Genomic DNA, 113,977 nt, shown 5'->3' on the forward strand with positions numbered 1-113,977 from the left:
ACCCTTCGCCGCGGTGCGGCGGAAGCCATGGAAGTCATTGTCCACGGCAGTGAAAACTCGTCGGAACTCATCGGCAAAACCATCGGTGACATTCAATGGCCGAGCAGCATCACCATCGGTTGCATCGTGCGCGAAAACGCCGTGCACTTTTCGCATCGCGACCTGACCATCGAGGCGGAAGACCACGTGATTCTCTTCCTGAACGACCCGAGTCAGGCGGCCGAAGTCACCGAACTCTTCACGCCGAAAGAAAAAAAGACCTGGTTCTAATCAAGATGAGATTCGGATAGGTTATGCACACCAAAATCATTTTAAAAGTTCTCGGAATCCTGTTGATGGTGTTCAGCTTAACGCTGATTCCGCCGTTCATCATTTCGCTGATTTACCACGACGGCGGCTCGTCGGATTTCGCCTTCTCAGGCCTGGGACTTTTTTCACTTGGGTTGTTACTGTGGCTGCCGAACCGACACGAGCGCCATGACCTAAAAATCCGCGACGGCTTTTTGATAGTGGTAATGTTCTGGACGGTGCTCGGCTTTGCCGGGGCGATTCCGATGTATTTCGCGTCCAATATCTACATTTCCTTGACCGACGCCATTTTCGAATCCTTTTCCGGCTTGACCACCACCGGGGCCACGGTTATCAATGGCCTCGACGCCTTACCGCACTCCATGCTCTGGTATCGCCAGCAGCTGCAATGGCTGGGTGGCATGGGGATTATCGTCCTAGCCGTCGCCATCCTGCCGATGCTCGGCATCGGGGGAATGCAGCTCTATCGGGCCGAAATGCCCGGTCCGATGAAGGACACCAAACTCGCACCGCGCATTTCCGAAACGGCCAAAGCGCTGTGGTACATCTATCTGGGACTCACGCTGGCGTGTGCCTTAGGATACTGGTTGGCGGGCATGGACTGGTTCGACGCCTTCGCGCACAGTTTTTCCACCGTCGCCATCGGCGGTTTCTCGACGCATGACGCCAGCATCGGCCATTTCGACAGCGTCGAAATCGAACTGATTGCCATGTTCTTCATGTTCCTGGCCGGCATCAACTTCGCTTTGCACTTTTCCGCTTTCCGAAATCTCTCGGCCCGCCCTTATTTCGGCGATCCGGAATTCAAAATCTATGCGCTGTTGATTGTCATCGGCATCCTGATCAGCAGCGGTTATCTGCTGTACCGCGAGGTCTATTTATCTTGGGAAGACGCCCTACGTTACGGCGCTTTCCAGACAGTCTCGATTGCCACCACCACCGGTTTCGCCAACACCGACTTCACCGTCTGGCCCGCGTTTGTGCCGGTAATGCTGATTATGATGACGTTTATCGGCGGTTCGGCCGGTTCCACCGCGGGGGGGATGAAAGTCATCCGTTTCATCCTGCTCGCCAAACAGGGCAGCCGTGAGATTCGCCGGTTACTGCACCCCAATGCTTTAATGCCGGTAAAACTGCACGGCAAAGCGATTCCGGATCGAGTCATCGCCGCGGTCTGGGGCTTCTTTTCGCTGTACGTGGTGTCGTTCATTATCATCATGCTGCTGCTGATGGCGCTCGGGCTCGACCAGATTACCGCCTTCTCCACCGTGGCGGCCACCATCAATAACCTCGGCCCGGCGCTTGGTCAGGCCTCGGCCAACTACCAAAGCTTATCCGATCCGGCTAAATGGATTCTGACCTTTGCGATGCTGCTGGGCCGCTTGGAAATCTTTACGTTACTGGTGCTGTTCACGGCGTCTTTCTGGAGAAAATGATGTCGGAAACCGCCAAAAAATGGGATCGCAAATACGCCGAATCGGACCCGAAACAGCCGGTTCGCCCGGCCTGGGTATTACAGCAGCATCTCAAAAAACTGCCCCTGAAAGGCCGCGCACTGGATTTGGCCTGCGGTTTGGGCGGCAATGCCCGCCTGATGGCACAGTGCGGCTTGACGGTGGATGCCTGGGACATTTCCGATGTGGCTCTGACGCACCTCAATAACTGGGCCGCCGTGCATCGCCTGCCAATTCACTGTACCATCAGCGATTTCGACCAGATGCTGTTTCCGTACCAACAGTACGACGTCATCATCCTCAGCCGTTACCTGAACCGTTCACTCTGGCCACAAATCGCCCAGGCTCTCAAACCGGGCGGAAAAGTGTTTGTGCAAACCTTTTTAAGCCCGGTGCAAGCCAATGGCCCGCAGAATCCGGATTTTTATCTGGCCCCGGGTGAACTGGTCAAGTTAACCGAAAACGGCCAGGCCTGGTCGAATTTCAAGGTCGACATTCAAGGCGAAGGCTGGCTGGCGGACGGCGATGAATCCCACCGTTATGCCTGGCTGATCGCCACCAAATCCGCGTCATGATGCGGCCGCTTGCCCAGTCGCCGCTCTGGTTCGGATTTTTTCTCGCCGTCTTCGGCACGGCCCTGTTTTCGCTGAAGTCCATTCTCATCAAGCTGGCGTATGCCGAAGGCCTGAACACCGACAGTGTGTTGATGTTACGCATGGCGATTGCCCTGCCGATTTACCTAGCCATTCTAGTTTGGCTGGCGCGAACGCCGGGCCGTCACCCGGACAACCGTTGGGAAAAATTCGGCTGGATTTTCTTTCTTGGCTTTATCGGGTATTTTCTGTCGTCCTGGCTGGACTTGAAAGGTTTGGAAATGATTTCCGCGCAATTGGAGCGCCTCACGCTATTCACTTATCCGATTCTGGTGGCCGTGCTCGGCGCCTTGTTTTTCAAGACGCCCATCACGCGCAAAATTTTCCTGTCACTGCTGATTACCTACGGCGGCCTTTGGCTGGTGTTTCATCAGGAACAATCTTTGGCCGAAAAACTGGGAAGCGACGATACGTGGCTGGGCACCTTGCTGGTGTTTTTGGCGGCGCTGAGTTTCTCGTTCTATGTGCTTATCAGCAAAAAGATCATTCATCAGGTCGGCAGTCTCTGGTTTACCAGTTTGGCGATGAGTGTCTCCAGCCTGTTCGTGCTGGCGTATTTTGCCGGACTCATCGGTTTCGAGCAGTTGAACGTCACGCCCATGGCCTGGTTGTGGCTGATTCTGCTGGCGATTTTCAGCACCGTCATTCCCAGTTTTATGATTGCCGAAGCCATAGCGCTGATCGGGCCGGCGCAAACCGGCATCATCGGCACTTTAGGCCCTATCGTCACCATTGGTTTGGCAGTTTGGTTGCTGAGCGAACCTTTCAGCATCTATCACGCCATTGGCATTTCGCTGGTGATTGCCGGCGTGCTGGTACTGACGGTCAATAAAGGACAGAAAACGTCCTCCTGACAGACATCACAACGCTAGTAGGTTCAATAGGTCTCTAAAGGTAGGCTATTTAAAAGGCGATATTCCGGTGGCGAAGATGGCGTCAAGACGCTCTGGTAAAGGTTTAAGCGGTCCACCCGCAATTGAATCGGCTCCAACGGCTCGTCGATTATCGGAAAATCTTCGGATGCGCCTTTCCATTTACCCAGTGTGATGTGCGGACGAAACGCATGTTTGCGTTTGGCAAAGCCCAACGGTCTCAAATGATCGTCGATTTCCCGAACCAACGATTGCATCATCAAGGTCGCATCCAGCTTCGCCACCCAGAAAGGGCCGGTTTGGGGTTGGGAAAACCGCCCAACGTCAGCAGGTCGGCGTCAAAATAGCTCATGCCTTCCGCGAACCACTCCGACATCGACTGCCGAATCGCCTGATAGTCCGCGTCCGACACCTCACCGAGAAACGACAAGGTTAAATGCCAGTTCAGCGGCGGTGCCCATTTCATCGCCGCCATTTCCGGGCGGGCTTGAAACGCCGCCAGCCGCGTTTTGAGCTGTTCTGCACAAGCCGCATCGACTGGAATCGCTAAAAAGAGTCGCATCCTTACCCTCCTCTTGGCTGTCGCCCGCATTCAACAAAACGCCCAGGCCTGGCTATTTTTTGTAAACATCCACCACGCCTTCCGGCGGATGCTTGTAGCGTTTGTAGTTCCACTGATACTGCGCCGGAACGCGCCGAGCGCAGACCTCCACGCCGCGATTCAAGGCCTCGGCCGCCGTTTGTTCGTCACGGTCGGCCACTGCCGCCTCGGCGGGCAGAATATTGAGACGATAACCGCGCCCTTTCGGCAACCGCTCGGCAAAGGTGAACAATACATCGCACTGTGCTTTAGCCGCCAAGCGCGACACCAACACCATGGTCCGCGCCGGGTGCCCGAAAAACGGCGCATAAACGCCGCCGCTTTTGCCCGGATCCTGATCGGGCAGAATGCCGACCATTTCATTCTGGTTCAAGGCCTTACGCAACGCCTTCACGCCCGACAAATCGGTGGGCACCAACTTGGCACTGCCTCTTTCCCGCACCTCGCGCATAAAGGTTTCAATCGACGGTAAATTCGGCGGACGATACAAGCTGGTAATCGGGTATTTGCTCGACCAGTAAAAACCCATCGCTTCCCAAGCACCGATGTGCGGCGACAGCACAATCACGCCTTTGCCTTTATCAAACGCCGCTTGCACCAGCTCTTCGCCGTCCACCTCCTGGATCAGATTCAGCACCTTTTGATTTGGCCACAACCACAGCGGACCCAGCTCCGTGGTGGTTTTGCCCAACTCAATGAGACTTTGCTTCAGCAAGGCGCGGTGTTCGGCTTCGGACGCGTCTGGAAAGGCGATTTTCAGATTAATGGCAGAGATGCGTTTCGGCGAATTCGGCAGCCACCATAGCAGGTAACCGATGGCAGTGCCCATCGCATGATTGACGCGCAAGGGCCACCAAGCGAAAAACCGTAACAGGCCGATAAACAACCGGCCACGCCAATCCTGTTTTCGAGTCTCCGCCATCGTCAGCCCTCTTCTTCATCCGTTAACTGCGCCAACCCGGCATGGTTGTCGTCCGCCACCAGCGGTTGCATGGCGTGCCAAAGGTTGGCGTACAGGTGCTTGTTGTGTTTTTCCTGCTCCAGCAGCAATTCTTTCATGCGCTGTCGCTCCTGCGGTTTGGCGTAACAGGCCGGGCAGTTATCGGGGATAATCGGCAAACCGGCGGATTCGGAAAAATCCCGTGTTTGGTTTTCGCGTACCCGCACCAGCGGCCGGATAATACGGATGTCTTTTTCATTATTGAGGTAATGCGCTTTCATGGTGCGCAACTCCCCGGCATTGAACGCCGACATCAACAAACTCTCCGCCAAATCGTCCAGATGCTGCGCCAAGGCCAAAACGTTATAGCCTTCGCGTCGGCAAACGGTGTAAAGCTTGCCGCGCTTCTGGCGCGCACAGAAGCTGCAAAAGGAATTGCCTTTCATGTGCGCGTCGGCTAAAGCCACCAAATCTTCGGACTCATAAAAATAGGGAATTTCCATCGACGCGACCCACTCTTTCAATGGCGACGGATCGAACCCCGGGATTTCCGGGTCGATGGTGCAGGCCGCCAACTCGAATTTAATGGGCGAATGGCGCTGCAAATGCTTGAGAATCACCAACAACGCCAATGAATCCTTGCCGCCCGACAGCCCCAATAAAATGCGGTCGCCTTCGCGTATCATCTGGTATTGCGCAATGGCGCGCCCGACCAGTTTCAAAATGGACTTGGGCGGTTTAATCCAATCCTTTTTGGCTTTTTTCGGGGCGGATTCGGTTGGCGTTGTTTCGGTGTCGGACATGATAAAACGGTCTGTAAGTTTTGCAAATAAGTAACAATTTAATCTGGTGGTTATTTTACACCCTCACTTTTACCCTGTGGGTAAACTTAGCGCGAATTCCACTCAACAAGGTGTCGTCGGCTTACTGCGTTAAAACCCCGCAAACCCTTATGTTTAAAGCGGATTATTTTACTCTACCCATGGCATGGGATAAAATGCCTGCATTAGCTAATTGAATGCGGCCTAAACGACAAGGCTGCCCTTACTGGAACCTTCCATGTCACCACTGAGTTTCGAAGCCTATCTGAATCAAGCGCCCTATGCGTTTTTTCGATGGCAGAACACCGAAAACTGGCCGGTCATCTATGCTTCGGAAGCCGCAGATCGCCTGTTGGGCTACGCCGTCTCGGACTGGACGACAGGAAAGGTTCAATACGCCGACATCGTCCACCCGGAAGACAAACAACTGGTCATCGACGAACTGACCGAGGCCGCTGAAAAAGGCTTGGAAAGCATTGTCCACGCACCTTATCGCCTGAAGACACAGGACGACCGCTGGATTTGGATCAAGGATTACACCCAAATCATCCGAGACGACCAAGGCCGCGTCATCGAATACTACGGTTTCCTCGAAGACCTGACCGATTTCCTCGCCTATAAAGCCCAGGCGAAAGCGACGCAGCAGATCAACGACCAGATGAACAATGCCCTGGATCAGAGCAACCTCATTTCCCGCTCGGATCAATACGGCAATATCACCTACGTCAACAATAACCTGTTGAAACTCACCGGTTACTCCCGCGACGAACTCATCGGCCAACCCCACAACATCCTGCGCCATCCGGATACGCCGACCAATGTCTTCAAGGAAATGTGGCAGACCATCCAGTCCAACCGGGTCTGGAAAGGCACCTTGAAAAACCGGAAGAAAAACGGCGAACCCTACTATGTGGAAATGACCTTGGTGCCGCTGGTGGACGACCAGGGCCGATTCATCGAATACCTCGCCATCCGTCACGAAGTCACCGGGCTCATCACCAAACAGATGGACTTGGAAACCGCCGTCAAAACGTCGCGGCTGCTCAACATTCCGAACCGCGTGGCCTTGCTGGAAGCGATTGAAACCCTGGAACACCCGCAACTGGCGTTGTTCGATTTGGACAACTTCAAGCAGGTCAACGAGTATTTCGGCCACCAGTTCGGCGACCAGATGCTTATCAGCACGCTGCTGCACCTTTTCCTCTACAAACCACTCGACACCCGCGTCTATCACCTCGGTTCCGACCAATTGGTGCTGACCTCGGAGGAACCGGATGCCCAGCGCTTCGAGCAGCAGATGATTCAACTGCGAAACCGCTTGTCGAACCATAAAATCACGGTGCAGTCGCAGGACATCTACATCAACCAAACCCTGGCCCTGAGTTTCGAGCCGAAGGAAAACCTGCTGAACTCACTGGAAGTGGCGATGCGTCACGCTAAAAACACCCACCAAGACGTCTTGGTGTATTCGCCGGCCATTGACACCTATCAACAGCGTGCCGACAACCTCATGTGGTCGGAAAAATTGAACCAGGCCTTACTGGAAGACCGCATTACCACCTTCTTTCAGCCGATTTTAAATTTGCGTAGCGGCCGCATCGAGAAACACGAAGCCCTGGTGCGTATGCTCGAACCGGACGACAAGGTGATTTCACCGTTTTTCTTTTTGGAAGTCTCCCAGCAGACAAAAAAATACCCGATACTGTCGAAACGGGTCGTCGCCAAGGCTTTCCAAGCCTTTAAGCGTTCCGAGCAAGCTTTTTCCATCAATATTTCCGCCACCGACATGACCAATCCGGATTACGTCGATTACCTGCTCAAACACGTTGAGCAGTTCAGCCATCCGGAACGCATTACCCTGGAAATTCTCGAGTCCGAAGAAATCACCGACTTCATCAAGGTGGAAAAGTTCATCGACCAACTGCGAGGGCTCGGCTGTAAAATCGCCATCGACGATTTTGGTGCCGGTTACGCCAATTTCGAGAACCTGCTAAAACTGCACGCCGACTTCATCAAAATCGACGGCTCACTGATCAAGCAACTGGCGGAAAACCAGGACGCCTACGACATCGTCGAATCCATCGTCTCCTTCGCCAAGAAAAAAGACATCCAAACCATTGCCGAATTCGTCAGCAGTGCCGACATTCTCGACGCCGTGAAACGCCTCGACATCGACTTCGCGCAAGGGTATTTCATTGGTGAACCCGCCAAGTCCCCAATGGATGCACCCGAACTTTAGTCTTCAAAACCGCCAGACCTGGCGGTTTTTTTCATAGCCAACCCCGGTTTTCTGTCCCACCCAAACAATTGAGCGTCATTTTTTATTAAATAATATTGATAACAATTATCATTAATGATACTATTTATTTCAAATCACGAAAACGAGGTCATCCGAGACACCGTTTTCACCTTTTCAACCACGTCTTTGATTCAAGAGGAAGACACATGACACGCAATCTCTTTTTAAAACTTTGTGTCGGTACGGCGCTTTTAACCACCGCCTCCATGGTGCACGCCGCCGAACACGAAGTGAAAATGCTCAACGCCGGCACCGACGGCATTATGGTGTTTGAACCGGGTTATTTGAAAATCGCACCGGGCGATACCGTGAACTTCGTTGCCACGGACACCGGTCATAATGCGGTTTCCGAAGTCACGCCGGACGGCTCGAAATGGGAAGTCGGATTCGATGGCGGTAAAGTCAAATTCGAACAGGAAGGCGTCAATATTTATTACTGTCTGCCGCATAAATCCATGGCGATGGTCGGCGTCATTCAGGTCGGACAAGCCGTCAACAAAGACGATGCCATGAAACAAGCCGACACCCTAGAAGCCGGGTTCGCGATGAACCAAGGCCGTTTAAAACAATACATGGCACAGGTCAAATAAACCTGAGTCAACCGTTTTTAAGCCGGCATTCACCTATCTCTCTCCTAAGCTTTGCCGGCTTAAATTTTTCTTGCTCCTCCGCTTAGAGTAGCGCTCCTCACGCTACTCATTTTTTAACCTTCACAATGGTTTAAAGGAGTCTTCATGTTGTTTTATGTGGTGCTCTACTACTATATCCATCTATTCCTAACCTGGGCCTGAGACCGTAATCTCCAGCCCGCATGACAGATTGAAAAGCGAGGTGATTCACCATGACAAACACGCACGTTTTCCCGACACACCCCAATCAACCCAAACACCTGTTGAGCGAAAACCGTCGATTGAAACAGGAATTGCAGGCCGCGAAACACACCATTGCGGAATTAAAGGCGCAATATCAAGCCTTGGAAGAAGATTACCTGCACGTGCTGGACAGCCAACAACCGCCAAACCTCAACGGACGAAAAATCGCCTATGTCGGCGCATCGCCGGAACTGGTCAAAGCCTATAAAGCCATCGTGCAACATTATCACGGCGAACTCATCACCCCCGAAAGCGACCGGATTGAAGCGGTCTGCGACGCCGTTCAGCAAGCCGACGAAGTCTTTTGCCCGGACGACTGTCCGAACCAAGCGCTCTGTCACGCCGCGCGTTCCAGTTGCACCGTGTTCAATAAACCATTGAGAACCGTCGAAAATAGCTCGCCCCAACTATTGCAGGAAAAGCTGTCGCACATCGAAATTGAAGTGACGCCATCCTGATTCGGATGGCAAAAAAGATATGAAATGAAAACTGGCGTTAAGGCGTGTAGTAGAAGCCGTTATCCGGCAACTTGCCCCCGACCAGGTCTGGTAAATTTTGCATCAACTGCCGGTAAAAAAACTCCAACTCCGCTTTCGCCTGTAAAGCCGGCACCACGTCAAACTTCGTGATCTCAATTGAATCCGCTACCGCTTCCGGCGTCAGCAGCGCAATGTGTTTCGCCACCATCTCACCCGCCGCTTTCGGATTGTCCAGACACCATTGCATGGACTCGGTGTAGGCTTCATTAAACCGTTTCAGCAACGCTGGATTATCAAGCACACTTGGCATTGCCGTCATCCCGGCTTCGGGAACCTGCGCTTTGCGCTTAAATACCCGGCCCCACTCCGCCTGCAAATCGACACTGCGATACAGATCGGGCGCAATCACACTGATGGGAAACGATTTCGTTTTCCGTAATGCCATGGAAATGGCCGGCTCCGGCAAGAGAGCGTGATCCACCCGACGCATGATCAACAACTGCATCGCATCCAATGGGTGCGGCGTATAACGCAGTTTAAAATCTTTTTTAGGGTCCAAGCCTTCCGCTTTCACCAGTTGCTCAAACAGAATATCCGGCATATCACCGCGAAACGGCATGGCAATTTCCTTGCCTTTGAAATCGGCCAAGGTCTTGAGACTATCATCACGTGACACCATCCATAAAATGCCCCACACCGAGATATTCATCAGTTTCAGGTCCACCCCACGGTTATAGAGGTTAGCGGCCACATTGGAAGGCATGGCAATGAAATCGGCTTGAAAATTCCCTTTGCCCAACGCCATCAACTTCAACTGATCCGCACCGTTCCAGGGTTTAAATTCCACCACCTCGGCAAACTCTTTTAAGGCGCCGGTTTCTACCATGTGAATTAAAGGGTTGGACACCCCGGCGAAGGGGCCGGACAACACCAGCTTCGGCAATTTTTCTGCAGCCATCGTCATCATGGAAGCCGCCATCAATAATACAGTAAGCGGCCAAAGCACCCAGCTTTTGAACATCATATGTTTTGCTCCTTTTCAATAAGCCGGCGACATGCTTCGCCGGCGTGTTTATCATCAATGCAGAGGTTAAAAGCCCACTCGCACGCCGGCAAAGTAATAGGTACCGACATTGGAACCGATGACTTTATCGACTTTTTGGTCAAACACGTTGTTGATGCCGCCGTACAAATCGATTTGTTTGTTTTCACCGAATCGGTAACCGCCGGTCAAATTCGTCAAGGTATAAGGGTCGGTGTAATGGCCCTGAGTGTCTTCAACGTAATATTGTTCGCCGGTATAGACGGCATAAGCGCCCAATCGGAAACGGCTGGTGACGTCCCAATCCAAGCCCAATTCAACGACTCGATCCGGGTTAAACTCCAATTGCTTACCGGTATCTTTGTTTTCGGTACGTAACTCGGTCCAGAAAAAACGTCCTTTTAAATTGTTCAGGAACTGGTAACCGAGATTCAATTCCATCCCTTTGGTTTCGGCATCGCTCACATTCTGGAAAGTATAATAATCCGTCATGTTTCCAGCCACGCTCACCTGCTGGATTTTATCGTTTATCTGGTTCAGGAAGGCCGTGACGCTGTATGAGAACTCACTGGTGGCACCATTGATCCCCAACTCATAACTTAAGGTTTTTTCCGGCTTCAAGTCATAAGCGTCCTTGCCTTGTGCGGCGTCCACCGTCTGCGCCCCCAGCAACAAGCCGCCCGGGGTTTGCTTTTGGATATAAAGTTCGCGAATATCCGGTACCCGGAAACCTTGCGCCACATTCACTCGCGCATTCAAGAGCGGATGAAAGTTTTTCAAAACGCCAACGCGGAAAGTGCTTTCGGAATCGGTTGAACTGTCATGGTCCAGACCATTTTGGTCGGTGTAAGCGGCCTGGTCATACTGATCATAGCGTCCACCGACGGTCAAAGACCAGGTATCGCCCAGGGTAAAATCGTCCTGCAGATAAATCGCTTGGGACGACACTCGGCGCGTGTCCATATCGTTGGATTGAGTGAAGACGGTCGCTTCACGCTTTTCCTGACGATATTCGACCCCGCCGGTCAATAAATGATTCTCCACCGGTGCCCAATTCGAGCTCAATTCATAAGAGGTGACGTCCACATTGGCATTCATCCCATTGGAAGCCGACGCCGATTTGCTGGCATAACCGAAATCCTGATAGTGCTGCAACGTCGTGGTATTGCGTTTGGTGTAATAAGAGCGATAAACACGGAAATCGATGTCCAAATCGTCGTTGACGAAATACTGGGCATCCACCGCCATATCATAACGTTCGTTTTCGTCTTTGGAGTTCACCGGTACGTCATAAGCCGGCACCCGGTTGCCCATCATGGTGTATGCCGTCGGATGATAGGTGCCGCGATACGAACCGTCGCGTTCTTCGTCCATCCAATACACTTCCGCCCCCACCGTCAAATCGCTGGAGATATCATATTCGCCTCGACCACCCACCGTCTTGACGGTCGCGTTCTCACGATAACTGACATCAACGTCGTAACTGTCCTGAATATTATTCAGAGGCGCCGGGCGCGTGGACGGCTTGACCTGGTTTCCGGTAACGGTGGTATCGGTCTGTTCCTGCTCATAGTACGCGCCGGAATCGGTGACCGACATAAAGAATTTACCACGAAAATCGCCAATACCGCCGCGCACATTGGCACTGACCTGTTTATTGGAGCCTTCACCTTCCGCATTGGCACCGCCGGACACACTCACATCCGCCACAAACTTGTCATCCGGCCGTTTGGTGATGATATTGATAACCCCGCCGACGGCATCCGCGCCATACAGTGCCGACATGGGCCCTTTGACGATTTCAATACGTTCAATCATAGAGGCCGGAAAACGATCCATATCATATGGGTTACTGACCTCGCCCGCCAGCCGGCGTCCATCCAACAACCAAAGCGTCCCGGTCGTGCCCAGGCCGCGAATATTCACCGAACTTTTCGATGTCGAACTGCCGGACGGGAAAGTGCCATATTGCAGCACCAGGCCTGGTGTATTTTGGAACACGTCTTTCAAGGTGATGGCACCCATCTTTTCGATGTCGTCCTGGGTAATAACATCCACCGACGCCGTGACTTTATCAATCGACTTTTCGGTTTTCGTCGCGGAAATGACCACGGTTTCAAGCTTTGTCTCGGCCTTTGAGCGTTCTTCAGCCCACACCGGGGCCGCATACGCCGCCCACATGGCTGAAGAAAGTAAAATCGTCTGTTCTTTCAGTTTCATTTTGCTTCCTAATTTAACTTTCACCAGGCAGACCAACCTCATCAATTCCTTTTAATTCGCGAACGATGCCTGAAATGGGGTTTATTCGGTTTGAATGTCAATGGCGCCGAAAAATCGGTCGCCTAACCAATATCAGCATTCTATTATACAACACAACTATAAACAATAATTATTATCATTAAGATTGTTATACTCCACCTATTTAGTTTTTAAATGACATCTACCCACGTTTACAGGTATGCTAATATTTTCGCCATTCCTGTTACGAAAGCCGCATCATGAACGCATTTGCACAAATCTTAAAAGAATTTCCCCGTTACCTATGGAGCGGTTGGGGCGCACTGGCAAGTATCTTTCTGTTTCTGGCCCTTTGGGATCTCGGCCATCAATTCAACGGCAGTCTGATTCTGCCTTCTCCGAAAGAAACACTTCTCACCCTGTGGCAAATGCTGCAGTCGCCCGAACTTTGGCAGTCGCTTTGGATTACCGTTCAACGCGCCCTTTGGGGCTTTGGCATCGCCTTATTGCTGGGCACATCGCTGGGCATGCTCGCCGGCACTTTTGTAACGGCCGCGATGATGAGCCGCCCTTTGATTACCATTATCATGGGCGTCCCACCGATTGCCTGGATTGTCTTGGCGATGCTCTGGTTCGGCATGACCGATGAAAGCGTCATTTTCACCGTCGTCATCGCTGCCTTCCCGATTATCTTCATCGGCGCATTACAAGGCACACGGACACTGGAAGGCGATTTATTGGAAATGAGCGACAGCTTTCAGCCGCCGTTTTGGATGAAACTCACCGACCTGGTATTTCCGCACCTGTTTTCCTATGTATTTCCGGCTTGGATTTCGGCTTTGGGCATGAGTTGGAAAATTGTCGTCATGGCCGAACTACTCACCACACCGGACGGCATCGGTGCGGACCTGGCGGTGGCTCGCAGCCATTTCAACTCTGCCGATGCCATGGCGTTGATTACCGTGATGGTGCTGGTATTACTGGTCGTCGAATATTTGTTGCTGGAACCGATTAAACGAGAGGTGGAACAATGGCGCAACTGAACGTATCCCACCTCAGCCACCGCTTCGGCCCAACCGACATTCTGGCCGACATCCACTTCTCGTTACAGCAGGGCGAAGTGGTTTCGATTGTCGGCCCCAGCGGCGGTGGCAAAACCACTCTATTGCATCTTTGCAGCGGCTTATTGGAAGTGGAAAACGGCCGCATTGACAATGCATTTGCCTCCCAGGCCTTTGCCTTTCAGGAAGCCCGTTTACTGCCTTGGAAAACCACTTTAGACAACATCGCTTTCGGCTTGAAAGCCCGCGGTGTTTCGCGCCAAGAACGTTATGAAAAAGCGCGTCGCATCGCATTGGAGTTCGGTTTGAAAATCAGCGATCTGGACAAGTTCCCGAAAGACCTCAGCGGCGGCATGCGCCAACGCGTCTCTTTTGCCCGTGCCCTGGTGCTGAAACCGGAAATTCTGTTTTTGGACGAACCCTTTTCCGCGCTCGACATTGGCTTAAAACAAGAACTGCAATCGATTCTGATTGAGCAAGTCACCCAACATAACCTATCGGTTCTGTTCGTCACTCACGATTTAACGGAAGCCATTAAACTCAGTCACCGCATACTGGTCCTGGGTCATTCACCAGGTCGCATCGTCCGCCAAATCGAACTGACCACACCCTTGACCAAACGCACCGATCACGACATCCACAACGAACTGCGTCAATTGCTGGCCGATCCGTGCATTATCGACACCTTTGAACTCAACATAACCCAGCGAGGGAAACAAACCGTATGAACTGGCTTTCCTCTTCCCGCTTCAATGATTTACTCACCAGCCTGACCGGACCGGCAAACCATCCCAAAGCGGTTTTCGCCTACGGTTTTCGGCCATTTTTCTGGTTGATTCCCTGGGTGCTGAGCATCAATGTCTTCCTGTGGGTAGCGTTCTGGACCGGCTGGTGGCCGGTGTCGTTTCCGTCTTCGCCGCTGAATTGGCATATTTATGAACTTTTGTTCGGGGTGACTTCCGGCATGATGGCCGCCTTCATCATGACGGCCGTGCCGGAGTTTTTCGAAGGCACACCGCCCGTGAACGGCCGAACCTTATTCGGACTCGTCGCACTCTGGCTGGCCGGACGCCTGGCTTTTTGGGGAATCGATGTCATTGGTGTCTATGGCGTCGCCATTATTCATCTGGCTTTTCTACCTTACGTGCTTTGGCTGGTCGGAAAACCGATTCTCACAGACCCTCTGAAGCGTCAATGGGGGCTTGCGCTCGCCTACGGATTAATCGTTTTCTGTCAGGCCCTGTTTTTTGCCGCCGAAGCCAAATGGATTCCGCTGTCCAGTTTCGCCGTCCTGCAAGCCTCCGTCGGTGCGTTTATGATTTTGGTTTTGGTCGCCGTGCGTCGCATCGCCACCCAATCCATTAACGAATGGTTTCAGCAGGAACACATTGATGACCGCTTTATGGCCAGACCACCCGCTTATAATCTGGCCATATTCAGCCTTTCGGTCGCAACTTTAACGGAACTGTTGTTTCCCGGCAATTCCGCCCAGGCCTGGTTGAATTTGGCGGTTATGGCTGCTCTGTTCAACACTTTGAATGATTTTTTCCGAACCGACACCTTCATTCTCAAATTCCCGACGGTTTGGCCGATTATGATTCTATTGACGTTATTTGGTGCCGGATACGGCCTTATGGGATGGGATACGTTACAAGCAAACGTTCAAATGTCCGCTCATTTCCGACATTTTCTCACCATGGGTGCACTGGGGCTAGCTTACTTTATCGTTTTAATGGTTGTCAGCCACATTCACACTGGCCGACCGCTCACCCGGCTCGGTTGGCTGAAAATGGGCGTCGTACTGATTACCGCCGCCACGCTGATTCGCGGCCTCGTGATTCCGGCGTTTCCGGAGATGCAAAACGGGCTGTACATACTGGCGGGATTACTTTGGACAGGCGCCTTTATCGGCTATTGGTGGCGTTATCACACTTGGCTTACCCACCCCAGATCCGACGGCCTGCCGGGTTAAGCCGGGATCACCATCGGCCAGCCTTTCGGGTGGGGGGTGACTTTCACCGGATAACCATAGACATCGGTGATGCGTTCTTCCTGCAATACCTCATCCACCGTTCCCTGACTGACGATTTCTCCCTGGTTCATCAACACCAGACGGTCCGAATACTGTGAGGCCAGATTCAAATCGTGCAACACCATAATCGCGGCGATGCGATGCGTTTTCACCACCTCGGTCACCACTTCAAACACCTGATGCTGATGCGCCAAATCCAGACTGGACGTGCATTCGTCCAGAAACAGATAACGATTGCGGTCGTCGGCTTTATGGGTGATCTGGGCAATAACCCGCGCCAATTGCACGCGTTGCTGCTCACCGCCGGACAGCGTCAGATAATTGCGGTCTTTCAAATGGGTCACATCGAACATCGCCAAGGCGCGTTCAACATAAGCGGCGCGTTCGTAATGCGACACCGCGGTGAGTAAACTCATTTCAATGACTTCCGACACCAGAAACGGAAAGTCCAATTGAACCGATTGCGGCATGACCGCCCGATAATTGGCGAGTTCCGGCACCGAATATTCCTTTAATGGCCGCCCTTCCAGCGTGACTTGATGCAAGCCGTCCGGAATGTCGCCGCTCAGGCTTTTCATCAAGGTGGATTTCCCCGCGCCGTTCGGCCCCAAAATCGATACGATGGAGCCGGGTTCGATCATCAAATCGATGTGTTTGAGAATCGACTGTCCTTGCAAAGCAATGTTTAAATGTTCGGTAATCAGCATAATCGTCCTTTAAAACCCAACGCGCGAGCGGCGCTGAATCAACAACCATAGGAAGAAAGGCCCACCAATGGCGGACATCACGATGCCAATCGGCAGTTCCGCCGGCGACAAAACCGTGCGCGCGAACATATCCGACGCCACCACCAAAATCGCGCCGACCAAAGCACTGCCGGGCAACACCCAACGGTGATCCGGCCCCAAAATCAAGCGTACGATGTGCGGCGCCACCAGGCCAACGAAACCGATCACGCCACTGACCGACACCGCCGCGCCGACTGATAAGGCGGTGAGAGCGATGACGCCCCACTTCAATTGTTTCACATTGAAGCCCATGTGCGACGTCACCGCTTCGCCCATCAAAAAGGCGTTCAGCGGACGAGCGAAATACGGCAACAAAAGCACCGCCACCAAAATCGGTACGGTGGCGACCGCCAAATCCTGCCAGGAAGCGCTGGCGATGGAGCCCATGGTCCAGAACGTCAGGGTGCGCAGTTCTTCATCCGTCGCGAAGTAGGTCAGAATGCCGGTGGCGGAACCGGCAATGGCGTTGATGGCAATCCCCGTCAACAGCATCAAGCCGACATCGGTACGGCCGTTTTTGGTCGCCACGCGGTAAATCAGCCAGGTGACAAACAGGCCCCCAAGAAACGCTGCGAACGGCAAGGCGAAAAAGCCCCAAAAGACCACCCACTGACTCAGAAAGGAGCTGCCGAGGACAATCACTGTCACCGCGGCTAAAGCCGCACCGCTGGACACCCCCACCAAACCGGGGTCCGCCAACGGGTTGCGAAACAGGCCTTGCATGGCCGCACCGGAAACCGCCAGGCCTGCTCCAACCAGAATGCCCAGCAACAAACGCGGCAAACGGATTTCATTAACCACCAAGTCAGTCTGCATGGCGACATCCGCGCCAAACAAAGCCGACAAGACTTGGGCCGTATCAATCGAAATCGCCCCCACGCTGAGGGAATACAGACTCACCAATAAGGTGATGAGCGCCAGAATCGACAACGCCAGTAGCGGCGAATGCGTTAACCGCATGTCGCCTCCCGGCCCAGTCGTACCGTTGTTTTGTTAGAATCGTTCACGTTAGTTCGCCACATAAACCTGTTTCACTAAGGATTCAATCGCTTCGCCGAGCCGTGGGCCAAACGTTAAAAAGCTGTCGTCCATCACCAGCAGTCGACCGTTTTTCCCGGCCTGGGTCATCCGAATCGCCGGGGTATTGAGAATGGCTTCCTTGCCACCGACCGATCCCACACCGTGTTGCATGGTCAGCAGATAATCCGGATTATACTGTATTGCCGCTTCCGCCGTCAGCGGCTTGTAACCGTTGAACTGTTCGGCTGCCGGGTTCTCGATACCGGCCAATTGCATCATCTTGTCCGCCCGGCTGTGCTTTCCGGCGACCATCATGTTCCCGCCGCGCACATTGAGCACGAAAATCGCTTTGGCCGATTTACCTTGTTGCTGAATGGCGTTTTCCGCAAAGACTTTCGCTTGATTCACCGATTGTCGAACTTGTTCGGCCAATTTCTTGCCAGCGTCCTGAGCGTCGAGCACTTTCGCAATCTGTTCGATTTTCGCCTCCACACCGTCCGGCGTATAGACGTTCTCGATGATTTCAACATGCACCCCGGCGTCTTGCAAGCGGGTCAGGACATTTTGCGGTTTGGCATCTTTCGTCGCCAACACCAGCGTCGGCTTTAGCGACAAAATCCCTTCCGCCGACAACTGACGCATGTAACCGACACTTGGCAGTTTGGCCGCGTCTTCTGGGTAAGTGGTGGTGATGTCACGCCCCACCATCCAATCGCCCCTTCCCAACGCATAAACGATTTCGGAAATGGAACCGTCAATCGCCACCACCCGCGGTTTTTCGGCCGCATGCGCGGTGCCGCTCATCAACCACAACAAAGCCAACATGGCGTAAGCGGCGAACACGCCACCCAATACCAAAAATGGCCAGGCCTGGCGGTTTTCCGCCATTGCCACACGCGAGAACATTCGTGGTTTCATACCGCCACCTCTTCCAATTTCAAGGATTTCAAAAAGCTTTCCCAGCGCTTAGTCATCTGGGGTGAGCGTGCTTCGGTATGCAAATACACCATCATCACCGCCTTATCATCGGCATCAAACAACTCCAATGAAGCCACCGGCTTGACGTCGGTTTGCTTGTAGACCAGCCAGGCCTCGGTCACCTGTTCCAGGTTGGCGTGCATATTGAACTTGGGATCCAATACATTGAACCAGGGGCCCATTTCCATCAACTTATGCACCGTGCCATTGTGAATCTGAGTAGCACTGCCATTTGGCACGAACATCAATAACGGCCAACTTTCCTCGGCGGCTTGCTCAAGCAACGATTTCAAGGCATCCTTCTGCAGGGCCATGGCACTGTCGCCCAAGTGACGATAAGCCTGCGGCCGCGTCAGACCGTAAGCTTTCAACAAGGCATTGACGTGGTGCGCGTTTTCCAACGCTTGCCAATCTTTTTGAATGGCCTCGGTTTCCACTTTCGGCATGACCGACGGCTCGGAAGACGGTTTGGTGCGAACACTCATCTGCTCAAAACCGTCCTCCGTGCGATATTCCGCCACCAAAGCGTCGTAAACCGTCTGGTCGGACGCGTCGGTCATGTAGATTTTGTGGGCGGCCTGGCCATAGACATCGAAAAATTGCAAACTCCGACGCCCGTTTTCATCCACCGCGAAACCGTATTTCCAAGCCGTCACTTTCAAACGCAAATCCATGTCCGGATCGGTAAAAATCACATGACTGTGCTTAATTACCGGATTGCGATAAACGCCGTGATGTTCCAGCACCACCGCATCATTGCGCGTCAACGCCATAACTTCGCCGGCACGCTGCAACGCCTGCAAAATCGAGACGAAGGCATCTTTATCCAACATCACCGAGGTGTCACCACAGGATAACGCCACGTATTCCGCTTCACTAACGCCCAGCCGCTTGGCGGCTTCCCGCGCTCTTGGCGGTTTATCAGAATTGAGCAACTCATTTTTCTGTTGATTCAGTTGTGAATAATCCATCATAATGTCTCTCCTAAACATTCATTTTCCCGAAACCCTGCCCGAGAAAATCAACCCTCTTTATTTTGTATATTGATAGCGTAACCCAAGATAGTAATAACGACCTTCTTCCGGTCTTAAATCAGTACCACTGAAATCCGTTTGCTCATCAGTTAAATTGTTGACTCCCACATACGTTTGCCAACTTTTATCAATGTCGTAATTCAGAATCATGTCCCATGTCGTATAACCAGGCGAGCTCGTGTCATTGGAAGTGTCAACATACTCATCGGACTGGTAGTTCATCTGCACAGTGAAAGTGGCATCATTGGTAACGTAAGTATCGAGTCCGACTTTCACTTCATGCTCTGGACGATTAACCAATCGTTTTTTTGTTTCTTCATCACGCGCATTCACATAGTAATAACTGGCATCCAAGTGGAAATAAGGACCTAAAGCCGAACGAAACACCACTTCACCGCCCTGGGTCATAGCACGGTCGATATTTTGATATTGATAAACCGCAACTGGTCCCACCATTTGGCCTGTAAAGGCCGTGTCAATCAGGTTTGTGATGTCGTTATGAAACGCACTGACTTCAATACTGCCTTGGTTGGAAAATGCCCACTCAAGACCCAGCTGATAACTAATCGATTCTTCCGGCTTCAAATCCTCATTACCCATGACCATATAATAGTGAGCACTTTGATCGAACACGTAATACAACTCTTTCAAATTCGGTGTCCGATAGCCATTACCCACGCCGGCCCGAATATTGACCCGCCCTGGCAACCAGTCCTGTCGGCTGTACATGGCATTCAACATCGGTGACACATGGGTTCCATAGCGCGAATCGTTATCCAGTCGAACACCCGGCAAAACCTCTAAGTTTGGCGTCACAAACCAACTGTCCTGTGCAAAAACCTGTGTGGAATCTTTTTGTTTGTTATCGACTTCCTGCGTGTCAGCCGTCAGGTTTTTAACATCCATCGTATCCCGCTTCAGCTCCGCACCGATTGAAACAAAGTGAACACCTGCCAAGGGAATATCCAACTGAGCGGCCACTTCCGAATGACTGGAGTCGGTTTTACGATGGATGGTTTTTTTAGCTTCGTTTTCATACCCTTCCCACATGGCGCGTACTTTCCACTGCCAATCATTATCGAGCTTCTGTTCAACAACACCAGACAGGAATTTGGTTTCAGTCAAATCACGCTGCACACTGCCGGAACTGGTTTTGGTTGCGGCATCTTCATCGTAATAACGAGGCATCAAAGTGACTTTTAAATCGTTATCAAACTCGTATTGAAACTTACCCGAATAAGTGTTTTTATGGCCATACCAGCCTTGCACAGCATCGTTGTCTTTAATCGCTTGATAACCGTCGGATAAATTCAAGTCCGCCACCAACTGTCCGTACCAATTATCTTGCTTAGTCGACACCTCAAAGTTGCCTTTTTTCTTCGCTACAGGATTATGACGCTCGCTTTCATCGCCCCAGTTTCCACCGGAAACATCCGCTGAAAAATGCAAGTCCGAAGTTGGAGAACGAGTAATCACATTAACCACACCTCCCATGGCTGAAGTGCCATAAAGGGCTGATGTGGCGCCTTTAATAATTTCAATACGCTCCACATCGCCAATCGCCACCTGAGTGACATCCACCGTCGAGCCGGTACTCGGCGATACAGGATTACCGTCCACCAGAATCAGAACACGTTCCGGATCAAAGCCCTGCATCCAGACACCTTTTCCGTTTTTGCCTAGAATAGGTTTCAATTGAATACCCGGCACATACTTCAAGGCTTCTGCTAAGTTTTGAGCATGGAATTTTTCAATTTCTTTTCGTGAGACAACTGTAGTCTGCACAGGAACCTCATCCAAACGCCGTTCAGTTTTTGTTGCCGTCGTCACTTGAACGGCTTCCAACCGAGCATTATCTGATGCGGAAGAGGCCTCTTCTGCCCAAGCAACTGAAGCAGGAAGCCATACAATGTTCAAAGCTACCGCCAGAAGACGGTTATAAGTTACAGTTCGATTCATGCTAAACAAAACTCCAAAATGTATAAAACCATTAATGAAATAGAAGATATTATTGATAACTATTTTCATTCTCTTTATAATTAGCGAACTGTCAAGATGAAATTGATAAAAAATTTGAGTGATTTTTCAGACGACTGATTGCACAATGTCCATCAGGCAAGGCTGACGCGTCACTAAGCGACAATCAAAATTTAATGCGGAGAAGACGATGAGCACAGAAACAAAGAAACCGTTAAGCAACATCTACAATGAATTCAACCAATTCATCGATAGCCACCAAAGCGTGGTCATGGCCACCATCAATAAAGCGGCGGAACCGGAAGCCAGTTATGCTCCGGTCATGCGTCACGACGGCCGTTTTTACGTTTACATCTCGGAACTGTCCAACCACACCTTTAACCTGATGGAAGACCCGCAAGCCAGCTTGCTGTTCATCGAACCCGAAAACGACGCCAAACACCTGTTCGCCCGCAAACGCGCCACCCTGAAAACCACGGCTAAACACATTCAACGCTCAGCCGCCGAGTGGGAAAGCACGATGGATAAATTGGAAGAGAAATTCGGTGAGATCATCCAGATGCTTAAGCCGCTGGAAGATTTCCACCTGTTTGAATTGGCCCCGCTTTCCGCCGGGTATGTGCGCGGTTTCGCACAGGCGTATAAGCTGGAAGGCGAAGACCTGTCCGACGTCACCCACCTCAGCGAAGGCGGGCACGGAAAAAGTAAAAAGAATGATAATGAATCTTGAAAAGATTAAATCATTGAAAAATCAATAAGTTAATGTTTTTCGATTTGCGTTCGTATCCACACTTATCTAGAATGAAAAACGTAACGCATTCAAAACAATATCGAAAAACCGGGAGAGAGCATCATGTTAAAACCTGAAATTGCCAACCTGCTCAACAAGCAGGTCAATGCCGAATTCTATGCATCCAATATTTATCTGCAATTAAGTGCCTGGTGCGAAGACCACGGACTGGAAGGCTCCGCCCAGTTTTTCCGCGGCCACAGTCTGGAAGAACGCACCCACATGGATAAGATTTTCGATTACATGGCCGAGTGCAGTGCACCGGTGACGTTGGAAGCCATTCCGGCCCCGCCGAACAGCTTCGACAATCTGATGGACGTCATCAACGCAGCTTACCAGCACGAATTGAAAGTCACCGCCATGATTCACGACATCGCCAATGCGGCCTTCGACATCAAGGATTACACCACTTTCAATTTCATCGAATGGTTCATTGCCGAACAACACGAAGAAGAAGTCCTGTTCGGTAAAATCCTGTCCAAAGCGGAAATGCTGGGCTTCTCCGGCCAGCCGGGCCAGCAATTGCACATCATGGACAACTACCTGCGTTTCATCAAAGAATAAACCGCAGCCACACCGAAAACGGCCAGGCCTGGCCGTTTTTGTCTTTGCGCCACATCATTTTTCCGCCCGACACCATTACGCCGCCCCGCCGGTTTCCGCTATACTGTCTGCATTGACAACAACATCCGATCCGTCATGAAAAGCCTACGTTCAATTACCACCGTTGATACCCTGTCGAAAAACGACTTCCTCACCCGCTTCAAACAGCCGGAGATGCCCGTTAAATTCGAACACCTCACCGACGACTGGCCCGCCCGCCAAAAGTGGTCCATCGACTATTTCAAAGACGTGGCCGGTGATCGCATCGTGCCGTTATACGACAGCCAACCCTCCAAAGACCGCAAGCACCAACATGCCCCCGCCGCACAAATGCCGTTGGCCGACTACCTGGACAGACTGCAAGCCGGCGAAAACGATTTGCGCCTGTTTTTTTACAACATCCTGCAAGAAGTACCGGAACTGACCCAGGATTTCGACTACCCGGACATTGGCCTGCCGTTTTTTCGCAAACTGCCGGTGTTGTTCATGGGCGGCACCGGCGCCAAAGTGCAAATGCACTACGACATCGATTTGGCGGACATTTTCCTGTGTCATTTCGGCGGCAAAAAGAAGGTCATGCTGTTTCCGCCCGACCAGACGCCATTCATGTACAAAGTGCCTTTTTCATTCAGCAGTCTGTTCGACGTCAACTACCGCACACCGGACCTCGAAAAATACCCGGCGCTGCAATACCTGGAAGGTTATGAAACCGAATTGAACCACGGCGACATTCTGTATATTCCCCCCGGCTGGTGGCATTACATCGAATACGAAGAACTGAGTTTTTCCATGGCATTACGCGCCTTTCCGCGTCGCCCGAAAAACCTCGCCACCATGCTGAAAAACCTCTTATGGACCCGCAGCATCGAAGGCCTGATGCGCAAGACCGTCGGCCAAGCCTGGAACGACCGCAATGAAAAACGCGCCGTGCAGAACACCCACCGTTATCTTGCGAAAAAAGGATTACGCTAATGCGCATCACGCACATCGGTCAATTACTGGTTGTCTTCAGCTTTATCCTCATCAGTTTAAAAGCCTGGGCGGATACGCCTCAAATCCAAGGCCAACTGTCGATTGACCCGGACAATATCAGCGGTCTGGTCATCACCGACCGCTTTATGGCCTTAGCCACCGACGAAGGCACCTCCCTTCAAATCCTGCCGAAACGAAACGGCGTCTACCACGCCGAACCCTCCGGCAAAATCACCTTGACCGACACGCCCGATGAACTTGACCTGGAAGGCCTGGCCTGGCGAAAACCGTATCTGTACGCCATCGGCTCCCATTCCAAAAAGCGCAAAAAAATCAAACCCGGCGCTTCGGACAAAAAGAACCTGAAACGCCTCACCCCCATTCATGACGAACCGTCCCGCAATGTGCTCTTTCAAATTCGCCTCAATGAAGCACTAGAGGTCACCGCCACCCGAAAACGTTCGCTTATGCCCATTATTCAAAATAACAAAATGCTCGCCCCCTTCACCGCTTTGCCGAGCAAAGAAAACGGCATCGACATTGAAGGCCTCGCCGTCACGAAACAACATCTCTACGTCGGTTTTCGCGGCCCGGTGTTTCGCGGCAACCTCGCCGCCGTATTGAAGCTGGATTTGGAAGCAAACACTTTTGAACTGACCGACCCAAAACTGCGGTTGGTGAATTTAAACGGTCTAGGGATTCGAGACATGGTGGCCGACGACACCCAGCTTTATCTGCTGTCCGGCCCGGTCAATGAAGTACCGAACCGCTATCAGGTGCACGTTTGGAACGGCAAACCCCGTTTTTCGGCTTGGCCGCCACTGTTAACGCTGGAAAAACCGGCAGGGAAACCGGAAGGTCTGGTGGTGCAGAAACAGTTAAAATCGCCAGGCCTGGTGATTTTCATTGTGCAAGACGGTTTATTGAACGGTGGCTTGAAGCGCTACGAATCAACGCTGAAATAAATCGAAACTGTTAGAGCTCGAACCCGACCACCAAGGAAGCGAAACGAAAGGCTTCCTCGGGCTGATCGCGATAAAATTGTCCGAACACCGAACCGGCAAACAGCACATAGAAGCCATTCCACGTCATGGCCCCGCCGTATTGTCCGGATGGAATCACTTCATTGGCCAGTTTCAAACCGGTGTCATCCTCGGTAAACAAACGACCGTCACGCAAAACATTATAGATTTGATATTGAGCTGAGATATCAGCAAACACAAACCAACCAAAGCCCTTGCCGGTATTCATCACATGATTAAAAGTATTGAAGCTCATCACCGGCCGCGCACCGTCGCCGTAATAAGCGCCCACACCGGCATTCAACGCGGTTTCCGGTGAACCTACAATGGCGGAGAAGGAGCGATACATCTGAAAGTGCGGTTCCAGTTGCGGGTCGAACAGAAAATACTGGTTATCGAAACCGATTTGCAAGGTCGGCTGATCGGGCAATTGATTGTCCCAACCCGAGCCATTCGAATTGCCGATAACGGAATGGATGCCGTCTTGGATTTCGCGCCCGCCACTGGCCGGTCCTAACCAGCCGACACTGAAACTGAGTAAGGATTGATGACGGTCGTAATGATAGAATCGTCGCCAATCGAAGTGTGTCCAAGCGGTGTTCCCGGCACTTTCCAAGCCCGATTCGGTGCGTTTTTCCAGAGTGAAAATTTGAGTGGAGAGTTCCAGTTGGTCGGTTTGCTGAAAAAGCCGTTGATCCTTTTTGGGCAGCGCGGCTTTTTCAATCGGGTCAATCAGCCAGTTCACTAGACCAATGCCGTTTTCGTCCGTCCAGCGGACATTCAAGCCCCCGGTGTACTGCCGGTCGGTGCCATAAACGATGTCGTTATCCACTTGAAACGATAACTCCGCCGACCAAGCAGATACAGACAGCGCCCACATCGACAAACCGACCAGCGTCGTCCAAGTAAGCTTTAGTCCATCAATAATCTTAACCGAATTGTCCAGATGAGCATTCCAGACCAAAGGAAGCGCCCTCAATAAAATGTTACCTTATTGTAACATTTAATATTTCCGACATCGAACGTATTTTATTGCGCCGATGCCCGTATCACATCACAACAGATTCGGCAGGTTTTTGTACAGGATAAACACCCCGATTAACACCAGGAACACCGAAAAGATTTTCTTCAACAAGGCCTGATCAACGCGACTACTGACCTTGTGGCCCAACCAACCACCGACAATCCCGATAAGCGAGAACAACCCGATAATATGCCAATCGATGCTTAGCTGCAAGGCACTCAACACATTTAGATATTCGTAAAAACCGACAAACGACTTGGCGGCAATGATCACCAAGCTGGTGCCGACCGCCAGGCGCATCGACAAACCGCCCAGCAACACCAACGCCGGAATAATCAGAAAGCCGCCACCGACACCGACCAAACCGGTCACCCCGCCGACCAACAAACCGTCAATCGCGATTTTATAAAGCGCACGTTCCTGTGTCGGCCCTTCGTCTTCGAGCTTGACCGGGCGGAACATCAAATACGCCGCCGTCAGCAACAAGGCCGAGAAAATCAACATCTGCACCGCATTGGACACATAATGCGCACCATAAGCACCCAGATAAGCCCCCAGCATGCCCGGCAAACCAAACACCACCACAGTTCGCCATTTCACCAAGCCTTGGCGTGCATAAGGCAGAGCGGAGAAGACACTGATAATCCCGACAATCATCAAGGAACCGGCAATCGCCACTTTCGGGTCTTGCCCCACCAGGTAAATCAGTACCGGCACGGTCAAAATGGAGCCGCCGGAACCGAGCAGCCCCAGACTCACACCAATCAGTAATGCACCTATCCAAGCTAGTATCATTTGGCTTTCCTTTTTAGATATACACCGCTTTCAATATGATGGGTGTAAGGGAATTGATCAAACAGAGCGGTTTCGACCACGTCATGTGTACGGCCAATGTCCGCTAAATCCCGCGCAAGGGTGTCCGGGTTGCAGGAGATGTACAGAATATGCTCGAACTCCGTCACCATTTTGCGCGTCAAATCGTCCAGACCGGACCGCGGCGGGTCCACGAAAATGGTATTGAAATCGTATGATTTCAAATCCACATCCTTAAGACGAAAGAAGGTTCGTTGCCCTTCCAGTGCGGCAGAAATTTCCTCCGCCGCCATTTTCACAACCCGCACATTGTCCGTGCGGTTCGCGTCAATATTAAATTCCGCCGAAGCCACCGAGGTTTTAGAAATCTCCGTCGCCAGCACCTGATTGAAATGCGACGCCAATGCAATCGAAAAATGCCCGTTACCGCAATACAACTCAATCAAATCATTGGATTGGTCCGGGTTGGCGAGAGCCGCCATTTTGCGCGCCCAATGCAACATGTTTTGCGCCATTTCCGCGTTCGGCTGGGTAAAACTGTTTTCCACCTGCTGGTAAACAAACGACTGCCCGTCCACCTCCAAACGTTCGATGACGAAGTCCTGATCCAAACACACTTTTTGTTTGCGTGCCCGGCCAATGATGTGGGTAATCGGTAAGGTTTTGCGCAGGGCTTGTGCCGCTTCCAGCCAGGCCTGGTCGGTTTCCGTCTGATCCCCGTTTTTTTGCTGTAGCGGCCGGCGGTAAATCAACGTCACCAGCATTTCGCCACTCAAGGTCGCCAGAAAATCGACTTGAAACAACTTGGTCCGCAAGGCAGGCTGCCGCACGATTTCCGCCATCAGGCGCGGCATTAAATTGGCAATGCTTTCCAGCGCCATCGGACAGGATTCAATCGCCACCTTTTCCTTGGTGTCGGGATTGAACATGATGTAATCAGTGCGGTCACCTTCATGCCACACGCGGAATTCAGCACGGGCACGGTAATTGGCCGGGCGGGACGCAAACACCGTCATCGGTTCGGATTTTGGCAATAACGCCGTTAAACGGTCAACTTTTTCGTCCAGCTGCGTTTGGTAGCGGTCGGGAAAAACATCGCAGAGCATTCAGGGTTATCCAGGGCATTCAAAAATAGAAATGTCAAAATCACTCCCTTCTTTGTAGAAGGTGTTTAATAAATGATTTTTTGCGAAGTATATCACCAATCGGCCTTAAAAGCGGCCCCGAAACAACGCCTTAATCAAATAGTCACACTCAAAGTGGTTATTTATTCAAAAAAACTTACCCCGTCACAAAAAAATCATGTAAGGTTTCATACGCACAAATACAATAATGATATTAAACAACTTTTGCACTCAACCACCATGACGAACGAATGTTTCCTGATCATTGAGGATCAACCCTCAATGGCGAGTTTATTGAAAACCGAACTTCAAAAACTGACACCGCTGACCATCCACACCTGCCACTCGCTGGCGGAAGCTAAAGACTTGATTGAAAGCGGAATCGAGGTCGCCGTCTGTTTAAGCGATTTGCAGTTACCCGACTCCTACAATGGCGAAGTCATCGAATATTTAAAACACCACCACATCACCACTGTGGTGCTCACCGCCTCGTATAAGGAAGAAACCCGCGAAGAAATGTTCCGCCTCAAGGTCGCGGACTACGTCATCAAAGACAGTCTGTCCTCCATCCGCTATGCGGTGCAGATTACCGACCGACTGTACAAAAATGCCCAACGCATGGTGTGGATGCTCAGTTCCGGCTCGCGCTACAGCTCCAAATTGCTCGGTATGCTGCGCAACCACCGTTTTCAGGTGCGCCTGTACGAAAACTGCTCGGAAATGACTACCGACCTGAAAGAAGCCTTGCCCAGCCTGATTCTGCTGGACAGCGCGCAAAACGTCATCAACAACAACACCTTCGACTTCACCAAAAACATCCGCAACCGTTATTCGCAAAGCCAGCTGCCGATTATTTCCTGTGAAGACAGCGAAAACATCTCCTCCGCTATCAAATTGATGAAATACGGCGTCAACGACTTCTTCAACACCAACTTCACCCCCGAAGAATTCTATGTCCGCGTCAACCAGAACATCGAACAGGCCGAAACCTTCAAGGAAATCGAACACATTTCCCAAACCGACGGCCTTACCGGGCTTTACAATCGCCGCTTTTTCTTCCAAAAAGGCGACGAACTCTTCACCGACATCAAAGCCCAAGGCCAGTATTTCTTCACCCTGATGGGTGACATCGACCACTTCAAAAACGTCAACGACACCTACGGGCATCAAAAGGGCGATGAAGCGATTATCTTCACCGCCAATTGCATCCAAGACACCTTCTCCGACTACTTGGTCGCCCGCTTCGGTGGCGAAGAATTCTGCGTGTTCGGTCAGGTGGAGGACACCAGCGAAATCGAATCCCTCTGCGAAACCCTGCGTCAAACCATCGAAACCGAATCCGAAAACCAAACCGGCGTGAGCTTCACCATCAGCCAAGGCGTCACCTACTCCGGCGACACCCTCGACGACGCCATCAGCAAAGCCGACAAAGCCCTCTACCAATCCAAGGAAAACGGACGAAACAAACTGTCGGTGGCGTTTTAACGAAATGACAATCACGGGAAATGGCCAGGCCTGGTCATTTCCGATGATTGTGCCTAACCTTGTAATCCGGTCTTTTATGAAGCGGCATCTTTGACCTTTGATAACCGCCAGTTCTCCACCGCCCAATCCCAAAGCGGAATCAGGGTGTTGAGTTCTTTCGGTGGAGAATGGTTCAAAAATGTCAGGGCGGCGCGCAGGGTTTCGGCGGCCTCGTCTTTTCGAATGGCCGGGGCACGACTTTTTTTGCTGAGTTTAATGCCTTCGCGATTGGTCACCAAGGGGTGATGCGCATAATGCGGCGGCTCGTGCCCTAACGCCAGCATAATGGATTGTTGGGCAAAGCTGCTGGTGAGCAAATCCGCCCCCCGCACCACTTCGGTCATGCCCATTTCAATATCGTCTACCGCGCAGGCCAGATGGTAACCGATCACGCCGTCCGCCCGTTTGACCACAAAATCGCCCAACTCGGCGGCCACTTCCAAACACTGCGGCCCTTGCACGGCATCGTCAAAACATAAACGCCCGCCATCCGGTTGGAAGCGCCAGGCAGCTTCCGGCTGCATGGCCTCAACATTGGGTTTCACGGCGTCGTGGCGACAATAAGCATCGTATAACCACGGTGTTTCCGGTTGCCGTTTCTGCAACTGCTTGCGGCTACAACCGCACACATACAATCGCCCCGATTCGTTCAACGCATCCAAAGCCTGTTGGTAAATCGCACCCCGTTCGGACTGATAGATTTCCGGCCCGTCCCATTCAAAACCATAAGCTTCCAGTGTTTTGACAATGCTTTCACACGCGCCGGGCGCCACGCGTGGCCCATCGATATCGTCAATCCGCAAACGCCACTCACCGCCCTGCGACTTGGCATTCAAATAACTCGCCGTCGCCGCAATCAAAGAACCGAAATGCAACGGTCCGCTGGGCGTCGGCGCAAAGCGCCCCACCACTTTTTGTGCTTTTTGCGCGTTTTGCGGTGCCGAGGGCGATTTGGTTGTTGTGGAAGTTGGGTCGATATTCATACCGTTATCTTAACCGACGATTCCCGGCAAGTGAATGTTCTATCGTTCCGCGTGATGCCCGCCTTCGAAAACCCGAAAACCACCAGGCCTGGGCATTTTTACTCAAGGTTTCACCCGCCAAAATTACGCCTGATGTCAATGGCTTATTGAGTTAAAATACACGGTTCTTATATTTTTGACAGACAGAATGGTTTTATCTATGACGGATCGCGCAACTCGGATTTCACAACTCAAATCGCTTTTGGCGGAACGCATTGTCATCCTCGACGGTGCCATGGGGACAATGGTGCAATCCTTGCAGCTCAGTGAAGACGACTTCCGTGGCGAACGTTTTGCCGACTACCACATGGACATCAAAGGCAACAACGACATTCTGGCCATGACCCAGCCGCATCTGATTCGTGACATCCATTTGTCGTTCCTGAATCGCGGTGTCGATATTGTCGAAACCAACTCCTTTAACGCCACCACCATCGCGCAGGCCGATTACGACATGCAGGACATCGTCACCGAGCTGAACATCGCCGCCGCGCAAGTGGCGCGCGAAGCCTGCGACTTGGCCGAACAGAACGACGGCCAGCCGCGTTTCGTCGCCGGTGTCTTGGGGCCAACCAACCGCACGGCCTCCATTTCGCCGGACGTTAACGACCCCGGCAAACGCAACACCGATTTCGACGAACTGGTCACCGCTTATACACAAGCCACGCACGGCCTGCTGGAAGGCGGCGCGGACGTCATTCTGATTGAAACCATTTTCGATACCTTGAACGCCAAGGCCGCCATTTTCGCAGTGAAAGAAGTGGAAGCCGCTGTCGGTTACGAAGTGCCGATTATGCTGTCCGGCACCATCACCGATGCTTCCGGCCGAACCCTTTCCGGCCAGACGACCGAAGCCTTTTATAATGCCGTTGCCCACGCACAACCGCTATCGGTCGGCTTGAACTGCGCCTTGGGGCCGGAAGAACTTCGCCCTTACGTGGCCGAACTCAGCCGCGTGTGCGAAACCTACGTATCCGTTCACCCCAACGCCGGTCTGCCGAACGAATTCGGCGAATACGACGAAACCCCGGAACAAATGGCGGCGGAAATCGCCGTTTGGGCAGAAAAAGGTTGGATTAACATCATCGGCGGTTGCTGCGGCACCACGCCGGATCACGTCAAAGCCATGGCCGATGTCGCCTTGCGCCACACCACCCGCGCCTTGCCGGAAATCGCCCCGGCCTGCCGTTTGTCCGGTCTGGAGCCGCTGAACATCGACGAAGACTCCCTGTTCGTCAATGTCGGCGAACGTAATAACGTCACCGGTTCCGCCAAGTTCAAACGCCTGATTATCGAGGAAAACTACGGCGAAGCCATCGACATCGCCGTCAAGCAAGTGGAAGACGGCGCACAGATTATCGACGTCAATATGGACGAAGGCATGTTGGACGCCAAAGCCTGCATGGTCAAATTCCTCAATCTGCTGGCCTCCGAACCGGAAGCCTCCCGCGTGCCGATCATGATCGACTCCTCAAAATGGGAGGTAATTGAAGCCGGTTTGAAATGCATCCAGGGCAAAGGCGTGGTCAACTCCATTTCCCTGAAAGAAGGCGAAGACGCTTTTATCCGCCAGGCCAAACTGGTCAAACAATACGGCGCGGCGGCGATTGTCATGGCCTTTGACGAAACCGGCCAGGCCGACACCTTGGAACGCAAAATCGAAATCTGTAAACGTTCCTACGACGTCCTGACCCAAAAAGTCGGCTTCCCGCCGCAGGACATTATTTTCGACCCGAACATTTTCGCCGTCGCCACCGGCATCGAAGAACACAACAACTACGGCCTCGATTTCATCAACGCCGTCACCTGGATTAAAGCCAATTTGCCACACGCCAAAATTTCCGGCGGGGTGTCCAACGTGTCCTTCTCCTTCCGCGGCAACAACCCGGTGCGCGAAGCCATCCACTCCGTGTTCCTCTATTACGCCATCAAAGAAGGCATGGACATGGGCATCGTCAACGCCGGGCAAATGGCGATTTACGACGATCTGCCGGAAAAACTCCGTCAAGCCGTGGAAGACGTCATCCTCAATAAAGACCCGGAAGCCGGCGAACGTTTATTGGAAGTGGCCGAAGAATTCCGTGGCGACGGCCAAGCCGCCAGCAAAGTCGCCGACACCGCCTGGCGTGAACAAAGCGTGGAAAAACGTCTGGAACACGCGCTGGTCAAAGGCATTACCGACTACATCGAAGCCGACACCGAAGAAGCCTACCAAAAACTCGGCTCCGGTCTGCACGTCATCGAAGGCCCGCTGATGGACGGCATGAACGTGGTCGGCGACCTGTTCGGCTCCGGAAAAATGTTCCTGCCGCAAGTGGTCAAATCCGCCCGCGTCATGAAACGCGCCGTCGCCTATCTGGACCCCTATCTGCTGGCCGCCAAAACCGAAGGCCAGGCCAACGGTAAAATCGTCATGGCCACGGTCAAAGGCGACGTTCACGACATCGGCAAAAACATCGTCGGCGTGGTGTTGCAGTGTAATAATTTCGAAGTGATTGATTTAGGTGTGATGGTGCCCGCCGAGAAGATTCTCGACACCGCCGTCGAACAAGGCGCCAATGTCATCGGGCTGTCCGGCCTGATTACGCCGTCGCTGGAAGAAATGGTCAATGTCGCCAAACTGATGAAAGAACGCGGCATGGACTTGCCGTTGCTCATCGGCGGCGCCACCACGTCCAAAGCGCATACTGCGGTGAAAATCGAACCGCAATACGACCACCCGGTGGTGTACGTCAAAGACGCCTCCCGTGCCGTCGGCGTGGCGCAAAGCCTCATTTCCAACGATTTGAAAGTCGATTTCGCCGCCAAAATCCGCGCCGAATACCAACAGGTTCGCGAAGAACGCAAAGCCCGCGCCCAGCAGGTCAAGCGTATCCCAATCAAACAAACACGCACCAACCCCGCCTTAACCGACCAGGCCTGGCAGGAATTCACCCCCGTGCGGCCAACATTCCTCGGCCGCAAAGTGCTGGACAACTTCCCGCTGGAAAAATTGGTGGAACGTTTTGACTGGTCGCCTTTCTTCCAGGCCTGGGAATTACACGGAAAATACCCGCGCATTCTCGACGACAAGGTCGTCGGCGAAGAAGCCCGCAAAGTGTTTGCCGACGCCCAAACCATGCTCAAGCAAATCATCGACGAAAAATGGCTCACCGCCAAAGCCGTGTACGGTTTCTATCCGGCCAACCGTGTTGGCGACGACATTGAGGTTTATGCCGACGAAAGCCGCAACCAAGTGCTGCACACTTTCCATCACTTGCGCCAGCAGGCCGAGAAAAAACGCGGCGGTGCCAACAACTGCCTGTCGGACTTCATCGCCAGCAAGGAAAGCCGCGTGCCGGACTACATCGGTTTCTTCGCCGTCACCGCCGGCATCGGCATTGACGAGCACGTGGAACGCTTTGAAAAAGACCACGATGACTATCACGCCATTATGCTCAAAGCCCTGGCCGACCGCTTTGCCGAAGCCTTTGCCGAAACCCTGCATGAAATCGTGCGTAAAGACGATTGGGGCTACGCGCCGGACGAAAACCTCGACAACGAAGACCTGATTAAAGAACGTTACCAAGGCATTCGCCCCGCCGCCGGTTATCCGGCCTGCCCGGACCACACCGAAAAAGGCACCCTTTGGGAACTGCTGAAACCGGACGAAACCATCGGGCTGGACATTACCGAAAGCTTTGCCATGACGCCGACGGCCGCCGTTTCCGGCACCTACTTCGCGCATCCGGAAAGCCGCTACTTCGGCGTCGGCTCACTCGGCCGCGACCAAGTGGAAGACTACGCCCACCGCAAAGGCTGGAGCATCGAAGAAACGGAGAAATGGCTGGCACCGAATTTGGGGTATGACCCTGAGGATTTTGCGAACTGATTAAAAAGTCACTAACTTTAATAAAAGTAACGATATACCTGAAACGGCTAAAATTACAGGAAGTGAAAACTCGAGAATCAGCCATCTCCAGTTTTGAAATTTACAAAACATAAGAAACCAATTATCAAAGCGCCACATTGCTTCATCAAGGCGCTTATGGTTAATCGAATCTTCTAAGTTTTTGACTTCATTTTCAATTTCTTTATATGTTTTTTCTGCATTTTCTTCGGTTAATACATTGATGTTGTCTTGCAGCCTCTTAAGAGAATATTGCGTTGAATTCAGTAGAAAAGCATAAATGGTTGTTTGTCTCACCTCGCCTGAAATGTCACGTTCTTTAATTTCAAGTCCACCACGTCCCAAACCGCCAGTATCAAGAGCCGTTTGCCTCAACCTCCACTCCATAAAGGACTCACTTGACGCCCAAACAAAATGCACTAACTGATAGACTAAAAGTAACAGCAATAGAATATAAATGTGCTCCGATGTTAACCCTTTTAACTTTATCCCCAATATTGAAGAGCCTTCTCCAATTTTTATTTGCGAACAAACCAAAATAATCGAAACAACACTTAGAAAAAAAAGCTGGGCTCGAATGACTTTAGTATTTGTGTCATGCATCAAAAAAACAGGATGACTCAACAGCTCTTTTAATCTCTCATTATCTATCTGTCGTTTATTCATCAAATCAACCTTTTGAACCTAAAATACTTAAAAATAACCATTACGTTTGAACCATTCTATAAAATTCGACACCAAGCGACCCATCATTTAAAGTGAATCCTTTGAAATCAAGCAAGGCATGCTCAAATGACCATCCATTACACAATCCAAACATTTGATAACCAGGAACCACCGCACCTTCTAAAAACCATCAAAATTAGAAATGCGCTGGCGTTGCCTTCGGTTAATCACATTGTGAATATTGATTTTGACGACTACATCGTACAAGAAGTCCGGCACCGTATTGCCTACAAAACGGAAACCTTTACCAGTGAAAAAGGGATTCAAAGCGCTTATCAAGAAGTGGACGATATTGTCGTCATCGCTCGTAAAAAAGCGGGCGAGACCACTTATTCTCTAAAATAAAACGCTTACGACGGATGGCAACTCTTGTCAAAAAATAACATGGCCGAATAAAATCAATCGACATGCTTTACACGAATCGTTAAACTCAACCTCATGAAAAATTTATTGCTAAAACTCTTCTCCCCCATTCTCAATCCATTGGAAAACGCGGATGGGCATTATGAATACAGTCCGTCGCACCGCAAGGTGTTAAAGATAATGGGCTTTTTGTTTATCACGCTGGGCGTTGTCGGTTTGTACTTTTCCATTCTCGCCAACCAGATTGCGGGCATGTTTCCGGTGATTCTGTTTTCCGTGATCGGTTTGATTTGCTTGGTGGTGGCGTTTCTCGGCAGCGACAAAGCGGTGTCCAAACTATGGCGCAACCGCAATGAAAGCGCACCGAAATAAGATTGAATTAACCGCAAAACGCACTGGCCAAACCGGCCTATTGGTTGCCATTTAACCAAAGCTTATTCAATCAGGTCCAAAGGCTGAGCGGCGGGTCGGTGGCAATGGTTTTAATCAGATCGGTGCGAGTGACAATGCCGACAATGGCATCTTTTTCATTAACGACCGGCAGCGCCGTCAAACCATAATCCGCCATCACTTTGGCGACACGGCGAATATCCGTCACCGGATCGGCGGTAATCACCTCTTTAATCATGACGTCTTCAATGCTTTTTTCCGGCAGGCTGAACACGCGTTCGCCATCGGTTGAAATAATGTGCATTAAATCCAGCAGCGTGAGCATCCCCACCAGAAAGTGTTTTTCATCAATCACCGGCAATTGGGTGTAACTGTGTTTTTGAAAAAACCGAAAGGCGGTTTCAATGGGCGTGTCGATGGGAATCGTCACCACCGGATGCCCCATAATTTGATTGACGTGCAACACCGGCTCACGATGGTTGGATTCAATCATCTTTTGATAGGCGTTGACACCTTTGGAAGCCAATCCACCGTTGTCCGGCGTTCCCTGCACAATCAAGGTTTCGTCTTTACCGACATCTTGCTGAAAATCCATCTTTTCAGCCGGTGACGGTTGTTTCACACGTTTTAATTCTTCCAGACTGTTACGAAACGAACGGCCCTGGATATTATAAATTGCAAACATCTTCCCCTCGCAACGGTATTGTTCTGGTAACTGTTATACCATATTCATATGATAACCAACACTCAGTCGTCCAAGACAACAGACACGCAACGGAGCCTCGCCATGCTGCCAAAAACCGATAACCGACTCCAACAACTGGAAACGATTTTACCGCTGATTCGCGCCGAGGCCGCCACCGCGGAAAAACTGGGGCATCTCACCGATGCGGTTTTAGCCGCTTTATTCGAACAGCGCCTTTTCCGCCTGTTTATTCCCGAATGCTATCAGGGCGAAGCGACCGACTTGCCGACGGCCTTGAAGGTGTTTGAGCGAATCGCTTACGCGGACGGAGCCACCGGTTGGCTGGTGATGATCGGCACGGGCGGCGGGTTATTTTCCGGCTTTATGGCGGAAGCGGCGGCGCGGGAAATCTTTGAACCGGAAAATGCAGTCATTGCCGGGTCCGGCATGCCGTCAGGCCTGGCGAAAACCGTAGAAAACGGTTGTATGAAAAACGGTTTTGAAGCCTCCGGCCGCTGGGCTTATGCCAGCGGCGCACACCATGCCAGTTGGTTTACCGCCAATTGCAAAGTGGACGACACCGAAGACATTCTCGCCATTGCCGTTCCCGCCGCCAAAGTCACGGTGCATTCGACCTGGTCGGCCTTTGGCATGAAAGCCACCGGCAGCCACGATTTCAGCGTGGAAAAGGTGACCGTACCACGCGATTTCACCTTTTCGCTGGCGGAGCCCCCCGTTTTGAATGACCCGATTTTTCATTGCCCGCTGGAAACCCTCGCCAGCGTGACCTTTGGCAGTGTCGCCGTCGGCATCGCCCAACATGCTTTGGAGGCCTTTCAAGCCTTTGCGCAACACAAAACCGTTTACGGCCAAGACGGCGTGCTGGCGGAGCAACCGGCCATTCAACAATGCATTGAGCAAGCCCAAACCCAAATTGAAAATGCCCGCACGCAATTGTATGCCTTGGCCGATGCGGTTTGGCAAGCCTGTGAGCACGGCCAGACGCCCGACGAAACGTTACGCATCCAAGTGCAAACCGAGTGCGTCACGTTGGTACAAAACGGCCTGCACGCCGCCGACAGCCTGAAAGCCCACGCCGGAATGATGGCGGTGTTCGACACATCCGAATTCGGCCAGGCCTGGCGGGATTTGCATGTTTTAAGCCAGCATGTGATTTCATCGCCACCACTGGATTAATCTTCGCATTTGAAATATTTTTAAGGCTCACGTCTCCGACGATGGCTTTTCAATCAACCCGCGTTCCAAAAACACTTCTTCGGCCGCAAAGGCACCATTCAAGGCGGCCGGAAAACCGGCGTACACCGACATTTGGATAATGATTTCCATAACCTCAGTCACCGTACAACCCACGTTCAGCGCGGCATGAATGTGCACTTTGAGCTGAGGGGCCGCATTTCCCATCGCCGTTAAGGCGGCGACGGTGGCAATTTCTCGTGATTTCAAACCCAAACCGTGGCGGCTGTAAACGTCTCCGAAGGGATATTCAATCGTATAACGCGCCAAATCGGGCGCTACTTGTTGCAAAGAGCGGATAACATTTTCGCCGGCTTGGCCGTCGATTTCTTTCAGTTTTTTAAGCCCGCGTTGAAAGCGTTCGGTATCGGTTGTTGTCATGGTTTGTTCTCCTTTCTGTTTTGAAATAATGGTTTTTTCGGCTGCGAGAACAGACGAAACGGAGCCGCTGAATGCGCAGCCCAGTGCAGACAATTGAATGAAATGACGCCGACTGAATGTAACGGCATGAATGGATGGTTTGACTGGCATCGTGAAGCTCCTGATGTCGGGTTCACAAGCAGTCTACAACTTAGAGTTAACTCTACGTCAAGCGAAAATAAAGCGTGATTAAAACGTTAATAGAACACTATTTTTTGGGCGGGTAAGCTGGAATTCAATCCACAAGGTCTTGCTTGTACAAATCAATTTTGTCATTGAGTTTTTGCAGGTGCCTACGCAACTGTTCAATGTTTTCGGACAGGTCTTTCGCATGCTCTTCAAGCAGGACCTGACGCTGTGCGACGGTGTCTTTACCTTGCTCCCTCAACGCCGCATAGTGACGGATTTTATCCAACGGCATGCCGGTATGCTTGAGGCGCAGTACAAATTCCATCCAACGGACATCTTTGTCGGTGAAATGACGGTGACCATTCGCCAAACGTTGCACTGACGACAGCACGCCGTTTTTTTCATAAAACCGGATGGTATGCGGACAGACCCCGACTTGCAGGGAAAATTCTTTAATATTCATGGATTCACTCAATAAACCAACAACACAAAAATCCAGTAAAAAAGCCGCTCATCGCGCGGCCTTTTCTGATTTAACGATGCCATGATCGCTTACGAATACTCTAGTCGATTTCATTCAACTTTTCAGCGTTGTCATACGCTTCAACGTATTGTCTTTTTTCACATAATGATGATACAACGCGGCCAGAGCGTGACCCAGAATCAGCATCCACACTAACAGTGCGCCGCCAATATCCTTATGAATAAAATCGAACGGTTTCTCAAACTCTTTAAAGGTGATGCCGAACCAGTATTCTTCAATCACATTCGTATACAACCAGGTATCAGAGAATTTTGGAATCTCAAACAAATAGAAGAATTGCGTGTTGGCGCCGGTGCCCATATAGCCGGTCACCACCATCACCGCAATCATCAAATACAGCAGCCAGTGCCCGGATTTGGCGGCCAAATGTGCAAAAGCGGAACCGGGAACCGGATCGGGTTTACGGTCATACATCACCCAAAGCAGACGTAAAATCAAAATCACCCCGATGCTGATACCGATTGAAAAATGCAGTTGGATGGCGATGATGTTTTCCGGCGTATCCCGTTCGGTAAACCACTGCCGATAATAGACGGCCACATAGGCCAGCAGAAATAAAAGCGCCGTTGCCCAATGCAGGGTTTTCGCCACCGTGCCGTAGGCGATTTGACTGTTGCGTAATGCCATTTTGCTCTCCCAAAATTAAGTGCGGTTTTGTTTCGTTTTCTTAGCCTGATGTTGTACGGTAAAATACTATCGATTTAATCGCTGCACAATTTGAATCAATTAAGTAAAAAAGGATATTCCATGAGCCAGACCGTTCCCGGCCCGGACAATCTGCCGCGTTGCGCCTGGTGCGGCCAGGTGGAAGCGTTTTTCGATTACCACGACCGGGAATGGGGCTTTCCGGTGGCGGACGACATTCGTTTGTTTGAAAAGCTATGTCTGGAAAGTTTTCAATCCGGTTTGAGTTGGCGCACCATTCTCGATAAGCGCGAAAACTTTCGCCGCGCCTTCGACCACTTCGACTTCCACAAGGTCGCCCAATTCACCGAACAGGATGTGCAGCGCCTGTTACAGGATGCGGGCATCGTGCGGCATCGCGGCAAAATCGAAGCCGTCATCAACAACGCCCAGCGTGCGCAGGAACTGGTGGCGCAACACGGTTCGTTGGCGGCGTTTTTCTGGCAATACGAACCGGACGAAGCCACTTTGCCGCCGCCGCAAAGCGTCACCACCTCACCGGAATCGGTGGCTTTGTCGAAAGCCTTGAAGAAAATGGGCTGGAAATTCGTGGGGCCGACCACCGTGTATGCCTTTATGGAAGCCATGGGCCTCATCAACAACCATGTGGAAGCCTGCATCAGCCGCCCAAAAGTCGCCGAGGCCCGTAAAAACTTCCAACGCCCCACCCGCTGAAACACGCCGTTTTGAATGGAAAAAACGCCCAGGCCTGGTCGTTTTTCCATATTAAAACAACAACTATTTACATTCTTAATGCATCATAAATTAATTTTATCCGCACGCAAAAAACCTCTCTTTGACTCGCTTGGAACATTCTTTGAAAATATGTCCAATCAAACGAATTTATTCTAGGATAAGCGATGGAAGTCATTGTTTGGAGCGCGTGGATTGCCGGCATCTCGATGGGATTGTTTGTGGTTTTCCACTTCTGGTTAATGGGGAAACCCGCCGGCTGCTCAACCGGTTACGGTAATTTCTGCGGCATGATGTTCAAACGGGTGGAGTATTTCCGCACCGGCGAATACAAAAACATCAACAATTCGCGTTTGTGGTTCCTGCTGGGCATTCCCATCGGCGGGCTGTTGAGCGCGCTGCAAGCGCCGGAGCCGTGGCATTTCAGTTTTGACATGGGGATGTATAACGACATCCTGCCGCAAACGCTGGCTGGGAAAGCCATCTGGCTGATTTTCGGCGGCGCGTTGCTGGGCTTCGGCGCACGTTTGGCCGGGGCTTGCACCACCGGGCACGCTCTGGTGGGCGGCGCCATGCTGAACCCGCCGAGCCTATTGGCGGGTGTGATTTTCTTTATGAGTGCGTTTGTGACCACGCACCTGCTGTTCGGAACCTAAGGAGTCGATGATGGAACATAAAATGCCACCTTTGAAAAGCATCCGCCTGTACATCATCTCGTTCATGTATGTGTACCGCAACAACATTTTCGGTTTTCTGATGGGCATCACCTTCGGCTTTCTGATGAGCCACGCCGGGGCGACCACTTACGATTACCACGCCAAGATGTTCCTGTTCGAGGACTTTCAGTTGATGATTGTCATCGTTACCGCCGTGGCGATTGCGATGGTCGGGGTGTTTTTGCTCAAACGCTTCAAAGTGCGCGCTATCGCCACCGGCGCGGAAGTGGACTTCGTGAAAAAACCCTATCAGAAAGGCTTGATGATCGGCGCCATGCTGTTCGGCATTGGCTGGGGGATGACTGCCTCCTGCCCCGGTACCATTCCGGCGATGATCGGCGAAGGCAAAATCGCCGGGCTCTTTGCGCTGCTCGGCCTATTGCTCGGCACGATGGCGTACGGAATTCTGCAAAGTTACATCCGTCTGGAAAAGGCGCAAAATCAGAACCAAACAACGGATTCGACCAGGCCTGGTCAATAACCGAATTCACAGCAAATGTAGGCGTTTCCGGCCGATTTTTCGGCCCGCGCATTTCACTTGCCAACCGCTCTTTTCCCCCGAGAGCGGTTTCACAGCCGCAATTGGTGATATTTTCCAATCATTTCAGCAGATTACACAAACTCGTCCTGCCTTTTCAGTATAATACGCTTTTTTTGAAAGTTAAGAGAGTCCCTCCATGAGTACAGATCATATTCGCAACATTGCCATCATTGCGCACGTTGACCACGGTAAAACCACCCTGGTAGACCAGCTTCTACGGCAATCCGGCACGTTTGACGAAATCCGTAAAGACATGGGCGACCGTGTTATGGACTCCAATGATCTGGAAAAGGAACGTGGGATCACCATCCTGTCGAAAAACACGGCGGTTAACTGGAACGACTACCGCATCAACATCGTGGACACCCCGGGTCACGCCGACTTCGGTGGTGAAGTGGAACGTATTTTGTCGATGGTGGACTCGGTCCTGTTGTTGGTGGACTCTGTGGAAGGGCCGATGCCGCAAACGCGTTTCGTAACCGAAAAAGCCTTGAAACAAGGTTTGAAGCCGATTGTGGTCATCAACAAAATCGACCGTCCGGGCGCACGTCCGGACTGGGTATTGGATCAAACGTTCGACTTGTTCGACCGTTTGGGCGCCACCGACGAGCAAATGGACTTCGACGTGATTTACGCTTCCGGTCTGAACGGTTTCGCCGGTCTGGATGAAGACGTTCGTGAAGGCGACATGACACCGATCTTCGAAATCATCACTCAAAAAGTCCCGGCACCGGACGTTGATTTGGGCGGGCCTTTCCAGTTGCAATGTATCTCTCTGGACTATGACACTTATAAAGGCGTGATCGGCACCGGCCGTATCAAGCGCGGTTCCGTGGAAGTCGGCATGGCTGTCACCATCATCGATGCCGAAGGCAAAGAGCGTAAAGGCAAAGTCGGTGAAATCTTCGGGTATCACGGTTTGGAACGTGTCAGCGTGGACGAGGCGCACGCCGGTGACATCGTGGCCTTTACCGGGTTGGACCCATTGAACATTTCCGACACCTTATGTGATCCGAACCACGTTGAAGCCCTGCCGCCGTTGACGGTGGACGAGCCGACCGTGAGCATGACCTTCCAGGTCAACGACTCGCCATTCGTCGGTCAGGACGGTAAATTGTTGACCTCTCGCCAAATCCGCGAGCGTCTGGACAAAGAACTGTTGACCAACGTGGCCTTGCGTGTCGAAGACACCGAAGACGCCAACAAATTCCGTGTTTCCGGTCGTGGTGAACTGCACTTGTCGGTTCTGATCGAAACCATGCGTCGCGAAGGCTTCGAGATGGGGATTTCCCGTCCGGAAGTAATCTTCAAAGAAGAAAACGGCGAAATTATGGAACCTTATGAAAACCTGACGGTGGACATTCCGGAAGAAGCGCAAGGTTCCATTATGGAAAAACTGGGTGAGCGTAAAGCCGAAATGCAAGACATGGTTCCAGACGGACACGGCCGCGTGCGTATCGACTTCATCATCCCATCACGAGGATTGATCGGCTTCCGTACCGAATTCATGACCGCCACCCAAGGGAACGGTTTGATTTTCTCCAGCTTCTCGCATTACGGACCGAAATTCGCCGGTACGCTGGGCGAGCGCAACAACGGCGTGTTGATCTCTCTGGGGCAAGGGAAAGCTTTGGCCTTCGCCTTGTTCAACCTGCAAGACCGCGGTCGTCTTTACATCGGCCACGGTGAAGAGGTTTACGAAGGCATGATCATCGGTCTGCACAGCCGCGCCAACGACTTGACGGTCAACCCGCTGAAAGGTAAGCAGCTGACCAACATGCGTGCCGCCGGGACCGACGAAGCTCTGACCTTGACGCCGCCGATTCGTTTCTCGCTGGAACAGGCGTTGGAATTCATCGACGACGACGAACTGGTCGAAGTCACGCCAAACAGCGTTCGTATCCGTAAAAAACTGTTGACGGAAAACGAACGTAAAAAAGCAGGCCGCGGCAAAGGCTAACCGCCCGCCCCGCCCGACTCCGCTTTTCCAAAAACGCCCAGGCCTGGGCGTTTTTTATTTCCCTCTTTTTTCCGGTTCCGCTAAAATCAGTAGTGTAGTCCCTTGTAAAGGGCACACCATTCACTGCGGGCCGCGCCTAGCAGAGAACGTTTTCCTGACTCGCTAAAATGTCAAAAAATCTAGGACACTACACTAGCATGAATTTGGAACATCTACTCTACCCGAACCTCAAACCTTACGCCGAACACAGCTTGCAGGTGGACAACACCCATACCTTGCACGTTGAAGAAAGCGGGAGCCCGCTCGGCTTGCCGGTGCTGTTTATTCACGGTGGACCGGGTGGCGGTTGTTCACCGACACAACGGCGCTTTTTCCACCCGGACCATTACCGTATCATTCTGTTCGACCAGCGCGGTTGCGGCAAATCCCGCCCCCATGCTTGCCTGACCAACAACACCACCGCCCATCTGATTGAGGACATCGAAAAAATTCGTCGTCACCTCAATATCGACCGTTGGGTGCTGTTCGGCGGTTCCTGGGGCTCAACCTTGAGCTTGTTGTATGCGGAAGCCTATCCGGAACGGGTGCTGGCAATGATTCTGCGCGGCATTTTCCTGTGCCGCGACGAAGACACCCGCTGGTTTTATCAGCAAGGCGCCGACCGTTTTTACCCGGATTATTGGCGGGATTTCATCGCGCCGGTTCCGGAAGACAAGCGCGACGACATGATAGAAGCCTATTACGAATTGCTGACCAGTGAAAACGAAATCGCCCGCATGAGCGCCGCCGAAGCCTGGTCGATTTGGGAGGGGCGCACCTCGACCTTGAAAACCGACGCCGATCTGGTCGACCACTTCGGAGACCCTTTCCACGCGCTGGCCATGGCGCGCATCGAATGCCACTATTTCCGCCACCATGCGTTTATCGAACCCAACCAGATTCTCGATAATATCGGTTACATTCAAACGATTCCGACCACCATCGTGCAAGGGCGCTATGACATGGTCTGCCCGTTCAATCAAGCCTATGCCCTGGCGGAAGCCATGCCGAAAGCGGATTTGATTGTGTGCGACCACGCCGGACATTCCGCTTTCGAGCCGGAAATCGCCGAACAGTTGGTGGAAGCGACCAACCGAACCTATCAGAGCATTGAGCTCGATGCGTAACCCTGCCGTGAAGCCCCTATGATTTGTTTATTGCAACGCGTTACCCAAGCCGAAGTCCGCGTCGGCGGCGAGGTCATTGGGCAGATTTCACCAGGCCTGGCGGTTTTGTGTGGATTCCAGCCCCACGATGACGCCGAGTCCTTGAAACGCATGGCGCACAAACTGCTGCATTATCGTGTGTTTGCCGACGACAACGACAAGATGAACCTCAATGTGCAGCAAACCCAGCAAGGCGAAGGCGGCGACGTATTACTGGTGCCGCAATTCACGTTACCGGCGGACACCCGTAAAGGCTTACGCCCCAGCTTCCACACTTCAGCCCCACCAGCGCAAGCCGAAGCGCTGTTTGAGCAATTCGTTCAAGAAATCACCGAAGCTTACCGCCCACCGCAGACCGGCCGCTTCGGCGCCGACATGCAGGTTTCGCTGACCAACGACGGGCCGGTGACCTTCTGGCTGGAGAATTAACTTTCCCCGCGTTTTCCCATCCCGTAAAAACCGCATTTCATCCAGGGGATAAAGGTTTTCATTTCCCCAAAAAGCGGCTACACTAGAATTCATAATAACTCCAGAAAACGGACTTCGGATGGTGCTCTCGGACCTACAAACGAACAAACAGGAATCGGCTCTTATTCTGGTGGTCGAGGACGATGATGTCACCCGCCTGACCTTAAGTAAGGTGTTGTCGAAATCCGGTTTTCGCGTGATTGAAGCCAACAACGGTCAAGACGGTTTTTCACTGTTCATCAAAGAAGCGCCAGACCTGATTCTGATGGACGTGATGATGCCGGTCATGGACGGCTATGCCGCCACCGAAGCGATTCGTAACTACGAAAAAGACCGCGCCGTGCCGATTCTGATGCTGACCGCGCTGGACGACATCAGTTCCATCGACCAGGCCTTCGACATCGGTGCTACCGACTTTATCACCAAACCCATCAACTGGTCGTTGCTGAGCCAGCGCGTGAAATACGCCATCAAATCGTCGCTGATTGAAGACCAGCTTCGCATGAGCCAGTCTCAGTTGATTTACGCTCAAAAGTTGGCCAAGCTCGGATACTGGGAATGGGATGCCGCCTCGGATCGAGTGACCGGCTCCAGTTCGGCGTTTGAATTATTCGGCATCCCGAATCAAGCCGATGTCACACTGGAACAGTTTTTCTCCAACATCATCCCCAAAGACCTGCCGTTGATTCAACAGGCGATTGCCGACGCGACTCAAGGCTACAACGACATTCAAGTCAGCTTCCGGGTGTTGCATCACGACGGCTCCATGTCACACATCGACTGTCTGGGGGAAGTCAGCTTCGACCAGGACGGCGAGATATTGAAAATCACCGGTTCGGCGCAGGACATCAGCCGCCTGCACAAAGCCGAAACCCTGATCGATTACCAGGCCAGCCACGATAAATTGACCGATTTGGCGAACCGTTCCTTTTTCAGCAAGACACTGGCGAGCTTCATCAAGGAAGCCAATCCGAAAAAATTCAGCGCCACCGTCATCCTCGACATCGACCGTTTCAAGAAAATCAACGACAACCTTGGTCAGGAAAACGGCGATGCTTTACTTCGCACCGTGGCGCAACGCTTGAAAAAAGTCACGCGCGAAGACGATTTCGTCGCCCGACTGGGCAGTGACGAATTCGCCATCCTAATCAAGAACGCCGAAGACGCACAAGAACTGAACTTATCCTTGAGCCGAATTTTTCACGACATTTCCAAAGCCTTCACCATCCGCAATCAAGAGCTGTTCATCACCTTCTCCATCGGGGTGAGTATCATCCGTCAGGACGGCACCAAAGCCAGCGAACTCATCGCCCATGCCAACATCGCCCGCAGCGAAGCCAAGCAGCAAGGCGGCAACCAATTCCTGTTCTACCAAACCGATATGAACGCGGAATCCAAAGAACAGTTGTTGCTGGAAAACGATTTGCGCAAAGCCTTGGATCGCAATGAAATCGAAGTCTATTTCCAACCGCAAGTGGACGGCCAGACCCTGAAACCTTACGGGGCCGAAGCCCTGGTGCGCTGGCACCATCCGTCCGAAGGTCTGGTGTCACCCGCGGTCTTTATCCCCATCGCGGAAAACAACGGGATGATTGTCGAAATCGGTCAATACGTTCTGCAAAGCGCCGTGCAGGAAGCAGAAAAATGGCATGCCGACGGCTATGAAATTCACATCGGCATCAACCTGTCCGGCCGACAGTTCTCCAGTTCCAACCTGATGAAAGACGTTCAAAGCGTCTTGCAAAACTCCCCGCTACCGGCGCAGTATCTGGATTTGGAGATCACCGAAAGTCTGGCCATGAGCAACGCCGACCATAACATCAGTATTCTCAAAGGCTTGAAAGCCATGGGGGTTACACTGTCCATCGACGACTTCGGTACCGGGTATTCCTCTCTGGCGTATCTGCACAGCTTTCCGATCGACGCCATAAAAATCGACCGCTCCTTTATCAAAAACCTGGAAACCCAGGAAGGTCAGGCCATTGTCCGAACCGTTTTGGCAATGGCGGAAAGCTTGAAGTTGAAAGTGGTGGCCGAAGGGATTGAAGACGAATTCCATGTTTCCTTCTTACAGAACAAAAACTGTGACGTTTTCCAGGGCTTTAAGTTCGGCAAGCCCATGCCGGCGGACGAGTTTCAACAATATCTTAAAAGTCACAACGCCCCTTAATGGGCTATAATAAGGCTTTCGCAAAAGGAATTGGCATGTCTCAACCTGTGGATACCGACAATTTGGAAATGCTCAAGGAAGTCATCGGAGATGACTTGAAGGACATTTTGCAAAGCTATCTGGACGTCGCACCCGCCACCCTGTCGAATATCAAACAGGCCATTGCGAACGGCGATGCCGACGGACTGAGACTGCACGCCCATACTCTCAAGGGCAGTTCCGCGAACATCGGTGCCACCGAACTGCCTCCTTTATGCCTGGTACTGGAAGACAAAGGCAAAGACGGCATCACCGACGGATTGACAGCGGACCTGTCCGCCGTTGAAGCCGAAAACGACAAGGTATCTGCGTTCCTGCAACAGTATCTCGATGCCTTTTAATCCGGTCGATACACGACCGGCGGATTGATCTTCACACTCTAAGAGACACGATAAAATGCATTATCAAGTAACCCCTGAAGAAACGCATCTAGCCAAAAACCCACACCACATTTTCAACATCAACATCATCATCACCCACTTGTTCATTTCGATGATTGTCTTGGAAATCGGCAGCACCCCCATGCTCCTCGCGGTGCCGGTGATTTCGAGTCTGGTGATTGCCTATATTTACCGCCACCGAAAAGAGGTACGTGAACGCGGTTCCTGGTTCGTTTCGGCGCACTGGGAGCTGGCTTGGCGCCGCTGCCGTATCCTGTTGCTCAGCTACGCCATTGCCATTTTGATGGTCGCGGTCTACCTACTGATCGATTTGGTGTTTCCGGGCGGCTTCTCGATGAATGACTTTTCGGATGAAGGCTCACAAACCAACCTGGGCGAAATCATCACCATACGCTTTGCCGCCGTCGTGATTTTCGTGGCGGTATTGATTACCTTCATGCAAACCGGGATTTCGGTGTACGATGCCGGTAAAGGGATTATCGACCCGAAAATCGAAAAATTTCTGCCGCGCGGTGACGACGCCAACGCCGAGTTAGGGGAAGGCGATGATGAAGTCCGTCACGAAGGCCAAAAACACATGTCTTCTTCGGAAAGCGATCAATCATGAGTCAAAGCAAACAACGCCGTTTTCCGACTTTTCTGATTGTCTTGCTGGCCGCCGTCGGTCTGACGGCGGTGTTCATTCTGATTCCGCCTAACCGCGAAGAAGTGTCGGACAAACTGCTACCGTGGAACAGCCATTACAACCAAGCCAACCAGCTTGAAGCCCTCGGTTTGGTACTGAACCAAAGTACGCCCAACGATGCCAAAAAGCTGTTTGGTAACGATGTGGAAGTGAAAATTTTCTCGAAAAAGGATGAGTCCGGTAAAGCGGCGGAAGTCTACTTTCCATCCATGAACATCGCCACCATTCGTGGTGCCGTGGCCCTAAGCTTGGATGTATCTAAAGAGGAACTGGACCGCTATTACTCACAAGGCGTTCAAACCACTGTAACGCAAACAGGCAATCGCCAGGTCACCCCGAACAGTGAAAACATCGAAAAATTGATGGCGAAGCCCATTAAGCTAGTGACACTGATTCCAAGAAAGAACCTGACCAAACGTGCGATTGAAATGCGCTTCGGTCAGCCTCAACGCGTTGAAAAGCAATCCGATGGCCTCGAGCACTGGTTCTACCCGGATAAAGGCCTGGAAGTGCTTTATGATGAAGAAGGACCGGATGCACTGCAATATGGACCGAGCATCCAGTAATAATCGAAGAGAACTTAAGCCAACCGGCTTAAGTTTCTTTTTTCCAATGGCCGCTCTTACCGCCTTTCTTTTCCAATAACTGCACCTGATCGATCACCATGCCTTTATCGACGGCTTTACACATGTCGTATAACGTTAAAGCCGCCGTCGAAGCCGCGGTCAGGGCTTCCATTTCCACCCCGGTCTGACCGACCAACTTGCACGTAGCGTAAATTTCCACGCAACTCTTCTCTTCGTCGGGAATCAGTTCCACTTTGACCGAGGTCAGCATCAACGGATGACACATCGGAATCAAATCCGGCGTGCGTTTGGCTGCCATAATGCCGGCAATGCGGGCCGTGGCCATGACGTCGCCTTTCTTATGCTTGCCTTCCAGAATCATCTGCAAGGTTTCCGGTAACATCTTAATGACTGCCATGGCACGTGCTTCCCGCACCGTATTGTCCTTTTCACTGACATCCACCATACGCGCCTGACCTTTGGCGTCCAAATGCGTTAATTCGAGTTCTTTCGACATCTCCGTCCCCTGTTATTTGTTAAACCATTTCCGCGAACGGATAGAATTTGACTCGATCGCCTTTGGCGACCGTTTGATCTTCGGGAATCACCACAAAACCTTCCGCCCAAACCGTTGAGGTCAATACACCGGAACCTTGTTTCGGGTACACCTGCACCACGGTTTTCTGTTCGCCTTCCGGAACCGTAATCCGGGCACGAGCAAACTCACGGCGGAAATTGGCGTTCGGCCAATCGAAATCGGCTTCCAACCAAATCGGCGTGATACAAATGTTTTTTACACCCTGCATCCGCATCAAATACGGGCGAGCGAACAAGTTGAAGGTCGCAAAGGCCGACACCGGGTTGCCCGGCAAACCGATAAACGGAGTGCCTTGAACCTGACCGAAAGCCAGGGGTTTCCCAGGCTTCATTTTCACTTTCCACATCTCTAAGGAACCCAGCGACTCGATTGCCGGTTTAATGTGATCTTCTTCCCCGACAGAAACCCCACCGGTTGTCATGACCACATCGGCGACTTGCGCCGCTTGCTTCATAACGTCAATGGTTTCCTCCAAGGTGTCTTTGACACGCCCCAGATCAATCAGCTCAAAGCCTAATTTCGGTAAGGCCCCCGTCAACACATAACGGTTGGCATTGAAGATTTTACCCAGCTGTGGCGCTTCACCCGGTTCCAGCAATTCATCGCCCGTCGTAAAGGTGGCGATTTTAAGTGGTCGGTACACGGTGACTTCGTCAATGCCGATGGAGGCAATCAATCCTAAATCCTGCGAACGCAAACGGTGACCTTTTTCCAAAATCGCGGTACCGGCTTCAATGTCCTCGCCGGTCTTACGGATACTTTGACCAGGCCTGGTGGATTTGGCGGTAATCCGTACCTTGTCACCAACCATCTCCGTCTCTTCTTGCATGATGACGGCATTGGCGCCTTTTGGAATCGGTGCGCCGGTAAAGATGCGCGCGACCGTGCCGACTTCCAGCGGTTCCGGCGTGGCGCCGGCCGGAATGCGCTGACTGACTCGGAAAGTGTCTTCGTGAGTCAAGTCCATACGGTCAATGGCATAACCGTCCATTTCGCTGTTGTCATGCGGTGGCACCATCACGTCGGACACGACCGGCTCGGCCAGCACGCGCCCCATGGCCTCGGCAATGGCTACGGTTTCGGTTTGACGGGTTTTCTTGGCTTGGCTGACAAGATACGACAGCGCTTCATCAAATGTCTTCATGGTGTTTTCTCTTAAAAAAATCCCCGCTTCGGCGGGGAAATCTGACAGATAGTATGTTCGTTAAAAAAGGTTATTGCAACCAACGCTGCTCGGCTTCCTTATCGGAAACCCGTGCATCCACCCAACGGGTTTCGCCATTCGGGAACGTCTCTTTTTTCCAGAAAGGTGCATTGGTTTTGAGGTAATCCATAATAAAATGTGCCGCCTCGAAAGCGGCTTCTCGATGACGGGAAGTCACCGCTACCAGCACGATCTGATCGCAGGGCATCATCTGACCGATGCGGTGAATGATCAAACTGCTCTGCAACGGCCAGCGATCGTGCGCTTCCAGACGAATTTTTTCCAGCGCTTTTTCCGTCATGCCCGGATAATGTTCCAACTCCAGAACGGAAATATCATCGCCTTCATTGATGTCACGAACCGTTCCGGTAAAGGACACCACGGCACCGATGTCCTTGTGCCCGGCACGAATGGCGTTAATCTCTTCGGTGAGGTCGAAATCTTCGGTCTGGATTCGAACAAACGGAAAATCGTTCAACTCAGCCTCCCGTCACCGGTGGGAAAAACGCCACTTCGTCACCGGGTTTCAACTCGGTTTTACGGTCAGCGACATCATGATTGACTGCAATTTGCAGGTTAAGGTTATCCTTCAACGCCTGTTGCCAAATTTCACCGCGTTCCGCCAGTGCATTCAACACGCAATCTACCGTCTTATAAGACTCCAACGGTAGCTGTTCCTGACTTTTACCAAGCGTTTCGCGAAAGCTGGCGAAGTACAAAATCTCTAACATAATCTTACTCCTAAAATGCCGACGGCTCAGCCGCCTAACGAGACCATTTGTCTGAATTCGATGTTATGAACGTTTTCATTGAAGAAGTGACGTTCCGGTTTCTTTTCCATGGCTTTAACAATCAATTGCTTGAGTTCGTCATCTGAAATGCCGTCACGGATCGGCGTGCGTAAATCGACTGAATCTTCCTGCCCCAAGCATAGCGCCAGTACGCCACGCGCCGTTAAGCGCACTCGGTTACAAGACTCACAAAAATGCTGGGAGACCGCCGAAATCACGCCTACGCGGGTATCGGTCCCTTTAATCCAGAAATTTTTGGAGGGGCCGTCGTGGCTTTTACCTGTGGACGGAATCAAATCGGTGCCGACATGCGCTTTGATGCGCGCCATGATTTTATCCATCGGATAATGCTGGTCCATCAGGCTAATGCCCGCTTCACCAATCGGCATGGTTTCGATAAAGCGTACTTCCACGCCCTTTTCGATACCGTAATCGACCATAGACTCGATTTCACCGTCATTGGTGCCTTTCATGACCACCATATTGAATTTAATTGGGTTCAACCCGGCTTCCAGCCCAGCGTCCACACCGGCCAGCACTTTCTGCAAATCGCCGCCTCGGGTGATTTGATGAAAGAGATCCGGCTTCAAGGAATCGATGGAAATGTTGGCGCGTGTCACGCCGGCTTCTTTCAATGCCACGGCATGCTTGGCCAAATGGTGTGCGTTGGTCGAAAGCGCAATCTCTTTCAAACCCTCATAAGGACTGATGTCGGAAACGAAATCCGCCAGCCCTTTTCGTACCAACGGTTCACCGCCGGTCAGGCGTACCTTAGTGACACCCAATTCAACAAAGGCTTTGATAATGCGAGCCAGCTCGTCGAAATCCAGGTATTCAGTGTGACGCCCTTCCGGGTGCGCACCCTGTTCCGGCATGCAGTAACCGCACCGATAATTGCACTTATCGGTCACAGAAACTCTTAAGTATTCGATTTTGCGGTTAAACGGGTCAATCAACGCCATAAAAACTTCGTTATTTCTTTGTGGGAAGAACGCTATATTCTACTGGAATTTAATGGGATAGCAAGCGGAAAAAGCATTTTTTAAGGCATAAAACCCTTTGTTTTTAAAGGCTTTATGCGCTAAAAGACGCAATAAAAAAGCCCGCTAAAAAGCGGGCTTTTTCATCTTAGTGTCAGACGAAGTCCGACATCAGATTACATACCTGCGTGACCAACACCTGGTGGGTCTTCGTGCATACGCTGAGGAACGTTATACTGAGGCGTTCCGTCAGGTAGGCGACGTGCTTGTACGTAGTTTTGAACATTACCTTTACCGTCACCAACCATGTAGTCAGGACAGTCTTTCATGCAACGTTCGTTATGAACAACCGGACGGTGGTCACAGAAGAAGTTACCTTGGTTCTTCATGAACTTGTTTTGCTTCATCAACAAATCAGCGTTGTAGAAAGCATCATCTTCAAGCTCAATCGGGTCACCGTTTTCGTCGATACCGATTGGAATGTAGTTCGACTGCATGATGTAACCGGTAATACCCATGTAACCTGCATCACCGATGAACGGTGCATTTGGCGTCCAGAAAGGCATTGTACGACGAACATAGTCGAAGAAGGTTACCGCATACGGCCAGTAGTTACCAACGGTCTTCATCGGCGCTGGATCACGGAAATCGGAAGTCACCAGGTTTTCATCTACCGCTAGTGGTAGGTAACCTTTCGCACCTTCACCGAATTCACCGTGACACATTGCACAAAACTGTACGTAAACACGCGCACCTTCTTCAACTGTCATACCGACAGAAGCATCCGGCAAGCCGTTACCGTCACCGTCTACAACGATGTTCCACTTAGACATGGCCGCTTCGGAAATCGGCGTACCGAATCCATAAGCCACAAAGCTACCGTCGTCATAGTAGTTTTTCGCAACGCTTTCGTGAACTTCAACGAAGGCCGCCGGAACTTTACATTGAGCGTTACCGTGGTTACCACCGTCGATGCTGTCGTCAACTTCAAACGAGTAAGGGTTGTTCGGGTCTAGTTTCCCTTCCAAACCAGCACGACCGTAAGTCGCATCTTTACCCAAAATCGCTTCGATGACTTTCGCATCTAGGTATTTACCATCATTTTCTTTGATGATTTCAACGTAGTTAGCAGCGTATTTACCGTCGATTTTACCAGCGTCACCGCTGTTGCTACCGGAGTTGCCACTCATTGCATAAGCCGTGCTGGCCGCAACCAATGCAACCGCACCGGCTAGGATTGTTTTCTTAGTACTGAACATTTTCAATCATACCTCCGTTTTTGCCGTTATCCCAAGCGTGAATACGCCAAGTAACCATCGCTGTACGGTGGTAAACGTTGTTCGTACCTTCCAATTTACGCATTTGAGGCATAGGTGGCTGAACGTAACCGGTTTCATCGGTTACACGGCTCATCATAAAGGCTTCAGAACCATCCCAGTCCCACTCAACTTCGAAACGAGTCCAAGCTTTGTCCAGAACCGGTGAAGTGAAGTGTGCTTCTTTCCAGTTTTTACCGCCGTCGAACGAAACATCAACGTGGGAAACTTTACCGCGACCAGACCAAGCCAGACCACGGACGAAGTATTTACCAGGTCCTTGCATCTTGAAGTCAGGTGATGGGTAAGTGATAACCGAGTTGGCTTCCATGTACCAAGAGAAACGCTGAGCGGTACCATCCGGCATCAATTCAGTGTATTTAGAAGTTTCTTCACGGTGTTGAGCTGGTACATCATGTACTTGGATACGACGTAGGTATTTAACCCACATGTTCGCTTCACAACCAGGCACAACCAAACGGATTGGGTAACCTTGTTCACGACGTAGCGCTTCACCGTTCTGAGCGTAAGCTACGAAACAGTCATCCATCGCCAAATCGATTGGAATCGAGCGAGTCAAACCAGCGGCGTCAGCCCCTTCAGGAATCAACCACTTACCTTCTGGCTTGATACCGGCTTCTTTCAACAGGTCAGACAGACGAACACCTGTGTATTCCACACAAGACATCATACCGTGTGTCCATTGAACCGAGTTCAACTGAACCCCTTTCCATTCCATCGCGCCGTTCGCAGGACATTCGATGAAGTGAATACGGGAGATCGACGGGAAACGCTTCAAGTCATCAACCGTGAAGATCAATGGGCGCTCAACCAAACCGTGGATAACCAAACGGTGGTTAGCTGGATCGATGGTCGGTACACCACCGTGGAAACGTTCAAAGTGAAGGCCGTTAGGCGTGATGATACCGTTCAAGCTCTGTAGCGGAGTCATCGTGATGGAAGCCATGGAATCCGGCGTCAACCATTCCAATGTACGACGCTGAACTTCTTTCTCGTATGGAGAAGGCATCCCGTATGGGTACTTACGAACACCAAACCCTAGAGACTTACGGGCCGGGCCATCTTCAAGCACCTGTGTAATTTCTTCTTTTCCAGCGTAAGGCGCAACCGCTTTCGCAGGATCATATTTACCAGCCTCAGCTGCAGAAGCGGCTTTCGTAAACAGAACGCCCCCTGCAACGGCCGCGCTTCCCTTTAGGAAGGCACGACGGCCTTGGTTGCGGCTATCATCAGACTGAACTGCAACCTTTTCAACGATTTTATCTGTCATTTATTGCTCCTTGATTGGCATTTAAGTAAAAAACGCCTCAGATTCAAGAGTTTAACCATTTATAGTAGCTTATATATCTATGTGCTCGACTGCACAAGCATAGCCAAGCACAGTTTTGCTAACGTGTAATAATATGTTTTATGGCTTTTGACTGCAACCTTTTCGCCCCCGAAAAATTAGGATTTGCTTATATAATTTTTTTATGGGCCGCTGGCGAAATTCTATGCTTTTTCAAAGTCCGGGCAGATTTTCACGTCGACAAATCGGTCCGGCTTTCGGATTTTCAATGTCTTCGGCCACTTGCGCCAGGCACTTTTGCACTTCGTCGATGCTCAATACCGAAAGAATCTTATTCATAATGGTCGGGTGAATCGCGACGGTGGTGAACTCGCCCGACGCGAGTTTGATCTGAACCCCACAAGCATCCGCCACCGCCCCTTCTTCATTGCCTTCAATTTGCGCGGCCTGATCGCCGAACAGCAAATCGGAATACAGGGTTTCCAATTCTTCGGCCACCGCATCGCTCAACTCACCGTCAATCGACACCGAAAACGACACTTCACCGTTACCTTCCTCTTCACGAGCGATTTGAGCGGTTAAACCCTGTCCCTCAACGGCCTCGCAAAAACGTTTGGCAATTGGTTCGTCGAAAAAGGTGTATTCAAAATTGTCTAACATGGCGTTTCCTTATCACTCCATCAGCCGGAACGCCCTCTCAATCGGCGCTGGCTTTATTTTTTCAACCGACAGGAGTATCATTTCGAGTCACCCTTTAATGAGCAGGAGTTCTCCATGATCGAACGTCAGTTCCCGATCACGCGTATGCGCCGTATGCGTAAAGACGCTTTTTCACGCCGCCTGATGAGTGAAAATGTCCTCACCACTCAGGATCTTATCTATCCGATGTTCGTGATTGAAGGCCATAACCAACGGGAACCGGTCAAATCCATGCCGGATATCGAGCGATTGAGTATAGACCTTTTAATCTTGGAAGCTCAAGCATTATTTGAACTCGGCATTCCGATGATTGCCCTTTTCCCGGTACCGAACCCGGACACCAAAACACTGGAAGCCACCGAAGCTTATAACCCAGATGGTTTGGTGCAACGCGCGGTTCGTGCCGTTAAAGAAGCCGTACCGGAAATGGGCGTCATGACGGACGTCGCGCTGGACCCTTATACCACGCATGGCCAAGACGGCATCATCGACGAAGACGGTTACGTATTGAACGACGACACCATCGACGTTTTGATGAAACAGGCGCTTTCCCATGCGGAAGCCGGCGCCGATGTCGTCGCCCCGTCCGACATGATGGACGGCCGTATCATCGAAATTCGCGAACTGCTGGAAGAACACGGGCACATCCACACCCGCATCATGGCCTATTCCGCCAAATACGCGTCGGCTTACTACGGGCCTTTCCGCGATGCTGTCGGCTCGGCGGGCAACCTCGGGAAAGCCGACAAAAAAACCTACCAGATGGATCCGGCCAACAGCGACGAAGCGTTACATGAAGTGGCCATGGACATTAATGAAGGGGCCGACATGGTCATGGTGAAGCCGGGGGTTCCATATCTGGACATCGTTTACCGCGTCAAGCAGGAATTCAAAGCCCCGACATTCGTGTATCACGTCAGCGGCGAATACGCCATGCTGAAAGCCGCCGCATTGAACGGTTGGATCAATGAACGTGAAGTCGTGTTGGAAACCCTACTGAGCTGCAAGCGCGCCGGTGCCGACGGCATTTTGACCTATTACGCCAAAGTGGCCGCGCAATGGCTGGCGGAAAAATAATCACTGCCACTGAACCGAACGGATGACCGATTGCTTATGACCGATTATTACGCCGTGGTGGGCGACCCCATCGCCCACTCCAAATCCCCGTTGATTCACCGGCTGTTTGCCGAGCAAACCCATCAAGACTTGGTGTACGAAGCCATTCGCGTCGATACCGAAGACACCACTTTTCAGTGGGCCATGGCGGACTTAAAAGCCCAGGGATATAAAGGCCTCAATATTACCGTGCCCTATAAACTGGATGCTTTCGAATACGCCGATGAACTGACGGAACGCGCGCAGGTGGCCCATGCAGTCAACACCTTTCAATTTCAAGACGGTAAAACCCTCGGCGACAACACCGACGGCGTCGGCTTGGTGATGGACATTGAGATCAATGCCGCCTGCCCGTTTGAAGGCAAGCAGGTTTTGATTCTCGGCGCCGGCGGCGCCGTGCAAGGCGTACTGCAACCCATTCTGGAAAAACGGCCAGGCCTGGTGCATATTGCCAATCGCACTGCCAAGCGTGCCGAAGTTCTGGGGCAGCGCTTCGATACCGACATTCCCATCACCGCCAGCGGCTGGGAAAACATTCCTTGCCCGCCCGGCGGTTACGACATCATTATCAACGGCACCTCGGCCAGTCTGGAAGGTAAGTTGCCGCCGGTAAACGGAGACGTCGTTGGGGCAGACAGTTTGGTGTACGACATGATGTACGGCACGGAACCGACCGTGTTTATGGATTGGGCGAAAGACTTGCAACCGGAATGCAGAACACGAGACGGACTGGGCATGCTGGTCGGCCAGGCGGCCGAAGCGTTTTATCTATGGCGCGGCGTCCGCCCGGAAACCGCCAGCGTTATCAACGAAGTGCGGCGTTTAATGAACGCTTAATCGCGTTCTTCTTTCAGCCCGTTACAATTCATATACGGGCAAAAATCCGCTTCCGACATCGGTTTGGCCAGCAGGTAACCCTGCAGGATATCGCACTCCGCCCCGACCAACACTGCTTTTTGCTCCTCGGTTTCCACCCCTTCGGCCACTACTTGTAAATTCATGATATGCGCCATCTGGATGATTTCCGTCATCAAGGCTTTTTCCTGGTCGTTTTCAGCGATGTTCTGCACAAAGGATTTATCGACTTTCAGCATATCGATGCACCCTTCTTTCAAAACGGCAAAGGCCGAATAGCCGGTCCCGAAATCGTCCAACGCCACTCCGACACCCAGGTTACGCAGCTCGGTCAAGACATTGATGGCTTGTAGGTTACCGCCAATGAACAGCGACTCGGTCACTTCGATTTTCAACAACCTCGGCGGCAGCTGGTGCCGTTCCAGCAAGGCTTTCATATTGTCAACAAAACCGATTTCCGATAATTGATACGGCGACGCATTGACCGAAAAATACACGTCTTTTTGATCGCAGTTTTGGTGCAACGCCTGCGCGACGATAATGGCATGCTCCAAAATGGAGTCGCCGAGTTTGCCGATCAGGTTCGCCGTTTCCGCCAATGGAATGAACTCATCCGGCGACACCCAGCCCAACTCTTCGTCATGCCAGCGCGCCAGACACTCCACCCCCATCAGCTGGCCAGACCGAGCACAGAACAATGGCTGATAAAACGGCTTGATACGGCGCTCTTCGACCGCTTTTCGCAAACGGTTTTCCAGAAGCAACAAACGTTGATGGTGATCGTCCACATGCCCGGCGTAACGTAAACAGGAAACCCCTTGTTTCTGTTTCGCCATGTGCATGGCGGCATCGGCATAACGAATCAAGGTCTCGACATCCCGGCCGTCTTCTGGGGCAAACACCCAGCCAAACGATGCCGAGACATGCAAATTCAGACCGTTCAACTTCATCGGCCTTTCCACCGCACTCAGGAAGCTTTCAATCAAACCTTCCACTTTCTTTTCGTCGGCCACTTCCGGCAGAATCACCACAAATTCGTCACCCCCGAATCGGGAAATCAGCGACCCGTAAGGCGCGATCAACTCCAGACGGTCACGCACCTTTTTCAGCATCAAGTCGCCAACCGAATGGCCCAGCGAGTCATTGATGGTCTTAAAACGGTCGAGATCCATCATCACCAGACAGAAATCCGAGCCTTTTTTCAGCAAACGGTCGGCCTCCGAGCTGAGGTGTCGACGGTTCGGCAAACCGGTCAAAGGATCTTTCAACGCCAATTCCTTCATGGCCGTCGCTTGATTCACCTGGTCGGTAATCTCGGCATTGGTCGAGCTGTAGCCGATGATTTTTTTGCCGTCGAAAATCGGGCGGGTGACATGACGCACCCAAATCAGCCCTTTATGTTTGGTGGTCAAGCGCACTTCAATCGCATCCGGCGTTCGACCGGCCGCGACCGATTTTTCATAAGACAACCATTTAGGAAAGTCCTCTTCGTACACCAGGTCGGCAAACAGGTTCGGGGTTTGGTAAAAGGTTTTGACGTCATAACCGGTCATGTCGGTAATGGCGGATGAGATATAGCGATAACTGCGATCAAGGTTTTGAAGATAGGCGGCTTCTTCAGCCATTTCCACCAGAGATGCGAACGTCATGTTCTTGGCGCGCACTTCGTCACTGAGAATGCGTTGACGGGCGATGAAAAAACCAGCCACCATGCCCACTAAACTGGGAATGATTAAAAAACGAGGGCGGAAAGGCGCTTCATACAGAAAATCGAGCTGAATGGCCGCCAGCAGAATGACCACCAGCCATCCCATGACGATATAACGGAAATAGACACCAAGGTCGGCCCGCCAAGCATTCGGATGACCTAATTTACCATTCAGGGATGCATTCATGATTCAGAGTTCGTCGCAGCCCGCCTGTTGGAAATCGTTTTTCAACTTCACATAATGTTCGGCGGAATATTTGAAAAACGCTTTTTCGTCATCGGTCAACGGCCGCAGCTTCTTCACCGGAGACCCGACATACAAATAGCCGGACTCCAGCACCTTACCGGCCGGTACCAAACTGTTCGCCCCGACCAGCACGTGTTTTTGCACCACCGCATTGTCCAGCACCACCGCGCCCATGCCAATCAAACATTCGTCCTCGATGATACAGCCATGCAAGACCGCATTATGCCCCACCGTCACATCAGCACCGACAATGCAACGCGACCCTTTCGTGATGGGCGAATCATGCGTGGTGTGGCAAACGGTGCCGTCTTGAATATTACTGCGAGGCCCGATTTCAATGGCGTTGACATCACCGCGCAAGGTCGCATTGGGCCAGATACCGACGTCCTCGGCCAGGGAACATTGCCCGATGACCACCGCGGAAGGATCGACCCAGGCGCTTTCGTCAAGACTGGGGGTATGATTCTGATAACGACGAATCGACATAAATCTTTCGACTCCAAACTACGTAATTAATCTCAACTGAGTAACACTATAACGGGTTTTCAAGCCTTTTCAAATCGCTTGTTTTAAGAAAATTTTTATCCGGTTATCAGGCGTATTACAAAGTGCCAATAAAATCATAACGATATTAAAAAATACCCAGGCCTGGGTATTTTTTGTCAAACACGCCCTTATCCCCAATAAGGCCCGGAAGCGCCAATCACCGCTTCCAACACGCCCAACGCCAGGTTGATGGCAATCACCGGACGCATTTTAGCGTTCATCACCTGTCCGGCTTCGGCAAACTGCCCCGCCTTTACATGGTTTCGAAAGGTTTTGAAGGGGCCGAAATACAACCAGGCGAACAAACCGATCATCAGCCAACCCACCCACTGCATGGCATGCAAGTACAACGGTACGGCGGTCAAATCACCGAAGCGCGTCATCCAATCCCAATAACCGGAAATCACCAACAGAACGATAAAACCCCACACCCATGGGAAAAAACGTCCGAACACATCGGCCCACAGCGTCAAACGCTGTGGCGGTTCCAGTGCCATCGCCGCCGGCCGCAGCACCCGATAAGCCAGGAAAATACCACCCACCCACAAAACCGCTGCCACCGTATGCAGCGAGGTCGCAACAATCGTCCCCATTTACATCCTTCCTCTTAAACTTTTTTTATTATGAGTCACTTTTATAATACGTCTCCATTATCCACACCCCCGGACTTTGTGCAATAACGTTTAACCACATGATTAAAAAGGAATTTTTAATTTCACTCGCATTTGCATTCGCTTCTGATACAATGGCGTTTCATCTCTCGGGGTGCACACCTAAGTGCTGAGACGACTGAGTGGAAAGAGCAAATCGCTTTTCCCGGCTGTCGGGCCCGTTGAACTTGATCTGGTTAAAGCCAGCGTAGGGAAGAGAAGATTTCTTTGGGAACGACCGCTTTGGCGGACGTGCGCCCTTTGATTGCTTTGGAACCTGCGTCGGACTGCCCGAATCGCACCCGTGTCGCCAAAGCAATTGTCCGACCGGCCGGTTCCGGCTTCCGACCTCGCTCCGAGCAAAAACATCTTGTTGAATCGTGTCTGCTGAAACGGCTTTTGCTGTGACGGTTTCACGTCTGATTACGCTGTGTTTTTCCCCCTTTGAACGCAACAAAAGCGAGGAAAACATGACTGCATTTAAACACGCCCTGCCGGCGTCCAATGACATTCTGACCCGAGAGCCGTTACCGGCCTCCCAAAAAACCTATATCCCCGGCGACATCCACCCGGACATCCGTGTGCCGATGCGTGCCATCCAACTCACCAACGGTGAGACCGTCACCGTGTACGATACCTCCGGCCCTTATACCGACCCGACCATCGAGATAGACGTCGCCCAAGGCATTCCCGCCATCCGCAAACCTTGGATTGAAGCACGCCAGGATACGGAAGCCTATGACGGTCGTATCATTGACCCGAAGGACAACGGTTACAGCAACCGTAGCCAAATGGAAACCGCCATTGCCGGCGCCTCCAGCTTGATGCGTCAACCGTTGCGCGCCAAATCCGGACAAAACGTGACCCAACTGCATTATGCCCGCCAAGGCATTATCACGCCGGAAATGGAGTTCATCGCCATCCGCGAAAATCAGCGCCGTGAACTCACCCGTCGTTACCTCAACGACGCCGAGCGCGAACACCGATTGAAAGGCGAACATTTCGGTGCCAATCTGCCGGAAGACATCACACCGGAATTCGTGCGCGACGAAGTCGCCGCCGGACGCGCCGTCATTCCGTGCAACATCAACCACCCGGAATCCGAACCGATGATTATCGGGCGCAACTTTCTGGTGAAGGTCAACGCTAATATCGGCAACTCCGCCACCACCTCGTCGATTGCCGAAGAAGTCGAAAAAATGGTCTGGTCCACCCGCTGGGGCGCCGATACCGTTATGGACCTGTCCACCGGCAAAAACATCCACACCACCCGCGACTGGATTCTGCGCAACTCACCCGTGCCCATCGGCACGGTACCGATTTATCAGGCACTGGAAAAGGTCAACGGCGTCGCCGAAGACCTGACCTGGGAAATTTTCCGCGACACCCTCATCGAACAGGCCGAACAAGGTGTGGACTACTTCACCATCCACGCCGGTGTCTTGCTGCGTTACGTACCGATGACCACCAAACGCGTCACCGGCATCGTTTCCCGCGGCGGCTCGATTATGGCGAAATGGTGTATCGCACACCATCAGGAAAGCTTCCTTTACACCCATTTCGAAGACATCTGCGAAGTCATGAAGCAATACGACGTTTCCTTCTCACTGGGAGACGGCTTGCGCCCTGGCTCACTGGCGGATGCCAACGACGAAGCGCAACTGGCGGAACTCGAAACTCTTGGCGAATTGACGAAAATCGCCTGGAAACACGATGTCCAGGTCATTATCGAAGGCCCGGGCCACGTACCGATGCACATGATCAAGGAAAACATGGACAAGCAATTGGAATATTGCCACGAAGCACCTTTCTACACGCTGGGGCCTTTGACCACTGACATTGCACCGGGTTACGACCACATCACGTCCGGCATCGGCGCCGCCATGATCGGCTGGTTCGGCACCGCCATGCTGTGTTACGTCACCCCGAAAGAGCACCTGGGCTTGCCAAATCGCGACGACGTCAAGGAAGGCCTCATCACGTACAAACTGGCCGCCCACGCCGCCGACGTCGCCAAGGGGCACCCCGGAGCGCGTGCACGTGATGATGCCCTTTCCAAAGCCCGATTCGAATTCCGCTGGGAAGACCAGTTCAACCTCGGACTCGACCCGGAAAAGGCACGCGCCTTCCACGACGAAACCCTGCCGCGTGATTCCGCCAAAGTGGCGCATTTCTGCTCCATGTGCGGGCCGAAATTCTGCTCGATGAAAATCTCGCAGGAAGTGCGAGACTACGCCGAACAACAAGGCCTGTCTCACCAAAAAGCGGTGGAGCAAGGCATGGCGGAAATGTCGCAAACCTTCAAGGACAACGGCAGCGAAGTCTATGTGAATGTCGAAGACATCACTTTATCCAGCTAAGCAGAGGTCGTCATGAAACACGTCACCAAGCAACACCTCGGCATCGCCGGGGCCGGCCTCGTCGGCCGGGTGCTGGCGCTGAAACTGTTGGCGCAAGGGCACCGCGTGACCTTGTTCGAAAAGGATTCCGATGAATCGGAAAACGCCGCCGCACGAGTGGCCGCCGGCATGTTGGCGCCCTTTGCGGAACTGGAAACCGCCGAATCGGATATTTTCGATCTCGGACAGCGTTCCATCCAAATCTGGCCAGGCCTGCTCGAGCAACTCAGCATTCCCGACGCCCTGCAACAGGCCGGTAGCGTCATCACCGCTCACCCGGCGGACATGGCGGAATTGGAACGGTTTATGGCGCAGTTGCGCGCCAAAGCCAAATCGCCCGATTCGGCCGAATCGATTCAAGCACTGGACCCAAATGCCCTTCAGCGACTGGAACCGGATTTAAGCCATCATTCGCGTGGCTTTTTTCTGCCGAGCGAAGGCCAGGTCAATGCCCAACGCTTTATGGATCGAAGCCGAAGCTATCTGCGCGAACACCCGGAGGTCATTTGGCACACCCACGCCGAAGTCACTGACCTGAAAGACGGATGCATTCACGTCGGTTCGAATCCCTTCACATTCGATTGGGCATTCGACACCCGAGGGCTCGGTGCCAAAAAAGAGGTCACCGACTTGCGCGGCGTACGCGGCGAAGTCTTCTGGTTGGACGCCCCCGATGTCAAGCTGACCCGACCGGTGCGCTTAATGCACCCGCGTTACCGCATTTACATCGTACCGCGCCCGTCCGCCGATACGCCGCACCGTTACGTCATCGGCGCCACCGAAATCGAAAGCGAGGACATGAGCCCCATGTCGGTACGTTCCAGTCTGGAACTGCTGTCGGCGGCCTACAGCTTGCACCCCGGTTTCGGCGAAGCGCGCATCGTCAACAGCCTGACCAACTGCCGCCCGGCATTGGACGATAACCTACCGTCGATTCGTCATGAACCACAAGTCACTCGAATCAACGGCCTGTATCGTCACGGTTATCTCCTGACGCCCGCGGTGGTGGAACAGGCATTGATGGAAAGCGGTTTTGCCACCGCCGATGCGGCTTAATGATTCCGACGGCCAAAACGCACAGAATAGGAAACGACTATGACTCTTTTGATTAACGATCAACCGCAGGCTTTCGACACTCTGCCGAATTTGCAAGCGTTACTGGAACAACTCGGCTACCAGCCGAACCAATTTGCCGTGGCGGTCAACGAAACCTTCGTTCCGCGCGGCCAGTACCGCGAGACGGCTTTACAAGACGGCGACCGCATTGAAATCGTCGCGCCGATGCAAGGAGGTTGATATGCCGGCACAAACAACTTCAACACACACCCCTTCCACGCAAAACGACATGACTTGGCACATCGGCGGCGAAACCCTGAACAGCCGCTTGTTGATCGGCTCCGCCCTGTATTCATCACCTCAGGCAATGCAAGCCTCCGTGCACGCTTCCGGTTCGGAAATCGTCACGGTTTCCCTGCGCCGTCAGGCGGCGGGCGATGCGGCCGGTCAGGATTTCTGGCAGCGAATTCAAGACCTGAACGTCAAGGTCTTGCCGAATACCGCCGGTTGTCACTCCGCCAAAGAAGCGATTACCACCGCGCAAATGGCCCGCGAAGTCTTTCAGACCCACTGGGTGAAACTGGAAGTCATCGGCGACCAATACACACTGCAACCCGACCCTTTCGAACTGGTCAAAGCCGCGGAAGCGCTGGTCAAGGACGGTTTCGAGGTCTTCCCTTACACCACCGACGATTTGGTGCTGGCGCAAAAACTGGTCGATGCCGGTTGCCGGATTCTCATGCCGTGGGGCTCGCCCATCGGCTCGGGCAAAGGGCTGATGAACCCTTACAACCTGAGCATACTGCGGGAACGCTTTCCGGAGTTGAACCTGATTGTGGATGCCGGTATCGGCAAACCGTCCCATGCGGTTCAGGCGCTGGAAATGGGTTACGACGGTGTTTTACTCAATTCCGCCGTGGCGCTGTCGCCGCAACCGGAAAAGATGGCCCGCGCGTTTAAAGCGGCGGTGGAAGCCGGTTTTTACGGCCGCCAGGCCGGCACCATGCCGGAACGCAACTTGGCGGCGCCGTCCACTCCGGTGGTCGGCACGCCTTTCTGGCATCAAGAAAACTCTCCGACCTAGTGTCGTTCTAGTGTCGTTCTAGTGTCATCTTAATGAAAGCAGGCCTGGTCAAAATGCAGTTTCCTTCTTGCCAAACGCCCGAACAACCGCTGGGGCTTTATCCGTTGGTCAGCCGCGCCGAAGACGCCGCTTTGCTGTTCCAAAACGGCATCACCACTCTGCAAATTCGTATTAAGGATTTGCAGGGCGAGGCGTTGGGCCAAGAACTCGCCGCCACCGTACGCTTGGCGGAAACCTACAATGCCCGTCTGTTCATTAACGATTACTGGCAAATCGCTATCGAACTGGGCGCTTACGGCGTGCATCTCGGCCAAGAAGATTTGCACACCGCCGATGCTCAATCCCTGTTTCAAGCCGGTTTACGGCTTGGCGTCAGCACCCATAATCCGTCGGAAATCGAAACCGCCTTGCCGTTGCAACCGTCGTATCTCGCCATCGGCCCGATTTTCGGCACCCAAAGCAAACAACTCGACTATCCGGCGGTCGGGCTGGACAATCTAACCCATTGGAGCCGTTCGCTGCCAATGCCGGTGGTCGCCATCGGTGGCATTGGGTTGGAACAACTCGGGCCCGTGGTGCAGGCAGGTGCGAATGGCGTGGCGATGATTCAAGGGTTACAATTGCATCAAGCTGGCTGCGCCGAGCACCTCAACACCCTGCAAACCCGGTTTGCCGAAAACTACCAGGCCTGGTCTAAAAGGCCCAATGACGAGACAACCTTTCGATAAGGAATAAACCTGTATGCGCCCCACCACACCAACCGTTTTGACCATTGCGGGTTCCGACCCTTACGGCGGTGCCGGCATTCAAGCCGATCTGAAAACCATCCACGCCTTGGGCGGTTACGGTTTCAGTGCCATTACCGCAATCACGGCACAAAATTCACTGGGCGTACAGCAGGTGGAAGCCTTATCGGCGGAGACGTTACATCACCAATTGCGGGCTTTGTTCGAGGATGTGCAAATCGACGCCGTCAAAATCGGCATGCTCGCCAATGCGGAATTGATTGAGGTAGTGGCCGCAACGTTGCAACGCCATCCACCTAACGCAGTGGTGCTGGATACGGTACTGGTCAGCTCCAGCGGCCACCCATTGCTGGCGGCTGACGCCGTCAGTACCTTGGTGGAAAAGCTGTTTCCGCTGGCCGACGTCATCACCCCCAATTTACCGGAGTTGAATCACCTGTTGAACCGTGCGCCGGAAACGCCGGTAGACGATCTGGTTGAAATCGAAAAGGCGTTGTGTGAGATGGGGGTTCAAGCCGCCGTCCTCAAAGGAGGCCACAGCAACGACACCGACATGGCAACTGATATTCTGATTCAACCCAACCGCGGTCTTAACCCCGAATCGAAACCCAAACACTTTTCCAGCCCGCGCGTGGCCACCACCCACACCCACGGTACCGGCTGCGTATTTTCATCCGCCATCGCCACCGGGCTGTCGCAAGGCCAAACATTGGAAGAGGCCGTCGGCAACGCCAAACGGCATCTAACCGACTGGCTCCGCCGGTCCGAGGCCCTTTATTTCCATTACCATGACTCATCCACGGCAAAGCGCCGAGAGCCAATCGACATCCGTCATGTTTGAGACCGATTAGGCTCCAACCTTCTTCAGCGTTTGCTGTGATAGGGATCCAGCGGCGTCAGACGTTTACGCAGCACCACTTGATAAAGCTGTAAGGAACGGCTTCGGAAAGCCCCGGCGGAAATTTTCAGGTAATAATTCCACATCCGATAAAAACGGCTGTCGTAACGGTCTTGCAAATCCGGCCAGGCCTGGTCGAAATTGCGTTGCCACGCCATCAAGGTGCGGTCGTAATCCGGCCCGAAATTGTGCACGTCTTCCACCACAAAATAAGGCTCCGCCGCCTTATTGATTTGCGCCAACGACGGAATGGAACCGTTCGGGAAAATGTATTTGTGAATCCACGGATTGGTGACGTAAAACGACTTGTCGCTGCCGATGGTGTGCAGTACGAAAATCCCGTCGTCTTTCATCAGATCGTAAGCGGTGCGCATGTAGGTGTCATAATTCTTCTGCCCGACGTGTTCGAACATGCCGATGGACACCAGCTTATCGAACGTGCCTTCCATCTTACGGTAGTCTTTGAGTTCGATTTGCACCGGCAAGTCTTTGCAGCGTTGTTCGGCCAGCTGTTGCTGTTCACGCGAAATGGTCAATCCGGTGACGTGCACCCCATATTTGCGCGCCGCCAATTCGGCGAAACTGCCCCAACCGCACCCGATGTCGAGCACCGTTTCATTGGATTGCAACTCCAGTTTCTGACAAATCAAATCCAACTTGGCTTCTTGGGCCTGATGCAGGCTGTCGGCGTTTTTCCAATAACCGCAGGAATAGGCCATCGTCGGGTCCAGCATGGCTTCGTAGAGGTCATTGCCGACGTCATAATGCTGCTCGCCAACTTGATAGGCGCGCTTTTCCGATTGCATATTCGTCAAACGCGCCATCAACCAATGTTTGATGAACACCCAGCGCCCGGTCAAGGATTCGTCCAGTTTGGCGGTCATGGCGCGGGTAATCATTTCGTCCAGTTGCTCGCAGTCCCACCAGTGATCCATGTAACTTTCCCCGGCCCCGAGCGTGCCGTCGCGCAACACCCGCCAGTAGGTTTGGGCATTATGGATTTGCGGATCCCAGGGGTTGGAACCGTTCACGGTGAGACCGGCTTTCGCCAGTTGAGATTCGAGAAAATCCGCCGCTTTTCCTAAGCGGCCGGAAACCAAAGTACCAGCACGAACTTCCTTGTCGGCCAAGACAGTCGAGTGACGCATGCTTGCCTCCTATGAAAGCCAAAACGGCTTATCAACCAATGGATACCTTATCGGTGCTCTCGCCTTTGAGAAATGCCTTGAATTACGTAAACAATCGTATTAAAAAAGAATCGGAACAATTTTAACAGGTTAATGAAAATGACATTTTTTTCAAGAAAAAATCATGACAATGCTTTGAAATAGCAGTAAAAAACTTTTTTATAGTGGACACTTTGGTACCATAAAAACTTGGAGAAACCATCCAACCGGAGGTGTCTATGACCGCTCGATTTTCGCCCGCACTCAAAGCCATTCTGTTCGACCTCAGCGGCGTGCTGTACATCGGCACCCAAGCCATTCCGGGCGCCGTCGACGCCATCCGCCGCGCGCGCGAACAAGGTTACACTCTGCGTTTCGTCACCAATACCGCCAGTCAATCGTCGGACATGATTCTGCAACAGCTGCACACTCTCGGGTTCGACTTTTCGCCATCGGAATTGTTCACCGCGCCAAGAGCCGCCAAAGCGTATATTCAACAGCAGCAACTGCGGCCTTATTGCCTGATTCACCCGAATCTGAAAACTGAATTCACCGACATCGACCAAACCGACCCCAATTGCGTACTGTTGGGCGATGCCCAAGACGGCTTGAATTATCACACCCTCAACCAAGCCTTTAACTTGGTGGAAGCCGGTTTTCCGTTAATCGGCATCGGCAAGAACAAATATTACAAGGATGCCGAAGGGTTCAAACTCGATGCCGGCGTGTTCATTCATGCGCTGGAATGGGCCAGCGGCGTCGAAGCCATTATTATGGGCAAACCAAATCGGGCCTTTTTCGAACAGGTGGTGGCCTCCACCGGATTTCAGCCGGCAGAATGTTTGATGATTGGCGACGACGTCATCGGCGACGTACAAGGCGCGATTGACGCCGACCTGCAAGCCAGCCTGGTGCGCACCGGGAAATACAAACCCAGCGATGAAGCCCTCTTACCCGAAAACGCCCACACCCTCAACAGCATCGCCGATTTACAATTTTGACCAGGCCTGGTAATTTTTCGATTCCGCCTTTTGCTTGACGGACCAAACACTGTCCGGCTCTCCGCCATAAACCCGTTTAGCGGTTATTCGCGCCATCCACCAGAAGCAAACGGCTCCCAGCAACGCCACCGCATCCACACTCAAAGTATCGGCGTGAATATCGGCCCAAATACCAAGCGATGGCCACAGCCATGCCACCAGCGTCGTCAACGGAATCGCAAACGTGGTCACGGCCGCCAGCCGAAGCAAATCAACCGAAGCCTTGGCCGCTCCACGCCCAAAGGCCCAAGCAATGTTTGCAAAAAAAACTGCGTAATACACCCATTGGTACCAGGTCGTCAAATCCGCTACCTGCCCCTGCAGCCATTTTCCGGCGACCATCATCGCGGAAATGCCGGACATCGCACCCAGGCAAACCCCAACCGTAATGGCGGCAAGCCAAACCACATCGCGCCGTTGCGTTGGCACCGGTTCCTGTTTACGTTGTACTTTGCGCCGATTTTCCAACCACAGCAAATTCCCGCTATAAAATAACCAAGCGCCGGCTAGCCCCAAGAAAAAATAAATCCATTGCACAGGCGTTCCGCCATAAGCGCCAAAGTGCAAAGCGAAAAAGCTACTCAAAGTCGTTGAGGCCGCAGCTTGTCGCCCTGGGAAATATTCCATCGCCAATACCTCTCCCGTATATGGGTTCATCGGCGCGAAACCACCCATCGCTCGGGGGGAAACCGCCGTCTCGTCATACCCCCAGACCCGGACCACCGCTCTCGGACTGTTGACTCCGACATATTGCAAGGACTCCGGCTTGAATGTCGGTGAAAGCGCTTGTGCCCGAGCCACCAACTCGCTCGGACTCAACATCTGGTTAGGGTCGGTGGATTGACCGGTGGCCGGTGTTGGCCGGCCCGCTTGAAAAGCCTCTCGAAGTTTGCCTTCGTGAATCACCTCATTCTGGACGCCGTAAATACCATCGTGATAAGCGAATACCACCGACGTGAAGACAATCACCAAATGAAATGGCAAGCTGGTAATCCCGACCACATTATGCGCATCCAACCATTTTCGTCGTGGTTTGCGGTCCAGCCGTAATGCAAAAAAGCTTTTGACCAGATTTGGAAGAAAAATAATCAACCCCGACACCAATGCCACGCTGTAAATCAAGGCCACAACGCCCATGAACCAACGATTGGCATCGGTATCGAAAGGCAACCCGACCACGCGATGCAGTGTGTCGATAAATTCCGCCAGTTGAGTCGGGTAGGCTTCCTGCACCTGCGCCTGGCCTGCTTCATTGCGGGCCACCACATAATGATGATACGCCAGATGATTGTGTTCATCTGCATCTGGATCCGGTTGTTGAAAGCGTAATTCACCTTTGCCAGGTTCGGTTTCACTTAAATACAGACGTATATCCCGTTTGGCTTGAGGATGATTTTCCAACGTCTGAGCAATCAACGGATTCGCTTGCGATAACAGTATCGTTTTAGGGCTGGCTTCCGGCGCGGAAGCCCAACGGGAAATAGGGTCTTTGAACATGGTCAAAGCACCAGCATAAAAAGCGATGAACAACGCCAACCCCGACACGATTCCCGTCCAGGTATGAAGCGTCTTATAAGAACGAAGAACCTCTGTTCGCATACAAATTTCCTATTTCAAAAATTAAAGCAGGTGCAGCCCAAAGAAGAGACCGAATACCAGAAAATTGACCAGGCCTAACCATAACCAGGCTTGCCAACCGTTTCGAAAAGCATAACTCGCACTGATAACCACTAACCAAACGGGCGTGACAATCCACATAGCAAGCTGCACCTTCACACTGGCCAAAATGTCTCCTGAAAAAGCCATGAAAAGTCCGCTAATGCCGACACCGAGCGTAAAGCCCAACAAGACGCCAGCTAAGGTTTTAGCTATCCAATCATTTTGAAAAGGTCGTGTTTCAACCATCATGCCCACTCCTTTTAAGACCGACAAAGCCACCTAATACCGGCAATAAAGTCAATAAGACCATCACCCAGGTACTGAATACGAATACGCCTGCGGCCGGCTGCATGCTTGAACCGAACAACCACAAACTGAGAACCAAACATAATGCGCCCGCCAGCTTGCCCGGAAAAGATGGCAACGAGCGAGATAAAAGTGTTTGGTTTTTCGAGGCTAAATAAAACAACGTGCAGCCAACTCCGGCCAGCCCCATCGCGAAAGGTATCAATTCGGTCATCCTGTCTTGTCCATTTCAAAATCGGTTGAAAGGTCGGTGCAAAAACCGCCTTTTCAGACACGTCAAAATCGTGCCGACTATTTTATATAAACAATAATCAATATCCAATATAATTTTACTTGTATTCAACAATGATTATCATTAACATATCGTTTCTCACAAAAAATCAATGAAAACACATTGCCCCTTTCCGGGCCAAAAACCGACTTTGGAGACCTTTAATTATGAGCGAAAGCACCCTTCCCAAGCTGACCTTGAAACCACTGATTTTCGCACAGCGATTAGCATTGGCCAGCTTGCCGGCCGCCCTACTGTACTCAACCCCTTCTTTCGCGGAAACGACCCAGCTTCAAGCCATTACCGTACAGGGTGAAAAAATGGAGCGAACCGAGATGCAGACCATCACCGGCACCACCATCTTCACCGACGCGCAAATTGAAGAAGAAAACAAAAAGACCGTGCTGGACATGGTTCAAGAGGTGCCGAACGTCACCGTCGGCGGTTATGGCGGGATCGCCAATATTCGGGGTGTGGACGGTAATGGTGGGGGGAAATCCTCATATAGCTGGGTCGGCGCCACTCGTCCACGTACCAGCACCGTCATCGATGGCGTCGGACAAATCTGGACCGGCGGGAATGTGCTCGACAACAGTATCTGGGACCTGGAGCAAATCGAGGTGCTGCGCGGCCCGCAATCGACAACTCAAGGGCGTGCCGCCATCGGTGGTGCCATTGTCATCAAAACCAAAGACCCGACTTTTGAAGACGAAGCCGCTGTCCGGGTCGGCATGCAACAAGCGAATGGACGCAACCTATACCAAGCCGCGGGCATGGTTTCCGGGCCACTTAACAGCGATTTGGCTTACCGTTTGAGTGCCAGTTTGATTAAAGGCGAAAGCTTCATCAAGTACATCGACAATAATCCGAACCTTGATTACAACGAAAACCCAAACGACGTCGAGCATCAGGACATCAAAGCCAAATTACTGTGGCAGCCTGAAGACAACGATCGCTTTTCGGCCCGATTCGACATTCAGCATCAAGCCCAAAAAGGCCCTTATATCGACTCGGTCATCAGCGGCGACAAAAACTATGAAGCGCCGATGGATGATGATTCCGGAAATTACGCCGTCAACCACCGTATCGGCGATACCACCATGGATACTTTTATCACCAACATCAATTATGAAATCGATGCCCATACTGAAACCACGTTTATCGCTTCCTACACCCAATTCAAAAGCGGTTACTATCACAATCAGGAAAGCCGCTCCTTCAAAATGGACGACTGGGATCAAAGCAGTATCAACCTGGAAGGACGCGTGAACTTCCTGCCGGGCGCCAGTAAACTGAGCGGGATGATTGGTGCGTCAGCCATCAAAGACGACCAGGACATTCATATTTATTATGTCGAAGACAACACCGATGATTATAAAAGCGACCTTTTCAAGGGCAAAACCGAAACCCAAACGTTATCGCTGTTCGGGGAAGGTGAATATGCATTGACGGAAAAATTCGATGTAATTTTCGGCGGGCGGATTGAAAATGAATCCCAAACCCGAGATGCGAAGTGGCTCGGCAACTACACCGGGCTAGATGACAATGATTTGGACAAAACGTACCTATTACCAAAAGTCGGTATGCGCTATACCTTCAATGCCGATCACGTTCTCGGCCTTGATGTGCGCCAAGGTTATACCCCGGGCGGTCTTGGGTGGGACCGTAATAACCGAACCCCAACCTCAAACCAAACGGCTTACGAATATGATCCGGAATACGTCACGGCGGTTGAAATGAGTTCCAAAAACCAATTTTTCAACCAACGCGCTTCTTTGAACATGAACATTTTCTATAATGACTATACTGATTATCAGGCCTATGCCAGTTCAGGCGTTACTTTCGGAGACGGCACAACCGGGGCTGGAATTGCCAATGTGGATAAAGCCACCACTTACGGCCTGGAAATCGAAGCGCGTGCTTTAGTAACGCCGCAAACGGAAGTCTACGCCAACGCCGGTTTATTGAATACCCGTGTCGATCAATTCGATGCCAACCCGAGCTGGGAAGGCAATGAGTTACCATTCGCCGCCAACAACACCTTCAACATTGGGGTGAATCACGACTTTACTGAACGCTTCAGCGCAGGCATCAACGGTCAACACGTCGGTCAGTTCTACGATGATTTGGATAATGAAGCGGGAGCGGCCGACGACACCAATATCGTCGGTGATTACACCTTTGTAAACCTCTATGCCAATTATCGTTGGAAAAAAGCGACTATCCGGGCTTATGTGAACAACTTAACGGATGAATATGCTGTGACCGATAATAACGGCATCACGCAGAATGTATTACCACCTCGCACCATTGGTGCCACACTGGACTACAAGTTCTAAATCGTGTCCCCTCACTCCAAATCAACCCGTTTGGGGTGAGGCTTTCTTTATTCCCCTTTTTTGCCAGGCCTGGTCGAAAATCGAATTAGCAAACACTGATTGCACGATTCTTTCGCATTATGGCTACACGCCATGACTACAATGAAATGGTTTTGAACAAACCTGTTTCATAGGAGAAAAGTCATGTCTTCCCCCTCTCAAACCCTTAAAACATTGTTGATCGGTTCAGTATTGAGTTTGTTGAGTTTTCATTCACTGTCGGCCCAAGCCGGAGACGCTAACCTCAACAATCAAGCCGCTTTGAAAGGCATTTCCGAGATTTACACCCTGTACGATGTGCGTAAAGCTAATCCAAATGTCATGCTATCTTACTTAAAAGGGATTGAATCCAATTACAACAATCTGCTAAAAGAGAAGGTGAAACCGCACCTTCGAATTATCTTTATTTCATCGGCGGTGCAGTTCATTACCACCGAACCGGCCGACAACATTGAAATGGAATACGGCGACACCCTGAAAGGCATTGCCGATCAGATTGCCCGCTTGAAAGACATCGGCGTGAAGATGGAAGCCTGCTCGACCGCGACGGCCTATTTCAATGTGGACAACGAGACTTTGCTCCCGGGCATCGTACCGGTGCGCTCCGGGTTTCTATCGGTAATGGGCTGGCAAGCGCAAGGCTATTCGTTGGTGCCGGTGTATTAGTATGACCGCAACCGTTTATGGAGGCATTCCCATGCGTACGACTTTCATCGGTTTGATCCTGAGCTTATTCGTCTTCAGCCTCATCGCCTGCACGTCTCACTCCAACCCCGGCCCCTTGGCCGGCACCTGGCAACTGACCGGTCATGCCGACATGGTCATCACCTTTCGGGACAGTGAAACCGAAGCCAACGGCATCGTGGAAAAAGTGCGTTACGAAGTCCGCGATAAAACCGTGCTCGTCACTTACCTGGAAGGCATGGCCAAAGGCATGACCATGCACTATACACTCACCGGGCCGGATACGGCGGTGACCAACCTCGGCACGCTGCAGCGCATCTCACCGGACGAAGCTCCGCCGTCATAAGCGCACTCAAGTGCGACACCGTCAGGCCTGGCTTTCTTCACAGCAATGACATAGATGCACTTCGATAATCGGATGATGCAAGCCGTCCATATCGGCCAAAGCGGCTTTGTACTGATTGGGCGAGGCATCATGATGGCTGACCACTGATGCGACCAGCGTCCAGGAACCCTGCCCGACCGACCACAGGTGCAGATCCAGCACTTTGGTTTCCGGCAGGGATTCCAAACGCTGACGGATACGCTCCCGCAATTCCGTCGGTGCTTCGGCATCCAACAGAATCGCGCCGGTATTTTTCAGCAAGCCCCACGACCAACGCACAATCAACACCGCGGCCAGCAAGGCAATGGCCGGGTCCAGCCACTGCCAGCCCCACAACCAAGCCGCCGCCAAACCGGCGATGGCCGCCACCGAAGTGACCGCATCGGCCATGACATGAAATAATGCCGCTTTGATATTATTATCGGCTTCAGGGTGATGGTGGTGTTCGTGACCATGCCCATGATCGTGATGATGCTCATGCGCCCCTGACAAGATGAAAATCGACGCCACATTGACCACCAAACCGATGATCGCAACCACCATGGCTTCAAACGCATAAAGCGGTTCCGGCGCCAACAGTCGATGCACCGATTCCACCACCAACCAAATCGACGATACCCCCAGCAGTAAGGCACTGGTGTAGGCTGCCAAGTCTTTAATTTTGCCGCTGCCGAAACTCAATCGCCGGTCTTGCGCATAGCGCCGCGCCAGAAAATAGGCGCCGGCGGCCAGACCCAATGCTATCGCGTGCCCGCCCATGTGAATGCCGTCCGCCAACAGCGCCATGGACCCGGTCAGCAAACCGGCCACGACTTCCGCCACCATCACCACCAAGGTTAAAAAGGCCACACTCCAGGCACGTTTTTCAGCCCGTTGCAATTGCCCCTGACCGAAGTCATGCGGATGAGTGGTGTGTTGAATGACCGGGCAATGGCTTTCCCAGGCAGGTGAAGACGTCGACATAACAGGCCTCAAAGAATCAAGAGAATCGTTTTAGCTTACCGGAAACCGACGGGCAGACGCAATAGCGATTTCAAGGCTCAGAGAAGGAACCTGAAAGACGGGCATAAAAAAGGCATGCTCTAAGGCATGCCCAAAACGTAACTTAAGGGGAAACTACTTCAAAATCATTGGACGCATGGTCACCAATTCTTCCGAGGAACTCGGGTGAATGGCGATGGTCGCATCCAAATCCGCTTTGGTCGCGCCCATTTGCACGGCCACCGCGAATCCTTGCAGCATTTCATCCGCGCCGTCACCGACGATGTGAATGCCGACCACTTTCTGCTCTTCACCGACACAAACCAACTTCAAGGCTGTTTTGATCTGATGACCGGTAAAGGCATAACGCATCGGTGTAAACACCGATGAATAGACCTGAACATTGTCGTGACCGTATTCACGGCGTGCATCATGTTCGGCCAGCCCAATCGTTCCGACCGGCGGATGCGAAAACACCACCGTCGGGACTTTGGACAAATCCATTTTCAATTCCGGCTGATTGTTATACAACCGTTCCGCCAAATAACGTCCGGCGCGGATGGCGACCGGCGTCAACTGCGCCTGACCGGTCACATCACCGATGGCGTAGATATTCGGCACATTGGTCTGGTGATAGTCGTTGACGTCGATAAACCCACGGCCATTGACTTCCAAACCGACCTTGTCCAACGCCAACGGCTCGGTCAAGGTCTGACGCCCGACGGCCCAGATGACTTCGTCAAAGCCTTCCAAGTGCTGGCCATCTTCCGATTCGACAATCAAGGTCCCGTCGTCGGCTTTGATCAACTTCTTGACCTTGAAGTGGTATTCCTTATGAATACCGCTTTCAATCATCGCATCGGTCAAGGTTTCACGCACCATATCGTCAAAACCGCGCAACACCAAATCCTTACGGCTGATTAAGGTGGTGTCGGTGCCCAGCGCCTGCAAGACCCCGGCAATTTCCACGGCGATGTAACCGCTGCCGATGACCGCCACTTTTTTCGGCTGCTCCTGCAGGGCGAAAAAGCCGTCCGACGTAATGCCCAATTCGGCGTTTTCGGTTTCATTCGGAATCAGCGGGGTGCCACCCGGCGCAATCACAATGGTTTCGGCGGTAACAAGTTTTCCGTCCACCGACACAGTGTGCGCATCGACAAAGCTACCCCAACCTTCCAGGACGTCAATGCCCAAATCCTTCATGTAACCGCCGTACCAGGTGGTGATATTGGAAATGTAGTTTTCACGACGTTTCACCAATTCCGCCCAGTCGAACCCTTTGCGTTCCACGTGGAACCCGAAATCCGGCGCGTCACGGAGCGCTTCTGCAATATGAGCACCAAACCACATTACTTTCTTAGGCACGCACCCGATGTTCACACAGGTTCCGCCCATTTTTTTGGCTTCCACCACGGCACACTTCTTACCGTACTCGACGGCGCGCTCCACGACAGACAAGCCGCCGCTACCGCCACCGATGGCGATCAAATCGTAATCATATTGCATTTTGCGTTTTCCTCTTCCTGAAAAAATGTCTATCTATTCGAATCCATAAATAGGCATTCTTATAATTCTGTTATAAGGCTTTCCGGGCCTTAAAAGGCAAAAACCACCAGGCCTGGTGGTTTTTTGCATCCATCTACCTGTTTGGATTATTTGGCCAAATAGGTTTCAAGGTCATCGGAACCACCGATGTATTCACCTTCGATGAAGATTTGCGGAACCGTATCCGCATTCGCCACCGCACGAAGCGTACGCGACGTCACACCGTGATTGGAAATACCGATTTCTTCATACTCGATGCCGGCATCTTCCATTGCCGCTTTCGCTTTGGCACAGAAAGGACAGCCCGGCTTGGTGAAAATCGTCGCCACTTTCGCCGCTTGTGCGTTCGGGTTGATGTAGTTCAGCATGGTATCGGCATCGGAGACTTCAAATGGGTCGCCCGGTACATTCGGCTCGATGAACATTTTCTCAACGACACCGTCTTTCACCAACATGGAATAACGCCATGAACGTTTACCGAAACCAAGGTCGTTTTTATCGACCAACATGCCCATGCCTTCGGTGAACTCACCGTTCCCGTCCGGAATCAAGGTCACGTTGTTAGACTCTTGGTCCTTCGCCCATTCATTCATAACGAAGGTATCGTTGACGGACAGACAAACGATTTCGTCGACACCGTTTTCAAAGAATACCGGTGCAAGCTCGTTGTAGCGAGGCAAGTGAGTTGAAGAACATGTTGGGGTAAAGGCGCCCGGAAGCGAGAAGACGACAACCGTACGACCTTTGAAAATATCATCACTGTTAATGTTTACCCATTCGTTATTCTGACGCGTTGGCCAGACCACACTTGGGACCGTCTTTCCTTCACGATTTTCCATAGCTTGAGACATCTTTTTCTCCTTGGTTTAGTGATTGCAGTTCTTATCTTATCGCACTACAACAGCTTAAAAAATGAATTCCTTTTGAATACGGTTCTTATTGTAGAAAGATTCTTTAATTAAGTAAAATTAATTGTTTTTAATAAAACAATAGTAATTAGCTATTATTAACACCCAAAAAAAGCGGCTTTCGCCGCTTAAAAAGGAAGATCGTTCGCGAATTATTCGGTGACCGTCAACTCGACACGGCGGTTTTTGGCGCGTCCAGCGGACGTAGCGTTATCGGCCACTGGATATTTTTCACCCTCGCCAATCGATTCCATGCGTTTTGCATCCACATCTTTGCTTTCCAGATAGTTTTTAACGGAATCCGCACGCTTTTGCGATAACTTCTGGTTATAGGCCGCGGAACCATGGCTGTCGGTAAAACCACGAATTTGCAAAGTCGTGTCCGGGTTGGCTTGCAAATATTCGGCATAACCATCCAGCTTGGATTTGGCTTCGTCGGTCAGGTCAAAACTGTCGGTTTTGAAAAAGCCGTTGAAATCGGCCGGCTTGGCGACTTCCACCACGGCAACCGCAGCGGCCACTTCTTCGACAACCGGTTCTTCAACCGCTTTAGCGGACTCGGCGACCGGTTCGGCTTTTTTCGGCATCGGCGCTTCGGCATTGACCACGGCTTTCGGTTCGCCGCCGCAAGGTACAGTGTCTTCTTTCCAATGGATGGTTCTCACGCAATTACCGTCTCGATCACGGACGATATTGCCGTAGGAATCCCAAACATAAGCGTTGTTTTGTTGATGGGGAATGTCTTCAAACGCCTGCGCACCGGTGGCGATCAAAGTGGCGGAAATAAACAGGAAGGGTAAACGTAACGTCATTGTGCTTCACCTTAAGTTAAATTGAACATTAAATTGGGGAGTATGCTCTAACTATAAGGCTTTGTACGCCACAGGCAAAGAGTAAACTTAACTGACTGGCTTATTCAAGTTTATTGAATGGGCGCATCCTGCAATTCACGCATAAAGGTTTCCAAATGACCGACCTCCTGCGCGTATTTCATAATCACGCCCAGCGCGCCTTGATCTTCCTGACGGGAGGCAATCCGCGCCGCCAATTGAAATTCACGGTCGGTCACGCCGCCCTGAAAGGCGTTGGCTTCCAACAACGCCGCCAGCGCGCCGACATTATTCAACAAACACGCCGCTTGCAAGGGTTTGACGGTTTCGCCCGCTGCGTCCTTGGCCACTTCCTGTTGCGGCGACACGAAATGCTCCTGAATCAACACCTTCATCATCCAGTAGTTCATTTCCGGCGCTTCTTCACTTTCCAGCACATTCATAAAAATTTCGTTCGGGTCGATTTTATGCTTTTGAATCAACGTCTGAACGGTTTTGGAAAAAGGCGCACGCGTGTCTTCAGGTAGATTAAGTAGGTTCATAAAACGGTTGTTCGCTCTCGTTTGGGTTTCTGAATAACGCTATTATACGGCATTGAGCCCTTCTCTTGGTCAAGCCGATTGCCCGGCGGCGAAGCCGGACGCCCAAGCCCACTGAAAATTATATCCACCCAGCTGACCGGTCACGTCCAGCACCTCTCCGATAAAATACAGCCCCGGCGTGGTTTTGACCTCCAGCGTTTTCGAGGAAATTGCATTTGTGTCGATGCCGCCCAGTGTGACTTCCGCCTTATCGTAACCGGCGGTGTCCGACGGGTAAAGCGTCCAAGCGGTGAGTTGTTCGGCATACTGCCGCAAGCGTTCGTCGGGCAGTTCCGCCAGCGGTTCGGGCAAAGGGTATTTTTCCAACCAGGCCTGGGTGAATTTCTTGGACCAGAAACCGTTCAACCACTTTTTCAGCCCGGCATTGTCACGTTTCAATTGCAACAAGGCCTCGGCGACATCCGTACCGGGCAACAAGTCCACCCGAATCGCTTCGCCCGGCCGCCAGTAATTGGAAATCTGCAAAACACCCGGGCCGCTGATGCCTTGATGGGTAAACAATAACGCTTCTGAAAAGGATTGCGTGCCGTCTTGATTACGGATGGTCACATCCAGTGACACCCCGGCCATTGCGGCACAAAAATCACGCAGCTTGCCGTCAAACACCAAAGGCACCAGGCCTGGGCGTTTTTCGGTCACCGCCAAACCGAATTGTTCCGCCAAGCGATAACCGAACCCACTGGCTTTCAACTTCGGAAACGACAAGCCACCCGTCGCCACCACCAGCGACTCACACTCGATGACTTCATGATTGGTGACAACACGAAACCGCAATGGTTGATACGACTCCTCCAAGGCTTCGACTTTTTCGACTCGCGTATTCAGTTGAAATTCGACACCAGCCCAATCGCACTCAGTGCGCAGGATTTGAATCAAATCCCCCGCGCGATTCTGGCAGAATAATTTGCCCAGCTCGCGCGTTTCATACACCAAGCCATGGCGGTCGACCAAGTCGATGAAATCCTGCGGTTGATAACGCGCCAAAGCACTTTTAACGAAATGCGGGTTCCCGCACAGATAATGGTCCGGACGAACCGTCAGATTGGTGAAGTTGCATTTTCCGCCGCCGGAAATGCGAATTTTGGCGGCCGCTTTCGGCGCATGATCCAGCACCTCGACCCGGCGGCCACGATAACCGGCGGTGGCCGCGCACATCAAACCGGCTGCGCCGGCGCCCAGCACCAGCACATCGGTGGTACGCGGTTTCAAAGGACCTCAAACGTCGCGCGACGTTTTTCCGCTTCGGCAATCAAAACGCGCAACCCGGCTTCGGCCTGCGCTTCAAAGCCTTCCACACCCAACTCAATGGTGCGCTCCCCGCTGGACGAAATACTCGGCAGGCTGAACAGGCGCAAATCGGGAAAACGCGCCTCGAAATCTTCCATAAAGGTAATCCATTCCGATTCCTGACCGTCCATCAAACGGATGGTCTTCTCGACTTTTGGTTCGAATGTCATCTCGGCATAATAGGTGTTCAGCACCCATTCCATCATGGGCTTCGCCATCATCGGGAACCCCGGCATAAAGTGGTGGTCTTGAATCGAAAAGCCCGGCACCCGGTTATAAGCGTTCGGAATAATGCTGGCGCCTTGCGGGTATTCGCCCATGTGAATACGCTGCGGATAAGCCTCTTCTCCGAATTGGGCTTCAATTTCCCGAACCGCATCCGGGTGGCGTTCGATCGGAACCCCCAACGCTTTGGCGGCCGACTGACGGGTGCGATCATCCGGTGTCGCGCCAATTCCGCCGAACGAAAATACGATGTCACCACCGGCAAAGGTTTCCTTTAAGGTTTCGGTCAGAAATCGCGGCTCATCCCCTAAAATCCGCACCCAGGAAATCGCCAAGCCTCTCGGGCGCAATAGGCTGTTGGCCTGCACCAGATGCTTATCTTGCCGTTTGCCGGACAACACTTCGTCTCCGATAATCAGGAGTCCGATTTTTTTCAGTGTTGCGTCGTGTGATGCCATGGTGTCGTGTACCTATTACGTTACGGGGTTGAGTTAATCGTGCGGTTTCAAATAAAACGCCACTTTTTCCGCCAGCTTCTTCGGATTGATCGGCTTGGTCATATAATCGTCCATGCCGACGGCGTAACATTTTTCATCATCGCCTTTCATCGCGTTCGCGGTCATGGCGATAATCGGGATATGCGTGCCGGTGGTTGTTTCCAATGCGCGAATCTCACGCGTGGCTTGATAACCGTCTTTGACCGGCATTTGACAATCCATCAATATTAAATCATAAGTGGCGGACTGCAGCCTGTCCAGTGCTTCCTGACCATTGGCGGCCAAATCGGCTTCGTAACCGGCTTTCGCCAGAATCGCCAACGCCAGCTTTTGGTTCACGACATTGTCTTCCACCAGCAAAATGCGTTGTTCGCCGGAAGGTGCGGATGAGTCCGATTCCGCGCTATTGTCGTCCGGTTCGAGGCTGTGATAAATTTCACGCTCCACTTTATCCAGTTCCCCCGATTCAATCAGATGGGCATTACGATGCAAAAAGGAAATTTTCACCGGCTTCATCAGGCAATAGGCCTGGTCGCTTTCCAGATATGGGTGATAGGCTGAATCCTGACGCTGCTGTCGGGTCACGTTCCATATCAATTGACGCCCCGTATCAATCAAGGCCTGCATTTTTTGCACGCGAACGGCCTTATCGGGAAAAACGTCTTCCAGCCTCGATACATCGACCCCAATCAAGGTTTCAGGCGCTGACTGTTCAATCGCCTCGTAAAACGCGTCAAACGTATCAAAAGGCGTCAATTCGAAATTCAAATCGGCCATTTGCTGAACGATCAAATCGGTCACTCGATCGGCATCCGAGAGGAAAATGCCCCGCATCGGATTGGCGAAGGCTTCCAAGCAGGCCTCTTTTCCGACCGGTTTCAGGGGCAGACAGAAAAAGAAATGTGAACCTTGACCAACTTGACTGCTCAGCCGGATACGTCCTCCCATCAAACTCACCAACTGCTGTGAAATGGCCAACCCCAAGCCGGTCCCGCCGTGCAAACGGGTGGTGGAACCATCCACTTGCGAAAACGCCTTGAACAAACGGGCCTGAGCCTCTTCGGCAATTCCGATGCCGGTATCTTCGACTTCAAATACCAATTCCGGTTGGTTTTTCCGTTCCTGTGCATACACCCGTAAGACCACATAGCCGAGATCGGTGAACTTAATCGCGTTACCCAACAAATTGACCAGTACCTGACGGACCCGCACATCGTCCATCAACACCTGATCCGGCAAAGCCGGGTCGACAAAATAATCGAACCGCAACCCTTTAGCGAAGGCCAAATCCGCCACCACGCTCATGGCACCTTCAATGGTCGGCAAGAGCGCACAAGGTTCGGCATGCACCTTTAATTTTCCGGCTTCGATTTTCGAGAAGTCGAGGATATCGTTGATAATCTGCAACAACGCCGAGGCGCTGGATGACACCGTCTCCGCCAAGGCGCGTTGTTCTTTGGACAAGGGCGTATCCAGCAAGAGACTGGTCATCCCCATCACGCCATTCATCGGCGTTCGAATTTCGTGACTCATATTGGCGAGGAATTCCGATTTCAACTGAGCCGACTGAATGGCTTGATCCCGTGCTTGCGCCATGGTTTCCTCCACCGCGACCTGCTCGGTGATATCCCGAATCACGCCGGTGAAGACCACAGTGTCGTTGAGTTGCACTTCACTGACCGACAAATCAACCGGAAAACACTCGCCGGACTTCTTCATCCCTTCCACCCGACGGGTGCGACCGATGACGTTCTTCTGACGCGTTTTCAAATAGGTCTCGAGATAACCGTCATGTGCATCACGATACGGATTCGGCATCAAGACACTGATATTCTGCCCCAGAATGTCATCCATTGCATAGCCGAACATCTTTTCAATCGCGCGATTGACCTCAATGACAATCCCCTTGGAATCGATGACGATAATCACATCGGTCACGGAGTTCATGACCGCGCGGGTTTTGTTTTGGCTCATCACCAGTTCTTCGGTCAACTGGCGCCGATGACCGGCTTCGGTATTCAGCTGTTCGTTAGCAGCGGATTGCTCTTCCAGCAGCTGACGAGACTCACGCAAAGACAGTTTCAAACGACGCATCATCACCGCCAGCAGGAACAGGGTAATCAGCGCCAAACCGACCATGAACAGGAAAGACCGCCAAGCGTGCTTCTCATCCGCCACCCCATAACTCAGCGGTCGCTGCACCTCCAAAACACCGCGTACATCACCGGCTTTCCAATCGGTTTTCGGGGTGCCCGGATAGGTATTATGGCACCCGACGCAACTCTCTTTCAAAACATCCGCGCGAGCATAGCGCAACACCTTACGACCGTCCTGATGCACAATTTTCCAATACGGCTGGTCGGGGTGTTGGCGTAAATACGCCATAGCATCGGCCTCGAATGCATCCAAGTGCTGACTGTCCTGACTCCAGACAAAGGGTTGGTCGCTGTAAAGTTTCACTTTATAACCGTCGCCATCCGACGATAGATAACGCCCAAAATCCTTGGCAAAGGTGGCTGGCAAGGGTGCCGCGCCGTCTGGATGATTTTCGAAATCATGCATGACCGGCACACCGCGCTTCACCAGAGAAGGTAGAATTTTTTTCGCGTAATAATTTCGGAACTCGACCACGGAAATGGAAAAATTCCGTGCATCTTCCAACGCGATTTCTTGACTGACCTGTTGATGTTCTTCGTAGTTCTGCCAGAAGACGAAGCCAATCCCTGTTAGCAGAGAAAGCGCCAACAGCGGAAAGAAGTAAGACGTGGCAAACAGATCGCTTGTAGGTTTCATGTGATTATTTTACTCAATTCCAAACCCGAGGCACGACCATTTCACACCTCCAGATCTTTCCCTTGCCGAAACCTTTTGTCAAAAATCGTTAAGGGCAACAAAAAAGGGCCCGAAGGCCCTTTCCAAACATGCTTATACGATGCGTTTAATAGAAAGCGATGCGCACACCGATATGGGCATTGCCATCCACTTCATGATAGCCGGTTTTCGGGAATTTCACCTGGAACTGGCGGAAGCCGATGTACGCCACCGCGCTTGGCAGAATGCGCATTTCGGCACGGACATTGAACTCGTAAGCGTTGTCGGCATCACCGAAGGTGACGATAGACGGCGCATAGATATACTCCGCCGCAATCGCCGACGGTACAGTCGTCGGTAACCAATAGCGCCCCAAGGCCCCCAACATCAGGCCATAGCCATTGTTGCCGTCCTTATCTTCATCCAGATAGAAGACTTTGCCTTTCAGGCCCAACTCCAGGTTTTGGTTGCCCATCAAACCTTTGCGGGCAATGCTGCCGAACAGGTCCAACACACGGTCGCCATCATTGTTGAACATGAAATCGATGCCGAGGTTGGTCAGTTCCTGCGGTGTCTCACGCAAAGAATACAGACCGACATTAGCGGTGTCATTGGATAAAGACAAATCCAACCCGGCATTTCCATCAATGGCGGCAACCGCCGTTGAAGACAAGCCAATCAATCCAGCAACCAAAATGCTTTTACGCAACCGCTTCCATAACATCATTTAATTCGCTTCCTTTTTCGTTTCATTTAATTGTTGAATGGTCTGGGAGATGGCATCTCCCGTCTCCTGAATTTTATCCACCGCACCCTGTGTCGCCTCGACACCGCTCTGCGCCACATCACGACTGCCAAACCAATCGAACATCACGGCCAAAACCGCAAACACGACCACCAGCAACACCAGCCACAGTTTTTTCATGTCATCACACCCTTAGCGATTGTAATTCAGTTGATTGACCTTATTCATATAGTCGACCGATGTCTTGACGATGGTATCGGTCGCTTCGTCGGCAAACGCCATCAGAGCGGCGCCAGTCGCCTCCGGTTTCATTTCGTTCATACCTTGGTATTCGTTACTCACCGTCGCCACCGTGACCCCCAGGTCATTGATCATTTCCAAATCACCGATCAAACTGACTTTGTACAGGGTCTCTTCTTTCGACTCACTCGCTTCGATGAAATACTTGAAGGTCAAATCCGGCTTTCTCGCCGTCATATTGAAGCCTTCCGATGCCAATGCTTTACGGAAAGCGGTTTCAAAAGCCGCCGTTTCCTGAGTACTGGCATCCAGATTGATGACGATTTGATCCACCAAAGTGTTCATACGCTTCTGTAGTAATTCCGCCAATTGGTCGTGCGGTAAGGTAATAGACTCACCCTTAAAGTTTTCCAAATGCGCTTTCAGGTCCGCGCGCGCTTCAATCGTCGGCATGGCCGGCAAAATCGACAGCAATTGGTTCAATTTGGACCCTTTGCCACTCACGTGCAGATAATCCGTCAACTGATTATCCAAAGCCTGCAAACGCTCCATCATTGCGTCGTCAATGGCGGCTTTCGGAATTTTCGCCAACGCAAATACCGTATTCGCTTCGTCATCGACATAAACGGTGTCCGCATCCGGCACGGTAATTTGATAGCCCTTCACTTCGGCGCGAATGGCTTTCCGCAACTTGCTTTCAAACGGCGTTTCTTCTTCGACCGCGATTTGCTTGGTGGACGGCATTGTCTGCATCCGGCCATTCACCAAGGCCGCCAAATTTTGTTTGGCACTGGCTTTGGCCTGCTCGGTCGCGTCGGCCTGACCTTCATCCAAAGGCGCTTGGCCTTTGGCGTATAAATATTCACTGTCTTCATCCTGAGTGGACACAATCCACGATGGCGCGACCTTTTTTAGAGACGCTTCATTTTCATTTACCATCGATTGCGTACAACCGGACAAACCCCACACTGACAACACAAATAGAAAGAGTGCTTTTTTCATAATAACAACCACTTGTTTTAAATTATTAACATTATTTTTTATGCAACTGACGGCCATCATGATACTCGATTTAACGTAGAGATAGAAGTGAATTAGTATGACTTTTTACCGCTTCGCCAAGCTCGAATCGCAAAGCGCGAAGGGTGTACCGCGTGGTAGAGATGCTGGGGCATGACGGCCATTTCACCGGCGACCATCCGCCCGATGATTTCCGCACCGAGAAAAACCGACATCAAGCCCCGCGCACCATGGCCGTTACTGACAAACAGCCCGGTTTGATACCGCTGCGGCGGATAACGATGTGGAACTTGGCTATGCGGTTGCGACAAATAAGCGTCCGCCATCCATTCCGGCGGCGGCACCGCGCCAATCAACGGCAGGTGATCCGGCGTCGTCGGGCGAAAACCGATTTTGCCATGCAGCCCGGCTTCGTGATTCCACCAGTTCGGCAAAGCTTCCACAACCATCTCACGGTTTTCCGATTGCGCCGCTTCCGACAGCTCCGTGGCTGTATCCGGCGCTTCAAACGTGGCTCCGGTCACCCCCTCATAAGGTGCATCCTCCCCCAAATTGCCCGTGACCGTATAGCCCCGGTGCGTCACAGTGCAATGCAACGGTGCCTGGATAGCCGTCCCTGGCAAATGACTGACCTGCCCCTTCACCGGGCGAATCGGCAACCCCAACTGACGGTTCAACGCTTCATCCAAAGCACCCGTGGCCACCACCACCACTTCAGATTCGTGCTGGGTCTGATTCGTCACAATTGACCAGGCCTGGTCATTTTTCACCAAATCCGTCACCGTCTCATGCAAACGCAATTCGATGTTTTCATGCGCCAAACAGGTGTCCACCACCGTCGACGGGCGCACCCAACCACCTTTTGGAAAGAACAACCCTTCAAATTCCGTTGTTTGACCGATTCGCGCACTGGCCTGTTCGGCATCACACCAAACCGCAAATTCCGGTGGCAGGCCAACCCGTTGCAAACTGTCTTTTAGACGTTTATCCAACGTATCGGTCACCGCCAACTGCATCAGTCCGTTGAGTTCACCGATGATTTGGCGATTGTCGAGCCAAGGCTCGAGCCATTTCAAAGTGGTCTCGAAACCTCTCAAATAAAACTGACTGCGTAGATTCCAATCCGCGGTCACCAAGGGGTGAATCGCGCCGGCCAGGTTGCCGGACGCCTGTTGCCCCGGTTGCGCCCCCGCCTCCAACACACTGACCTTCCAGCCCTGCTCCGCCAATTGGCGTGCCACCGTTGCGCCGGCCAGCCCGGCACCAATGACCACAGCGCGCTGCTTGACTGATTTGCTCGGATCCGGCGACGCAAACCAGGGCGCCTTCGATGAGAAAGCACGCTCTTGCGACAATTGCCCCCGACACATTTCCCGTTTGCGTCCAAAACCGGGCATTTTTTCCACCGCGAACCCAGCCTTTTGCAACCCACGGCGCACCTCGCCAACGGCTGTAAAGGTGGCAAACGTGGTTTGAACATGACTCAAGCGCGCCATCTGCGTATAGAGAGCCGGTTGCCACATATCCGGGTTTTTACTCGGCGCAAAACCGTCCAAAAACCAGGCGTCCACCGAGCACTCAAATTCAGGCAACCCCAGCAAAACATCGCCGAACCAAACAATTAAACGCACTTTTCCGTCAAATAACGACATTTCATGCCAACCCGGCAACCGGAGCGGATAAACCGCACATAATTCTTGTGACAGCGTCCCTAATTCCGCAAACGCGCCATGGGCTTTTGCAAGGTCTTCAACGCTCAAAGGAAACTTTTCAAATGAAATAAATTGCAGTTCGGCGCTTTTCGGCGCACATTCAAACCAGGCACGCAGTGTTTGCAAAAAATTCAACCCGGTACCGAAACCGGTTTCCGCCACCGTGAAGACCTCGCCTGCCCGCAAAGCGGCAAACCGTTCCGGCAGTTGGTTTTGCTGCACAAACACGTAATCGGATTCGGCCAAGCCATCGCTGACCGAATAATAGATATCATCGAAATGCGTCGCTTTAGGCACCTGCTCCGGCGTCCATTCGATTTGTGCGCTTGAAATGAGGCGTTTATCGTCTGTCATGCCATTATTTTAAACCAAAAATTGGGACAAACACCCTGACCATTTTTATTTCCGAACCTCATCCGAACGCTTTGTATGCCGCAAGCGACGAGTCAAAAAAATTTCATCCAAAAACCGAGACACACCCAAACGCTTTTGCGGTAAGATTTGAACTGTCTGTCTAAGTAAAACTACTTGCCCTCTTTTTCAGCACCCTGAAAAAGCGGCAACAAGAGGAGAGAGAATCCATGGAAAGATTGCAAGAAACCGGACAATTGATGGGTCGCTTGATGCAGGATATGCCGGACCAACTCAAAGAGTTCAGCGCCTTTATCAAAATCGCCGAGAAGGACGGCGCGATGGATGCCAAAAGCAAACATTTGATTCTGTTATCGCTGGCCATCGCCTTCCAGTGCGCTTGGTGTATCGCCGTCCACGCCAAGGATTGCGTCGAGGCCAAGGCCACCAAGGAAGAAATGCTGGAAGCCGCGATGATGGCGGTCGTCATGGGTGGCGGACCGAAATTAATGTATATGGAGATTCTGTACGAGGAGCTGGATAAATACTTCGACAAATAATTCCGTCAAATCCGATTCGCGTTTTACGTCAATCCATATTAAAGCTTAGAGCGTCGTCGAGCCTTTCGACAACACCAACTGCTGGGACGCGAGTCGTTCCGCCTGCGCCGGGTCATGCGAGACCCACACCGCGCAGGCTTGCTGTTCGGCCAAATAAGATTGAACCAATACCTCAACCGCCAAGGTGGAGTCCGGATCCAGGTTCGCCGTCACCTCATCCAACAACAACACTTTCGGCTGGAACGCCAAGCCCCGCAACAAAGCCAATCGCTGTTTTTCGCCGCTCGATAAGGCCGTGACCGGTTGTTTTAAAATCGACTTCGGCAATCCCAGCGCGGCCAAACCGGAAACCAACCAATCCGAATCCTTCTCGGTCACAGCATCCGGGTAATGTGCTTCAACCGAATCGTCCCACCAAGCGGTTTCGGCCGGAAACCACATCACTTGACGACGCCACACCGGCGGCGGAAACACCGACTGTTTCTCGGCATTCAACCAGGCCTGGCCGGAATGCGGCTCCAAATCGGCCAAGGCTCGCAATAAAAGCGATTTGCCGGAGCCGGACACGCCGGACACCATCAAGACCTCCTGCTCGGCCAGTGTAAAAGATACCGGAGCCAGCAAGGCGTCAATGGCGAGTTCTTCCACTCGAAACATCACAACTTCTCCAGCTTGGCAAAGGCCGCGACCAGCCATTTGGTGCCGGCATGATTGAAATTCACCTGAATGCGCGCATGGTCACCGGCACCTTCAGTCGCCAACACCATGCCCTCCCCGAACTTCTGATGAAACACCCGTTCACCGACTTGGTAACCGCTTTCATTCAGCGACGCCGCAGCTCCTCCGCCATACCCTCCGTAACCGGCGGTCGTGGCATGCGTGGACCCTTTCAAACGCACATGCTGCACACAGTCTTCAGGGACCTCTTTCAAAAAACGCGACGGCAACGGATAAAACTCCGAGCCGTGCATCCGGCGGCGGTTCGCGTAGGAAATCATCAACTGTTTTTCCGCCCGCGTAATGCCGACATAGGCCAGTCGACGCTCTTCTTCCAACCGATACGGGTCTTCCTGCGATTGTTGAGACGGGAACAACCCTTCCTCCAAGCCAATCATAAACACCAACGGGAACTCCAGGCCCTTGGCGGCATGCAGCGTCATCAACTGCACCGACGACTCCCAATGGTCCGCCTGTTGTTCTCCGGCTTCCAAGGCCGCTTGCGCCAGAAATTCCGCCAACGGATTATCGAAATTCGGTTCGTCAAACGCATCGCTCGGTAAGTCCGCCACGCTTTCATGAGTCCGCATCGGCTTAAACTGACTGACGGCATTAATCAACTCGTCGATGTTTTCCAAACGGCTTTGGCCTTGCTCGGAGGTGTCCTTTTCAAAATGCAGCTGCAAGCCGGAGCGCGACACCACCTGCATGACCTGATCCTGTAAATCGAGTCCGTCGGTGCTTTGATCCAATGCTTCAATCAAGGTCAAAAAACCATTGACCGAGGTCTTGGCACGCGCCGTCAAACCGGCTTCCACCAACTGATTGGCCGCTTGCCAAAGCGAAATTTCTTCCATCCGCGCCACTTCGCGGATTTGATCGGCGGTTTTATTGCCGATGCCGCGCGGCGGGTGGTTATACACCCGTTCGAAGGCGGCATCGTCTTCGCGACTGATCAACAAGCGCAGATAAGCCAGCACATCTTTGATTTCAGCGCGATCGTAAAACCGCAAGCCGCCATACACCCGATAGGGAATCTGCGCTTGCAACAGCGCCTGCTCCATCACGCGCGACTGGGCGTTGGAACGATACAACACCGCAATTTCCGAACGGCTACCGCCCTGCTCGCACCAGGCTTCAATCTGATTACAGATATAGCGCGCTTCATCCTGCTCGTTGAAGGCTTCGTAAATTTGAATCGGCTCGCCGTCTTCGCCGGCACTCCAAAGGTTTTTCCCCATCCGGTCCTGGTTGTGCGCAATCAACGCATTGGCGGCTTTCAAAATCACATTAGTGGAACGGTAGTTCTGCTCCAGGCGAACGGTTTTCACATCGGAAAAATCCTCGTCGAAACGGCGGATGTTTTCGATTTTCGCCCCACGCCAACCGTAAATAGACTGGTCGTCGTCACCGACGATAAACAATTTGCCCGTGGCGCCCGCCAACACCCGCAACCAGGCGTATTGCAAGGTATTGGTGTCTTGAAATTCGTCCACCAGAATATGACGGTAACGATTTTGGTAATGCGCCAACACTTGCGGATTCTTCAGCCACAGTTCGTGGGCGCGCAGCAGCAATTCGGCAAAATCCACCAGGCCTGCCCGTTTGCACTGTTCCTCGTAAGCTTGATAAATCTGCACCATCTTACGCACATACGGATTGTGCCCGGCGTCAATATGATGCGGACGGCGACCTTCTTCTTTCTCACCGTTGATAAACGCCTGCACCTGTTTATGCGGCCATTGCGCTTCGTCCAGTTCCAACGCTTTCAATAACCGCTTGATCACACGTTTTTGGTCATCGGCATCCAGAATCTGAAAGGCTTGCGGCAACCCGGCTTCCTGATAATGGGTGCGCAGCAAACGATAGGCAATGCCGTGAAACGTGCCCATGGTAATGCCTTGCGACTGATTGCCGATCAACGCTTCCACCCGACCGCGCATTTCGCTGGCGGCTTTATTGGTGAAGGTCACGGCCAGAATGTTATAGGCCGAAAAGCCCATCACCTCCGTCAACCAAGCGATGCGATGCACCAGCACCCGGGTTTTACCACTGCCGGCGCCGGCGAGAATCAAGGCATGACGGTCATCCACCGTCACCGCTTCTCGCTGGGCGTCATTTAAATCATTTAATATGTGTGAAATATCCATAAAAACTAAAGTCGAAAACCAAAATCGTATCAATCGTGAAAAGGGACAGGTAATGCGCATATCCTAAGGGATTTTGGCGCTTTCAGCATCTTTTATTCACCCCCGCCAATCGCCAAATGAAAAACATTTCAGATTTTGCTTGCATTGAAAACGGAAACAATGTAATAATTATCCAAATTTCAAAAATTCAATCTTCATCCAACGCATACATAAACGGGTTCCGCCGCAACGGAAAACCCAAATAAAGACTTGGATGATAATTCTTATCTCGACCCCGATAGCTTCCCATACGACTTTCTCCACAACCAATTGGGGATGCGTGTAAGCATCAAAATCGAGATACTTAAAACGTAAGGAGTTACCTAATGAGTGACAACATGATTGCAACCTCTGATGCAAACTTTGACAGTGAAGTACTACAGTCCGACGTTCCTGTTTTGGTGGATTTCTGGGCCGAATGGTGTGGTCCTTGTAAAATGATCGCGCCAATTTTGGACGAGGTTGCCGGTGAATACGCAGGGAAAATCAAAGTCGCTAAATTGAACATCGACGAAAACCCAGCGACACCGCCAAAATATGGCGTGCGCGGTATTCCGACACTGGTTCTGTTCAAAAACGGTGAAGTGGACGCCACTCAAGTCGGCGCGCTTTCTAAGTCTCAACTGTGTGCATTCTTAGACGGTAACCTATAACTTCACGGACTTCCCGTTCAAAGCCGCCCGACGTCAATGGGCGGCTTAGATTCACAATCACTCGATCATCCCCCAAACATTTAAACTTCCAACTACCCCGTTCAACCTTACTCAAAGACAGTTATAACCATATGAACTTAAACGATCTTAAAAAAATGTCTGCGGCCGCTTTGCTGGACATCGCCGCGGAAAAAGGCCTGGAAAACCTGGCCCGTCTGAAAAAACAAGACATCATTTTCGCCATTCTGAAAGCGCATGCCAAAAGCGGTGAAGACATTTACGGTGAAGGGGTGCTTGAAATCCTACCGGATGGCTTCGGCTTCCTGCGTTCCGGCGACGGTTCTTACTTGGCCGGGCCGGACGATCTTTACGTCTCACCGAGCCAGATTCGTCGCTTCGGTCTGCGTAAAGGGGATACCATTCAAGGCAAAATTCGCCCACCGAAAGACGGCGAACGCTATTTTGCCTTGTTGAAAGTTGAAAAAATCAACTTCGAAGACCCGGATGTCGCCCGTAAGAAAATCGCCTTCGAAAACCTGACCCCATTACACGCGCAAGAGCGTTTGAAAATGGAGCTGGGCAACGGCAGCACGGAAGACATCACCACCCGTATCATCGACATTGCCGCACCGTTTGGTAAAGGGCAGCGTGGTTTGATTGTGGCGCCACCGAAATCCGGTAAAACCGTGATTCTGCAACAAATTGCGCAATCCATCGCCGAAAACCACCCGGAAGCCTATTTGATCGTGCTATTGATCGACGAACGTCCGGAAGAGGTGACCGAAATGCAGCGTACCGTTAAGGGCGAAGTCATTTCTTCCACCTTTGACGAGCCGGCTACCCGCCACGTTCAGGTTGCGGAAATGGTCATCGAAAAAGCCAAGCGTTTGGTCGAACATAAAACCGACGTGGTCATTCTGCTGGACTCCATCACCCGTTTGGCGCGTGCTTACAACACGGTCGTGCCGTCTTCCGGCAAGATTTTGACCGGTGGGGTGGATGCTAACGCCTTGCACCGCCCGAAACGTTTCTTCGGTGCCGCGCGTAATATCGAAGAAGGCGGCTCCCTGACCATCATCGCCACGGCGTTGGTGGACACCGGTTCGAAAATGGACGAAGTCATCTTCGAAGAGTTCAAAGGCACCGGTAACATGGAACTGCATCTATCACGCAGCATCGCCGAAAAACGCACCTTCCCGGCCATCAACATCGAGAAGTCCGGTACGCGTAAGGAAGAGTTGCTCACCACACCGGAAGAGTATCAGAACATTTGGATTCTGCGTCGCTTCCTGCAAGGACTCAACAACGAGGTGGATGCCATCGAGACGTTGATCGACCAAATGAAGGTCACCAAAACCAACGACGAACTGTTCACGGCGATGAAGCGCTAAGCCGCTTCCCGCCGACAATCCGAAGAGCGAGCCGAACCAAAACCGAAAAATTGCAAGTATTTCATCCATTAAATGCGGTTTTTACTTGCAATTTTGTTTTTTAGTTCTATAATTTCGCTTTCTTTTTTTAAACATAGTGGTGTATCAGCTTTGTCTGTGCCCTGACAATTTGTTTTGGTTTCCATGCCAAAGACAATGAATCGGCCAAACGAAAAAGACAAATTGAGCACTGCATAAATAAAATGGACCGTCATCATGCAAGCAGGCATTCATCCAGAATACAATGAAGTGGTTTTCCAGGACATCTCGACTGGTGAAACCTTTTTAACTCGTTCTACGATTGAAAAAACTTCTGGCGACACCATTACTTTAGACGGCAAAGAATACCCACTAGTTCGTATCGAAGTTTCTAGTGCTTCACATCCTTTCTTCACTGGTAAGCAATCACTGGTCGATACAGAAGGACGTGTTGAAAAATTCCGTCAAAAATACGGTATGCGCAAGTAAGCACTTCACACTGTTATTTTGTTGCAAAACAAAATATCCTGAAAAAGGCCGTTTCAAACGGCCTTTTTTATTTCTACGATTCCCTGACGCCCCTTCGATTTTCTTCACGCTCTTGGCTTGGCCTTTGCTACAATCTTTCTCATCCAGTTCAACCCAAGACACCGACTCCTATGATGAAATTATCGATTGCCGCTTTGAAATCCTGTGCTAAATGGCTACCGCTCTGCCTGCTGCCCATTGCTTTTGCGTCTCAGGCCGACGACTGTGCCCCTCAGAAAATCGATGTCTGGGTCAAGGCCAGCTTTGCCTTGAGTGGTGATACCATCATCATTCAAAACAATGAGTTCCGTCTCATTGGCATCGAGGCGCCACAAATCCAGAAAAAACAAAAATTCTATACCCGCGGCCAACCGTTCGCGAAAGAATCGCAAACCAAACTCAATCAACTGCTGGCCAACCACGATTTGCAAGTCGGCGTGGAATACGATGAACTGAAAATCGACGATTTCTACCGCAATTACGCCCACCTGTACATCAAGCAGGACGGTCGCATCGTCAATCTGCAAAAACTGATGCTGGAAAGCGGCCTGGTATTGGCGAAATCGGAGCCGCCTAACATGAAACACCAAAAGTGCTATTACCAGGCGGAAAAAACCGCTCGGGAAGCCAAGATTGCACTGTGGAGTTTGGCGGAAAAACGGCCAGACCTGCATTATCCGATTGCCCCCTCTTCGGAAATCAACACCGAAGACGAGGGCTATCACATCTTCAAAGGCAAAATCGTCAAGGTCGATAAAAGCTCCAACAATTACATCCTCAACATGGACACCACCGGCATCCGCATCCGCAAAGCCGACTGGGAGCGCTTCGATTACGACAGACTGAAAACACTGGAAGGCAAAGTAATCGAAGCCCGCGGGTTCGGATTCCTGTACGGTGGTTCCATGTTCGTCAAGGTGCGTTCTCCCTTTGCCATCGACCGCCTGAACCCGGTTAACGAATAACCCCGGCTCGGCGCTTTCGAGCGCTCGCTCTAGGGGTCTTGGCCTTTTTCCAACCCTTTCGCTAACACTTTGATTCCTAAACGGATTGAAAACCGGTTTTTTTGTGACATTTGGGCGTCTCGCCGTTAAAATAGCCCTTTCGATTCAAATGACACAAAAAGGACTTCCGATGGCGGAACTACAAAACGACCGTTTTTTACGCGCACTTTTAAAAGAACCCGTGGATCGCACCCCCGTGTGGATGATGCGTCAAGCCGGTCGTTATCTGCCAGAATATCGCGAAACCCGCAAGGAAGCCGGTTCCTTTATGGACTTGTGCCGTAACAAGGAACTGGCCTGTGAAGTGACCCTGCAGCCATTGGAGCGTTTCCCGCTGGATGCCGCCATCCTCTTTTCCGACATCCTCACCATTCCGGATGCCATGGGGTTGGAATTGCGTTTTGCCACCGGTGAAGGGCCGATTTTCGATAAGCCGGTGCGTTCCTTGTCGGATGCGAAAAAGCTGTTTGTGCCGGATATGGGCTCCGATCTGGGCTACGTCATGGATGCGGTCAGCACCATCCGCAAAGCCTTGGACGGTCGCGTGCCGCTCATTGGCTTCTCCGGTAGCCCTTGGACGCTGGCCACTTACATGGTCGAAGGCGGCTCCAGTAAAACCTATTCTAAAATCAAAGCGATGATGTACGACGAACCCGCCACCTTGCATCACATTCTGGATGTCCTGGCGGACTCCGTCATCGCTTATTTGAATGCGCAAATCGAAGCCGGTGCCCAAGCGGTACAGATTTTCGACACCTGGGGCGGCGTTCTGACGCCACGCGACTATCAGGAATTCTCGCTGCGCTATATGGCGAAAATCGTCGACGGTTTGAAACGTGAAAACGACGGTCGCAAAGTGCCGGTCATCCTGTTCACCAAAGGCGGCGGGCAATGGCTGGAGAAAATGGCCGAAACCGGTTGTGATGCTCTAGGCCTGGATTGGACCACCGACATCGACGACGCTCGCGCCCGTGTCGGCGACAAAGTCGCTTTGCAAGGCAATATGGACCCAAGCATTCTTTACGCCTCTCCAGCGCGAATTCGCGAAGAAGTGGCGACCATTTTAGAAAAATACGGTCATGGCACAGGGCATGTTTTCAACTTGGGCCACGGCATCCACCCGGAAGTCAACCCGGAACACGCCGGCGCTTTCATTCAAGCGGTCACCGAGCTGAGTCCGAAATACCACGGTTAAAACGCCACGGCCACCAGAAAGGAACCCGAAAATGTCTCAACGCGTTTATTGCATTGCGCAATTCCAACCGAAGCCGGGACAGGCATCCGCGCTGTTCAAAGTGCTCCAGGCATTGGAGCCCAATACCTTGCGTGAAGACGGTTGTTTGCAGTATCGCGTCACCCGTCAAATTCAAAGCCCCTTTGCCGACGGGAAAAGCATGCCAATCGCGTTTAACGAAATCTGGCGCGACATGCCCAGTTTCGAAGCGCATTGTCAGCGCCGGGAAATCGTCGAGTTTTTCGAAACCCAATGCCAAGCCGAAACGGGATTGGTCGCCGATTGGAATGTCTGCGTCTATTCGGATGAACCCGAGGGCTACGACGCCCCGGTTCTGTAAAACCAAAAAACCGCCAGGCCTTTATACTCTTTAGGGTGTGGCGGTTTTTTATGATTCAAACGATGAGCCCTGCCAATTAACCCAAATCGACCTTATTGGCGAACTCCATCGCTTCCAGATACAGTTTCGACAGCTCTGAGGGCGTCAGGCCTTCAGGAAGCTCGAAATCGGTTCGGCCTTGCTCCATCCCCTTGACTGCCGCCAATGCGACGCCTAGAGAACCGTGAGAGGCCACCAGTGCCTGTTTGATTTTCGGGTCGAAGTTCAATTGCGCCAGCAACTCCTCCAGAGACGCGTCCATCACCGCATCCAACGTCGAGAAAAGCCCCACAGTAAAATAGCTGTCCTTGGAAAAGTCTCCCACCTGTTCACCGACCAGTTCGCAGAACTTGGCACGAATCAAAGACGTGTGGAACAGCTCGCGCGGCTTGTCATCCACGCCCGACAACACCATCATACTCGACCAGCTTTGCAAACGCTTCAGGCCGAAGCGCAGCACCGCATCGTGAATCGACGTAATCGTGTGATTGCCGCCCGCTGTCGCCACAAAGCGTAACAACTTCTGGCTCAGCGCCACATCCTGACGGATGATGTTGCTGAGGATTGCCATATCAATGTCCGGATCATAGACATTGGCCAACAGCTTCATGGTCGACAGCTTATTGGACGGCAGACTGCGCCCTTGCAGAATTTTGGGCTTGGAAAAGAAATAACCCTGAAAATAATCGAAACCGATTTTTTGACAGAATTCGAATTGCTCACGGGTCTCGACCTTTTCGGCCAACAAACGAATGCCTTTTTCTTTCAGGCGGCCCACGTGTTCCAGCATTTTCTTGGGCCCGACTTGTAGGATATCGACCTTGATGATATCCGCACAGGCTTCCAGTTCGGCCAATTTCGGATTGAAAATGTAATCATCCAGCGCCACCTCATACCCTTTCGCACGCAAAGCGTTCAAGGCCTCGATAATCTTAGGCGTTACATGGACGTTTTCCAGCACCTCAATGGCGATTTGCTTCGGTGGGAAAAAAGGCTTGTTCTCACTCAGCAACAACCCTTCGGTGAAATTGATAAAAGCTTTATGACGGCCGACCACTTCCTGAAACCCCATGTCGCCGAACAGGTTCATCATCACCTGAGCCGTGGCATGGTCGCCACCGAGAATGCGGGCATGGTTGTCTTCGGAACCGGAACGGAACAACAGTTCATAGGCATGAACGCGCACGGACGCGTCGAAAATCGGCTGACGGCCGATATAGATATCCACTAATTGCGACATGATTATCTCTATTTTAATCGCTGAAAATCGGTGCCCGGCAAGCTGTTTCCGCCTTTTCCGGCACCCATTTTCATTTTAGCACAGGCGGATTTCCGGCCGAATCAATCGTCTCTATCCCAATGATAAGTTTCACCGATAATACCGAACAAATCGCCATCGCATAGGCTTCTACATCAGTGCCAAAAGTGAGGGCCCCGTTAATCAACGGCGTTGAACTCGTCCGGCATGTCGATGTCTTCACCGCCGAACAGGAATTTCTGCATCTCGTCTTTCAGAAAGTTTTGCGCTTTCGGGTCCAGGCTGGACAAACGGTATTCGTTAATCAAAATCGTCTGTTGTGCCAACCATTGTTTCCAGGCCTCTTTAGACACATTATCAAACACCTTTTGTCCCAATTCGCCCGGAAAAGGTGGGAAGTCCAAGCCTTCCATTTCTTCGCCCATTTTGACACAGTTAACCATTCTCGCCATTGTGACTCTCCAGTTGTTTGATGAGTTTTCGAATCGGTGCCGGCACGCCTCGCGTCAAGGCTTCCGCCACCGGCAGCCATTCGCCCTCCAGATCGGTCGAGCGCACCCGGTCCACCAGAATCGGTTGAATCATCAGGTGATAATGACTGAAAGTGTGTTTCAGAAGGGGCCATTTTACCAAATCCCCTGCGCCCTCACAGACGGTTTCAACCTTGTTTTTTATCAGGTTTTGTACCGCCGGTTCCGGCGATTCCGGCAGGCTCCAAAGCCCGCCCCAAATACCGTTTGCAGGACGTTTTTCCAATAAAATATCACCGGACGGCTTCCGAAACAGCAACATCGCCACCTCTCGCGTCGGCTTTTCGGTTTTCGGCTTGGAATATGGAAACTCGGTGACGCGGCCTTGCTGCCAGGCCTGGCAGTTTTCGCTGACCGGACACACATCACACTTCGGCTTGCTGCGGGTGCATAAGGTCGCTCCCAAATCCATAATCGCCTGGGTGTAATCTTCGAATCGTGTCTCTGGAGTCAGTGCCTCGGCCCGCTGCCAAAGTTTGGCTTCGGTTTGCTTTTCACCCGACCAGCTTTCCACCGCATCGTAACGGCACAGCACCCGTTTGACGTTACCGTCCAAAATCGGATGCCGCTGCCCACAGGCAATCGACAGAATCGCACCCGCTGTGGAACGGCCAATGCCCGGCAAGGCCATCATGCCTTCCAAATCCGACGGAAAGACACCCCCCAATTCATCCACCACCACTTTCGCCGCTTTCAGCAAATTGCGCCCCCGGGCGTAATACCCCAGCCCAGACCAATGCGCCAACACCGCTTCTTCCGTAGATTGGGCCAAGGCTTCGACCGTTGGGAAAGAGGCCATAAATCGCTCGTAATACGGAATAACCGTTTGCACCTGAGTTTGCTGCAACATGATTTCCGACACCCAGACCCGATAAGGGGTTTTGTCCTGCTGCCAAGGCAAATCATGGCGGCCCGAAACATCGAACCAATCCAGCAAGGCCTGTGAAAAAGAAGGTTCGGTCATTGCCTGTCGTTTATCCAATTCGCTTTTCCGTTATAATAAGAGAGCTTTGCACGAGGTGGATGAACGGATAAAAATGGCTAAAATTTCCCTGAATGTCGTTGAAAAACTCGTTAATAGCCAGCTATTAGCTTCGTTTTCCGCCTAATTCAGAAAAATTTTATCTCATTTTTCTATCGCGCCCCACTCATGCAAAGCTCTCAAGTCAAAAATTTAAACACTAGGGCAGCGAGATTCCCCGCAGGGTAATCAAGCGGCCCACATATTGTACTAAACCCCATGACCGAAAAAACAACCGAAACCACCCAAACCCAACCGTCGTCGGAAATGCCGGCGGACATCCCGGCCGAAAAACGCCGCATCAAAAGCTTTGTCTTACGCCAAGGGCGCCTTTCCAAGGCACAACAAAACGCGCTGGACGCCATGTGGCCAAGCTATGGACTGGAACTGGAAGATAAACTCTTAGACCTCACCGAGCTGTTCGGGCGCGATGCGCCGACCATTGTCGAAATCGGTTTCGGCATGGGCACCAGTCTGGCAGCCATGGCGGAAGCGCACCCGGAAAACAATTACATCGGCATTGAAGTGCACCGCCCCGGCGTCGGCGCCTTGTTGAAACTGGTTCAGGAAAAGGGCCTCACCAATGTGCGTGTTTTCAACGACGACGCGGTGGAAGTGTTGAATAAACAGATTCCTAAAGACAGCCTGTCGGCGGTGTATCTGTTCTTTCCCGACCCTTGGCACAAGAAAAAACACAAAAAACGCCGTATCCTGCAGGCGGAATTTGCGCAAACCATTGCCCAACACCTCAAACCCGGCGGCCATTTCCACATGGCGACCGACTGGGAGGATTATGCCGAGCAAATGATGGAAGTGATGAGTGCGGCACCGGATTACAGCAACACTGCCGGAGAAGGTCAGTTCACGCCGCGCCCGGATTACCGCCCTTTGACCAAATTCGAGCAACGCGGTCATAAACTCGGTCACGGCGTATGGGATTTGATTTTCGAGCGCAAGACTTAATCACAACAAGTGCCCATTGGGCACAAACGCTTGTAAACCCTAAAAAACCACCAGGCCTGGTGACTTTTGTCAATACAACGAATCAGGATTGAAATAGCTGCTGCAAGCCTTGCAGCAGCTTCTGCTGGTTATCCGGATTGTTCAATAAAGCCTTCATGTCCACCGACCATTTCAATTGATCCAGCGGCCCTTTCAAATAGACCGGCACTTTCATGCCCTTCAAGGACCGTAACGACTTCGGCGGGTTCTGATACACCGTGTACAAAGTGCTGTCGAGCAAAGTCGAGGTCAATTCCAATGACCCCAGCCCCGTGGCGGAAAAACGCCGGCTTTTCACCTTGAAGTCCTTGGTTTTCAGAATGCCTTTCTGAATATTTCCCGTCAGACTCAATTGACTGAACTGCGTGGCGTCCTGCGGCTGGGTTTTCTGCCCGGCCAATAACTTGTTCAAATCCATGCCCACAAAGGCGCCGTCGCTCACCTTAGCCGTGATGCGCCCGTTCATATTCTGGCGCAGCAAGTAACTGTTGACGCCGCGCGTCTGCAAATCAAAGCCGCCACTGTAAGCGCCATCCAACTGGTGATACTGCCAACCGTCGGCCAGGAACGGTTTCAGCTGAATCGCGTTCATCGTGCCCTTCCAGTCATATGCCGGAGTTTTGCCGGTGACGTCCACAGCCAGCTCGGAACGCAGCTTGCCTTGGTACAAATCGGCGTTTAACGGCGCCAGTTTCAACTGGCCGTCCTTCGCCGCCAGGGTCAAATCGAAGTGGGTGAACACCATCTGCCAAGCCTTCAATTGCCCGATGGTCAAGCGCCCTTCGGCATCGAGCTCTTTCAAGGTATTGACCGGCAAGGCAATCGGCAGATAGGTTTCCGGCTTTTTACCCGAGGCGGTTTGAACCGGTGCGGTTGGCTTGGGCTGAGCCGCCGTTTCCGCAGAGCGCCGTTTTTTCGGCGGCGGATTCACATAGGCTTCGTATTGGTCCATGTCCAATTCGGACACCGCAATGTCAAAACGGTATTGATCCGGTCGTCCGGCCTGCTCTCGGCGTTGAATGTGACCGGCGATTTTGGCGCCGTCCACCAGCATCTCCAAATCGTCGATATTCAACTGACGCGCCGTCTGTTTCCAACGGAACGCCGCCGACACATCTCTCAAGACCTTACGGTTGACGAAATGTGGGTACTCGATGCCGGAATGGCGGAACCATTTGCGCAAACGAATGTGCTCGGCCTTCACCTCACCTTGAGTTTGTGGATGCGCGCCATACTGGCCTTGCAAGGAAGTTTCGATTTGGGTTTTCAGCGAGCCCAGTTTCGCCTGCTCCACGTGGAACGTTTTCTGTTCCATGTCCAGCTTAAACGTCTTGCCGGTGGTTTCGACCCGCACTTCCGGCACTTTTGTGTCTTTCGGCAGAATCATACGGATATTGCCGTTCCAATCGGCCAATTGCCATTGCTTCAAGGCTTCATTCACCGTCAATTCGGTCGATAGATTGACGTGGAAACGGCTTTTGACCACATTAGTTTGATAGGCGAAATTGGTCAGCAATTTGAACGGTTCGTCCGGCGCGATATCGAACGCCATCAGGTCGAAATCGTCTAGCAGGAAGGTATGGCCGTTTTCTTCATTACGCCATTCCAGCACGGCGTTTTGCGACACGAAACTGTTCAAACGCCAGTGGAAACTCGGCGGATTGCCCTGGCGGTTTTCCGCACTGTTCACCACCGGTTGATAAGCGACGGTTCGAAAAGTCGCTTTCGGTTCCGGCAGAAAATGCGACAGCATCGGCATGCCGTGCCAGTTGCTGCGCCCGTTCTTGTCGGTTTCGAGGTACAAATGCGCGCCTTCCAGTTCCACCCCGAGAATGTCCAGCTTGCGATTCACAAACAAATCCCACAGGGAGAACTCCACCTGAATACTGTCGATTTTCGCCAGGTCTGGGCGCTCTGGATCGGTTTTGTCCTGCATCGCCACCTGACTGGCTTCCAACGCAAACGGCCAGACCGAGACATCCAGCTCGCCTTCGATGTTTAACGGATAACCGGTGCGAGCCTGAAATTCACTTTCGATGGTGGTTTTGTACTGGTTGAAATCCATAAAGGTGATGGCACCGATGAAGGCCAACACCACAATGATGGGAATCACCGCCAAGCCCATTACCAAACGACTGGTCCATTTCACAGCCGGATGCGCAGGTGGGCGGCGTTTTTTCGCCATGCGCGCCTCTTTGATCGGGCACACATGGTCGTCGGAATACACTCGTTTTTCCGGATTTAACGCCTCTTCAATCCCGGCGGCATCTTCCGGAGTGGCATGCGGTAATGGGTCTTTTTTGGATTCCATAATCTTTCCTCTTCCGTTACGACCTGGGCGGCGTTATAAAAATGCCTGCAACACGTCGTTTAAATAGGTTTGGCCGGTGCGGGTCAGCCGCACCGTTTCACCGTCAAGCGTCAACCAGCCTTTGTCCGCCAAATCCTGCAAGATGGGCTCAATTGTATGCAATGGCAGGCCGGTGCGCAAAGTAAACAAACTTAACTCGAAGCCATCCTGCAAACGCATCGCATTGAGCATGAACTCAAATACGGCATCGCTGTCGCCCACGTTTTCCAGCCGCCCGGTTTTGCCCTCGGCCATCATGTTCATATAGCCGCCCGGCGAGGCCGGCATTTGGGTGCGCCAAATCACCCCTTGCGGCGGGTCGGTGATTTTGCCGTGCGCGCCCGCACCCAACCCGATATAGTCGCCGAATTGCCAATAATTCAGGTTGTGGCGGCAGGCCTGGCCGTTTTGCGCATAGGCCGACACTTCGTAATGATGATAGCCGGCCTCCGCCAAACGTTGCTGACACGCCAGCTGCATCTCCCAGGCCTGGTCGTCTTCCGGTAATTCCGGCGGTTGCTTATAAAACGGGGTGTTAGGCTCGAGCGTGAGTTGATAATGCGATAAATGTGGCGGCTGCAACCCAATGGCGGTGTCGACATCGTGCAAAGCCTGTTCCAGATTTTGATTCGGCAACGCAAACATCAAGTCGAGATTGAAGTTGTCGAACCCGGCGCTTTTGGCCGCTTCCACGGCGCGATAGGCTTCATCGGCCGAGTGAATTCGTCCCAGGGCGTGTAACTTTTCGTCGTCAAAACTTTGAATGCCCATCGACAAACGGTTTACACCGGCTTGACGAAACCCGGCGAACTTTTCAAAATCGACCGTGCCGGGATTGGCTTCCAAGGTGATTTCAATGTCCGGTTGAAACCCCAACAAGGCTCTGGCGCGAGATAAAAAACTGTCCAGCCCGGCTTCGGACATTAAACTCGGCGTACCGCCGCCGAAAAATATCGACTGAATCGGCCGCCCCCAAACCATCGGCAAGGTCTGTTCCAGTTGCCGAATCAGTGCGTCGAGATAAGCGGCTTCTTGATCTGCATCCAAATTATTCGAGGTATGCGAGTTAAAATCGCAATAGGGGCATTTTTGGATACACCAGGGGTAATGCACATATAAACTGAGCGGAACGGGTTGGGTAAACTGCAAAATAATCGGCGCCTGTCGATGGAAAACCATTATTTTAATGGAAATTACATACGCAAGTGTTAAGCTTGCATATAATTCAACCAGCTTTTATAAACGAATTCGGTATGGAACCCAACAGTCTCTTCATTGCCCCCCGCGAGCGCCACGCCGGCAGTTTGCTTGTTTCACTCGGTTTGATGTCTCTGCTGCGACAACGGTTTGAAAAAATCGCCTTTTTCCGCCCGCTGGTCAGCGAGGCGGACGACCCGGACAGTCGCTTTATCCACGACTTCTTCCAACTCAACATTCCCATGGCGCAAATGACGGGCGTGACATTATCGGAGGCGACCCAGAAACTCAGCGACGGCCATAAGCACGAACTCTTCGAACAACTGGTGGCGCAATACCAGACCCTGCAACAGGAATACGATTTCGTGCTGGTGCACGGCATGGAGATGACCCGCCACGCCAGCGGCATCGAGTTCGACATCAACCTGGCGCTGGCGAAACACTTCAACAGCCCTTACGTGCCGGTGCTGAACGGACAGGACAAAACCCGCTCCGAGATCGAAACCGAAATCGAGATGGAATTGCACGCCAGTGCCGACCATGACCCGTTTGCGTTTTTCATCAACCGCATGGCACCGGCCTTACACGACGACAGTGAAGACTTCAAAAAACACCCAGGCCTGCCGGTCTTTTACCTGCCGGAACTGGACGACCTCAACACCCCGACCATCAAAGAAGTCGCCGATGCCTTACACGGCAAATTCTTGACGCCCAAGAAACAGGGCTGGAACCGCTTGGTGAAAGCGCCCATCGTCGCGGCCATGACCATCGAAAACTATCTGCCGCGCGTCAATGAAGGCGATTTGATTGTGGTGCCGGGCGATCGCAGCGACATTCTCATCGCGTCCGTCATGAGCCTGTTTGCGCGCAACATGCCCAATATCGCCGGGATTCTGCTCACCGGCGGACTGGTGCCCAAGCCGGTGATTCAGGACCTAATCATCAATTTCGAAGGACGTGACCTGCCCATTATCTCCGTTCAGACCGACACCTATCCGTCGGCGATGGGCGTCGGCCGTGTGCGTGCCAAACTCAACGCCAACAACAGCCGTAAAACCCATCTGGCGCTCGGGTTGTTCGACCGTCATGTCGACCGCGACAGCCTGATGGAACGCATCCTGCAACGCGCCAGCGACCACAGCCGCGACATCACCACCCCCATCATGTTCGAATACCGCCTGTTCGAAACAGCGCGTCAGCGCCTCAAAACCATCGTATTACCCGAAGCGTCGGACGAACGCATTCTGCGCGCCTGCGACGTGCTGTTACAGCGTAAGGTCGTTAACCCGATTCTGCTCGGGCGCCCGGACGAAGTGCTCTATCAAGCCAATTTACTCGGCCTGAACCTGGAGGGCGCGCAAATCATCGACCCGGAAACCAGCCCCTGGAAATCGCATTTCATCGACCAACTGTTTGAAATGCGCCAACACAAAGGCATGACCCAGGATTTGGCGAAAGATTCCATCTCCCATGTGAGCTATTTCGCCACCATGATGGTGCATCTCGGCTATGCCGACGGCATGGTCTCCGGCGCCACCCATACCACGGCGGACACGGTGCGCCCCGCCCTGCAAATCATCAAAACCCAACCGGATACCTCGCTGGTGTCCAGCGTGTTTTTCATGTGTTTCGATACCCGTGTGCTGGTCTACGGTGACTGTGCCGTCAACCAAAACCCGACGGCCGAACAGCTGGCGGAAATCGCCATCGGTTCCGCAGACACCGCACGGCATTTCGGCATCGACCCGAAAGTGGCGCTGTTATCCTACTCCACCGGGGAATCCGGCCACGGTTCCGAGGTTGATAAGGTTCGGCAGGCCACCCAACTGGCACATCAAAAACGACCAGACCTGCTGCTGGAAGGGCCTTTGCAATACGACGCCGCCATCGACCCAACCGTCGCCCGACAGAAAATGCCCGACAGCGACGTGGCCGGACAAGCCACCGTGTTCATCTTCCCGGACCTCAATACCGGCAACAACACCTATAAAGCCGTGCAACGCGCCTCCGGCGCCATCGCCATCGGCCCGGTACTGCAAGGACTGCGCAAACCGGTCAACGACTTGAGTCGGGGCTGCAGTGTGGCCGACATCGTCAACACCGTCGCCATCACTGCCATTCAGGCACAAGCCAACGACCAATGAGGACGACATCATGAAGATATTGGTTTTGAATGCCGGCAGCTCCTCGATGAAATACAGTCTGTTCAATGGCGAAGACTCTCACCAAATCGCGCACGGTTTGGTGGAACACATCGGCGAAACACCGGAACGCGACGTGGCATTCGCGTTACGCCAGGTGGAAAGCGAACTGCAACAGCAAGGCCTGATTGAACATCTTGGCGACTGCGATGCCGTCGGCCACCGCGTGGTCCACGGCGGCGAGGATTTCCAACAACCGGTCATCGTTACCGAGTCGGTCATGGACACCATCGACCGGTTGTCGGAACTGGCACCGTTGCACAACCCCGCCAATCTGGCCCCGATGCGGCTATTGGCCGAAAAACACCCAGGCCTGGTGCAAACGGCGGTCTTCGACACCGCCTTTCACCAGAGCATGCCGGCCTATGTATACCACTACGCCATTCCCAAACACCTTTACGACGACCATCTGATTCGCCGCTACGGCTTTCACGGTACCTCGCACCAATACATTGCCAAACGCGCCGCGACTCTGCTCGGCAAGCCGCTAAACCAACTCAATATCATCTCCATGCACCTCGGTAACGGTGCCAGCGTCTGTGCCATCCAGTACGGTAAAAGCATGGACACCAGCATGGGGTTCACGCCGTTGGAGGGCTTGGTCATGGGCACGCGCTGCGGTGATCTCGACCCGTCGATTCCGCTGTATATGATGCGCGAACTGGGTTACACCGCCGAACAGGTCGACCATCTGCTCAATAAAGAAAGCGGATTATTGGGGCTGGCCGGGCAGAACGATATGCGTGAATTGATGCAAATGGCCTACGCCGGTGACGAAAACGCCGGGCTGGCGCTGAAGATTTTCATCTACCGTTTGATTAAAGTGGCGGGCAGTTACATGGCGATTATGGACGATTTGGATGCCATCGTGTTTACCGGCGGCATCGGCGAACATGCCGATAAAATCCGCTACCGCGTGGTCAATGATTTTTCCAAGGCGTTTGGGTTTGAAATCGACCCGGTCGCCAATGTCAAAGCCCAGGGCGAAAGCTGCATCACCCGACCAACCAGCCGGATTCCGGCCTGGGTGATTCCCACCGATGAGGAAAAAGAAATTGCTCAACAGACGTTGGCGTTGCTGTCGGACACCTGAATGCATACGGTCAAATGCTCAGCCGCATGTCACCTCAATGCATGCGGCTCAACAACTCAATAATAAGTTTCTTTTCAGCCTTTCGGTTTCGTATAAAATAAGCATAAATCGTAATCGTTTTTAAATAAGCACTTTGGATACCTCATGCACGAGTTTTTAAATTATTTTTCACTGTTTCTGCTGTTTTTCGTGGTCGTCGTACTTTTTTACGGCATCATCGCCATTCACGACATCCCCTATAAAATCGCAAAAAAACGCAACCACCCCCACCAGGATGCCATCGAAGCCGCCGGCTGGGTGAGCCTGTTTATGCTGCATGTTCTCTGGCCGTTTTTATGGATTTGGGCCATGACTTACCGGGAAGAACGCGGCTGGGGCTTTCAGTCCAACACACCCGCTTCCAATCCGAACGAAGCCAGCCTGGCGCAACTGCAATCTGAACTCAGCGCCTTGCAAAATGAAGTGCGTAGCCTGAAAGGCGACACCGCCAACGGAGGTCAAGACTGATGGACATGTTACTCATCCTGACCTATACCGCGATTTGCATCGTACTTTTCAAGCTTTTCAGAGTGCCCGTCAACAAATGGACGGTGCCGACCGCCGCACTCGGTGGTGCCTTTTTGCTAGGCGGCATTTACGGTGTTATGAACTACAGCCATCCTTATTCCAGCCAAGCTCGGGAATATTTTTACGCCACGCCCATCTCGCCGACAGTGAGAGGCCGTGTCATTGACGTGCCGGTCGAGCCGAACACACCGCTCAAAGCCGGGGATGTTTTGTTTAAAATCGACCCAAAGCCCTTCCAGGACAAAGTGGACGAACTCACGGCCAGACTGAAGGAAGCGAAAAAGAACCTGGGACGTTATCAGGAAATGATGCGTAAAAACCTGGGCCGCCAATTGGACGTCGACCAGACCCAGTCACGGGTGGATGCCTTGCAGGCCGAACTGGCCAAGGCTGAGTTCGACTTGGATCAAACCATTGTCCGCGCACCGACCGATGGTTCCGTGACACAGCTTTTCCTGAAACCGGGCATGATTGCGGTGCCGATTCCGCTGCGACCGGTGATGGTATTCATTACCCAGCAGCAGGATTTATTCGTCGGTTGGTTCCGACAAAACAACCTGATGCGCGTGAAGCCCGGCTTCGAGGCCGAAGTGGCGTTTGATGCCATTCCCGGCCGTGTCTTCAAGGCCAAAGTCTTCGGGGTCCAACCTTATATGGCGGAAGGCCAGATGCAACCCAATGGTGTTTTGTTGACGGATAACAATCGTATCAGCGGCATGGTGCCGGTCAAACTGAAAATCACCGACCCGGCGTTTGCGGAATACCGCGATCAGCTACCTGGCGGTTCTTACGCTCAAGCGGCGGTTTACTCGGATAAATTCGAGGACTTGTCCATTATCCGGAAAGTGCTGTTACGCATGGCGTCTTGGATGAACTACATTTTCCCGATTGACTGACGGACGTTTTTAAATGCCCGAAAATAAAAAACCGCCAGGCCTGGCGGTTTTTTTGTTTGGGCAATTCGTGATCTGAATCAGACGGTCACATTGATATTATTGCCTAGATTTGGCGGCAGTCCTTGCGTGGATGGCGCCGGAGTCGGCAAAGATTCAATCAAGGACAGTGCGCCCTGGGTTTGTACGTCCATCGCTTTCTTCAACATGGAAATCTGCGCTTCCTGCTGAGCGTAAACCTGTTGCTGTTGCATCGCCGCGTTCACCGCGCCGTTGGCCGAAACATCCATTCGAGCCTCCTTGAAAATAGATGGGTTCAAAAACGTTATCGGCTGAGCTGACTAAAACTTAAGTCCGAAAACGGTTTTTATGCCAATCTTTTTCAGTCAGTCGTTCAGATAACGGTTCAAATCGAAAATGCCCCAGGTCACCGGTTCCGCTTTCTGTTGATAAAACAGCAAGTCGTCGGAGAAATCCCAAAACGCCGGTGCGGTACGGCGCACGCCATACGCTTTCACCCAGCGTTGCAGTTGCGACTTGTCCTTCACGCGGGACGCCAGCGCCAGGAAAACATTCACGTCCTGCTCGCCCAAATCGAAAAACATCCCCGGATAACTGGTCTGCAGGCCTTCCACCACCGTGACCGAATTCTCCTTCGGCGCCCGATTGTATTTGTCGAACAGCAGGGACGACACATTGTAATAACCGCGATTCAGAAACAGTGTGTACCAAGATTCGTCACCGTTGTATCGTGTCACCCTGAGGAACGACACTTCCGGCCACCCTTCGATTTTCTCGCCTTTCAAGTCAGCCAGCTGCTGCAGGAAATTCTGGATTCGGGCATCCGGGTCACCGTCTTTGAACGGCATTTTCGGACGATTAATCGGATCGGAATTCAACACATCACGGAACTGCTCCAACTGCACCACACGATCGAAAAATTCCTGTTTCGGGTGCTTTGTCACATAATCAATACCGGTTTTCGTCGGTGTTAAATCGGTTTTGATGCTTTCTTCCGAGGTTTTGCGATACCAGTAGTTGCGCAGCTTTTCACGAGTGTCTTCCGGCAGGAAGCTCAGGAAATTGTTTTCCCCTTCCATACGCAGAAAATCCATGTAAAGCCGGGTATTCAGCTGATGACCGACATTTCCATAGACATCAAAACCGGACACCAACAAATACTGGATACGTTCCAGCAACGGGTAATCAATTACCCAGGCGGTTTTCGGCACTTTACCGTGGAAGCCTTTCAATACCGTGGCGGAATCCTGATTCCGGAAAACAGTCAACAACGCATTACGGTTATGACCGTCGCCGTCCCAAATCATATTGAACCCGTGCTTGATCTTCCGTTCTTTCTTGGAGTGCAACAGTTTCTGTTTGGCATCCAGATAGAGACGCTGTTTGTTTTGATACGTGGTGGCCGTGGCCAGCATTCGGAAAGTTTCCACGCCTTCGGCGGAAGGCAAAGCCAGATTACCGGCTTGCTGGGCGAGAAATTCGGTATCGTTGCTGACGACATCCACATCCGGGTCGAAAAACATCACCCAGAATTGTTCTTCAATCACGTTGAGAGCCACTTGCCCACGACACACCGGCCCTTTAATAAAGCCTTCTATTATGAATTGTGCCTGATCGAGCAGGAAACGATATCGACCGTCTGCCGGCATGTCGGCAAAAATTTTAAACGGGTTGGCCGAAGTTTTCGGGTCGTAGCCGGGCAATTTTTTGATTTGATAATCCGGGAAAATAAACCAGGCCTGGTACTTTTTGTAAGTATCGCCATCGACGTGATACACCAGATGGTCTTTGTCGACGATACTCGATTTGACCGCACGCAACCGGTAATACACCCGGTCCACGCCCGGGTCATCATACGGGCGCGTGGTGTGAATCACTTCAATCGGCACCCCCGGCGGGGTTTTGGAACGCACCAACTGGTAAAAGGTGCGCGGTGAATTATCGGCAAAGTGTAAATGCGCCAAAAACAGGTGTTCGTAAATATAGCGTGCCATCAAACGGTGTTTGAAGGTATCGATATTGAGATATTTTTCATAGAAACTGGCTTGCTCGGACAGTTCCACCGAATCCAGATCTTCCAAGGTTCCCAGCGCGCCGTATTTGGCCCAGTTCAGCAACGTCAGATATTCATCACGCGGCAAATTCGGCATGGCATACGGCATGCCCCAATTCGGGTGATTCAAGGCGAAGTCATCGAATTCATCGGCTTTCGGGCAAACGTCTTCACGATTCAAGCCCAAAGTATAGCTACTCGGCAAACGCCCGGTCACCGGTTGCGGGTGCTCGTCTTTCAGCTGTAGCATCCGATAAAGCACCGACGGTTCGCCGTCCTGCTGCTGGGTAATCAGTGAATAGAACCCTTTTTCGCGCCACTCCTGAATGGTTTGCGCGTCCATGAACAGTCGGGAGGGCTGGGCCGCGGTAATGCGTTCGCCGTCATACACTTTTTCCTTGCTGCCTCCCCGTGCCACACCGGTGTAAGAAGACAACTTAAGCTGGCAAGGCGCATCGTAACAACCATGGCACACAATGCAGCGTTTTTCGAGAATCGGTTTGACCACGTCATAATCCGGGAGGTCCGATTGTATTTGCACTGGCGTACTGGTTTGTGCACTGGCAGGCAAAGCGAGAACCGCCGCAATTAGGGCGATGGCGAGGCGTATGATGTAAGCGTTAAACATGTCCATTTTTATCCGTCTGATTGACATCGTTCATTCGTTATATTGCTTAAATAATCGCTCAATTAAATCTTGAGTGCTCCCATATAAGAGCGTAGGATAGAAATATCAAGCATATAGGAATGAGTCTATGAACCAACGCAAGACGCACCCCGTGGGTTTTCGGGTCTTCGCATTCAAAAAGTTCATGTGGGTCTCGATCTTCGCCTTATTGGCCTCTTTGACCATCACAACGCTGGTCAGCGGCACTTTTGTCGCGGTCGTTTACCACAAAACCGTTTCGAACTTGCCGGATCGGTTACAGCAAACCTTCTCCGGTTTGGCCGCCGCCGAGAATCCGGCCGAGCAAGCCGACATCATTTTAGCCCAAATACAGCGCAAAAACCTGCAAAACGACTTTAACTTCATTCCGGCTTCCGACATTCGTAACGCCCCCCTGGCATTAACGGACACCCAACAACAAAACCTCAAGGCGGCCAAGCAGGCCAACCAATTGACGCACCAATTGGATATTCTATCGGCCGAAGTCAATGGCGGGCTGCCCATCTATTTCCAACCGGGATGTGACACCTGCAATATTCTAGCAAAACAGGGACGCTACTTAGGCACTCTACTATTCCAACTTCCGCTTTCCAGCCCGTTACTGGTGTTTGGAAGCCTATGGGCATTCTTCATTCTTTTTATGTTCAGTTTTTTTATTATTGGTGTCTATATGATGACCCGAGCACTGACAACAGATTTTATCGAACCCATTCAAAATCTGACTGAACGCATGCACGGCATTCGCATGGAAGAAGATAACATTACCTGGGAACGTAAAGAGCAAAAAATCGCTGAAATTGATTTAATCGACCAATTAATTACCGAAAACATCCAAACACTTAAATCCATGTATATCAAACTCGATGCTTTAATGGTGACAGAACACCAGACTGGATTTTTTCACCAGGATCGATTCAAGGAAGCCTTGCAATTTGAGGTGTACCGCTCCGATCGCTATCATCGACCTTTTTCGATCTTAGTCATCAAACTACTCAAAGTCGAGTCCAAGCAAGCCGAAAAAAACCCCGATACCGCTGAACAAATCCATCTATTTGCCGAAACCATCAATGAACATACCCGAAATATTGACATGCCATTTCGCATCGGCGAACGTTTATTTTTGATTATCATGCCGGAAATGACCGAACAAGAAGTGCCGGTCATGTCACAAGTATTGCGGAAGCGCTTCGCGCAGGACCGCGAAGACGGTGAGGATAGGTATAAGTTCGACGTGCAAATCGGTTACGCCACCTACAATTACGACACCCAAAACATCAAGGAATTGACGGCGTTGGCCATTGAACGGATGCATCAAACCGAAGCCGAAGAAACCCCGGAAAAACCGGCATCATCCGATTCCGAAACGGCTTAATCAGCCTTTCTTTTCCAATTGCAGAATGGCTTCTTTATACGTCAACGCCGCCTGGGTTTCCAGCCCTTCCGACTCATAACATTTGGCCAGCGCGTGGAAGGTTTCCAGTTCCGGCTGTAATTTCAAGCTTTCCTGAAAATAGTGTCGTGCCTGACCCCACAACTGGCTCATGCAAGCCAAACGCCCTAACGTCAGTAACAAAACCGGATTATCGGGCTGGTTCGACAACCATTTTTCGGCTTTTTTCAGGCGCTCGTAGGCTGGACCCAATTCGATGCGGCCGTATTGGTACGCCAGACGATCATCCCATTGTTTGGATACACTTTTAGCGATGAGTTCGGC

The 113,977-nt window shown here is 52.0% G+C and carries 112 protein-coding genes and 1 riboswitch (2 of these 113 only partly in view); of the genes, 55 read left to right on the plus strand and 57 right to left on the minus strand.

Going from position 1 to position 113,977, the window contains the following annotated elements; genetic code table 11:
- The 4 genes in view from trkA to AYJ59_RS12310 are tightly spaced (at most 23 nt apart) and all read left to right on the plus strand, a layout consistent with a single transcriptional unit that may run on beyond the window.
- On the plus strand, positions 1-270 hold the 3' portion of the coding sequence (trkA, locus tag AYJ59_RS12295; protein WP_127120246.1) for a Trk system potassium transporter TrkA. 1,128 nt of this gene lie to the left of the window's left edge; 270 of the gene's 1,398 nt are visible here — the last part of the coding sequence; its start codon lies off the left edge, out of view; the stop codon is at positions 268-270.
- A 23-nt stretch (positions 271-293) separates the two neighbouring features.
- Positions 294-1,745 carry a TrkH family potassium uptake protein gene (locus tag AYJ59_RS12300; RefSeq protein ID WP_127120247.1) on the plus strand — a complete coding sequence of 484 codons (1,452 nt, stop codon included), beginning with the start codon at positions 294-296 and terminating at the stop codon, positions 1,743-1,745.
- A complete protein-coding gene (locus AYJ59_RS12305; RefSeq protein WP_237260338.1) occupies positions 1,742-2,338 on the plus strand; it encodes a class I SAM-dependent methyltransferase in 597 nt (198 codons plus the stop codon). The genes AYJ59_RS12300 and AYJ59_RS12305 overlap by 4 nt, the downstream gene beginning before the upstream one ends.
- Positions 2,335-3,270 carry a DMT family transporter gene (locus AYJ59_RS12310; RefSeq protein WP_127120248.1) on the plus strand — a complete coding sequence of 312 codons (936 nt, stop codon included), beginning with the start codon at positions 2,335-2,337 and terminating at the stop codon, positions 3,268-3,270. The genes AYJ59_RS12305 and AYJ59_RS12310 overlap by 4 nt, the downstream gene beginning before the upstream one ends.
- A gap of 23 nt (positions 3,271-3,293) precedes the next feature.
- Here the strand turns inward: AYJ59_RS12310 and AYJ59_RS12315 are convergent, their stop codons facing one another.
- Genes AYJ59_RS12315 through AYJ59_RS12330 form a run of 4 tightly spaced genes read right to left on the minus strand, consistent with a single transcriptional unit; the run spans position 3,294 to position 5,632 of the window.
- The gene (locus AYJ59_RS12315; RefSeq protein WP_127120249.1) at positions 3,294-3,572 is read right to left on the minus strand and encodes a 2'-5' RNA ligase family protein; all 279 of its coding nucleotides are present in this window, start codon (positions 3,570-3,572) and stop codon (positions 3,294-3,296) included.
- The gene (locus tag AYJ59_RS12320; RefSeq protein WP_164730774.1) at positions 3,548-3,850 is read right to left on the minus strand and encodes a 2'-5' RNA ligase family protein; all 303 of its coding nucleotides are present in this window, start codon (positions 3,848-3,850) and stop codon (positions 3,548-3,550) included. Before AYJ59_RS12320 ends, AYJ59_RS12315 begins: the two co-directional genes overlap by 25 nt.
- A gap of 52 nt (positions 3,851-3,902) precedes the next feature.
- Positions 3,903-4,811, minus strand: a complete 909-nt coding sequence (locus AYJ59_RS12325; RefSeq protein WP_127120251.1) for a lysophospholipid acyltransferase family protein — start codon at positions 4,809-4,811, stop codon at positions 3,903-3,905.
- Positions 4,812-4,813: 2 nt separating this feature from the next.
- Entirely contained in the window at positions 4,814-5,632 is an 819-nt protein-coding gene (locus tag AYJ59_RS12330) for a tRNA 2-thiocytidine biosynthesis TtcA family protein (protein WP_051673525.1), read from the minus strand.
- 256 nt (positions 5,633-5,888) lie between these two features.
- Between AYJ59_RS12330 and AYJ59_RS12335 the strand changes: the two genes are divergently transcribed.
- From AYJ59_RS12335 to AYJ59_RS12345, 3 genes are all read left to right on the plus strand, one after another.
- On the plus strand, positions 5,889-7,889 hold the full coding sequence (locus AYJ59_RS12335; RefSeq protein ID WP_127120252.1) for an EAL domain-containing protein: 2,001 nt from the start codon (positions 5,889-5,891) through the stop codon (positions 7,887-7,889).
- A gap of 206 nt (positions 7,890-8,095) precedes the next feature.
- Positions 8,096-8,539, plus strand: a complete 444-nt coding sequence (locus AYJ59_RS12340) for a plastocyanin/azurin family copper-binding protein (protein ID WP_127120253.1) — start codon at positions 8,096-8,098, stop codon at positions 8,537-8,539.
- 251 nt (positions 8,540-8,790) lie between these two features.
- On the plus strand, positions 8,791-9,279 hold the full coding sequence (locus AYJ59_RS12345) for a hypothetical protein (protein ID WP_127120254.1): 489 nt from the start codon (positions 8,791-8,793) through the stop codon (positions 9,277-9,279).
- A gap of 37 nt (positions 9,280-9,316) precedes the next feature.
- Here the strand turns inward: AYJ59_RS12345 and AYJ59_RS12350 are convergent, their stop codons facing one another.
- Complete coding sequence (locus tag AYJ59_RS12350; RefSeq protein ID WP_127120255.1) at positions 9,317-10,324, minus strand: ABC transporter substrate-binding protein; 1,008 nt, start codon at positions 10,322-10,324, stop codon at positions 9,317-9,319.
- Between the two features lie 66 nt (positions 10,325-10,390).
- Positions 10,391-12,562 (minus strand): TonB-dependent receptor plug domain-containing protein, encoded by a 2,172-nt coding sequence (locus AYJ59_RS12355; protein WP_164730775.1) that lies wholly within the window; start codon positions 12,560-12,562, stop codon positions 10,391-10,393.
- Between the two features lie 278 nt (positions 12,563-12,840).
- Between AYJ59_RS12355 and AYJ59_RS12360 the strand changes: the two genes are divergently transcribed.
- From AYJ59_RS12360 to AYJ59_RS12370, 3 genes are read left to right on the plus strand one after another with little or no spacing between them, the layout of a single operon-like run.
- A complete protein-coding gene (locus AYJ59_RS12360; RefSeq protein ID WP_127120257.1) occupies positions 12,841-13,623 on the plus strand; it encodes an ABC transporter permease in 783 nt (260 codons plus the stop codon).
- Entirely contained in the window at positions 13,611-14,369 is a 759-nt protein-coding gene (locus AYJ59_RS12365; RefSeq protein WP_127120258.1) for an ABC transporter ATP-binding protein, read from the plus strand. Before AYJ59_RS12360 ends, AYJ59_RS12365 begins: the two co-directional genes overlap by 13 nt.
- Positions 14,366-15,613: an NnrS family protein gene (locus AYJ59_RS12370; RefSeq protein WP_127120259.1), complete on the plus strand. Its 1,248-nt coding sequence runs from the start codon at positions 14,366-14,368 to the stop codon at positions 15,611-15,613. Before AYJ59_RS12365 ends, AYJ59_RS12370 begins: the two co-directional genes overlap by 4 nt.
- On the opposite strand, the gene AYJ59_RS12375 is transcribed toward AYJ59_RS12370, so the two are convergent.
- The 5 genes from AYJ59_RS12375 to AYJ59_RS12395 are packed head-to-tail and all read right to left on the minus strand — an operon-like array spanning position 15,610 to position 21,521.
- The gene (locus AYJ59_RS12375) at positions 15,610-16,380 is read right to left on the minus strand and encodes a heme ABC transporter ATP-binding protein (protein WP_237260339.1); all 771 of its coding nucleotides are present in this window, start codon (positions 16,378-16,380) and stop codon (positions 15,610-15,612) included. The genes AYJ59_RS12370 and AYJ59_RS12375 overlap by 4 nt on opposite strands.
- Positions 16,381-16,389: 9 nt before the next feature.
- On the minus strand, positions 16,390-17,421 hold the full coding sequence (locus AYJ59_RS12380) for a FecCD family ABC transporter permease (protein WP_127120261.1): 1,032 nt from the start codon (positions 17,419-17,421) through the stop codon (positions 16,390-16,392).
- 48 nt (positions 17,422-17,469) lie between these two features.
- Positions 17,470-18,399: a heme/hemin ABC transporter substrate-binding protein gene (locus AYJ59_RS12385; protein WP_127120262.1), complete on the minus strand. Its 930-nt coding sequence runs from the start codon at positions 18,397-18,399 to the stop codon at positions 17,470-17,472.
- The gene (locus AYJ59_RS12390; protein WP_164730776.1) at positions 18,396-19,433 is read right to left on the minus strand and encodes a ChuX/HutX family heme-like substrate-binding protein; all 1,038 of its coding nucleotides are present in this window, start codon (positions 19,431-19,433) and stop codon (positions 18,396-18,398) included. The genes AYJ59_RS12385 and AYJ59_RS12390 overlap by 4 nt, the downstream gene beginning before the upstream one ends.
- A 57-nt stretch (positions 19,434-19,490) precedes the next feature.
- Positions 19,491-21,521, minus strand: a complete 2,031-nt coding sequence (locus AYJ59_RS12395) for a TonB-dependent receptor plug domain-containing protein (protein ID WP_127120264.1) — start codon at positions 21,519-21,521, stop codon at positions 19,491-19,493.
- 139 nt (positions 21,522-21,660) lie between these two features.
- Here AYJ59_RS12395 and AYJ59_RS12400 point away from each other — a divergent pair, with 139 nt between their 5' ends.
- From AYJ59_RS12400 to AYJ59_RS12415, 4 genes are all read left to right on the plus strand, one after another.
- Positions 21,661-22,200 (plus strand): HugZ family pyridoxamine 5'-phosphate oxidase, encoded by a 540-nt coding sequence (locus AYJ59_RS12400; protein ID WP_127120265.1) that lies wholly within the window; start codon positions 21,661-21,663, stop codon positions 22,198-22,200.
- A 123-nt stretch (positions 22,201-22,323) separates the two neighbouring features.
- Positions 22,324-22,824, plus strand: coding sequence for a ferritin (locus tag AYJ59_RS12405; protein WP_029939458.1), 501 nt, complete (start codon positions 22,324-22,326; stop codon positions 22,822-22,824).
- Positions 22,825-22,959: 135 nt separating this feature from the next.
- Entirely contained in the window at positions 22,960-23,835 is an 876-nt protein-coding gene (locus AYJ59_RS12410) for a cupin-like domain-containing protein (RefSeq protein WP_127120266.1), read from the plus strand.
- The gene (locus AYJ59_RS12415; protein WP_127120267.1) at positions 23,835-24,800 is read left to right on the plus strand and encodes a DUF3616 domain-containing protein; all 966 of its coding nucleotides are present in this window, start codon (positions 23,835-23,837) and stop codon (positions 24,798-24,800) included. Before AYJ59_RS12410 ends, AYJ59_RS12415 begins: the two co-directional genes overlap by 1 nt.
- Before the next feature lie 10 nt (positions 24,801-24,810).
- Here the strand turns inward: AYJ59_RS12415 and AYJ59_RS12420 are convergent, their stop codons facing one another.
- The 3 genes from AYJ59_RS12420 to trmA all read right to left on the minus strand — a co-directional run bounded on the left by AYJ59_RS12420 (position 24,811) and on the right by trmA (position 27,800).
- On the minus strand, positions 24,811-25,821 hold the full coding sequence (locus AYJ59_RS12420) for a lipid A deacylase LpxR family protein (RefSeq protein ID WP_127120268.1): 1,011 nt from the start codon (positions 25,819-25,821) through the stop codon (positions 24,811-24,813).
- 90 nt (positions 25,822-25,911) lie between these two features.
- Entirely contained in the window at positions 25,912-26,676 is a 765-nt protein-coding gene (locus tag AYJ59_RS12425; RefSeq protein ID WP_127120269.1) for a sulfite exporter TauE/SafE family protein, read from the minus strand.
- Positions 26,673-27,800: a tRNA (uridine(54)-C5)-methyltransferase TrmA gene (gene trmA / locus AYJ59_RS12430; RefSeq protein ID WP_127120270.1), complete on the minus strand. Its 1,128-nt coding sequence runs from the start codon at positions 27,798-27,800 to the stop codon at positions 26,673-26,675. Before trmA ends, AYJ59_RS12425 begins: the two co-directional genes overlap by 4 nt.
- A 258-nt stretch (positions 27,801-28,058) precedes the next feature.
- Here trmA and AYJ59_RS12435 point away from each other — a divergent pair, with 258 nt between their 5' ends.
- On the plus strand, positions 28,059-29,303 hold the full coding sequence (locus tag AYJ59_RS12435) for a diguanylate cyclase (protein ID WP_127120271.1): 1,245 nt from the start codon (positions 28,059-28,061) through the stop codon (positions 29,301-29,303).
- Positions 29,304-29,377: 74 nt separating this feature from the next.
- On the opposite strand, the gene gluQRS is transcribed toward AYJ59_RS12435, so the two are convergent.
- Entirely contained in the window at positions 29,378-30,325 is a 948-nt protein-coding gene (gene gluQRS / locus AYJ59_RS12440) for a tRNA glutamyl-Q(34) synthetase GluQRS (RefSeq protein ID WP_127120272.1), read from the minus strand.
- Positions 30,326-30,524: 199 nt separating this feature from the next.
- On the opposite strand from gluQRS, the gene metH reads away from it, so the two are divergent.
- Positions 30,525-34,235: a methionine synthase gene (gene metH, locus AYJ59_RS12445; protein WP_127120273.1), complete on the plus strand. Its 3,711-nt coding sequence runs from the start codon at positions 30,525-30,527 to the stop codon at positions 34,233-34,235.
- Here metH and AYJ59_RS12450 read toward each other — a convergent pair whose 3' ends face one another.
- Positions 34,236-34,919: a hypothetical protein gene (locus AYJ59_RS12450; RefSeq protein WP_127120274.1), complete on the minus strand. Its 684-nt coding sequence runs from the start codon at positions 34,917-34,919 to the stop codon at positions 34,236-34,238.
- 126 nt (positions 34,920-35,045) lie between these two features.
- Here AYJ59_RS12450 and AYJ59_RS12455 point away from each other — a divergent pair, with 126 nt between their 5' ends.
- A complete protein-coding gene (locus tag AYJ59_RS12455; protein WP_127120275.1) occupies positions 35,046-35,324 on the plus strand; it encodes a hypothetical protein in 279 nt (92 codons plus the stop codon).
- Between the two features lie 93 nt (positions 35,325-35,417).
- On the plus strand, positions 35,418-35,714 hold the full coding sequence (locus tag AYJ59_RS12460; protein ID WP_127120276.1) for a hypothetical protein: 297 nt from the start codon (positions 35,418-35,420) through the stop codon (positions 35,712-35,714).
- Positions 35,715-35,784: 70 nt separating this feature from the next.
- Here AYJ59_RS12460 and AYJ59_RS12465 read toward each other — a convergent pair whose 3' ends face one another.
- The gene (locus tag AYJ59_RS12465; RefSeq protein WP_127120277.1) at positions 35,785-36,417 is read right to left on the minus strand and encodes a CBS domain-containing protein; all 633 of its coding nucleotides are present in this window, start codon (positions 36,415-36,417) and stop codon (positions 35,785-35,787) included.
- A gap of 102 nt (positions 36,418-36,519) precedes the next feature.
- Between AYJ59_RS12465 and AYJ59_RS12470 the strand changes: the two genes are divergently transcribed.
- A complete protein-coding gene (locus AYJ59_RS12470) occupies positions 36,520-37,614 on the plus strand; it encodes a hypothetical protein (protein WP_164730777.1) in 1,095 nt (364 codons plus the stop codon).
- A gap of 27 nt (positions 37,615-37,641) precedes the next feature.
- Here AYJ59_RS12470 and AYJ59_RS12475 read toward each other — a convergent pair whose 3' ends face one another.
- The 3 genes from AYJ59_RS12475 to AYJ59_RS12485 form a co-directional block, all read right to left on the minus strand.
- Complete coding sequence (locus AYJ59_RS12475) at positions 37,642-38,052, minus strand: carboxymuconolactone decarboxylase family protein (protein ID WP_127120279.1); 411 nt, start codon at positions 38,050-38,052, stop codon at positions 37,642-37,644.
- Positions 38,053-38,326: 274 nt separating this feature from the next.
- Entirely contained in the window at positions 38,327-38,683 is a 357-nt protein-coding gene (locus AYJ59_RS12480) for a MerR family transcriptional regulator (RefSeq protein WP_127120280.1), read from the minus strand.
- Between the two features lie 114 nt (positions 38,684-38,797).
- Entirely contained in the window at positions 38,798-39,391 is a 594-nt protein-coding gene (locus tag AYJ59_RS12485) for a cytochrome b (protein WP_127120281.1), read from the minus strand.
- A gap of 120 nt (positions 39,392-39,511) precedes the next feature.
- On the opposite strand from AYJ59_RS12485, the gene AYJ59_RS12490 reads away from it, so the two are divergent.
- The 10 genes from AYJ59_RS12490 (at position 39,512) to AYJ59_RS12535 (ending at position 48,892) form a co-directional block, all read left to right on the plus strand.
- Positions 39,512-40,123: a DNA-3-methyladenine glycosylase I gene (locus AYJ59_RS12490; protein WP_127120282.1), complete on the plus strand. Its 612-nt coding sequence runs from the start codon at positions 39,512-39,514 to the stop codon at positions 40,121-40,123.
- A gap of 185 nt (positions 40,124-40,308) precedes the next feature.
- Positions 40,309-40,797 (plus strand): YeeE/YedE family protein, encoded by a 489-nt coding sequence (locus AYJ59_RS12495; protein WP_029939440.1) that lies wholly within the window; start codon positions 40,309-40,311, stop codon positions 40,795-40,797.
- Positions 40,798-40,804: 7 nt separating this feature from the next.
- Positions 40,805-41,338, plus strand: coding sequence for a DUF6691 family protein (locus AYJ59_RS12500; protein WP_237260341.1), 534 nt, complete (start codon positions 40,805-40,807; stop codon positions 41,336-41,338).
- Between the two features lie 196 nt (positions 41,339-41,534).
- Positions 41,535-43,358 (plus strand): translational GTPase TypA, encoded by a 1,824-nt coding sequence (typA, locus tag AYJ59_RS12505; protein WP_029939438.1) that lies wholly within the window; start codon positions 41,535-41,537, stop codon positions 43,356-43,358.
- Positions 43,359-43,555: 197 nt separating this feature from the next.
- On the plus strand, positions 43,556-44,524 hold the full coding sequence (gene pip / locus AYJ59_RS12510; protein WP_127120283.1) for a prolyl aminopeptidase: 969 nt from the start codon (positions 43,556-43,558) through the stop codon (positions 44,522-44,524).
- A gap of 18 nt (positions 44,525-44,542) precedes the next feature.
- Positions 44,543-44,992, plus strand: coding sequence for a D-aminoacyl-tRNA deacylase (gene dtd, locus AYJ59_RS12515; RefSeq protein WP_127120284.1), 450 nt, complete (start codon positions 44,543-44,545; stop codon positions 44,990-44,992).
- Positions 44,993-45,110: 118 nt separating this feature from the next.
- Positions 45,111-47,201, plus strand: a complete 2,091-nt coding sequence (locus AYJ59_RS12520; protein ID WP_029939434.1) for a two-component system response regulator — start codon at positions 45,111-45,113, stop codon at positions 47,199-47,201.
- A 35-nt stretch (positions 47,202-47,236) separates the two neighbouring features.
- Positions 47,237-47,581, plus strand: a complete 345-nt coding sequence (locus AYJ59_RS12525) for an Hpt domain-containing protein (protein WP_128384185.1) — start codon at positions 47,237-47,239, stop codon at positions 47,579-47,581.
- 55 nt (positions 47,582-47,636) lie between these two features.
- The gene (locus AYJ59_RS12530) at positions 47,637-48,248 is read left to right on the plus strand and encodes a hypothetical protein (protein WP_029939432.1); all 612 of its coding nucleotides are present in this window, start codon (positions 47,637-47,639) and stop codon (positions 48,246-48,248) included.
- Positions 48,245-48,892 carry a hypothetical protein gene (locus tag AYJ59_RS12535; RefSeq protein WP_127120286.1) on the plus strand — a complete coding sequence of 216 codons (648 nt, stop codon included), beginning with the start codon at positions 48,245-48,247 and terminating at the stop codon, positions 48,890-48,892. The genes AYJ59_RS12530 and AYJ59_RS12535 overlap by 4 nt, the downstream gene beginning before the upstream one ends.
- A gap of 28 nt (positions 48,893-48,920) precedes the next feature.
- Here AYJ59_RS12535 and moaC read toward each other — a convergent pair whose 3' ends face one another.
- From moaC to AYJ59_RS12575, 8 genes are all read right to left on the minus strand, one after another.
- A complete protein-coding gene (gene moaC / locus AYJ59_RS12540; RefSeq protein WP_127120287.1) occupies positions 48,921-49,409 on the minus strand; it encodes a cyclic pyranopterin monophosphate synthase MoaC in 489 nt (162 codons plus the stop codon).
- Positions 49,410-49,428: 19 nt separating this feature from the next.
- Entirely contained in the window at positions 49,429-50,634 is a 1,206-nt protein-coding gene (locus AYJ59_RS12545; RefSeq protein ID WP_127120288.1) for a molybdopterin molybdotransferase MoeA, read from the minus strand.
- Positions 50,635-50,704: 70 nt separating this feature from the next.
- The gene (gene moaE / locus AYJ59_RS12550; protein ID WP_127120289.1) at positions 50,705-51,172 is read right to left on the minus strand and encodes a molybdopterin synthase catalytic subunit MoaE; all 468 of its coding nucleotides are present in this window, start codon (positions 51,170-51,172) and stop codon (positions 50,705-50,707) included.
- Between the two features lies 1 nt (position 51,173).
- Positions 51,174-51,425, minus strand: a complete 252-nt coding sequence (moaD, locus tag AYJ59_RS12555) for a molybdopterin converting factor subunit 1 (RefSeq protein ID WP_029939427.1) — start codon at positions 51,423-51,425, stop codon at positions 51,174-51,176.
- A gap of 26 nt (positions 51,426-51,451) precedes the next feature.
- The gene (moaA, locus tag AYJ59_RS12560) at positions 51,452-52,447 is read right to left on the minus strand and encodes a GTP 3',8-cyclase MoaA (RefSeq protein ID WP_127120290.1); all 996 of its coding nucleotides are present in this window, start codon (positions 52,445-52,447) and stop codon (positions 51,452-51,454) included.
- Positions 52,448-52,641: 194 nt separating this feature from the next.
- Positions 52,642-53,724, minus strand: a complete 1,083-nt coding sequence (locus AYJ59_RS12565; protein ID WP_127120291.1) for a c-type cytochrome — start codon at positions 53,722-53,724, stop codon at positions 52,642-52,644.
- Positions 53,711-55,072, minus strand: a complete 1,362-nt coding sequence (gene soxC, locus AYJ59_RS12570) for a sulfite dehydrogenase (RefSeq protein ID WP_029939424.1) — start codon at positions 55,070-55,072, stop codon at positions 53,711-53,713. The genes AYJ59_RS12565 and soxC overlap by 14 nt, the downstream gene beginning before the upstream one ends.
- A 231-nt stretch (positions 55,073-55,303) precedes the next feature.
- Entirely contained in the window at positions 55,304-55,750 is a 447-nt protein-coding gene (locus AYJ59_RS12575) for a hypothetical protein (protein WP_127120292.1), read from the minus strand.
- 114 nt (positions 55,751-55,864) lie between these two features.
- Here AYJ59_RS12575 and hemB point away from each other — a divergent pair, with 114 nt between their 5' ends.
- Both hemB and aroE read left to right on the plus strand, forming a co-directional pair.
- Positions 55,865-56,866, plus strand: a complete 1,002-nt coding sequence (hemB, locus tag AYJ59_RS12580) for a porphobilinogen synthase (RefSeq protein ID WP_127120293.1) — start codon at positions 55,865-55,867, stop codon at positions 56,864-56,866.
- A 36-nt stretch (positions 56,867-56,902) separates the two neighbouring features.
- Positions 56,903-57,742 carry a shikimate dehydrogenase gene (gene aroE, locus AYJ59_RS12585; protein ID WP_127120294.1) on the plus strand — a complete coding sequence of 280 codons (840 nt, stop codon included), beginning with the start codon at positions 56,903-56,905 and terminating at the stop codon, positions 57,740-57,742.
- Here aroE and AYJ59_RS12590 read toward each other — a convergent pair.
- From AYJ59_RS12590 to AYJ59_RS12600, 3 genes are all read right to left on the minus strand, one after another.
- Positions 57,739-59,655: a putative bifunctional diguanylate cyclase/phosphodiesterase gene (locus AYJ59_RS12590; protein ID WP_127120295.1), complete on the minus strand. Its 1,917-nt coding sequence runs from the start codon at positions 59,653-59,655 to the stop codon at positions 57,739-57,741. The genes aroE and AYJ59_RS12590 overlap by 4 nt on opposite strands.
- A gap of 3 nt (positions 59,656-59,658) precedes the next feature.
- Positions 59,659-60,201, minus strand: coding sequence for a gamma carbonic anhydrase family protein (locus tag AYJ59_RS12595; protein WP_127120296.1), 543 nt, complete (start codon positions 60,199-60,201; stop codon positions 59,659-59,661).
- A 188-nt stretch (positions 60,202-60,389) separates the two neighbouring features.
- Positions 60,390-60,854 (minus strand): CopD family protein, encoded by a 465-nt coding sequence (locus AYJ59_RS12600; RefSeq protein ID WP_127120297.1) that lies wholly within the window; start codon positions 60,852-60,854, stop codon positions 60,390-60,392.
- Positions 60,855-61,012: 158 nt separating this feature from the next.
- Positions 61,013-61,143: riboswitch (TPP riboswitch) on the plus strand.
- On the opposite strand from AYJ59_RS12600, the gene AYJ59_RS12605 reads away from it, so the two are divergent.
- The 7 genes from AYJ59_RS12605 (at position 61,140) to thiD (ending at position 67,037) form a co-directional block, all read left to right on the plus strand.
- Positions 61,140-61,319, plus strand: coding sequence for a hypothetical protein (locus AYJ59_RS12605; protein WP_127120298.1), 180 nt, complete (start codon positions 61,140-61,142; stop codon positions 61,317-61,319). Its footprint overlaps the riboswitch before it by 4 nt.
- Before the next feature lie 62 nt (positions 61,320-61,381).
- A complete protein-coding gene (gene thiC / locus AYJ59_RS12610; RefSeq protein ID WP_164730778.1) occupies positions 61,382-63,271 on the plus strand; it encodes a phosphomethylpyrimidine synthase ThiC in 1,890 nt (629 codons plus the stop codon).
- A gap of 12 nt (positions 63,272-63,283) precedes the next feature.
- Complete coding sequence (locus tag AYJ59_RS12615) at positions 63,284-64,366, plus strand: FAD-dependent oxidoreductase (RefSeq protein ID WP_127120299.1); 1,083 nt, start codon at positions 63,284-63,286, stop codon at positions 64,364-64,366.
- Between the two features lie 39 nt (positions 64,367-64,405).
- Positions 64,406-64,606: a sulfur carrier protein ThiS gene (thiS, locus tag AYJ59_RS12620; protein WP_029939415.1), complete on the plus strand. Its 201-nt coding sequence runs from the start codon at positions 64,406-64,408 to the stop codon at positions 64,604-64,606.
- 1 nt (position 64,607) lies between these two features.
- Positions 64,608-65,450 (plus strand): thiazole synthase, encoded by an 843-nt coding sequence (locus AYJ59_RS12625; RefSeq protein WP_237260342.1) that lies wholly within the window; start codon positions 64,608-64,610, stop codon positions 65,448-65,450.
- 53 nt (positions 65,451-65,503) lie between these two features.
- A complete protein-coding gene (gene thiE / locus AYJ59_RS12630; protein WP_127120300.1) occupies positions 65,504-66,178 on the plus strand; it encodes a thiamine phosphate synthase in 675 nt (224 codons plus the stop codon).
- Positions 66,179-66,191: 13 nt separating this feature from the next.
- Positions 66,192-67,037, plus strand: a complete 846-nt coding sequence (gene thiD / locus AYJ59_RS12635; RefSeq protein WP_127120301.1) for a bifunctional hydroxymethylpyrimidine kinase/phosphomethylpyrimidine kinase — start codon at positions 66,192-66,194, stop codon at positions 67,035-67,037.
- Positions 67,038-67,060: 23 nt separating this feature from the next.
- Here the strand turns inward: thiD and cfa are convergent, their stop codons facing one another.
- Positions 67,061-68,242, minus strand: coding sequence for a cyclopropane fatty acyl phospholipid synthase (gene cfa / locus AYJ59_RS12640; protein WP_127120302.1), 1,182 nt, complete (start codon positions 68,240-68,242; stop codon positions 67,061-67,063).
- Between the two features lie 257 nt (positions 68,243-68,499).
- On the opposite strand from cfa, the gene AYJ59_RS12645 reads away from it, so the two are divergent.
- Positions 68,500-69,261: a TIGR01458 family HAD-type hydrolase gene (locus tag AYJ59_RS12645; protein WP_127120303.1), complete on the plus strand. Its 762-nt coding sequence runs from the start codon at positions 68,500-68,502 to the stop codon at positions 69,259-69,261.
- On the opposite strand, the gene AYJ59_RS12650 is transcribed toward AYJ59_RS12645, so the two are convergent.
- Genes AYJ59_RS12650 through AYJ59_RS12660 form a run of 3 tightly spaced genes read right to left on the minus strand, consistent with a single transcriptional unit; the run spans position 69,250 to position 71,479 of the window.
- Positions 69,250-70,899, minus strand: a complete 1,650-nt coding sequence (locus AYJ59_RS12650; protein WP_127120304.1) for a PepSY-associated TM helix domain-containing protein — start codon at positions 70,897-70,899, stop codon at positions 69,250-69,252. The two genes, AYJ59_RS12645 and AYJ59_RS12650, sit on opposite strands and share 12 nt — an antisense overlap.
- A gap of 21 nt (positions 70,900-70,920) precedes the next feature.
- Positions 70,921-71,208, minus strand: a complete 288-nt coding sequence (locus tag AYJ59_RS12655; protein ID WP_127120305.1) for a hypothetical protein — start codon at positions 71,206-71,208, stop codon at positions 70,921-70,923.
- On the minus strand, positions 71,198-71,479 hold the full coding sequence (locus AYJ59_RS12660; RefSeq protein ID WP_127120306.1) for a hypothetical protein: 282 nt from the start codon (positions 71,477-71,479) through the stop codon (positions 71,198-71,200). The genes AYJ59_RS12655 and AYJ59_RS12660 overlap by 11 nt, the downstream gene beginning before the upstream one ends.
- Before the next feature lie 224 nt (positions 71,480-71,703).
- Here AYJ59_RS12660 and AYJ59_RS12665 point away from each other — a divergent pair, with 224 nt between their 5' ends.
- The 3 genes from AYJ59_RS12665 to AYJ59_RS13025 all read left to right on the plus strand — a co-directional run bounded on the left by AYJ59_RS12665 (position 71,704) and on the right by AYJ59_RS13025 (position 74,944).
- Positions 71,704-73,875 (plus strand): TonB-dependent receptor, encoded by a 2,172-nt coding sequence (locus AYJ59_RS12665; protein WP_127120307.1) that lies wholly within the window; start codon positions 71,704-71,706, stop codon positions 73,873-73,875.
- A 183-nt stretch (positions 73,876-74,058) separates the two neighbouring features.
- A complete protein-coding gene (locus AYJ59_RS12670) occupies positions 74,059-74,580 on the plus strand; it encodes a DsrE family protein (protein WP_206197882.1) in 522 nt (173 codons plus the stop codon).
- 1 nt (position 74,581) lies between these two features.
- Positions 74,582-74,944, plus strand: a complete 363-nt coding sequence (locus AYJ59_RS13025; RefSeq protein WP_206197883.1) for a hypothetical protein — start codon at positions 74,582-74,584, stop codon at positions 74,942-74,944.
- Between the two features lie 21 nt (positions 74,945-74,965).
- Here the strand turns inward: AYJ59_RS13025 and dmeF are convergent, their stop codons facing one another.
- From dmeF to mnmC, 12 genes are all read right to left on the minus strand, one after another.
- Entirely contained in the window at positions 74,966-75,946 is a 981-nt protein-coding gene (gene dmeF / locus AYJ59_RS12680) for a CDF family Co(II)/Ni(II) efflux transporter DmeF (protein ID WP_127120308.1), read from the minus strand.
- Between the two features lie 153 nt (positions 75,947-76,099).
- Positions 76,100-77,470 carry a glutathione-disulfide reductase gene (gorA, locus tag AYJ59_RS12685; RefSeq protein ID WP_127120309.1) on the minus strand — a complete coding sequence of 457 codons (1,371 nt, stop codon included), beginning with the start codon at positions 77,468-77,470 and terminating at the stop codon, positions 76,100-76,102.
- Between the two features lie 146 nt (positions 77,471-77,616).
- A complete protein-coding gene (locus AYJ59_RS12690; RefSeq protein WP_029939405.1) occupies positions 77,617-78,360 on the minus strand; it encodes a glutathione peroxidase in 744 nt (247 codons plus the stop codon).
- 209 nt (positions 78,361-78,569) lie between these two features.
- Positions 78,570-79,229 carry an OmpA family protein gene (locus AYJ59_RS12695; protein ID WP_127120310.1) on the minus strand — a complete coding sequence of 220 codons (660 nt, stop codon included), beginning with the start codon at positions 79,227-79,229 and terminating at the stop codon, positions 78,570-78,572.
- A 110-nt stretch (positions 79,230-79,339) separates the two neighbouring features.
- Positions 79,340-79,789, minus strand: a complete 450-nt coding sequence (locus AYJ59_RS12700) for a hypothetical protein (RefSeq protein ID WP_127120311.1) — start codon at positions 79,787-79,789, stop codon at positions 79,340-79,342.
- Between the two features lie 69 nt (positions 79,790-79,858).
- On the minus strand, positions 79,859-81,058 hold the full coding sequence (locus tag AYJ59_RS12705) for an NAD(P)/FAD-dependent oxidoreductase (protein WP_237260343.1): 1,200 nt from the start codon (positions 81,056-81,058) through the stop codon (positions 79,859-79,861).
- On the minus strand, positions 81,055-81,819 hold the full coding sequence (locus tag AYJ59_RS12710; protein WP_127120312.1) for a competence/damage-inducible protein A: 765 nt from the start codon (positions 81,817-81,819) through the stop codon (positions 81,055-81,057). The genes AYJ59_RS12705 and AYJ59_RS12710 overlap by 4 nt, the downstream gene beginning before the upstream one ends.
- Before the next feature lie 33 nt (positions 81,820-81,852).
- The gene (locus tag AYJ59_RS12715; RefSeq protein WP_127120313.1) at positions 81,853-84,651 is read right to left on the minus strand and encodes a PAS domain S-box protein; all 2,799 of its coding nucleotides are present in this window, start codon (positions 84,649-84,651) and stop codon (positions 81,853-81,855) included.
- Between the two features lie 145 nt (positions 84,652-84,796).
- The gene (locus AYJ59_RS12720) at positions 84,797-85,396 is read right to left on the minus strand and encodes a YfaZ family outer membrane protein (protein ID WP_127120314.1); all 600 of its coding nucleotides are present in this window, start codon (positions 85,394-85,396) and stop codon (positions 84,797-84,799) included.
- Complete coding sequence (locus tag AYJ59_RS12725; RefSeq protein ID WP_029939398.1) at positions 85,397-85,594, minus strand: hypothetical protein; 198 nt, start codon at positions 85,592-85,594, stop codon at positions 85,397-85,399. It lies immediately after the preceding gene.
- A gap of 12 nt (positions 85,595-85,606) precedes the next feature.
- Entirely contained in the window at positions 85,607-86,656 is a 1,050-nt protein-coding gene (locus tag AYJ59_RS12730) for a hypothetical protein (RefSeq protein WP_127120315.1), read from the minus strand.
- Positions 86,657-86,748: 92 nt separating this feature from the next.
- A complete protein-coding gene (gene mnmC, locus AYJ59_RS12735; RefSeq protein WP_127120316.1) occupies positions 86,749-88,740 on the minus strand; it encodes a bifunctional tRNA (5-methylaminomethyl-2-thiouridine)(34)-methyltransferase MnmD/FAD-dependent 5-carboxymethylaminomethyl-2-thiouridine(34) oxidoreductase MnmC in 1,992 nt (663 codons plus the stop codon).
- Positions 88,741-88,967: 227 nt separating this feature from the next.
- Here mnmC and AYJ59_RS12740 point away from each other — a divergent pair, with 227 nt between their 5' ends.
- Positions 88,968-89,297: a carboxymuconolactone decarboxylase family protein gene (locus AYJ59_RS12740; protein ID WP_029939395.1), complete on the plus strand. Its 330-nt coding sequence runs from the start codon at positions 88,968-88,970 to the stop codon at positions 89,295-89,297.
- Between the two features lie 45 nt (positions 89,298-89,342).
- Here the strand turns inward: AYJ59_RS12740 and AYJ59_RS12745 are convergent, their stop codons facing one another.
- Both AYJ59_RS12745 and uvrD read right to left on the minus strand, forming a co-directional pair.
- Positions 89,343-89,954, minus strand: a complete 612-nt coding sequence (locus AYJ59_RS12745) for an ABC transporter ATP-binding protein (protein ID WP_127120317.1) — start codon at positions 89,952-89,954, stop codon at positions 89,343-89,345.
- Positions 89,954-92,164, minus strand: coding sequence for a DNA helicase II (gene uvrD / locus AYJ59_RS12750; protein ID WP_127120318.1), 2,211 nt, complete (start codon positions 92,162-92,164; stop codon positions 89,954-89,956). The genes AYJ59_RS12745 and uvrD overlap by 1 nt, the downstream gene beginning before the upstream one ends.
- A gap of 365 nt (positions 92,165-92,529) precedes the next feature.
- Here uvrD and trxA point away from each other — a divergent pair, with 365 nt between their 5' ends.
- The 6 genes from trxA (at position 92,530) to AYJ59_RS12780 (ending at position 97,371) form a co-directional block, all read left to right on the plus strand.
- Positions 92,530-92,856: a thioredoxin TrxA gene (trxA, locus tag AYJ59_RS12755; protein WP_011369549.1), complete on the plus strand. Its 327-nt coding sequence runs from the start codon at positions 92,530-92,532 to the stop codon at positions 92,854-92,856.
- A gap of 131 nt (positions 92,857-92,987) precedes the next feature.
- Complete coding sequence (gene rho / locus AYJ59_RS12760) at positions 92,988-94,247, plus strand: transcription termination factor Rho (RefSeq protein ID WP_029939392.1); 1,260 nt, start codon at positions 92,988-92,990, stop codon at positions 94,245-94,247.
- Between the two features lie 255 nt (positions 94,248-94,502).
- Positions 94,503-94,754, plus strand: coding sequence for a type B 50S ribosomal protein L31 (locus tag AYJ59_RS12765; protein ID WP_011369547.1), 252 nt, complete (start codon positions 94,503-94,505; stop codon positions 94,752-94,754).
- A gap of 170 nt (positions 94,755-94,924) precedes the next feature.
- Positions 94,925-95,758 (plus strand): thermonuclease family protein, encoded by an 834-nt coding sequence (locus AYJ59_RS12770; RefSeq protein ID WP_225972352.1) that lies wholly within the window; start codon positions 94,925-94,927, stop codon positions 95,756-95,758.
- Between the two features lie 169 nt (positions 95,759-95,927).
- A complete protein-coding gene (hemE, locus tag AYJ59_RS12775) occupies positions 95,928-96,992 on the plus strand; it encodes a uroporphyrinogen decarboxylase (protein WP_127120319.1) in 1,065 nt (354 codons plus the stop codon).
- Between the two features lie 31 nt (positions 96,993-97,023).
- Positions 97,024-97,371, plus strand: a complete 348-nt coding sequence (locus AYJ59_RS12780; protein WP_127120320.1) for a putative quinol monooxygenase — start codon at positions 97,024-97,026, stop codon at positions 97,369-97,371.
- Between the two features lie 76 nt (positions 97,372-97,447).
- On the opposite strand, the gene AYJ59_RS12785 is transcribed toward AYJ59_RS12780, so the two are convergent.
- The 3 genes from AYJ59_RS12785 to mutY form a co-directional block, all read right to left on the minus strand.
- A complete protein-coding gene (locus AYJ59_RS12785) occupies positions 97,448-98,650 on the minus strand; it encodes an EAL and HDOD domain-containing protein (protein ID WP_127120321.1) in 1,203 nt (400 codons plus the stop codon).
- Positions 98,651-98,847: 197 nt separating this feature from the next.
- Positions 98,848-99,120: an oxidative damage protection protein gene (locus AYJ59_RS12790; RefSeq protein ID WP_029939387.1), complete on the minus strand. Its 273-nt coding sequence runs from the start codon at positions 99,118-99,120 to the stop codon at positions 98,848-98,850.
- Positions 99,104-100,162: an A/G-specific adenine glycosylase gene (gene mutY / locus AYJ59_RS12795; protein ID WP_127120322.1), complete on the minus strand. Its 1,059-nt coding sequence runs from the start codon at positions 100,160-100,162 to the stop codon at positions 99,104-99,106. The genes AYJ59_RS12790 and mutY overlap by 17 nt, the downstream gene beginning before the upstream one ends.
- A gap of 324 nt (positions 100,163-100,486) precedes the next feature.
- Here mutY and trmB point away from each other — a divergent pair, with 324 nt between their 5' ends.
- Positions 100,487-101,182, plus strand: a complete 696-nt coding sequence (gene trmB, locus AYJ59_RS12800; RefSeq protein WP_237260399.1) for a tRNA (guanosine(46)-N7)-methyltransferase TrmB — start codon at positions 100,487-100,489, stop codon at positions 101,180-101,182.
- Positions 101,183-101,264: 82 nt separating this feature from the next.
- On the opposite strand, the gene AYJ59_RS12805 is transcribed toward trmB, so the two are convergent.
- Positions 101,265-103,532 carry an AsmA family protein gene (locus tag AYJ59_RS12805; protein WP_127120324.1) on the minus strand — a complete coding sequence of 756 codons (2,268 nt, stop codon included), beginning with the start codon at positions 103,530-103,532 and terminating at the stop codon, positions 101,265-101,267.
- A gap of 33 nt (positions 103,533-103,565) precedes the next feature.
- Complete coding sequence (gene hemW, locus AYJ59_RS12810; RefSeq protein WP_127120325.1) at positions 103,566-104,750, minus strand: radical SAM family heme chaperone HemW; 1,185 nt, start codon at positions 104,748-104,750, stop codon at positions 103,566-103,568.
- Positions 104,751-104,824: 74 nt separating this feature from the next.
- On the opposite strand from hemW, the gene pta reads away from it, so the two are divergent.
- From pta to AYJ59_RS12830, 4 genes are all read left to right on the plus strand, one after another.
- Entirely contained in the window at positions 104,825-106,912 is a 2,088-nt protein-coding gene (pta, locus tag AYJ59_RS12815; protein ID WP_127120326.1) for a phosphate acetyltransferase, read from the plus strand.
- A gap of 10 nt (positions 106,913-106,922) precedes the next feature.
- Complete coding sequence (locus AYJ59_RS12820) at positions 106,923-108,062, plus strand: acetate/propionate family kinase (protein WP_127120327.1); 1,140 nt, start codon at positions 106,923-106,925, stop codon at positions 108,060-108,062.
- A gap of 144 nt (positions 108,063-108,206) precedes the next feature.
- The gene (locus tag AYJ59_RS12825) at positions 108,207-108,569 is read left to right on the plus strand and encodes a DUF3302 domain-containing protein (protein ID WP_029939380.1); all 363 of its coding nucleotides are present in this window, start codon (positions 108,207-108,209) and stop codon (positions 108,567-108,569) included.
- Positions 108,569-109,525: an HlyD family secretion protein gene (locus tag AYJ59_RS12830; RefSeq protein WP_029939379.1), complete on the plus strand. Its 957-nt coding sequence runs from the start codon at positions 108,569-108,571 to the stop codon at positions 109,523-109,525. Before AYJ59_RS12825 ends, AYJ59_RS12830 begins: the two co-directional genes overlap by 1 nt.
- A gap of 77 nt (positions 109,526-109,602) precedes the next feature.
- Here the strand turns inward: AYJ59_RS12830 and AYJ59_RS12835 are convergent, their stop codons facing one another.
- Both AYJ59_RS12835 and AYJ59_RS12840 read right to left on the minus strand, forming a co-directional pair.
- On the minus strand, positions 109,603-109,812 hold the full coding sequence (locus AYJ59_RS12835) for a YjfB family protein (RefSeq protein WP_029939378.1): 210 nt from the start codon (positions 109,810-109,812) through the stop codon (positions 109,603-109,605).
- Between the two features lie 96 nt (positions 109,813-109,908).
- Entirely contained in the window at positions 109,909-112,230 is a 2,322-nt protein-coding gene (locus tag AYJ59_RS12840; protein ID WP_164730779.1) for a fatty acid cis/trans isomerase, read from the minus strand.
- A gap of 121 nt (positions 112,231-112,351) precedes the next feature.
- Between AYJ59_RS12840 and AYJ59_RS12845 the strand changes: the two genes are divergently transcribed.
- Complete coding sequence (locus tag AYJ59_RS12845; RefSeq protein ID WP_127120329.1) at positions 112,352-113,635, plus strand: GGDEF domain-containing protein; 1,284 nt, start codon at positions 112,352-112,354, stop codon at positions 113,633-113,635.
- Here the strand turns inward: AYJ59_RS12845 and AYJ59_RS12850 are convergent, their stop codons facing one another.
- Positions 113,636-113,977, minus strand: partial view of a heme biosynthesis HemY N-terminal domain-containing protein gene (locus AYJ59_RS12850; RefSeq protein ID WP_237260344.1) — the 3' portion only. Its footprint extends 837 nt past the window's final position; only the last 342 of its 1,179 coding nucleotides appear in the window; its start codon lies beyond the right edge, outside the window; it ends in the stop codon at positions 113,636-113,638.

The organism is Thiomicrospira sp. S5, from assembly GCF_003991075.1.
In the GTDB taxonomy this organism is placed as follows: Bacteria; Pseudomonadota; Gammaproteobacteria; order Thiomicrospirales; family Thiomicrospiraceae; genus Hydrogenovibrio; species Hydrogenovibrio thermophilus.

What these genes read in the sequence shown, in the direction of transcription:
- AYJ59_RS12665 (WP_127120307.1), top strand. Translation starts at nt 71,704, where the DNA reads ATGAGCGAAAGCACCCTTCCCAAGCTGACCTTGAAACCACTGATTTTC.
- AYJ59_RS12335 (WP_127120252.1), top strand. Translation starts at nt 5,889, where the DNA reads ATGTCACCACTGAGTTTCGAAGCCTATCTGAATCAAGCGCCCTATGCG.
- hemE (WP_127120319.1), top strand. Translation starts at nt 95,928, where the DNA reads ATGGCGGAACTACAAAACGACCGTTTTTTACGCGCACTTTTAAAAGAA.
- AYJ59_RS12770 (WP_225972352.1), top strand. Translation starts at nt 94,925, where the DNA reads ATGATGAAATTATCGATTGCCGCTTTGAAATCCTGTGCTAAATGGCTA.
- AYJ59_RS12475 (WP_127120279.1), bottom strand. Translation starts at nt 38,052, where the DNA reads ATGACAACAACCGATACCGAACGCTTTCAACGCGGGCTTAAAAAACTG.
- AYJ59_RS12305 (WP_237260338.1), top strand. Translation starts at nt 1,742, where the DNA reads ATGATGTCGGAAACCGCCAAAAAATGGGATCGCAAATACGCCGAATCG.
- pip (WP_127120283.1), top strand. Translation starts at nt 43,556, where the DNA reads ATGAATTTGGAACATCTACTCTACCCGAACCTCAAACCTTACGCCGAA.
- AYJ59_RS12465 (WP_127120277.1), bottom strand. Translation starts at nt 36,417, where the DNA reads ATGTTTGCAATTTATAATATCCAGGGCCGTTCGTTTCGTAACAGTCTG.
- AYJ59_RS12645 (WP_127120303.1), top strand. Translation starts at nt 68,500, where the DNA reads ATGACCGCTCGATTTTCGCCCGCACTCAAAGCCATTCTGTTCGACCTC.
- rho (WP_029939392.1), top strand. Translation starts at nt 92,988, where the DNA reads ATGAACTTAAACGATCTTAAAAAAATGTCTGCGGCCGCTTTGCTGGAC.
- AYJ59_RS12565 (WP_127120291.1), bottom strand. Translation starts at nt 53,724, where the DNA reads ATGTTCAGTACTAAGAAAACAATCCTAGCCGGTGCGGTTGCATTGGTT.
- gluQRS (WP_127120272.1), bottom strand. Translation starts at nt 30,325, where the DNA reads ATGAATATCGACCCAACTTCCACAACAACCAAATCGCCCTCGGCACCG.
- AYJ59_RS12575 (WP_127120292.1), bottom strand. Translation starts at nt 55,750, where the DNA reads ATGTTAGACAATTTTGAATACACCTTTTTCGACGAACCAATTGCCAAA.
- AYJ59_RS12825 (WP_029939380.1), top strand. Translation starts at nt 108,207, where the DNA reads ATGCACGAGTTTTTAAATTATTTTTCACTGTTTCTGCTGTTTTTCGTG.
- AYJ59_RS12365 (WP_127120258.1), top strand. Translation starts at nt 13,611, where the DNA reads ATGGCGCAACTGAACGTATCCCACCTCAGCCACCGCTTCGGCCCAACC.
- AYJ59_RS12845 (WP_127120329.1), top strand. Translation starts at nt 112,352, where the DNA reads ATGAACCAACGCAAGACGCACCCCGTGGGTTTTCGGGTCTTCGCATTC.
- AYJ59_RS12835 (WP_029939378.1), bottom strand. Translation starts at nt 109,812, where the DNA reads ATGGATGTTTCGGCCAACGGCGCGGTGAACGCGGCGATGCAACAGCAA.
- AYJ59_RS13025 (WP_206197883.1), top strand. Translation starts at nt 74,582, where the DNA reads ATGACCGCAACCGTTTATGGAGGCATTCCCATGCGTACGACTTTCATC.
- AYJ59_RS12720 (WP_127120314.1), bottom strand. Translation starts at nt 85,396, where the DNA reads ATGATGTTATGGAAGCGGTTGCGTAAAAGCATTTTGGTTGCTGGATTG.
- AYJ59_RS12375 (WP_237260339.1), bottom strand. Translation starts at nt 16,380, where the DNA reads ATGCTGATTACCGAACATTTAAACATTGCTTTGCAAGGACAGTCGATT.
- AYJ59_RS12745 (WP_127120317.1), bottom strand. Translation starts at nt 89,954, where the DNA reads ATGTTTCGAGTGGAAGAACTCGCCATTGACGCCTTGCTGGCTCCGGTA.
- AYJ59_RS12340 (WP_127120253.1), top strand. Translation starts at nt 8,096, where the DNA reads ATGACACGCAATCTCTTTTTAAAACTTTGTGTCGGTACGGCGCTTTTA.
- trmB (WP_237260399.1), top strand. Translation starts at nt 100,487, where the DNA reads ATGCCGGCGGACATCCCGGCCGAAAAACGCCGCATCAAAAGCTTTGTC.
- AYJ59_RS12545 (WP_127120288.1), bottom strand. Translation starts at nt 50,634, where the DNA reads ATGAAGACATTTGATGAAGCGCTGTCGTATCTTGTCAGCCAAGCCAAG.
- AYJ59_RS12320 (WP_164730774.1), bottom strand. Translation starts at nt 3,850, where the DNA reads ATGCGACTCTTTTTAGCGATTCCAGTCGATGCGGCTTGTGCAGAACAG.
- AYJ59_RS12490 (WP_127120282.1), top strand. Translation starts at nt 39,512, where the DNA reads ATGAGCCAGACCGTTCCCGGCCCGGACAATCTGCCGCGTTGCGCCTGG.
- thiS (WP_029939415.1), top strand. Translation starts at nt 64,406, where the DNA reads ATGACTCTTTTGATTAACGATCAACCGCAGGCTTTCGACACTCTGCCG.
- AYJ59_RS12730 (WP_127120315.1), bottom strand. Translation starts at nt 86,656, where the DNA reads ATGAAAAAAGCACTCTTTCTATTTGTGTTGTCAGTGTGGGGTTTGTCC.
- AYJ59_RS12485 (WP_127120281.1), bottom strand. Translation starts at nt 39,391, where the DNA reads ATGGCATTACGCAACAGTCAAATCGCCTACGGCACGGTGGCGAAAACC.
- trxA (WP_011369549.1), top strand. Translation starts at nt 92,530, where the DNA reads ATGAGTGACAACATGATTGCAACCTCTGATGCAAACTTTGACAGTGAA.
- AYJ59_RS12415 (WP_127120267.1), top strand. Translation starts at nt 23,835, where the DNA reads ATGCGCATCACGCACATCGGTCAATTACTGGTTGTCTTCAGCTTTATC.
- AYJ59_RS12790 (WP_029939387.1), bottom strand. Translation starts at nt 99,120, where the DNA reads ATGGCGAGAATGGTTAACTGTGTCAAAATGGGCGAAGAAATGGAAGGC.
- AYJ59_RS12840 (WP_164730779.1), bottom strand. Translation starts at nt 112,230, where the DNA reads ATGGACATGTTTAACGCTTACATCATACGCCTCGCCATCGCCCTAATT.
- AYJ59_RS12530 (WP_029939432.1), top strand. Translation starts at nt 47,637, where the DNA reads ATGCATTATCAAGTAACCCCTGAAGAAACGCATCTAGCCAAAAACCCA.
- AYJ59_RS12495 (WP_029939440.1), top strand. Translation starts at nt 40,309, where the DNA reads ATGGAAGTCATTGTTTGGAGCGCGTGGATTGCCGGCATCTCGATGGGA.
- AYJ59_RS12725 (WP_029939398.1), bottom strand. Translation starts at nt 85,594, where the DNA reads ATGAAAAAACTGTGGCTGGTGTTGCTGGTGGTCGTGTTTGCGGTTTTG.
- AYJ59_RS12405 (WP_029939458.1), top strand. Translation starts at nt 22,324, where the DNA reads ATGTTAAAACCTGAAATTGCCAACCTGCTCAACAAGCAGGTCAATGCC.
- soxC (WP_029939424.1), bottom strand. Translation starts at nt 55,072, where the DNA reads ATGACAGATAAAATCGTTGAAAAGGTTGCAGTTCAGTCTGATGATAGC.
- AYJ59_RS12765 (WP_011369547.1), top strand. Translation starts at nt 94,503, where the DNA reads ATGCAAGCAGGCATTCATCCAGAATACAATGAAGTGGTTTTCCAGGAC.
- AYJ59_RS12740 (WP_029939395.1), top strand. Translation starts at nt 88,968, where the DNA reads ATGGAAAGATTGCAAGAAACCGGACAATTGATGGGTCGCTTGATGCAG.
- AYJ59_RS12370 (WP_127120259.1), top strand. Translation starts at nt 14,366, where the DNA reads ATGAACTGGCTTTCCTCTTCCCGCTTCAATGATTTACTCACCAGCCTG.
- AYJ59_RS12715 (WP_127120313.1), bottom strand. Translation starts at nt 84,651, where the DNA reads ATGAAACCTACAAGCGATCTGTTTGCCACGTCTTACTTCTTTCCGCTG.
- moaA (WP_127120290.1), bottom strand. Translation starts at nt 52,447, where the DNA reads ATGGCGTTGATTGACCCGTTTAACCGCAAAATCGAATACTTAAGAGTT.
- moaD (WP_029939427.1), bottom strand. Translation starts at nt 51,425, where the DNA reads ATGTTAGAGATTTTGTACTTCGCCAGCTTTCGCGAAACGCTTGGTAAA.
- AYJ59_RS12615 (WP_127120299.1), top strand. Translation starts at nt 63,284, where the DNA reads ATGAAACACGTCACCAAGCAACACCTCGGCATCGCCGGGGCCGGCCTC.
- AYJ59_RS12385 (WP_127120262.1), bottom strand. Translation starts at nt 18,399, where the DNA reads ATGAAACCACGAATGTTCTCGCGTGTGGCAATGGCGGAAAACCGCCAG.
- AYJ59_RS12355 (WP_164730775.1), bottom strand. Translation starts at nt 12,562, where the DNA reads ATGAAACTGAAAGAACAGACGATTTTACTTTCTTCAGCCATGTGGGCG.
- metH (WP_127120273.1), top strand. Translation starts at nt 30,525, where the DNA reads ATGACGGATCGCGCAACTCGGATTTCACAACTCAAATCGCTTTTGGCG.
- pta (WP_127120326.1), top strand. Translation starts at nt 104,825, where the DNA reads ATGGAACCCAACAGTCTCTTCATTGCCCCCCGCGAGCGCCACGCCGGC.
- AYJ59_RS12500 (WP_237260341.1), top strand. Translation starts at nt 40,805, where the DNA reads ATGATGGAACATAAAATGCCACCTTTGAAAAGCATCCGCCTGTACATC.
- AYJ59_RS12535 (WP_127120286.1), top strand. Translation starts at nt 48,245, where the DNA reads ATGAGTCAAAGCAAACAACGCCGTTTTCCGACTTTTCTGATTGTCTTG.
- AYJ59_RS12350 (WP_127120255.1), bottom strand. Translation starts at nt 10,324, where the DNA reads ATGATGTTCAAAAGCTGGGTGCTTTGGCCGCTTACTGTATTATTGATG.
- AYJ59_RS12650 (WP_127120304.1), bottom strand. Translation starts at nt 70,899, where the DNA reads ATGCGAACAGAGGTTCTTCGTTCTTATAAGACGCTTCATACCTGGACG.
- AYJ59_RS12345 (WP_127120254.1), top strand. Translation starts at nt 8,791, where the DNA reads ATGACAAACACGCACGTTTTCCCGACACACCCCAATCAACCCAAACAC.
- trmA (WP_127120270.1), bottom strand. Translation starts at nt 27,800, where the DNA reads ATGCTCTGCGATGTTTTTCCCGACCGCTACCAAACGCAGCTGGACGAA.
- thiD (WP_127120301.1), top strand. Translation starts at nt 66,192, where the DNA reads ATGCGCCCCACCACACCAACCGTTTTGACCATTGCGGGTTCCGACCCT.
- AYJ59_RS12325 (WP_127120251.1), bottom strand. Translation starts at nt 4,811, where the DNA reads ATGGCGGAGACTCGAAAACAGGATTGGCGTGGCCGGTTGTTTATCGGC.
- AYJ59_RS12670 (WP_206197882.1), top strand. Translation starts at nt 74,059, where the DNA reads ATGTCTTCCCCCTCTCAAACCCTTAAAACATTGTTGATCGGTTCAGTA.
- AYJ59_RS12780 (WP_127120320.1), top strand. Translation starts at nt 97,024, where the DNA reads ATGTCTCAACGCGTTTATTGCATTGCGCAATTCCAACCGAAGCCGGGA.
- AYJ59_RS12425 (WP_127120269.1), bottom strand. Translation starts at nt 26,676, where the DNA reads ATGATACTAGCTTGGATAGGTGCATTACTGATTGGTGTGAGTCTGGGG.
- AYJ59_RS12590 (WP_127120295.1), bottom strand. Translation starts at nt 59,655, where the DNA reads ATGAATGCATCCCTGAATGGTAAATTAGGTCATCCGAATGCTTGGCGG.
- dtd (WP_127120284.1), top strand. Translation starts at nt 44,543, where the DNA reads ATGATTTGTTTATTGCAACGCGTTACCCAAGCCGAAGTCCGCGTCGGC.
- AYJ59_RS12390 (WP_164730776.1), bottom strand. Translation starts at nt 19,433, where the DNA reads ATGATGGATTATTCACAACTGAATCAACAGAAAAATGAGTTGCTCAAT.
- AYJ59_RS12410 (WP_127120266.1), top strand. Translation starts at nt 22,960, where the DNA reads ATGAAAAGCCTACGTTCAATTACCACCGTTGATACCCTGTCGAAAAAC.
- dmeF (WP_127120308.1), bottom strand. Translation starts at nt 75,946, where the DNA reads ATGTCGACGTCTTCACCTGCCTGGGAAAGCCATTGCCCGGTCATTCAA.
- uvrD (WP_127120318.1), bottom strand. Translation starts at nt 92,164, where the DNA reads ATGGATATTTCACACATATTAAATGATTTAAATGACGCCCAGCGAGAA.
- AYJ59_RS12455 (WP_127120275.1), top strand. Translation starts at nt 35,046, where the DNA reads ATGACCATCCATTACACAATCCAAACATTTGATAACCAGGAACCACCG.
- thiE (WP_127120300.1), top strand. Translation starts at nt 65,504, where the DNA reads ATGCAGTTTCCTTCTTGCCAAACGCCCGAACAACCGCTGGGGCTTTAT.
- AYJ59_RS12450 (WP_127120274.1), bottom strand. Translation starts at nt 34,919, where the DNA reads ATGAATAAACGACAGATAGATAATGAGAGATTAAAAGAGCTGTTGAGT.
- AYJ59_RS12830 (WP_029939379.1), top strand. Translation starts at nt 108,569, where the DNA reads ATGGACATGTTACTCATCCTGACCTATACCGCGATTTGCATCGTACTT.
- AYJ59_RS12710 (WP_127120312.1), bottom strand. Translation starts at nt 81,819, where the DNA reads ATGGCATCACACGACGCAACACTGAAAAAAATCGGACTCCTGATTATC.
- AYJ59_RS12480 (WP_127120280.1), bottom strand. Translation starts at nt 38,683, where the DNA reads ATGAATATTAAAGAATTTTCCCTGCAAGTCGGGGTCTGTCCGCATACC.
- mnmC (WP_127120316.1), bottom strand. Translation starts at nt 88,740, where the DNA reads ATGACAGACGATAAACGCCTCATTTCAAGCGCACAAATCGAATGGACG.
- AYJ59_RS12700 (WP_127120311.1), bottom strand. Translation starts at nt 79,789, where the DNA reads ATGAACCTACTTAATCTACCTGAAGACACGCGTGCGCCTTTTTCCAAA.
- moaC (WP_127120287.1), bottom strand. Translation starts at nt 49,409, where the DNA reads ATGTCGAAAGAACTCGAATTAACGCATTTGGACGCCAAAGGTCAGGCG.
- AYJ59_RS12690 (WP_029939405.1), bottom strand. Translation starts at nt 78,360, where the DNA reads ATGTCTCAAGCTATGGAAAATCGTGAAGGAAAGACGGTCCCAAGTGTG.
- AYJ59_RS12310 (WP_127120248.1), top strand. Translation starts at nt 2,335, where the DNA reads ATGATGCGGCCGCTTGCCCAGTCGCCGCTCTGGTTCGGATTTTTTCTC.
- AYJ59_RS12695 (WP_127120310.1), bottom strand. Translation starts at nt 79,229, where the DNA reads ATGACGTTACGTTTACCCTTCCTGTTTATTTCCGCCACTTTGATCGCC.
- AYJ59_RS12395 (WP_127120264.1), bottom strand. Translation starts at nt 21,521, where the DNA reads ATGAAAATAGTTATCAATAATATCTTCTATTTCATTAATGGTTTTATA.
- AYJ59_RS12470 (WP_164730777.1), top strand. Translation starts at nt 36,520, where the DNA reads ATGCTGCCAAAAACCGATAACCGACTCCAACAACTGGAAACGATTTTA.
- AYJ59_RS12435 (WP_127120271.1), top strand. Translation starts at nt 28,059, where the DNA reads ATGACGAACGAATGTTTCCTGATCATTGAGGATCAACCCTCAATGGCG.
- AYJ59_RS12330 (WP_051673525.1), bottom strand. Translation starts at nt 5,632, where the DNA reads ATGTCCGACACCGAAACAACGCCAACCGAATCCGCCCCGAAAAAAGCC.
- AYJ59_RS12525 (WP_128384185.1), top strand. Translation starts at nt 47,237, where the DNA reads ATGTCTCAACCTGTGGATACCGACAATTTGGAAATGCTCAAGGAAGTC.
- typA (WP_029939438.1), top strand. Translation starts at nt 41,535, where the DNA reads ATGAGTACAGATCATATTCGCAACATTGCCATCATTGCGCACGTTGAC.
- AYJ59_RS12625 (WP_237260342.1), top strand. Translation starts at nt 64,608, where the DNA reads ATGCCGGCACAAACAACTTCAACACACACCCCTTCCACGCAAAACGAC.
- aroE (WP_127120294.1), top strand. Translation starts at nt 56,903, where the DNA reads ATGACCGATTATTACGCCGTGGTGGGCGACCCCATCGCCCACTCCAAA.
- AYJ59_RS12380 (WP_127120261.1), bottom strand. Translation starts at nt 17,421, where the DNA reads ATGCGGTTAACGCATTCGCCGCTACTGGCGTTGTCGATTCTGGCGCTC.
- AYJ59_RS12595 (WP_127120296.1), bottom strand. Translation starts at nt 60,201, where the DNA reads ATGTCGATTCGTCGTTATCAGAATCATACCCCCAGTCTTGACGAAAGC.
- hemW (WP_127120325.1), bottom strand. Translation starts at nt 104,750, where the DNA reads ATGGTTTTCCATCGACAGGCGCCGATTATTTTGCAGTTTACCCAACCC.
- AYJ59_RS12655 (WP_127120305.1), bottom strand. Translation starts at nt 71,208, where the DNA reads ATGATGGTTGAAACACGACCTTTTCAAAATGATTGGATAGCTAAAACC.
- gorA (WP_127120309.1), bottom strand. Translation starts at nt 77,470, where the DNA reads ATGCAATATGATTACGATTTGATCGCCATCGGTGGCGGTAGCGGCGGC.
- AYJ59_RS12805 (WP_127120324.1), bottom strand. Translation starts at nt 103,532, where the DNA reads ATGGAATCCAAAAAAGACCCATTACCGCATGCCACTCCGGAAGATGCC.
- AYJ59_RS12520 (WP_029939434.1), top strand. Translation starts at nt 45,111, where the DNA reads ATGGTGCTCTCGGACCTACAAACGAACAAACAGGAATCGGCTCTTATT.
- AYJ59_RS12400 (WP_127120265.1), top strand. Translation starts at nt 21,661, where the DNA reads ATGAGCACAGAAACAAAGAAACCGTTAAGCAACATCTACAATGAATTC.
- AYJ59_RS12460 (WP_127120276.1), top strand. Translation starts at nt 35,418, where the DNA reads ATGAAAAATTTATTGCTAAAACTCTTCTCCCCCATTCTCAATCCATTG.
- AYJ59_RS12300 (WP_127120247.1), top strand. Translation starts at nt 294, where the DNA reads ATGCACACCAAAATCATTTTAAAAGTTCTCGGAATCCTGTTGATGGTG.
- AYJ59_RS12360 (WP_127120257.1), top strand. Translation starts at nt 12,841, where the DNA reads ATGAACGCATTTGCACAAATCTTAAAAGAATTTCCCCGTTACCTATGG.
- thiC (WP_164730778.1), top strand. Translation starts at nt 61,382, where the DNA reads ATGACTGCATTTAAACACGCCCTGCCGGCGTCCAATGACATTCTGACC.
- AYJ59_RS12785 (WP_127120321.1), bottom strand. Translation starts at nt 98,650, where the DNA reads ATGTCGCAATTAGTGGATATCTATATCGGCCGTCAGCCGATTTTCGAC.
- AYJ59_RS12600 (WP_127120297.1), bottom strand. Translation starts at nt 60,854, where the DNA reads ATGGGGACGATTGTTGCGACCTCGCTGCATACGGTGGCAGCGGTTTTG.
- AYJ59_RS12660 (WP_127120306.1), bottom strand. Translation starts at nt 71,479, where the DNA reads ATGACCGAATTGATACCTTTCGCGATGGGGCTGGCCGGAGTTGGCTGC.
- hemB (WP_127120293.1), top strand. Translation starts at nt 55,865, where the DNA reads ATGATCGAACGTCAGTTCCCGATCACGCGTATGCGCCGTATGCGTAAA.
- AYJ59_RS12820 (WP_127120327.1), top strand. Translation starts at nt 106,923, where the DNA reads ATGAAGATATTGGTTTTGAATGCCGGCAGCTCCTCGATGAAATACAGT.
- mutY (WP_127120322.1), bottom strand. Translation starts at nt 100,162, where the DNA reads ATGACCGAACCTTCTTTTTCACAGGCCTTGCTGGATTGGTTCGATGTT.
- cfa (WP_127120302.1), bottom strand. Translation starts at nt 68,242, where the DNA reads ATGCGTCACTCGACTGTCTTGGCCGACAAGGAAGTTCGTGCTGGTACT.